The following is a 115343-nucleotide window of genomic DNA, read 5'->3' as shown; positions in this document are numbered from 1 at the left end:
CCGAGCCCGCCGCGGACGACGAGTCGACCGGCGGCGAGCCGTCGCCGTCCGGGGCCGGGGAGTCCGCATCCGGATCGCCGCACACGTCGCCGTCCGGCGAACCGACCGGCGACGGCACCGCGGAGAACATCACCGTGCCCGTCTACTACGGGGTCACGCTGGAGGTTCCCGAGGGGTTCGACTCGCTCCGGCTCGCCCGCGAGTTCCGTACCGTCGCGACGTCCGCGTCGCCCGTGCTCGCCGCCCTGCGGCAGATGGCCGACGGCGAGGCGCTCGACCCCGACTATCGCGACTTCGGCTTCTGGCAGGGCGACATCCGCTCCGTCGACGTGACCGACAGCGAGATCACCGTCGACGTGGCCCGGCTGCCCTCGGTCGAGGCCGTCGGCTCCACCCCGTCCCGGCAGGAGCTCGCGGTGCAGGAGCTCGTGTACACCGCCACCGCGGCCGCGTCGATGCACGACCTGGGCGGCTCGCAGCCGGTGCGGATCACCGTCGACGGCGACGCTGCCGGTGACTACGGCGGCGTGGACCTCTCCGAGCCGGTGCCGCGCGCGGACCCGTTGCAGATGCGCCAGCTGGTGCAGATCGACGACCCGACCCACGGCGCGACGGTCGACAGCCCGGTGACCGTCCGGGGCTCGGCGGCGGCGTTCGAGGCGACGCTGCGATGGGAGATCCGTCGCGACGGCCAGGTGGTCGAGGAGGGCACGACGATGGCCGAGGAGTGCTGCACCATGTCCCCGTTCCGGTTCGACGTCGAACTCGAGCCCGGGACGTACGAGGTCTTCGTCAGCGAGGTCGACGTCTCCGGCGGCGAAGGCCGTCCGCCGATGAGCGACACCAAGACCTTCACCGTCGACTGACCCGGAAATGATCACGTCCCGCATGGAATTCCATGCGGGACCACCCCTACACGCCTCGTGACGCGGCGACAATCCTGGTGATGGCCGGCGGGGCTCAACCGGATGTCGCCAGGACGCGGACGCGTGCCGGGCCCACCGTCGCCGTCCGCTTCGTCAGGCCCAGCGACGCGACGCCGCGAGCAGTACCCCGGCGGCGACGGTGCCTGCTGTCGACGTCCGCAGGACCGTCGGCCCCAGACGCACCGGTGTCGCGCCGGCTTCCTCCAGCTCCGCGAGCTCGTCCGGCGTGACGCCGCCTTCCGGGCCCACCACGACGACGACGTCGCCGTCGTCCGGCGGCTCGACCGTACGAAGTGGGCGCCCGGCCTCTTCGTGCAGTACCAGCGCGAGCGTGGCGCCGGCGACCCGGGTGACGAGGCCTGCGGTCGTCACCGCGTCACTCACCTGCGGCAACCACGGCCGCCGGGCCTGCTTCGCGGCCTCGCGCGCGGTCGAACGCCAGCGCCGCAGCGCCTTCTCGCCGCGCTCGCCCTTCCAGCGCACCATGCACCGCGCCGCCGACCACGGCACGATCTCGTCCACGCCGACCTCGGTCATCGTCTCGACGGCGGTCTCGCCGCGGTCGCCCTTCGGGATGGCCTGCGCGACGACGATCCGCGGCTGCGGCTGCGCCACCTCGATGCGTTCGTCGACGTCGCAGGTGATGCCGTTGCGGTCGGCGGCGACGACGGTGCACCGGACCAGCTGCCCGGCGCCGTCCGTCAGCTCGACGTTCTCGCCGGCGGCGATACGACGGACAACGGCAGCGTGCCGGCCCTCGTCACCGTCGACCCGGACGCGTTCCGACGAACGCAGCGCCTCCGGGTCGGCGAGGAAGACCGGTGCGCTCATCGGTGACGTCCCATCACTAGGCGTTCACCCGCATCACCAGGCCTGTAAGGGTGGTGACGCATGGAATTCCATGGTGAACGTGGTCATTCCCGCCGCAGCACAGCGTCAGTTGAGGCCGTCCTTGAAGGCGTCCCGGATGCGGGAGAAGAAGCTGCCGTGCTGGGCCTCCGTCGACGGCCCCGGCACCGACTCCTCGTCGCGCAGCGACGCCAGCTCACGCAGCAGTTCCTCCTGGCGCGCGTCGAGCTTCGTCGGCGTCTGCACCTCGAGGTGGACGACGAGGTCGCCGCGGCCGGTGCCGCGCAGCTTCGGCACACCCCGGGCGTTCAGCCGGATCTCCTCGCCGTGCTGTGCGCCGGCGCGTACCTCGATGGTCGCCGGACCGTCGAAGGTCTCGAGCTCGACGCTCGTGCCCAGCGCGGCCGCCGTCATCGGCAGCGGCAGGGTGCAGTGCAGGTGATCGCCGTCGCGCCGGAAGACCGGGTGCGGCGTGACGGCCAGCTCGATGTACAGGTCGCCGGCGGGGCCACCGCCGGGTCCGACCTCGCCCTGCCCGGCGAGCTGGATGCGCGTGCCGCTGTCGACGCCGGCGGGCACCTTGATGGTCAGCTTGCGGCGGGTACGCACCCGGCCGTCGCCGGAACACTCGACGCACGGGTTCGGGTTGACGGTGCCGAAGCCCTGGCACTGCGGGCACGGCCGGGTCGTCATGACCTGGCCGAGGAACGACCGCTGCACCTGGCTGACCTCACCCTGGCCGCGGCAGGTCGGACAGGTCGACAGCTGCGCGCCGGCGGCGGTACCGGAACCGCTGCACACGGTGCACGCGACGGCGGTGTCGACCTGCAGTTCCTTGGTCGCGCCGAAGATCGCCTCGGACATCTCGATCTTCAGCGGGACCAGCGCGTCCTGGCCGCGGCGCACCCGGCTCCGTGGTCCGCGGGTGGCGCTGCCGCCGAAGAACGCGTCCATGATGTCGTTGAAGGAGAACGCGCCGCCGAAGTTGCCGCCGGCCCCGCCGCCGCTGGACGTCGGGTCGCCGCCGAGGTCGTACATCTCGCGCTTCTGCGGGTCGGTGAGCACCTCGTACGCCGTCACGACCTCCTTGAACCGCTCCTGGGTCTCGGGGTCGGGATTGACGTCCGGGTGCAGCTGGCGCGCCAGTTTGCGGTACGCCTTCTTGATGTCGTCGTTCGAGGCGTCCTTCGACACGCCGAGAACGTCGTAGTAGTCCGTGGTGGGCACCTGCGTGATCTCCAACCGATTTCTAGCCTGCGTGGCCTAACGTGCCGCGAGAATCCTGCTGACGTACCGGGCAACAGCACCGACGGCCGCGATCGTTCCCGGATAGTCCATCCGGGTGGGCCCCACGACCCCCATGCTCGCCAGTGCCTCTTCGTCCGGTCCGTAGCCGGTGGCGACGATGGACGTGGTCGACAGGCCCGAGAGCGCGTTCTCGTGACCGATGCGCACCCGCAACGTCGACGGGCTGGTCGCCTCGCCGAGCAGCCGCAACAGGACGACGTGCTCTTCCAGCGCCGACAGCAGCGGCTCGAGTTCCTGGTCGAACTCCTGCCCGTACCGGGCGAGGTTTCCGGTGCCCGCCACCGCGAGCCGCTCTTCGTGCCGCTCGACCAGCGACTCGAGCAGAGCCGCCGTGACCGCCGTGACCAACGGCCGGTCCTCGGGGTCGAACTGCTCGGTGAGCTCACTGACCCGCGCCTCGACGGCGGTGAAGTCCTGCCCGGCCACCCGCGCGTTGATCCGCGCCCGAAGGTCGCCGAGCAGGTACTCGTCCACCTCGGTCGGCAGCTCGACGACGCGCTGCTCGACGCGGCCGGTGTCGGTGATCAGCACGACGAGCACCCGCGCCGCGCCCAGCGCCACGAGCTCGACGTGACGGACCGTCGACCGGGTCAGCGACGGGTACTGGACGACGGCGGCCTGGCTGGTCAGCTGTGCCAGCAACCGGACCGTCCGGGAGACGACGTCGTCGACGTCCACGGCCCCGTCGAGGAACGTCTGGATCGCCCGGCGCTCCGCCGCCGACAGCGGCTTGACGGTGGAGAGCCGGTCGACGAACAGGCGGTACCCCTTGTCGGTGGGCACCCGGCCGGCACTCGTGTGCGGCTGGGCGATGTAGCCCTCCTCCTCGAGGGTGGCCATGTCGTTGCGAATCGTCGCCGGTGACACTCCCAGGTGGTGCCGATCGGCGAGCACCTTCGACCCGACCGGCTCCTGCGTGGCGACGTAGTCCTCGACGATCGCCCGCAGCACATCGAGCTTGCGGTCATCGATGGACACCCGGGTACACCTCCCGTCGGGAATCACTGGCACTCGACCGTTCAAAGTGCCAAGTCTACGTGCTCAGCTGCCTGGCTCGCTCGGCCGCCGAGTGGCGGCACGGACGACCTGAGCGGATGTGGCGCAGGTCACCACCAGGTGCGGAAATTTCCGGGGACTCCCTTTCCGTTTGAGTGGGTGTGCTGGCAACCGGGGAGAACCTCCCCGGTTGCCGTGTGCTCGATCCGGAGAGGAATCCGACCACCATGACCGCCACCGCGGAACAGACCCGGCCACGCCTTCGCGTCGACGCCACGCGCAATCGCGAACGCATCATCGCCACTGCCCGCGACGCATTCGTCGAACAGGGCCCGGACGTGCCGCTGGACACCGTCGCGCAACGCGCCGGGGTCGGCAACGCGACGCTGTACCGGCACTTCGTCGATCGCGCCGAGCTGATCCACCAGGTGACGATCGATTCGATGGCACGGGTCACTGCCGCGGCCGAGACCGCCCTCGCCGAGGAGCCGGACGCCTTCGACGCGCTCCAGCGGTTCGTCCACCACGCCGCGGACGAACGGGTCGGGGCGCTGTGCTCGCTGCTCGGCACCGGCTTCGACAAGACGGCCCCCGACGTCGTCGAGGCACGCACCCGTCTCGACGGAGCGATCAACCGCGTGCTCGAAGCCGCGCACCGCAGCGGCCGGCTGCGGCCCGACGTCGGCTTCGGCGACCTGATGCTGGCGATCACCCAGCTCACGCGGCCGGTGCCCGGCACCGCATGTGTCGACATCGACCGCTACGTCCACCGGCACCTTCAACTCTTTCTCGACGGGCTCCGTACGCCCGCCCGGTCCACGCTGACCGGATCCGCCGCGAACATCGAAGACCTCGAACACCGCGAGGCCTGACCATCCCGATCCCCGTCCGAACCCGTCTATCCGCACCAGAAGCCGATTGGTTGGACCCCGCTCATGTCTGAAACCCTTCAGCCCGATCCACGGCGCTGGAAAGCACTCGCGTTCATCGCGGTGGCGCAACTGATGGTCGTGCTGGACGCGACCATCGTCAACATCGCCCTCCCGTCCGCTCAGCAAGCCCTCGACATATCCAACGGCAACCGGCAGTGGGTCATCACCGCCTACGCCCTGGCCTTCGGCGGCCTGCTCCTGCTCGGCGGGCGCGTCGCCGACATGTGGGGCCGCAAGCGGACGTTCCTCACCGGCCTCGTCGGGTTCGCCGGCGCTTCGGCCATCGGCGGCGCGGCCACCGGAGGCGCCATGATGTTCGCTTCACGCGGACTTCAGGGCGTCTTCGGCGCCCTGCTCGCGCCGGCCGCGCTCTCGCTGCTGTCCGTCATGTTCACCGACGGCAAGGAGCGGGCCAAGGCGTTCGGCATCTTCGGCGCCATCGCCGGCGGCGGTGCCGCCGTCGGCCTGATCCTCGGCGGCCTGCTCACCGAGTACCTCGACTGGCGCTGGGTCTTCTTCGTGAACATCCCGATCGCCGCCGTCGCGTTCGTCGGCGCGATGACGCAGGTCACGGACCCCGCCGGCCGGAACCGCTCTCCGCTGGACATCCCGGGCACACTGCTCGGCACACTCGGGCTCGTCTCGCTGGTCTACGGCTTCACCCGCGCGGAGTCGGAGGGCTGGTCCGAAGGCGGAACCATCGCCATGTTCGTGCTGACAGTCGCGCTGCTGGGCAGCTTCGTGCTGGTCGAGCAGCGGGTCAAGGCTCCGCTGCTGCCGCTGCGCGTGGTGCTCGACCGCAACCGCGGCGGCGTCTACCTGGCCCTCGGGCTCGCCGTCATCGCGATGTTCGGGCTGTTCCTGTTCCTGACGTACTACATGCAGGAGGTGCGCGGCTACAGCCCGATCCGGACCGGGCTGGCGTTCCTGCCGATGGTGGTCGGCATGGTCACGGGGTCGACGCAGATCGGCGCCCGGCTGATGACCCGCGTCCCGCCGCGCTACATCATGACGCCGGGCCTGCTGCTCGCAGCCGGCGGCATGCTGCTGCTCGCGCAGATGGAGGTCGACAGCTCCTACGTCGGCCTGCTCATGCCGGCTATGATCATGCTCGGCCTCGGACTGGGCTCGACGTTCATGCCCGCGATGAGCCTCGCGACGTACGGCGTCGAGCCGCGGGACGCCGGCATCGCCTCGGCCATGATCAACACCTCGCAGCAGGTGGGCGGCGCCATCGGTACCGCGCTGCTCAACACGATCGCCGCCAGCGCCACCTCGTCCTACATCGCGGCGAACATCGCCGGCGCCGAGTCGCCGGTGCTGGTGCAGCACGCGGGCATGGTCGAGGGTTACAGCACCGCGCTGTGGTGGGCCGTCGGCATCCTGACCGTGGCGGCCGCCGTCGCCGGGACCTTGGTCAACGCCGAGCCACAGCGCGCCGAGGCGGTCGCCGAAGACGACGAGGGCGAGGCCGCGCCCGTCATGGCGCACTGACCCGCCGGCCCGCCCGACGTCCTCGGGCGGGCCGGACGAGCGTGTCGGCAGTGACACGTCACCGCGATCGACGACGGTGACGTGTCGCTGCCGGTTCCCGCGTCCGGGACCGAGTAGCGTCACGGTCCGTGAGCAGCTCTTCCGACCGTTACGGCCGTGACGTCCTGACCAGCTCGCCGCACCCGAAGCGCCGGGCCAGCGTCGAGCAGCCGGCCGAGACCGGCCTCGTCGTCGAGGACGTGCAGTCCGGCTTCTGCGGGGCCGTCGTCGAGTGCGACAAACACGGCGTGACGCTCGAGGACCGGCACGGGAAACTGCGTAGTTTCCCGCTCGGACCGGGATTCTGGATCGACGGCGCACCGGTCACGCTGGTCCGGCCGACCGCCGCGTCCGCTCCGACGGCACCCGCCCGCAGCGCATCGGGATCGGTCACCGTGCTGAACCATCGCGCCCGCACCGCCCGCGAGAGCCGCATCTACGTCGAGGGCAAGCACGACGCCGAGCTCGTCGAGAAGGTGTGGGGTCACGACCTGCGGGTCGAGGGCGTCGTGGTGGAAGAGCTCGGCGGCGCGGACGACCTCGCCGCGATCGTCGACGAGTTCGCACCGGGACCGCAGCGGCGCCTCGGCGTGATGCTCGACCACCTCGTCGCGGGCTCGAAGGAGACCCGTCTCGCGCAGCAGGTCACCGGCGGTCCGTCCGGCGAGCACGTCCTGGTACTCGGGCACCCCTACGTCGACGTCTGGCAGGCCGTGCGTCCGTCGGTCCTCGGACTGCGCGAGTGGCCGGACGTGCCCAAGGGTGTGCCGTGGAAGGAGGGCGTCCTCGAGCGCATCGGCTGGGCCGAGGAGCCGCCGGCCGCCTGGCAGCGCATCCTGGCGTCGGTGCGGTCGTACACCGACCTGGAACCGTCGTTCCTGGGCCGCGTCGAAGAGCTGATCGACTTCGTCACCGCGCCGTCGTCCGCCTGATCGTCGCCGTCGCCGCGCTGCCGTTCGGCTGATCGCCGCAGTGCACCGGAAGCCGGCCGATCAGCCGAGCAGGTCGCGCACCACGGCGTCGGCCAGCAGCCGCCCCTGACGGGTGAGCACCAGCCGTCCGTGCGCGAACGCGTCGGCCGCGCCGAGTCCGCGCTCGACCGCGTGCTCGGCGGCACGGCGGCCGTCGTCGTCGAGCAGGCCCAGGTCCAGGCCGCCGGCGAGGCGCACCTCCAGCAGGACGCGCTCGGTGCGGCGGGTCGCCGCGTCCAGTATCTCTCGCGCGTAGGCGGGACTGGAACCGTCGGACAGCCGCCCGGCCCACGCCGCCGGATGCTTGACGTTCCACCAGCGGGTGCCGCCGACGTGGCTGTGCGCGCCGGGCCCGACGCCCCACCAGTCGGCGCCGGTCCAGTACAGCTCGTTGTGCCGGCACCGCGCGTCGGCCATCGTCGCCCAGTTCGACAGCTCGTACCAGTCGTAGCCCGCGGCTGCGAGCAGGTCGTCGGCCAGCAGGTACTTGTCCGCCTGATCGTCGTCGTCCGGCATCGGCAACTCACCGCGGGCCATCCGCGCGGCCAGCGCCGTGCCCTCCTCGACGATCAACGCGTAGGCGCTGACGTGGTCGGGAGCGGACTCCAGTGCCGTCTCGAGGCTGGCGCGCCAGTCGTCCAGGCTCTCGCCGGGCGTGCCGTAGATGAGGTCGAGGCTGACGTGCTCGAACCCGGCGGCGTACGCGTCGGCCGCGGCCCGGGCGGGACGTCCGGGGGTGTGCACGCGGTCGAGGGTGGACAGCACGTGTGGCCGGGCGCTCTGCATGCCGACGGACACCCGGGTGAAACCCGCCGCACGCAGCTCGTCGAGAGACGCCTTGCTGACGGACTCGGGGTTGGCCTCGGTCGTCACCTCGGCGTCGTGGGCCAGGCCGAACTCGCCGTCGACGACGTCCAGCACCCGGGCCAGCTCGGACGGCGGCAGCAGCGTCGGCGTGCCCCCGCCCACGAACACCGTCGACACCTCGACGTCAGCGGCGCCGAGCGCGCGTCGCGCCAGCCGCAGCTCGGCCGTCGCGCCGTCGGCCCAGGTGGACCGGGACGCGCCCGGGGCCGTTCCCAACTCGGTGGCGGTGTAGGTGTTGAAGTCGCAGTAGCCGCACCGGGTCGTGCAGAACGGGACGTGCAGGTAGATGCCGAAGGGGCGGTCGCCGACGCCGTTCAGCGCCGACGCCGGCAGCGTTCCGTCGACCGGCGCGGGCGCGCCGTCGGGCAGCGTGGAGGGCACACGTCCATTGTCCCCCGGGCGAGGGCTGTGGCCATCACCAGGCGATTGCACGCGTCACCAGGCATGCAGGGGTGGTGACGCATGGAATTCCATCCATGCGTCAACAACGTGGATCATTCACGACCCGGAGGTCAGGGGGTGTACATGCTGTCGAGGACGTTCATGTACTTCTTCTCGACGGCCTTGCGCTTGACCTTGAGGCTCGGCGTCAGGTCGCCGGATTCGACGGTGAGATCATGCGAGAGGATCTCGAAGTCCTTGACCGTCTCCCAGCGTTCCAGCCGCTGGTTGAGCTGGTCGACCGCGCCCTGGATCAGCTCGTGGACGGCCTCGGACCGGGTCAGCTCCTCGTAGGACAGGTGCCCCATCGAGTGCTGCTCGGCCCACTCGCTGATCGCCTCCGGGTCCAGCGTGATGAGCGCCGTGCAGTAGTTCCGCCCGTCGCCGTGGACGACGATCTGGCTGGTGTACGGGCTCACCGCCTTGAAGATGATCTCGATCTTCTGCGGCGCGACGTACTTGCCGCCGGACGTCTTGATCAGGTCCTTCTTCCGGTCGGTGACCCGGAGGTAGCCGTCGACGAGCTCACCCAGATCGCCGGTGTAGAACCAGCCGTCGTCGTCGAGCACCTCGGCGGTGAGGTCGGGACGCTGGTGGTAGCCCCGCATGACCGCCGGCCCGCGGACCAGGATCTCGCCGTCGTCGGCGATCTTCGCCTCGGTACCGGGCGCCGGCGGGCCGACGGTGCCGAAGCGGCAGTCGTGCGGCAGGTTGACGAACACCGCCGCGCTCGTCTCGGTCAGGCCGTAGCCCTCGAGGATGAGCATGCCCGCGGCGTGGAACCACTCGGCCACGTCGCGGGACAGCGCAGCCGCCCCGCTGACGAAGAACCGGATACGCCCGCCCATGCGTTCCTTGATCTTCGCGAACACGAGGCGGTCGGCCAGCGTGTACTGCACCGCCAGCAACCCGCCGGGCTCGCGCCCGGCCTGGCGCATCCGGGACACCCGGGCGCCCACGCCGAACGCCCAGTCGAAGATCTTCTTCTTCAGCCCGCCCTCGGCCTCGACGCCGGTGATGACCTTCGCCCGGACCTTCTCGAAGATGCGGGGCGCGCCGGCCATGAACGTCGGCTTCACCACGCCGAGGTTCTCGACGATGTGGTCGAGGTTGCCGTCGACGGCGGTGGCGAACCCGATGCGCAGCTGAATCGCCTCGAGCGTCTTGCCGAACGAGTGCGACAGCGGCAGCCACAGGTACTGCAGGTCGTCGATGGAGAGGATGCCGAAGGCGTCGACGGCGGCACCCTCGTAGACCCAGTTGTCGTTGACCAGCCGCACGCCCTTCGGACGCCCGGTGGTCCCCGAGGTGTAGATGAGCGTCGCCAGCGTCTCGGGCCCGACCACCTCGAGCGCGTCGTCCACCGCGGACGGCCGCTCGGCCAGCAGGTCGCGGCCCATCTGCTCGAGCCCCGCGAACGTCAGCACGAAGTCGTCGTCCTGGTCGACACCCGTGGCGTCGTCGAACACCACGACCTTCGTCAGCGCGCCGACCTCGGAACGGTGATCGATGATCTTCTGCGCCTGCTCGGCGTTCTCGGCGAACACGACCCGGGTCTCGGAGTCGCCCAGGATGTAGGAGACGTCCTCCGGCGTCGTCGACGGGTAGATCGTGGTGGTCGCCGCGCCGATGGAGTTGATGGCGAGGTCGGCCAGGATCCACTCGATCCGGGTGGACGACGCGATGGCCACCCGCTGCTCGTGTTCGATGCCCAGCGCGAGCAGACCGGCGCCGAGTGCCCACACCCGGTCCTTCGTCTGCGCCCAGGTCAGCGACGACCACGCGGAGCCGTCCGGGTAGCGGTAGGCCTCGCGGTCGGGCGTGGCGTCCACACGATCGGCGAACATCCGGCCGATCGACACCGGCCGGTCCGCGACCAGCTCGGCCTTGTCTGTCGTGCCGACGCTCATGATTCCTCCCCAATCACCGTCCGCGGCGGGCCGGTCGGTACACGGTCAGGTGGGAGGAAGGTTACGACCTGGTAGCTCCCTGCGACAGCCTCTGCGGCCTACCTGTGTCCAAACCGTGCACCGCAAGCATTTCCTCCACCGTAGCCGACCACGAGTACTCCTGCGCACGGCACCGCGCCGCGGCCCGTGCCGGTGCGCCCAGGTCGGCGAGCTCGGCGACCGCCCGGGCCATCGCGGCCGGATCCGGTGGTGCCGTGCGCCCGGCGTCGCCGACGACGAGCTCCGGCAACGCCCCGGAGGAGCTGGCGACCACTGGCGTCCCGGAGGCCATCGCCTCCAGCGCCGCCAGCCCGAACGTCTCGTACGGCCCGGGCGCGGCGACCACGTCGACGCTCGCCAGGATCGACGCCAGCCGTTCGCGGTCGGCGACGAACCCGGCCATGGTGACCGGCTTACCGACGGCCTGCGCCGCCACGAGATCACGCACCGAGCCGTCCCCGCAGACCACCAGCCGGGCACGCACGCCGAGCCGGCGCAGTTCGTCGGCCATCGGCACCAGCAGGTCCGGGCGCTTCTCCGGCGACAGCCGCACGGCAGTCGCGATGACCACCTCCGCGCCGCGCGCCAGCTGGGTGCGCAGCGCCGGGTCGCGGCGGCTCGGATGGAAGGTCTCCAGGTCGATGCCGAGCGGCACGTGGGCGAGGTTCGGCACGCCCACGCGGACGAACTCCTCGGCCGCCCACCGGGTGGTGCACACGACCGTGTCGAACGACGCGGCCAGCCTGCGGTTCCATGCGTTCGCGATCCGCGCGGTCGGCAGCGCGCGGCCGAGATGAAACCGCAGCAGCGCGTCCAGCCGTTCGTGCGAGAAGACGACGGCGCCGATCCCGCGGCGGCGGGCCCACGGGCCGATCCGGCCCAGCGTCAGCCGGTCGGACACCTCGACCCGGTCCGGCGCGACCGCGGCGAGCAGGTCCTCGACGGTGCGCCATGCCGTGATCATGCGGTAACCGCCGGTGCCGGGGATCGTCGGCGCGGCGATCTCGACGAGGCGCCCGTACCCGGTCGTCCTCGTCGTGTTCCGCTCCCCCGGCACGACGGCGACGACCTCGTGTCCGGCCGCGGCGTAGCCGTCCGCCAGGTGCCGCATCATCGTCCGGATGCCACCGGAGTGCGGCGCGACGAAGTTGGCCGCCTGCAGGATGCGCACGCCAGCATCGTGCAGGCGCCGTGCGTGCGCCGGGGGACGGCGACGTGACACCCCAGTGAACATCGCCGCCCCGTCCCCATGATCATCGGCACTTTCCGGGCCATATGGCCGGTAAGTGCCGATGATCATGGGAGCGAGCAGCACGGTCGGGTGGGCGGGCCCGATCATCGTCAGGTAGAACGGACGTCATGAACAGGACCGCGGTGGACACGCACGAGAACTGGCTCGATCCGGAAGACCTCGAGTTCGCCCGGCGGCGGCTACCGATCCTGTACGTCAACGCGGTACCGACACGGGTCGACGACACCGGCGTCGTGACCGCGTTCGGACTGCTCCTGCGCTCCACCCCCGAGGGCGAGATCCATCGCGAGCTCGTCGCCGGACGGGTCATGCACCACGAACGCGTCCGCGACGCGCTGAAACGCCACATCGAGAAGGACCTCGGACCGCACGCCCTGCCGCAGATCCCGGCCTCACCACTGCCGTTCACGGTCGCCGAGTACTTCCCGACGCCCGGGGCCAGCGCCTACCACGACCCGCGCCAGCACGCCGTGGCGCTCGCGTTCGTCATCCCGGTCACCGGCGACTGCACGCCCCGCCAGGACGCGCTCGACCTGGTGTGGCTGCCGCCGTCCGACGCCGCCGACGACGCCGTGCAGAAGGAGATGCTGGGCGGGCACGGGCTGCTGCTGCGCCAGGCGCTGGCCCATCTGGGCTACCCGCCGGCCGGCTGACCCCGGGGCCGACGCCCCTGCCGACACCACGAGGGCCCGCCGGGCGGCTCGGTCACTTCTTGGACGTCTGGCCGCCGGCGGAGTCCGACGAGAGCGCGGCGATGAACGCCTCCTGCGGCACCTCGACCCGCCCGACCATCTTCATCCGCTTCTTGCCTTCCTTCTGCCGCTCCATCAGCTTGCGCTTACGGGTGATGTCACCGCCGTAGCACTTGGCCAGGACGTCCTTGCGGATGGCACGGATGTTCTCGCGGGCGATGATGCGCGACCCGACGGCCGCCTGCACCGGAACCTCGAACTGCTGGCGCGGGATGAGCTCCTTGAGCTTCGTGGCCATCGCCACGCCGTAGCCGTACGCCTTGTCCTTGTGCACGATGGCACTGAACGCGTCGACCGGCTCGCCCTGGAGCAGGATGTCGACCTTGACGAGGTCCGCCTCCTGGTCGCCGACGGCTTCGTAGTCCAGGCTGGCGTAGCCGCGGGTCCGCGACTTGAGCGCGTCGAAGAAGTCGAACACGATCTCGGCGAGGGGCAGCGCGTAACGCAGCTCGACCCGGTCCTCGGACAGGTAGTCCATGCCCTGCAGCGACCCGCGCCGGGACTGGCACAGCTCCATGATCGCGCCGACGAACTCGCTCGGCGCGATCAGCGTGGCGCGCACGCTCGGCTCGCTGACCGAGGCGATCTTGCCCGTCGGGAACTCGCTCGGGTTCGTGACAATGATTTCGGAGCCGTCCGCATCACCTTCTAGCAACACCCGGTAGATGACGTTGGGCGCGGTGGAGATCAGGTCGAGCCCGTACTCGCGCTCCAGCCGCTCGCGGACGATCTCGAGATGCAGCAGACCCAGGAACCCGCACCGGAAGCCGAACCCCAGCGCGCTGGACGTCTCGGGCTCGTAGACCAGGGCGGCGTCGTTGAGCTTGAGCTTGTCCAGCGCGTCACGCAGGACCGGATAGTCGGACCCGTCCAGCGGGTAGAGCCCGGAGAACACCATCGGTTTGGCTTCGCGGTATCCGGGCAGCGGCTCGGGGGCCGGAGCGGACGCCGACGTCACCGTGTCGCCGACCTTCGACTGCCGGACGTCCTTGACACCGGTGATGAGGTAGCCGACCTCGCCGACGCCGAGACCCGCGGTCGGTTTCATCTCCGGCGAGATGACGCCGATCTCGAGCAGCTCGTGCGTCGCCTTGGTGGACAGCATCAGGATGCGCTCGCGCGGCGACAACTCGCCGTCGACCACGCGCACGTAGGTCACGACGCCGCGGTAGCTGTCGTAGACGCTGTCGAAGATCATCGCCCGGGCCGGGGCGTCGGCGTCACCCTCGGGAGGCGGCACCTCGGAGACGATGCGCTCGAGCAGTTCCTCGACGCCCTCGCCCGTCTTGCCGCTCACCCGCAGGACGTCGTCCGGCGAGCCGCCGATCAGGTGCGCGATCTCGGCCGCGTACTTCTCCGGCTGCGCCGCCGGCAGGTCGATCTTGTTCAGCACGGGGATGACCTGCAGATCGTGCTCCATGGCGAGGTACAGGTTGGCCAGCGTCTGCGCCTCGATGCCCTGCGCGGCGTCGACCAGCAGGACTGCCCCTTCGCATGCCGCGAGGCTGCGGCTGACCTCGTAGGAGAAGTCGACGTGACCCGGCGTGTCGATGAGGTTGAGCGCGTACGTCCGGCCGGCGAACTCACCCTCCGACGACGTGAACGGGAGGCGGACCGCCTGGCTCTTGATGGTGATGCCGCGCTCGCGCTCCAGGTCCATCCGGTCGAGGTACTGCGCTCGCATGGACCGGTCCTCGACCACGCCGGTGAGTTGCAGCATCCGGTCGGCCAGGGTCGACTTGCCGTGGTCGATGTGAGCGATGATGCAGAAGTTCCGTAGCAGCTCCGGCGGCGTCGCGGAGGGCACGGGCGCATTCACACTGGCAGGCACGCAGCGTCCTCAAGACTTCCTGTTCGGTGGGTGTGCGGCCGGCGGCTCGGGACCGGCCGGCTCCTCCATCATCCCATGCTCACGGCCCCCGCTCACAGCGCAGCCGACGCGCCGAACACCCCGGCTGGCGCCCGGGAGCTCGCGGGCGTCATAGTGTGCCTCGTCGAATGGTCCCGCGTACCGGGAGTCTCACATGCCACGCCCGCTCGTCGTCGCCTTCGTCACCACGGCGCTGCTCGCGCTGTCCGTGGTGCCGTCCTCGGGCACGCCCGGCCCGGACGACGAGCCGGACCGTGCCTCACGGGCCAGGGACGCGCAGGTGGACGTCCGCCGCTGGAGCGGTAGCGCCGACTGGCGGTCGGGCACGTCGCAGGGCGTGTGGGTACTGCCCGGTCCGCACGCCGGCGTGATGATGAGCACTCCCGCCGGCACCACCGACTACACCGACCCGAACACCGGCGCCACCACCAGCTGGGAGTACGCCACCTGGACGTCGCCGTTCACCGAGCTCGACTTCGCCGCGAACGAGCTCGTGCCCTCGTGGAACGCCTCGACACCGCACGGCACGTGGATCTCGGTCGAACTGCGTGCCACGTACACCGACGGCGAGACCTCACCGTGGTACGACCTGGGGAACTGGGCCACCGGCGACACCAGCATCCGGCGCACCAGCGTCCCGGACCAGTCCGACGGCCGCAGCGCCGTGCACACCGACACCGTGGCCGTCGAGGACGGCGCCGACGTGCTGATCCGCGGGTACGAGCTCCGGCTGCGCCTGCACCGCTCACCTGGGTCGCTGGCGACACCGCGGGTGTGGTCCATCGGCTCGATGGCCTCGCACGTACCCGAGCGCTTCGCGGTGGAGCCGAGCCGGGGCAGCATCGCCTGGGGCACCGAGCTGGACGTTCCACGGCGCTCGCAGAACATCCACAGCGGCAACTACCCGGAGTACGGCGGTGGCGGTGAGGTGTGGTGCAGCCCGGCGTCGACCACCATGGTCATGGAGTACTTCGGCGCCGGCCCGTCCAGCACCGAGATGGACTGGATCGAGCCCGGCTACACCGACCCGCAGGTCGCCCATGCCGCGCGGGTGACCTGGGACCACGCCTACCAGGGCGCCGGCAACTGGCCGTTCAACACCGCCTACGCCGCCTCGTCCGGCAAGCTCGACGCGTTCGTCACCCGTCTGCGTTCCCTCGACGACCTCGAACGGCTGATCGCGGCGGGCATCCCGGTGGTCACGTCGCAGTCGTTCACCGCGGACGAGCTCGACGGCGCCGGCTACGGCACCGCCGGGCACCTGTTCGTCGTCGTGGGATTCACGGCGGACGGCGACGTCGTGGTCAACGACCCCGCCGCCGACTCGAACGACTCCGTCCGGCGGGTGTATCCGCGTGAGCAGTTCGAACGGGTGTGGCTGCGGACGCAGCGCCGCCTCGCCGACGGATCGGTCGCGGGCGGCTCCGGTGGTATCGCCTACGTCATCCGCCCGTACGACGTCCCGCTCCCGGACGGCGGCCACGGCTCCTGGTGACCCAGCCGCGCGGCGTGCACGGTTGCCGCATCCTTGCGTGTGTGAGCGCTCCTTACTGCGAAAAGCGACGCGTGCGGGCCCAATCACCGCGTCATTCGACGCTGACACGCGCAAGGACCGCTCACGGGTGGCGAGGGATCAGCCGGATTCGCAGGGACGCCGTCGCGGCTGGTACGCTTGCTCATCGCGCGTCCGCCGAGGTCGCGGATGCGCCGGAGTACCTCACGCCGCCCACGGTGGTTCCCCACCGCCGTGTGTCCCGAGGATATCCGACGCCCTCTTGACCTGTCCGATCGAAGCGAAGGCACACGTCCGTGGCGAACATCAAGTCCCAGAAGAAGCGCATGCTCACCAACGAGAAGGCGCGGCTGCGCAACCGGTCGGTGAAGTCCGAGCTCAAGACGGCGATCCGCCAGTTCCAACAGGCGGCCGCCAACGGCGACACCGAACGCGCGACCGCGGCGGCCCGCAGCGCCTCCCGCAAGCTCGACAAGGCGGTGTCCAAGGGCGTCATCCACAAGAACCAGGCGGCCAACCGCAAGTCGTCCATCGCGAAGCGTGCCTCCATGCTCTGACGACCGTCGACGCGCGAGACGGCGCCGTGCCCCACACCGGGGCGCGGCGCCGTTTCTCGTGCTCCGACCGCTGCGCGTGACAGGTCCCGGCGAGCGCTCGGCGCCGCCCTGACCGACCACCGGCGGCGCGAGACGCGGACACCACGTCGCTTGCCCTGGCACGGCCGACTGGTCGGCCGCGGGGGTTGACCGACGGATTGTGAGCGTTCACACTAGTGCGCCAAGCGCGCCGGCGCCGGCGACGACCACACCGAGTCACACCAGAACCGAACCCGAAAGCCATTGATCCGCCCGACATTCGAACCGGTTCGAAACACCACCGACAAGCTCAGGAGCAGCAACGATGGTGCACACGAGACCACGACCACGTACCGCCGTGTCAGCCATGCTCGCCATGGCGCTGGGCACTCTCGCGTTGGCCGGCGGCCAGGACGTCCCGGCCGCGGCCACCGACGTCCCTGAACCCGCGCTCCACTACAACTTCGATTCCGGCGATCCGACCAGCGGCGTCATCACCGACGCATCCGGCAACGGGCTCGACGGCACGCTGGTCAACGGTTCCACCGCCTCGCTCGTCGACGGCGTGGGCGACGGCACCGCCCTCGACCTGCCCGGCGGCTCCAGCTCCGACGGCGCACACGTCGAGCTGCCGGCCGCGGCACTGGACGGCGCCACCGACCTGACCGTCTCCGCGCGGGTCCGGTGGGACGGGACCAGCGCCCCCTGGCAATGGATCTACGCGCTCGGATCGGACACCACGAGGTACCTGTTCAGCACGCCGAGCAACGGCGACGGCGACCTGCGCACGGCCGTCACGACCTCGGGTGCCGGCGGCGAGGCCCAGGTCACCGGGTCCGCGGCGCTTCCGGCGCAGGAGTGGAAGTCCGTCACCGTCACGCTCGACACCGACGCCGGACGGGTCACCACCTATCTCGACGGCGCCCCGGTCGGATCCGCGCCGACCACCGTGTCCGCGGACCAGCTCGTCGACGACGCCACGTCCACCGCGGGCTACATCGGCAACTCGTTCTACCCCGACCCGCTGTTCGCCGGTGCCGTCGACGACTTCCGGATCTACCGGTCCGCGCTGACCGGCGACCAGGTCGCGGAGCTGCACCCCGGTGAGGTTCCGGTACCGACCGGCCTGTCGCAGGACACGTTCGAGGTGAGCACCAGGACCGGGGTCGCCCCGGAGCTCCCGCGCGCCGTCGACGCGACCTACTCCGACGGCTACGACCGCGAGGTGCCGGTCGAGTGGGACGACGTCGATCCCGGCGCCTACGGGCAGCCCGGCACGTTCACCGTCGCCGGAACCGTCGGCAGCCTGCCCGTGACGGCAGAGATCACCGTCGTCCGCAACGAGCTCACCGTGGACCTCGCGCAGAACACCGGCGCGTTCCACGGCGGCGCGTCGGGCAGCCTGTACGGCCTCTACGGCGACGGCGTGCCCACCAGCAACATCATCGAGGGCATGAACGTGCGCAGCGTCGCCACCAAGGGGCAGGACGGCGCGCAGCACCCCGGGTCGGACGCGCTCGAGGTGGTGAAGCCACTGGCCGACGCGACCGACGGCGACGTCTACGTCCGCACCACCGACTTCTACCGGGGCTTCCCGTACCAGTGGCCCGGCGACACCCCGCAGGAGAAGCTCTCCGGGTACATGGACGTCCTGGAGCGCCAGCTCGACCAGATCCGCGAGCTCGACCCCGAGTACCGCGACAACATCGTCGTCGAGCCGTTCAACGAGCCCGAAGGGAACATGTTCGGCACCGGCGAGTGGAGCTACAACGGCGTCAGCTGGCTGGACGACCCGGCCGACTACTTCCGCGCCTGGGACCGCGCCTATGCCATGATCAAGGAGAAGCTGCCCGGCGTCCGGGTCTCGGGCCCGAACACCAGCGCGCTCTACGACGAGGTCAAGGGGTTCCTCGAGCACGCGGTCGAGGCCGGGACGGTGCCGGACGTCATCACCTGGCACGAACTGAGCCACCCGGAAAACGTCCGTGACTCGGTCGCGAGGTACCGGCAGTGGGAGGCCGAGGTCTTCGCGGGCACTCCGCACGAGGGCACCGAACTGCCGATCAACATCAACGAGTACGCGTTCAACTACCACACCTCCGTCCCCGGCCAGATGATCCAGTGGATCTCCGCCATCGAGGAGTCGAAGGTCGACGCGATGATGGCGTTCTGGAACATCAACGGCAACCTCTCCGACAGCGCCGTGCAGGCCAACCGCGGCAACGGCCAGTGGTGGCTGTTCAACACCTACGCCGGCATGAGCGGGCACACCGTCCGGGTGAGCCCGCCGTTCCCCGGCGAGAACTACACCATGCAGGGCGTGGCCACGCTCGACGAACGGAAGCAGCAGGCCAGGGCGCTGTTCGGCGGCTCGGACGGGACCGGGCACGTCACGTTCGACAACGTGCCGGCCGATCTGCTCGGCGAGCGGGTCCACGCGTGGATCAGGGAGATCCCCTGGACCGGGCAGATCGGCGACTCCCCCCAGCCGGAGATCATCGCCGAGCGGAACGTCGAGGTGACCGACGGCTCGGTGAGCTTCGACTTCGGCGAGGACCTCCCGGCCATGAAGGAGTCCTCCGCGTACGAGATCGTGCTGACGCCGGCCGGTGACGGCACGGCGGCCGCGGTCCCCCCGCAGCTGTGGGAGCGTTCGTACGAGGCCGAGGACGCCGAGTACACCGGATCGGGCTACAGCCTGAACGGCCCCGAGGGCTCGCCGGACGACGTGTCGAAGTTCTACACCTCCGGCGGGTTCGACGTGGGCGGCTTGCGAACCGGTTCGGACGGGGTGCTCGACTTCACCGTCGACGTGCCGAAGGACGGCACGTACGACCTGAGCGTCTTCGCCAACTCCCTCAACACGCACGACCTCGTGCAGGAGCAGGGCCCCACCAACGTGTTCGTCCGCGTCGACGGCAAGGCGGAACAGGAGCTGTTCCTCCCGCTGGGGTACAAGTGGGTGGTCTGGGACCACGCGGACACCACCGTCGAGCTGACCGAGGGCAAGCACACCATCTCGCTGGCCGCGCGCAGCCTCGACGGGTCCGGGGCGACCACGGGTGACGCGCTCATCGACCGGATCACGCTGTCCCTGCCCGACCCGGAGGCGAGCAGCACGATCTACGAGGCCGAGACGGCCGGCCTGAACGGCGCGGACCCGGTCTACGCGGACCCGCGGGTGAAGCGCCGCGGCGCCACCGGCTCCGGTGCGGTCGAGATCGGCGAGGGCGACACGGCGACGTTCTGGGTGTACTCCGAGAAGGACGCGGAGTCGACCATCGACGTCCACACGCTCGGCGGTGGCACCACACAGCTCGCCGTCAACGGCGAGGACGTGATGCGGGTGGCGCCCAAGACGTCGGCGGTCGCGGTCTCGCTTTCCGGCGGCATCAACAAGGTCACGCTCACCGGGCGAGCCGGGCGCTCGCTCATCGACCGGCTCGAGGTCCGGCCGGGCACCGACGTCCTCGAGACGACCAGCTACCAGGCGGAGGAGGCCACCACCACGGGCTCCGCCGAGGTCACCTCGCTCTCGCTGGCCAGCGGCGGCTCCGCGGTCAGCGGAATCGGCGGCGAGCCGGGCAACTCGAACACCCTGGAGTTCGATGTCACGGTGGACGAGCCCGGCACGTACGCGATGCGGGTCCGCTACGCCAACCCGGAACAGTCCGAGGCTTCGCACTACAACCCGAACCCGATGGCCCGGCGCGCGGACATCTCGGTCAACGGCGACGCACGGCGCAGCGTGCTGTTCCCAGGCTCGTTCCACGAGAACAACTTCTGGGAGCTGACCGTTCCGGTGCGGCTGGAGGCGGGGGCCAACACGGTCGTGTTCTCGTCGGAGGAGAAGCCGAACTTCGACGGCGAGACGTACAGCGACGACCTGTGGCCGGGCATCCACCTGCGTTCGCAGTACGCACCGATCATCGACACGATCTCGGTGACGAGGTTCAGCAGCGCACGATTGCCGATGCCGTGATACCCACGGGTTGACAACGTGCGGGGTGCCGGGCCGGCGCTACCGAGGGCCGGCTCGGCACCCCGTCGACGGACAGGCGTCGAACCGGTTCGGCGTGACGAGGAGGCGAATGTGGTCACCATCGGTGATGTGGCGCGTGCCGCCGGGGTTTCGCGCAGCACAGCGTCGTACGCGCTGTCCGGCAAGCGGTCCATCTCCGCCGAGGTACGACAGCGCGTCGACGACGCGGTCCGCGAGCTCGGCTACACCGCCAACGCCGGAGCACGCGCGCTCGCCACCTCCGAGACGATGGTGATCGGCCTGCTGGCGCAGTTCCACGAGGACGAGTTCGCACCGGCCATGTTGCAGTACATGCTCGGTGTCTCGGACACCGCCCGCGAGCTCGACTACGACATCCTGCTGGTCACCGAGTCGGACGGCGCACGCGCGCTGCGCCGGATCACCGACTCCAGGATGGTCGACGGCGTCGTGCTGCTCAACGTCGCCGAGGACGACAAGCGCCTGCCGGTCCTGCGTGCGGCGCCGCAGCCGGGCGCGCTCGTGGGACTGCCCGGCGACTGCTCCAGCCTGGACGTCTTCGACCTCGACTTCGAAGAGGCCGGCCGGATGATGGTCGACCACATGCACCGGCTCGGCCATCGCGAGCTGATCCTGGTCTCGCAGCCCGAGCACGTCGTCGAGCGCGGTGGCGCGTACGTCTGGCGGCTGCAGGACGCGGCCCTGGAGCAGGCCAGGATCCGCGGCGTCCGGCTGCACGCGGTGTTCGGCGAGTCCAAGCAACCCGCCGTCGGGCAACTGCTCAACTCCCTACTGGACACGCACCCGGGCGCCACCGGGCTGCTGCTCAACAACGAGGCCGCCGCGGCCGCGCTGCCGTCCGTGCTGCACGCACGCGGGCTCAGCGCACCCGCGGACCTGTCCGTCATCGGCCGCTACTCGGACGAGTTCGCGCGCACCTTCTCGCTGCCGTTCTCGTCGATCGAGAGCGCACCCGACCGGCTCGGCCGGATGGCGGTGCGCCAGCTCGTCCGCCGGATCGAGTCGCCGGAGGCCAGGAACCAGCCGCACGTCGTGCGGTTCGTCTCCCCCGAGCTCGTCGACCGCGGGAGTACCGCGGCCCCGCCCACCTGATCCATCCGAATCCATACGGTTCTAGGAGGAACACCGTGAAGCGCTTCTCCACCCCGGTCCGCGCCGTGAGCGCGGCCGGAACGGCGGTCCTGTGCATCGCCGGGCTGTCCGCCTGCTCGTCGTCCGACGACAGCGCGCAAGCCGGCAGCGACACCTACACCTGGTGGGACCCGTACCCCCAGCACGACGAGTCGTCCGACTGGGCCCAGCGCGTCGCCGCCTGCGGCGACGAAGCCGGCGTGACCATCGAGCGCACCGCCTACGACACCACCGCGCTCACCAACCAGGCGCTGCTGGCCGCGCAGGAGGGCAACTCGCCGGACATCATCCTGCTGGACAACCCCGCGGTCTCCACGCTCGCCGACGCCGGCATGCTCACCACGATGTCCGAGTTCGGGCTGGACACCTCCCGGTTCGACGAGAACCTGCTGGCCGCCGGGGTCGTCGGCGGCGACGCGTACGGCATCCCGATCGGCGCCAACACGCTCTCGCTCTACTACAACAAGACGATCCTGGACGCCGCCGGCGTCGACCCGGCCTCCATCACCGACTGGCAGTCGCTGACCGCGGCGCTCGAGAAGGTCGTCGCGAACGGCGACAAGGGCATCACCTTCGCCGGCATCGGCACCGAGGAGGGCTCGTTCCAGTTCCTGCCGTGGTTCTGGGGCGCGGGCGCGGACCTGCGCGATCTCGACTCTCCCGAGGCCGTCGCGGCGCTCGAGCTGTGGAAGGGATGGCTCGACGCCGGCTACGCGCCGAACACGGTGATCAACAACTCCCAGAACACGACCTGGGAGGAGTTCCTCACCGGCAGGTTCGCGTTCGCCGAGAACGGCACCTGGCAGGTGAACAGCGCCGCCGAGGCCGAGTTCCCGACCGGTGTCATCCAGATCCCCGGCCGGGACGGCGGCGTCGCGCAGACACCCACCGGCGGCGAGTTCATCACCGCGCCGGTCCAGGAGGACGAGGCTCGTTACGACGTCACCAAGCAGATCGTCGAGTGCATGACCACGCCGGAGGGTCTCGTCAAGACCGCGAACACGTTCGCCTACTACATCCCGTCGACGCAGGCCGGGCAGAAGGAACTGCTGGCGCAGCATCCCGAGCTCGAGACGTGGGTCGAGGCGGTGCGCAACGCCAAGGGCCGCACCAGCGACGACCTCGGCACCGACTACCCGAAGATCTCCGAGGCACTGTGGACGGCCGTGCAGAAGGCGCTGAGCGGCTCGATGAGCCCGAAGGATGCGCTGGCCGAGGCGCAGTCCAATGCCGAGGCTGAGATCGAGTGACCTTCGGCCGCGGGGGCTCTGTACGAGTCAAACGAGGAACCATGACATGAGATCCACCAGCCCCAAGACCGCCGGCGGCACCGAAGCCGACGGCCGGGAGGCGGTCGTGACGCCGCCTTCCGGCCCGTCCGGCGGCCGCGTGGACGGTCCGCCCGAGAACGTCGCCCGCAGATCCCGGCTACGCGAGCCGCGGTGGGCGGCCCTCGGGTTCATCGCGCCGCTGCTCGCCTACCTGGCGATCTTCTACGCGTACCCGCTGTACCGCAACGTCGACCTCAGCCTGCACGACTACACGCCCCGCGCGTTCGTGATGGGCAACCCGGAGTTCCTCGGCCTGGCCAACTACGTCGACGTCGTCACGTCGGACGCGTTCGGCCTGGCGCTGCGGAACACGGCGCTGTTCACGTTCGTGTCGATCGCCGCGCAGTACGCCGTCGGGCTCGCCCTGGCGGTGTTCTTCCACAACAACTTCCGGCTGTCCGGGCTGCTGCGCGGGATGTTCCTGATCCCGTGGCTGCTGCCGTGGATCGTCTCGGCGTCCACGTGGTCGTGGATGATGAACAGCGAGAACGGGATCGTGAACTCCGTGCTGGAGTCCTTCGGGATCGGCCAGATCAACTGGCTGACCTCGCCGGACTGGGCGTTGACCTCCGTCATCATCGCCAACATCTGGCTCGGCATCCCGTTCAACCTGGTGATCCTCTACGCCGGCCTGCAGAACATCCCGAAGGACCTGTACGAGGCGGCCGCCCTGGACGGCGCGAGCGTGTGGCAGCAGTTCTGGCGGGTCACCTTCCCGCTGCTGCGGCCGGTGTCCGCGGTGACGCTGCTGCTCGGGCTGATCTACACGCTCAAGGTCGTCGACGTGATCTGGATCATGACCACGGGCGGCCCCGGCAACTCGTCGACCACGCTGGCGATCTGGTCCTACCGCGAGGCCTTCGGCACCGGCCAGCCGGAGTTCTCCCCCGCCGCCACCGTGGGGAACCTGCTGATCGTCATCGCGCTGGTCTTCGGCTTCGTCCATCTCTACCTCCAGCGACGGCAGGAGCGGACATGACGGCACGCATGTGGTGGAAGACGGCCCTGGGCATCCTGTTCACCGCGCTGATGCTCTTCCCGGTCTACTGGATGTTCAACGTGTCGCTGACCAAGACGAGCGACATGCGTGCGGACCCGCCGCACTGGTTCCCGTGGGACCCGACCTTCGTCGGGTTCTCGGATGTGTTCGCCCAGCAGCTTCCGGCGCTGGTCACCAGCCTCGTCATCGGCCTCGGCTGCGTGGCGCTCACGCTGGCGATCTCGGCGCCGGCCGGGTTCTCGATCGCCAAGCTCCGGCCGCGGGGCGCGGGACCGCTGAACTTCACGCTGCTGGTGGCGCAGATGATCCCGAGCGTGGTGATGGCGATGGGCTTCTACGCCATCTACGTCCGGCTCGGCTGGCTGAACACCGTCTGGGGCCTGATCATCGCGGACTCGACGATCGCCGTGCCGTTCGGCGTGCTGCTGTTCACGGCGTTCATGTCCGGGATCCCGCAGGAGCTGATGCACGCGGCCAAGATCGACGGCGCGGGCGCGTGGCGCACGTTCCGCTCGGTGGTCCTGCCGGTGAGCAGGAACGCGATGCTGACCGTCTCGCTGTTCGCGTTCCTCTGGGCGTGGTCGGACTTCATCTTCGCCTCGACGCTCAACCGCAACGGCGACCAGATCCCGATCACGCTGAGCATCTACAGCTACATCGGGAACAACACGACACAGTGGAACTCGATCATGGCCACCGCCGTGGTCGCGTCCATTCCCGCCGCCGTGCTGCTCGTCGTCGCGCAGCGCTACGTGGCCGGCGGCGTCACCGCCGGCGCCATCAAGGACTGACCGCCACCGGCCGGCAACGGCGGGCCCCGGCCGGCAACCGACGCCCCGCCCGGGGCAACCGACGCCGTGCCGGCGGGCAACCGACGCCCGCCGGCAGGCGGGCCCTGACCTGCCGCGCCACCACTCTCCATCTCCGAGGAGCACCATCCATGGTCTCGTTCCACCGCACGCCGAACGGCCTCGAGGTCCGGCACCGCCACGAAGTCCTGACCATCGAAGCCTGGGGCGCCGACAGCGTCCGCGTCCGCGCGGCGCAGTACCGGATCCCTTCGGAGAGTCACGGAGCGCTCGACGTCGCGCCCGCGGCCGACCCGCCGGCCATCGACGTCGACGACGGCTCGGCACGAATCGTGCACGGCGAGCTCACCGTCGACGTGACCTTCGACCGCGAGGCGCCCTACCCGGAGCCGCTGCTGACCTTCACCCGGACGAGTACCGGCGCCGAGCTCCTCGCCGAGAGCCGGGAGCACTTCTGGTTGCCCGGCGCGCGGCACTTCCAGGGCAACCGGTCCGGTGCGTACGAGATCCACCAGCGGTTCGCGGCGTACCCGGACGAGCGGCTCTACGGGCTGGGCCAGCGCACGCACGGCCGGCTGGACATCAAGGGGCTGACGCTCGACCTGGTTCAGCGCAACGCCGAGGTGTCGATCCCGTTCGTGCTCTCCAGCCGCGGCTACGGGCTGCTGTGGAACATCCCCGCCGTCGGACGGGTCGAGTTCGCCGAGAACGGCACCCGCTGGCAGGCGGGCCAGGCGCGGGAGATCGACTACTGGATCACCGCCGCGCCGACGCCGGCCGGGATCCTCGCCCGCTACGCCGACGCGACCGGGCACGCCCCGGACCTGCCCGCATGGGCCAGCGGGTTCTGGCAGAGCAAGCTGCGCTACCTCGACCAGGAGGAGCTGCTCGGCGTCGCCCGGGAGCACCGGCGCCGCGGACTCCCGCTGTCGGTCGTCGTCACCGACTACTTCCACTGGTCCGCGATGGGCGACTACCGCTTCGACCCCGCGGAGTGGCCGGATCCGCGGGCCATGGTGGCCGAGCTGGCGCAGATGGACGTCGAGCTCATGGTCTCGGTCTGGCCCACGGTCTCGCCGCTGTCGGAGAACTTCGCCGAGTTCCGCGACCGTGGCCTGCTGGTCGGCTCCGACCAGGGCGTCGAGTTCCACCAGACCATCCAGGACAAGGGCATGGCCGCCCCGATGCCGGTCGCGTTCTACGACCCGACCAACCCCGCGACCCGCCAGTACGTCTGGGACCTGATCCGCCGCAACTACCTCGACCACGGCATCCGGGTCTTCTGGCTGGACGCGTCCGAGCCCGAGCTGAACCCGGCCCACCCGCAGAACCTGACCATGTACGCGGGCCCGGGGGCGGAGGTCGCGAACATCTACCCGCGGGACAACGCCCGGCTGTTCGCCGAGGGGATGGCCACCTCCGGGCGGGAGCCGACCGTGCTGCTGTGCCGCTCCGCCTGGGCCGGCTCCCAGCGGTACGGCGCGGCGGTGTGGTCCGGAGACATCCCGGCCACGTGGGAGTCGCTGCGCCGGCAGCTGCGCGCCGGGCTGAACATCGCGATCTCCGGCATCCCCTGGTGGACCACCGACATCGGCGGCTTCCACGGCGGCGACGCCCGCGACCCCGCATACCGGGAACTGATGATCCGCTGGTTCCAGTACGGCGTGTTCTGTCCCCTGTTCCGGCTGCACGGAGACCGCGAGCCCCGCACCCCGACGTCGTACGCGCAGACCGGCGGCCCGAACGAGATCTGGTCGTACGGTGACGAGGCCCATGAGATCATCTCCGGCCTGTTGCAGCTGCGTGAGCGGCTGCGGCCGTACATCCACGAGCAGATGACGGCCGCGTCGCGGGCCGGGCTGCCGCCGATGCGCCCGCTGTTCGTGGACCACCCCGCGGACCCGCGGGCATGGGACGTCGACGACGAGTTCCTCTTCGGGCCGGACATTCTGGTCGCGCCGGTGACGCACCCCGGGCAACGGTCCCGCCGCGTCTACCTGCCCGCCGGGACGCGCTGGGTCGACGCCGCCACGGGTGAGGCCGTCGACGGCGGCCGCACGCGTGAGGTCGACAGCCCGATCGACCGGATTCCCGTCTTCACCCGCGAGGGTGCCGACATCCCCCTGTCCGCATGACCGCAAGGAGCAACGTGACTGCGCAACGCACGTCGACCGGCACCGACCCCACCGGAGGGCGACCGGTCGTCCCCTCGCTCGGACGGCGACGGCCGCTCGGGGTGAACGAGATCGAGCTGACCGGCGGGTTCTGGGCGACGCTCCAGGCCACCAACGCGGCGGCCACGTTCGAGCACTGCGAGCACTGGATGGAACGGCTCGGGTGGCTGGCCAACTTCGACCGGGTGGCGGCGGGAACCACCGGCCCGGACCGGCCGGGCTGGTCGTTCTCCGACTCCGAGGTGTACAAGCTCATCGAGGCGTTGTGCTGGGAGTTCGCCCGATCCGGGGATCCCGTCGTCGATGACGCCGTGCGGCGGCTGACCGCGCGCATCGCGCCCGCCCAGGACCCGGACGGATACCTCAACACCTGTTACGGGCACCCGCAGCAGCAGCCGCGCTACAGCGATCCGGAGATGGGCCACGAGCTGTACTGCACCGGGCACCTGCTGCAGGCGGCCGTCGCCCGGCTGCGCACCACCGGCACGGACGAGCTGGTGCAGGTGGCCCGGCGGGCCGCGGATCACGTCTGCGAGACGTTCGGCGAGAACGGGCTGCGCGCCGTCTGCGGGCATCCCGAGATCGAGGTCGGGCTCGCCGAACTGGGCCGTGTCCTGGGCGAGGAGCGTTACCTGGAACAGGCACAGCTGTTCCTGGACCGACGTGGGCACGGCACACTGCGCGACATCCCGCTGGGCCGGGCCTACTTCCAGGACGACGTGCCGATCCGGAAGGCGGACACCTGGCGCGGGCACGCCGTGCGTGCGCTGTACCTCGCTGCCGCCGCGGTCGACGTCGCCGTGGAGCGCGACGACGGGGCGCTGCTCGACGCGGTGCAACGGCAATGGGCGCACGCCGTGGCGCGGCAGACGTACCTGACCGGGGGCATGGGCTCACGACACCAGGACGAGGGCTTCGGTTCGGACTGGGAGCTCCCGTCGGATCGCGCCTATTGCGAGACGTGCGCGGGCGTCGCGTCGGTCATGGTGTCGTGGCGGCTCTACCTCGCCACCGGTGAGGTCCGGTACGCCGACCTGATCGAGCGCACGTTCCTCAACGTCGTCGCGACCTCGCCGCGCTCCGACGGCCGGGCGTTCTTCTACGCGAACCCGCTGCACCAGCGCGTCGCCGACGACTGGCCCGGCGAGGACGGCGTGAGCCTGCGCGCGGAAAGCGGTGCGCGCGCGGCGTGGTTCGACGTGTCGTGCTGTCCCACGAACGTCGCGCGGACGCTGGCGAGCTGGCAGGCCTACGCGGCATCCGCGGGCGAACGCGACCTGACGTTTCTGCAGTTCACCGGGATGCGCGTCGACGCCGAGCTCGGCGACGGGCGGTCCGTCAGCGTCGACGTCGACACCGACTACCCCGACGACGGCCTCGTCCGGTTCCGGATCGTGCGAGCGCCCTCCGGGCCCGTGGCGCTCCGGCTGCGCGTGCCCGAATGGGCCGAGGACGCGCTGCTCGACGAGGGCGGGCGGCTGCGACGGGTACAGCCGGGGTTCGCGGTCGTGGACCGCGAGCTGGAGGACGGCGAAGAGCTGCGCCTGCAGCTGCCCACGGCCCCGCGCTTCACCTGGCCGGACCGGCACGTCGATGCCGTGCGAGGCTGCGTGGCCGTCGAGCGAGGACCGCTCGTGTACTGCGCGGAAGCGATCGACCTACCCGAAGGGGTCGACCTCGAGGACGTCGTGCTCGACACGGACACCGAACCCGTGGCACGTGACGGACGTGTGATCGTGCGGGCAGTGGTGCAGCCCGGACCGGAGGACTCCCGCTGGCCGTACCATCGGCGAGCGCCCTTGCTCGGCCCGTCCCGGTCGAACGAGCAGGCGCACGCCGACGGGATGGGCCCGGACGGGACCGGCCCGGACGAGACCCGCACGGACGGCTTCGACGTGACCCTCACCCCGTACCACCAGTGGGCCGAGCGGGAGCCGACTGCGATGCGGGTGTGGCTCCCGGTGCTCACCCGCTGACCGCCGCGGCGCAAGCGTTGGACGACGGCGTCGCTGCACCGTGGCCGCATCGCGGTACCCTGCACGACTGGCTCGGCTTCGTGGCTTGATGTCACGTCGTGGCCTCATGTCACGCGCAGAGCCCTTTTCCGGCCCCGGAACGTGACGGAAGACCACGACGTTACGCAGGGCCACGAGGCCATGACCTCGTGACCAGGTCGTTCAGGGTACGCCCGTCGCGGTTTGGGCCCGGTGCCGCCAGCGAGTTCCCAGCCGTGAAGAACTCGTGCGCGGGGTTCGCTGAGTGACCCGACAGACGCTGAGTGACCCGACAGACCCGGGGTGCAGACAAGAAGCCTGCTCCTGCCTGTCCCTCACGTCCACCAGTGAGGATGTCAGGTGGTGGCGGGCTGCTGCGCTCGCGCGTCGCCGATGTGCACCAGCGCCGTGGTGAGCGCGAGGGTCGGGTCGTTCCCACCGCCCTTGACGGCGAGGTCGGCGTCGGCCACCGCCCGGACCGCACGGGCCAGACCATCGGAGGACCAGCCGCGCAATTGGCCACGCAGGATGCGCACCTTCCACGGCGGCACGCCGAGGTCGCTCGCCACGTCGGCGTCGCGCTGGCCCCGCGGCACGCTCGACAGGCGGGCCAGCGACCGGAGCGCCGTCGCCAGTGCGCCGGTGATCAGGACCGGGTCGGTGCCGGTCTCCAGCGCCCACCGCAGCTGCTCGACCGCCTCGCCGGTCTTCCCCTCGACGGCGCGGTCGGCCACGACCCAGCCCTTGACCTCGGCGCGGCCTTCGAAGTAGGTGGCGATGACCGACTCCGACACGACGCCGTCCGCGGAGTCGCTGACCAGTTGGGCCGCGGCCGACGCCAGTGCGCGCAGCTCGCCGCCGACCGCGTCGACGAGTTGCCGCGCCGCGGGCTCGTCGATACGGCCGCCGGCCCGCCGCACCTCGGCCCGCACGAAGCCGACCTGGTCGTCCGGCCGGGTGATCCGCTCGGCGCCGACCTCGTGCACACCGGCCTTACGCAACGCCGTGAGGTGCTTCTTGCCCTTCACCCCGCCCGGGTGGACGAGAACGATGTGCACGTCCGGGGCGGGCGCCCGGACCTGTTCGACCAGAAGCTCGCCTACCGCGTCGGACACGTCCTGGACGTCGTTCACCACCAGCACTCGGCGGGTGGCGAACAGCGACGGGCTGACGTGTTCGGCCACGCCCCCCGCGGTGAGCTCCCCGCCCGTCGTGTGCGACACGTCGGCGTCCGGGTCGGCCGCACGGGCGGCCCGGACGACCGCGGCGACCGCCCGCTCGGCGAGCAGGCTCTCCGGACCGGCGACGAGAGTGACCGGTACCAGCGGGTCGGTGGACAGTGCGCTCATGTCAGCTCAGCATGGCATGCGGCACCGACAGCGTCCGTGCTCAATTCGGCATCCCCGGCATCCTGACCTCCGACACGTCGGCGGTCTTGGCATCAGGAGGTGTCTCGATCTCCACCGGATCACCCCACCCGTCATAGGTCAGCGTCGAGTTGACGGGTTCGCCTTGCGGCGACATCGACTCCGTCTCGACCTTCATCGGCAGGTCACGGCCGTCGACCCACATGCTGTACTTGACCGTCTCGACGCCCATGTCGACGGACGTCTGGATGAGCAGCTTGTCGGTGCCGTCTTCGACGACGTCGGCCAGCGTCTTCAGATCGACCTCGACGTCGTGCCGGACGGTCTCGGTGCCGTCGACACTCTCCGGCTCGGCCGCCACGATCCGTGCCGCCTTCTCGTAGTCGCCGAGTGTGCGCGTGGGGTCACTGGACTGGATCATCTGCCGTGCCATCAGCCGCAGGAAGGCCGCGACGCCCTTCTGTTCCTGTTCCGGGTCGATGCGGACCCACGGCTTACCCGGCACCATCTCCTGCGAGGAGTTCAGGTAGACCACCTCGTCCAGCAGGACGATGCCACCCTTCGCGCCGTCGGCGTACATCGCGAGATCCGTGTGGTCATCGCCGAAGCGCATCTGCCCGGACATGCCGTCGCCGCTGAGCACGTCGCCGGATCCGGTCAGCGTCAGCTGTGCGGTCTCGTACTCGGCGCTCGCGGCGCCGGTCGCCTCGACCAGCTCGGACACACTGCCGTACTCCGTCGGCGATCCGCTGGTCTCGGCCGACTCGTCGCCACACGCGGCGACCGACACGACCGTCAGCACACCGACCACGGCAAGCGTTCTACGCACCTGGATTCCTTTCGTTCCTGTGCCGATGGGTGGGATGTGCCCGAGATGTGCGGCGACCCGAACGGGTTACCTGCGGCCAGCGTATCGGCCGCGACCGGCCCCGGACCGGCGGACCACGTGATCCGCGGCGCACGATGCCCAGGCCGTCCGCGCCGGTGCGAACGACCGCGACGCTGCCGTCCTCGTCGGTCCGCAACGTCGACACGCCGGAGGCCCTCAGGCTGCGCAGCACGTGCCGCGACGGGTGCCCGTAGTCGTTCTCGCCCACGCTGATCAGAGCCACGTCCGCGCCGACACCGGTCAGCAGCGCTTCCTCCTGGTCCGCCGAGCCGTGATGGGCCACCTTGAGCACGTCCGTCGCGAGGTCCGGCTCGGCGCGAAGCAGCGCCCGCTGGGCGGGCGGTTCGAGGTCGCCGGTGAGCAGCAGTTCGACTCCGTCGACCGTCGCGTCGAGGACCACGCTGGCGTTGTTCGACGCCGAACCCGGCGCTGCGATCACCCGACGCGGCCACACCACCCGTATCGTCAACCGCTCGCCCACCCGTCGTCGTTCGCCCGCACGGGCCACGTCGACGGGCACGCCGGCGTCGTCGAGCCACGTACGGGCGACGGCGGCGTTGCCCGCCGGTTCCGCGAGAGGCGACACCAGGGCGCGGCCGACGTCGCGCCCGGCCAGCACGCCGGGGACGCCGCCGACGTGGTCGGCGTGGAAGTGGCTCAGCACGAGCAGCGGGACGTGCCGGATGTCCAGCGTGTCGAGGCAACGGCGGACCGGAGGTGGATCGCGTCCGGTGTCGACCACCACCGCCGTGTGCTCGGCGACCCGCAGCGCGAGCGCGTCGCCCTGCCCCACGTCGCAGGCCACCACCACCCAGTCCGGCGGCGGCCAGCCCGGTGTCGGTGCGGCCCGGAACAGGCCGAGCGCGAGAACGGCCGCCGCGACGAGCGACACCAGCGGTCGGCGCAGCACCAGCGGAGCCACCACGACGGCCACCCCCGCCAGCAGCAGTGCGGCCACCGTGCCGGCTGCTCCCCCCGGCCACCGGGTCGCGGCACCGGGCTGATCGGCGAACCAGCGCGCGACGGCGGCGATCCACCACGCCGGAACACCGGCCAGCCATCCGAAGACCGCCGCCACACCGGGCACGACCGGGCTCACGACGGCCGCCAGGAGACCCAGCACCGTCGCCGGAGCGACCACCGGCGCGACCAGCATGTTCGCCGGTAACGACGCGAGACTCAGCTCACCCGAGGCCGCCACGATCACCGGCGCGCACGCCACCTGCGCCGCCAGCGGGACAGCCACCGCCGCCGCCACCGACCGCGGCACCCAGCCCATGACGGCCTGCCATCGTGGCACCAGGAGCAGGATGCCGGCCGTCGCGCAGACCGAGAGGACGAACCCCACGCTGCGTGCGAGCCAAGGGTCGACCAGCACGAGGACGCAGACCGCCGCGGCAAGCGCCGAAAGGCCACGGCGCCGTCCGGCCACCATCAGCCCGACGACGGCGACGACGCCCATGGCCCCGGCCCTGAGCACGCTCGGGTCTGGACGCGCCAGCAGGACGAACGCGAGCACGCAGACCACCCCGGCCGCCGGGATGCCGTAGCCGCGCACACCCGCCCAGCGCGCCGCGCCGAGGACGACGACCAGCACGATCGTCACGTTCGTCCCGGAGACCGCGGTCAGATGGGACAGCCCGGTGGTGCGCATGTCGTCGCGCAGGTCGTCACTCAGCAGCGACTCGTCACCGACGACGAGGCCCGGCACCAGGCCTCGGGCGTCCTCGCCCACACCCGCGACGCTGCCGCGCAACCCGGCACGGAACGGCTCGGTGGCGCGGGCCACCAGGCCCGGGCCGCCCACCGTCCCCGGACCGGCCCGCGGACGCAGCACGGCCGCGACGTCGTCCGCCGGTCTTCGCGTCGGTTCCAGCCGTCCCCCGGCACGCACCCGCTGGCCCGGCAGCACCGACGCCCACGCGGCGTCACCGGCGACGACCAGTACCGGAGTGCGGACCCGATGGCTGCTGCCGCGCCCGGTGACCCGGTCGACACGGACGCGCACCACGACGTAGCCCGCGTCGTCGCCGGCCCAGCCGGGTGTCGCGGCCGCGTGCCGTCGCTGCGGGTCCTCGGCGACCACCCCCTCGACCTCCACGTAGGCACCGGCACCGGCGAGCTCGGCCACCGGCCCCGTCCGGACCGGCACCGCCCGGGCGGCTCCGACCGCGAACCCGGCGATCACGCACATCGCTGCCACGGCCACCGCGCGGCGCAGACCGTCGTCCCGAAGCCGAACCACGGCGAGCGCCGCGACCACCAGGACGGCCGCGCACCCGACCAGTCCTGCCCGCCACCACGACGACAGCGCCGCGAACGCGCCGAGCCACAACGCCGTGGCGGCCGGTACGAGACGCAGGTCGAGCGGGCGGCCTGCGCCCGGCAGCGCCGTCACACCGTCACCAGACCCTCGAGATCCGCGAGCCGCTGCTCACCGATACCGGACACCTCCAGTAGCTCCTCGACCATCGAGAACCCGCCGTTGTCGGCGCGCCAGTCGAGGATGCGCTGCGTCAATGCCGGGCCGATTCCGGGAAGTTCCTCGAGCTCGGCGGACGTCGCCGTGTTCAGGTCCACCGGGCTCGTCGGGCCGGCATCGGCACCGGAGCCGGCGTCTCCACTCGTCGAGCCGGCATCCGGCGGGGCCTCGGCTCCCAGCGGTGTGCCCGGAGGTGGCGTCGGCGTCACGACCACCTGTTCGCCGTCGGACAGGACGCGCGCGAGATTGATGGGGGTCAGGTCGGCGTCGTCGGTCGGTCCCCCGGCGGCCTTCACCGCGTCGACCACGCGTGCACCCGGCGGCAACTCGACGACGCCGGGGTCGGCGACCAGCCCGGCGACATGCACGACGATCGGCCCCGAGGGAGTCGCGTCGGAGGCACCCGCCGGTCCGTCCGGAGCCGCTTCGGCCGCGGGATGCCCCGCCGTGGCCGGCGCGTTCTCGGTCGGCTCCGCGGTGGGCGTCGCCGTGCCGGTCGACTCCACGGTCGCCTCGACCGGCACGACCTCCGGTCGACCCGACGTCAGCAGCAGCACCGCACCCACCACGCCGAGCACCACGACCACCGCGATCACCGCCACATGGCCGCGTTCCAGGCCCACGCGCAGCCGCGAGCGTCCATGCGCGTCCGCGTGCGCAGCAGTCCGGTCCGCGGCATTCGCGTCCGCACGGTCCTCCCTCGCGTCCGCATGGTCCGCGTCGTCCGGCCTGCCGCTCCAGCGCTCTGCCGCCGGCGGGAGCGGGGCGGACAACCGGGCGCGGACCGAGTCGGCCGCTCCGTCGACGATCGGGACGGCACCGACGACACGCGCCATCCTCGCCCGCACGAGTGCGGCGTCGTGGTGGTCGTCGGCGGCACGGCCGGAGCGGAGGAGTCGCATGCCTGAGCACGCTAGACACGGCCGATACCGGCCTCCACCGTCCGACGCCGAAATGTGGATGACGCTGCCGGCCGCGCCCTCGTTGTGGACACCGCCGAGCGACCGTGCATCACGAGGATCGTCCCCGCATCACCAGGCCTGTCAGGGTGGTGACGCATGGAATTCTATGCGGGACGTGATCATTCCCGGCGCAGGCCGGGCGTCAGCGAGGGCTGATCACGACGGCCAGCAGGCCCGGGCCGACATGTGCGCCGATCACGGCCCCGACCTCGCTCACCACGAGCTCCCCCAGCGAGGGCAGCCGATCCGCCAGTCTCCCGGCCAGATCCTGCGCACGCACGGCGTTGTCCAGGTGGTGCACCGCGACGTCCACTCGGCCGTTGCCTCCGTGTGCGCGCCCGGGCGCGACGTCGGCGAGATCGTGTCCCGACACCGCCCGGTCGACGGCCAGCTCGACCAGCCGGGCCTGTGCGCGTGAGGCGGTGCGGACCTTCTCGAGCGGCTCGATCCAGCCGTCGCGCAGATACAGCAGCGGTTTGATGGCCAGCGCCGATCCCACCATGGCGGACGCGGCGCCGACCCGCCCTCCGCGGCGCAGGTAGTCCAGCGTGTCGACGTAGAAGTACGCCGACGACCGGCCCGCCCGGTCCGAGGCCGCCGCCGCGACCTCGTCCGCGGTCAGCCCGCGATCCGCCGCGGCCGCCGCCGCCAGCACGGCGTATCCGAGCCCCATGCCCAGCGACCGGGAGTCGACCACGTGCACCGGCACCGGCGCGTCCCGCGCCGCGAGCCGGGCCGCGTCCGCCGTCCCGGACAGGCTCGCGGACAGGTGCACCGACACCACGCTTTCCGCGCCGCACGCCGCCGCCGACTCGTACACGTCGAGGAACGCCCGTGGGCTCGGCCGGGACGTGCTCACCGGCACGTGGCGGCGCAACGCGTCGGCGATCTGCCCGGCGGCGACCCGCCCGGCCGCGGTGCCGTCGACCGGCCCACGACTGGCACCGTCGCCGGACGGCTCACCAGCGGTGCGGTCAGAGGGCACGCCGTCGTCGAACGGCCGGCCGTCGACGATCACCTGCAGCGGCACCACCCGGACACCCCGGTCGGCGACGACATCCGGGGCGAGGTGCGCCGTCGAGTCGGTCACCACCGCGACCCGGCCACCCACGACGATCAGCCCGGAACGACGTTGACCAGCTTCGGCGCCCGGACGATCACCTTGCGGACACCCTGGCCGTCCAGGGCGCGCTGCACCGGCTCCGACGCCAGCGCCAGCTCGCGCAGCATGTCGTCGTCGGCGGACGGCGGCACCTGCAGGCGGTCACGGACCTTGCCGGCCACCTGCACCACACACGTCACCGTCTCGTCGACCAGCAGGGCCGGGTCGGCCACCGGGAACGGCTCGTAGGCCAGCGACCGGTCGTGGCCCAGCAGCGACCACATCTCCTCGGCGACGTGCGGTGCCACCGGCGCGACCATCAGCACCAGCGGCTCCGCGGCTTCGCGCGGCACGGTGTCCAGCTTGGTCAGGTGGTTGTTCAGCTCGATCATCCGGGCAACGGCGGTGTTGAACCGCATCGCGTCCATGTCGGCGCGCACGGCGTCGATGGTGCGGTGCAGGATCCGCCGCGTCTCGTCGCCGGCCGGCTCGTCGGACACGACCGTCGCGCCGGCTTCTTCGCTGATCACGTTGCGCCAGACCCGCTGCAGGAATCGGTGCGAGCCGATCACCGCGCGGGTCTCCCACGGACGCGACTGGTCCAGCGGGCCCATGGACATCTCGTACACCCGGAACGTGTCGGCGCCGAACTCGTCGTACATGTCGTCCGGCGTGACGATGTTCTTCAGGCTCTTGCCCATCTTGCCGTACTCGCGCGAGACCGGCTCGCCCTCGTAGCTGTAGCTCGTCGCCCCGTCGGTGACGGCCTCGGTGACCTGCTCGGCCGGGACGTACTGCCCGCGCCTGTCGGCGTAGGCGTAGGCCTGGATGTAGCCCTGGTTGAACAGCCGGTAGTACGGCTCGTCGCTGGACACGTGCCCCAGGTCGAACAGCACCTTGTGCCAGAACCGCGCGTACAGCAGGTGCAGCACCGCATGCTCGACGCCGCCGATGTACAGGTCGACGCCGCCCGGGTCCTGCGGGCCGCTGCCCCGCCGTTGCGGCTGCGGGCCCATCCAGTAGCGCTCGATCTCGGGGTCGACGACCTGTTCGTCGTTGGTCGGGTCCAGGTAGCGCAGGTGGTACCAGCACGACCCGGCCCAGTTCGGCATGGTGTTGGTGTCGCGCCGGTACCGCTTGGGACCGTCCCCCAGATCCAGCTCGACCTCGGCCCACTCCGGCGAGCGCGCCAGCGGCGACTCGGGCGTGGAATCTGCGTCGTCGGCGTCGTACGTCTTCGGCGCGTAGTCCGGCACCTCCGGCAGCAGCACCGGCAGCTGGTCGTCCGGCACGGCGATCGGCCCGGTCTCGTCGTGGACGATGGGGAACGGCTCGCCCCAGTAGCGTTGCCGGCTGAACAGCCAGTCGCGCAGCCGGTAGGTGGTCGTTCCGGTGCCGTGGCCGGCCTTCTCCAGCCACTCGACGATCGCGGCGATCGCGGCGTCCTTGTACAGGCCGTCCAGCGACACCTGGTCGTTCGACGAGTTGATGGCCGGGCCGTCGCCGGTGTACGCCTCGCCGTCGAACTCGTCCGGCGGCCGAACCGTCCGCACGATCGGCAGCTCGAACCGCTCGGCGAACTCCCAGTCACGCTCGTCCTGGCCGGGCACCGCCATGATCGCGCCGGTGCCGTAGCCCATCAGGACGTAGTCGGCGACGAAGACCGGGATGCGGTTGCCGTCAACCGGGTTCACCGCGAACGACCCGGTGAACACCCCCGTCTTGTCGCGACCCTCCGTTTGACGCTCGACGTCGGTCTTCGCGGCGGCCTGCGCACGGTACGCGGCGACGGCCTCCGCCGGCGTCGGGTGGCCGCCGGACCAGGCGTCGTTGGTCTCCTCCGGCCAGCTCGCCGCCGTCAGACCGTCGACCAGCGGATGCTCGGGCGCGACGACCATGAAAGTCGCGCCGAACAGGGTGTCCGGGCGGGTGGTGAAGACGTCCAGGTCGCCGGCGTCGGTCGCGAACCGCACCGTGGCGCCGGCCGAGCGGCCGATCCAGTTGCGCTGCATCGTCCGGACCTTCTCCGGCCAGTCGATGCGGTCCAGGTCGTCCACCAGCCGGTCCGCGTAGGCCGTGATGCGCATCATCCACTGCCGCAGGTTGCGCTGGAACACCGGGAAGTTGCCGCGTTCGCTGCGACCCTCGGCGGTGACCTCCTCGTTGGACAGCACCGTGCCCAGCCCGGGACACCAGTTCACCGGCGACTCCGAGACGTAGGCCAGCCGGTGTTCGTCGACGACGCGGCGGCGTTCGGACTCGTCCAGCTCGACCCAGGCACGGCCGCCCGGGACCGGTCGCTCGCCCGAGTCGAACTCCTTGACCAGCTCGTCGATGGGGCGGGCGCGGCCGCGTCCGCCGTCGGCCTCGGTGTCGTACCAGGAGTCGAAGATCTGCAGGAAGATCCACTGGGTCCAGCGGATGTAGCCCGGGTCGGTGGTCGCGAACGAGCGCCGGTCGTCGTGCGCCAGGCCCAGCCGCCGCAGCTGCCGGCGCATGTTCACGATGTTCTCTTCGGTGGTCTTGCGCGGGTGCTGCCCCGTCTGGACCGCGTACTGCTCCGCCGGCAGCCCGAACGCGTCGTAGGACAGCGCGTGCAGGACGTTGTCGCCGCACATGCGCTTGAACCGCCCCAGCACGTCGGTCGCGATGTAGCCCAGCGGATGCCCGACGTGCAGCCCCTTGCCCGACGGGTAAGGGAACATGTCCATCAGGAAGAACTTGTCGCTGGGCACGTCCGCGTCCGGATCCGCCAGCTCGCCCTCGGGGTTGGGCGTATTGAACGTGCCCTGCGTCTCCCAGTGGTCCTGCCAGCGCTGCTCGATGCGGCTCGCCAGCTCGCTGGTGTAGCGGAAGGGCGCCCCGTCGTCGCCGGTCGCCGTGGTGCCGGTCTGCGTCTGCCTCATCGCCGGTCGTCTCCCGTTGCTTGTCATCGTGTTTCGTCCGGGGCCCAGAACGTGAAAAGACCCCTCACCGCAGGAGGGGTCAGCCGCGCCGACGTGACGCCGGAATCTGGCGTCCGCTACCAGTCAGCGCGGCCCGGTAAGAAGCAGCAGGCCTCGCATGGGACACAGAATAGCGCACATCCGCGGATCGGCGTGGCGACCATCGGTCATCACCAGGCGTATGCACGCGTCACCAGGCCTGCAAGGGTGGTGACGCAGGGAATTCCATGCGGGACGTGATCATTCACCGAACCCGTCAGAAGACGAGGTACCAGCGGTCCCAGAACTCGACCGTGATCAGGATCGCCAGGATGGCGTACCAGACGAACGTGATCAGCCCGCGGCTCTCGACGATGCCGCGCCGCAGCCCCCGTGGCGCGCGGATGTGGCCCTCGGACAGGTTGTAGCCGGTGGTGTAGACGAAGATCGGGATGGTCACCGTCCACACGACCATGCAGTACGGGCACAGCGCGCCGATGTAGTACACGCTCTGCACGAACAGCCAGGTGATGAACGTCGCGCCGAGCAGGGCGCCCGTGTTGAGCCCCAGCCAGAACCACCGCGGCAGCCGCGCCCCGGCCAGCGCCGCGACCCCGGCGGTCACGACGATCGGGAAGGCGGCCACACCGATGATCGGGTTGGAGAAGCCGAACAGCTCGCCCTGCCAGCTCTCCATCACCTGCCCGCAGCTGACCACCGGGTTGAAGCTGCACGAGGGGGTGTAGCCGGGGTCCTCGAGCAGCATGATGCGCTCGATGACGAGGATGGCCGACGAAACCATGCCGACGGCGCCGCCGATGGCCAGCAGCCATCCGAGCACCGTCGCCGAAGCGCGCCGCTCGGGCAGCACGACTTCGTCGTCATCGATGTGTTCTGTCTCCTGCACGGACATGGCTCACCCGAATGTTCGTAGGACTCTCCCGACGCAGGCTCCAACGTACGTCACGCGCGTGCGGTGCCGGAAACGGATCCCGGCTGCGCAGCACCGGTGCCCCGGTATGTCAGGATCGACGGGATGCCCGGCGCTGATCGACCTCCGCACGCCCGGGCGGCGACTGCCGTGTGCTTCGTCGCGGCGGCGGTACTCGTCATCCTCACCGTGGGCGCCGGACCGGCCGAAGTCGTCGTCCCCAGCTGGCTGGCCGGGACGGAGGACGGCCCGAGCGCGAGAACCCCGGAGGCGCCGCCCACGTTCGGCGACCTGCCGGAGACGCTGCCCGACGAGCCTGCCGAGCAGGCCTCCGAGCCACTGCGGATCCCCTGGCAGGTCGCACTGGTGGCGGTGCTGCTGCTCGCGGCGCTGGCCGCCTACCTCGTGCTACGCCGGTGGCCCGCCCGGCGACGCAGGCGCACCGGTCCGGCGGTCGTCGGCGGACACGTCGACGAGCCCCTCGACGTCGCGCGAGAGCTGCGCGACGGCGTCCGTGCCGCCGGGTCGGCGCTGGACCGGCCGGACACCTCGCGCACGGGAGCGCAGGCCGTCGTCGACGCCTGGCTCGCCCTCGAGCGCGCCGCCGCCGGCGCCGACACCGCCCGCGCGCCGGCCCAGACACCCAGCGAGTTCACCGCCGCGCTGCTGCGGCGTCACCATGCGGACGAGGAGTCGACCACCACCCTGCTCGCCCTCTACCACCGCGCCCGGTTCTCGCCGAACCCCGGCATCACCGACGACGACGTCGCCGCGGCACGGCAGGCGCTGCGGACCATGGTGGACACCATCGCCCCCGAACAGGCGGCGCGGGCAGGACACGTCGGGCGGGTCGACTCGGTGGATCCGGCGTGACGGCCCTCTCGGGCTGGCGCGACGCCCTCACCCGGACCATGCCCGGCAGGGTCGCCCTCGCCGGGGTCGGCACCGGCGCCCTGTGCTGGTTCGTCGGCGTCCAGGGGCTGCGGCCGGTGCTCATCGGGCTGTGCGCGGCCGCGGTCGCCGTCACCGTGGCGCTGCTGCCGCCGGGTGTGCACGGGCGCTGGCCGGACCAGCCGCGGCCGGTCCGTGGTGGCGGCTCCAGCCAGGCATGGCGCCTGGAGAACAGGCTGCGCACGATGTGGTCGCCGGTCGGCGGCCCGGACCCGGCCCTGCAGTTCCGGCTGCGCCGCCTCGCCGCGGCCCGGCTCGCCAGGCACGGCATCGCCTGGGACAGCCCCCACGCCGGCGACGCGCTCGGCGACGACGTGCACGCCGCGCTGTCCGCGGAGCGCTTCCACCCCGACATCCGCGACATCGAGCGGATCGTCGCGGCGATCGAGGCCATCGACCAGCAACCGTCCGGAGGAACACCGACATGACGTCCCCGCCATCCACTGTCGAGACGGCCGCGCCACCCGTCGACGAGATCGCCCGCGTCGGCCGGTCGGTCCTCGACGGCGTCGGCACCGCGGTCGTCGGGCTCGACCGGACGCTGCGTCTCGCGCTCGCCACGATCCTGGCCGGCGGGCACGTCCTGTTCGAGGACGTCCCCGGCCTCGGCAAGACGCTCGCGGCGCGCAGCCTGGCCGCTGCCCTCGGCCTGGAGTTCCGCCGGCTGCAGTGCACGCCGGACCTGCTGCCCGGCGACGTCACCGGCTCGTTCGTGTGGGACCCCGGCAACCGCGAGTTCTCGTTCCGGTCCGGCCCCGTCTTCGCCGGGCTGCTGCTGGCCGACGAGATCAACCGCACCCCGCCGAAGACGCAGTCGGCGCTGCTGGAGGCGATGGCCGAGCGCCAGACGACGGTCGAGGGCCAGACGTTCGCGCTGCCGCGCCCGTTCCACGTGCTGGCGACCTCCAACCCGGTGGAGTACGAGGGCACGTACCCGTTGCCGGAGGCCCAGCTCGACCGGTTCATGCTGCGGGTGTCGGCCGGCTACCTCGACCCGGCGAACGAGGCCGAGGTCCTCACCCGCCGCATCGCGCGCCGGCAGGAGCAGGCCGACGTCGATCCGGTCGTCGACGCGGACAGCGTCCGCGCGCTACAGGCCGGGGTCGAAGCCGTCGACACCGACCCGTCCATCGTCAGCTACTGCGTCGATCTCACCGCCGCCACTCGCGAGCACCGCGCCGTCGACGTGGGCGCGTCGCCGCGCGGCTCGCTGGCGCTGCTGCTGGCGTCGCGTGCCGTCGCGGTGCTCGACGGGCGCGACTACGTCGTCCCCGAGGACGTCAAGGAGGTCGGGGTGGCGGCGCTGGCGCACCGGCTGACGCTGACCGCGGAGGCGTGGACGATGCAGGTGCGCACGGCGGACATCGTCGCCGAGATCCTGGACCGGGTTCCGGGGCCGTCGACACGATGACCGGTACGGACGAGCCGCGGTGGCGTGCGACGCCGGCGCTGGCGCGGTCGGTGCTGCTACCGGCCGTGCTCGGCGCGGTCGGGCTGGCGTTCGGCCGCGTCGAGCTGGTGCTGCTCGGCGTTCCGCTGATCCTGGGCACGGCACTCGCGATCGGCGCGCGCACGACGCCGGCCGGGCCGGTCCCCCGGGTCCGCGCGTTCGGACCACGGGTCATGGACGTCGGCCGCGCCGCCGCCGTCGCCGTGCAGGTGGAGCCGTCCGACGCGCAGCTCGTCACGACCGTGCTGGCCCGTCCCGAGCCGGGCGCGAAGGGTGAGCGGGTCACGGTCGCCGCCCCGTCCACGCAGCCCCGGCAGATCGTCACCGAGTCGTCGGCGGCGACCTGGGGGACACAGCTGCTGGCCCGCCCCGACCATCTCGCCGTCGCCGACGACGCGCTGTTCACCGCCGGCCCGGTGGCGGGCCTCCCGTACAGCGCACAGGTCCTGCCCGCTGTCGCGACGGCGCTGCCCACCGGCCCGCTGCCCGCCCGCCCGGCAGGCATGGTCGGCGCGCACCCGACGCTGCGCCACGGCGAGGGCACCGAGCTGCACGACGTGGCGCCGTTCAGGCCGGGCGACCGGCTGCGGCGCATCGACTGGCGGGTCACCGCCCGGCAGGCCGGGCCTCGCGAGGAGCTGTTCACCCGCCGGACCCAGGTCGATGCGGACGCGGACGTGGTGTGCTGCCTGGACAACCGCTACGACCTGCCGGCCGACGTGGCCACGTGGGCCGAGTCGGTCGAGGTCGATCCGGACCGGCCGCCGCCGCGCAGCAGCATCGACGTCGCGGTCGACACCGTCGCGTCCGTCGCCGCCGCCTACATCGCCCACGGCGACCGGGTCGGCGTGCTCGACCTGACCCGGCCGATGGACATGGCGCGGCTGGGCAGCGGCAGCCGGCACCTGCTGCGGCTGCGGACCTCGCTGGCGCGGCACACGCACCGGCCGGGCAGCGCCGACTCGTCGTCGCTGCCGCGTCGCCTGCCTCCGCTGCCGCAGAGCGCCATCGTCGTTCTGACGTCGGTTTTCATGGACGACTCGGTCAGCAATCTGGCGATCTCGTGGCGCCGCGCCGGGCACCCGGTCCTGGCCGTGGACGTGTTGCCGCCGCCGATCGTCGACCACAGCGACCACACGACGGCGATCGCGGAGCGGATCGTGCTGACCGAGCGCGCCGAGCGGCTACGGAGCCTGGCCACGCACGGCGTGCTGGTCACGCAGGCCGACCCGGCCGCGCTCTCGCTGAACCTGGCGCGACTGCGGCAGCTCGCGGGACGGGGGCGACGATGACGGCCGGCGACGTCACGACGGGCGCAGCGGGCACACCGGGCACGGTGGGCGCGTCCGCGCCGTCGTGGGTGCTGCGGGTGGCGCTGGCACTGGTCTGCGCCGGCACGGTCGCCGCGACGGCCGCGTGGACGTCGGCGTCGCCGGCCGCGCTCGTCGTGCTGGGCGCGCTGGCGCTCGGCACCGCGATCGCGCCGGGGACGCACCTGCCGACGGCGTTGCTCACCTGCTGTGCGCTGGCGGTGCTCGTCGACGCCGACGGCGTCACCTGGTGGACGGCCCTGCTGGTCCTGGGCGTGCACGCGGTGCACGTGCTCGCCGCCTTGGCGGCCGTCGTGCCGTGGTCCGCGTCGGTCGAGCGGGTGGCGCTGCGGCCGTCGTTCGAGCGCTTCGTCATGGTGCAGGCCGGCGCTCAGCTGCTGGTGTTGCTCGCTTGGCTGGTCAGCCCCACCTGACACGGCGGTTGCTCCCGCTCCCGTTTGGAGACTCCACGACCCGATCCGTGGGTGGTGATCGCGCGGCCGGCGGCGCACGGTGTGGAGCTGGTGTCGCTGTGGCGACACGAGGTTCACACCGTGGCGTGCCCCAGAGGGCTGCCGCGGCCACCAGGCCCACGCCGCTGCCCCTTCGCCGCTGAGCGCCGCGCAACGACCGATCACCCGCCGACGGATCAGGTCGGAGCCCTCGGACAAACGGGCGCGGTGGAACGCGCCGGCGGGCCGCCGGGGCTGGTCAGGTCAGGCATGACGGCGGCAGCGGGAACCACCGCAGCGCCTCGAACTCGGGCGACAACCCCGTCGGGCCGGTCGCGACCTCGTCGGGCAGCGCCGCCAGCACGGCCCGCGCCTCGGCCAGGTGCTCGACCAGGGCCTGCTCACCGAGCCGTTCACGCCGGCGCCCGCGCGGCAGTGTCCCCGGGTCGTCGGCACTGATGTCGGCGGCGCTGAGCCCGGTCAGCCGCATCGGTGGGACGGACGGACCACGACGGTGCCGCCACAGCGCGGTGTGCGGGTCGAAGACGTACTCGGGCAGCAGCCGGTGCCCCTCGTGCGCGATCAACTCCACCGCGTCGACCAGGTAGTCGCGGACGGTGTCGGAGACGAAGTAGTTGAAGTTGACCCGGGTCCAGCCGGGCTTGATGCCTTCGCAGCCGACGTGAACGACGTCGCGGAAGGCGTCCGACTGCGCCGGGCCCACGGACAGCAGGCGATGCCCGTACGGGCCCGCGCACGAGCACCCGCCCCGCGCCTGGACACCGAACAGGTCGTTGAGCAGCGCGACGACGAAGTTGTGGTGCAGGAACTGGCTGCTGCCGAACCGGATCCGGAACGAGACGATGGACAGTCGCGGCACGTCGTGATCGCCCAGCACGTCGATGCCCGGCACCTGCTCCCACCTGCGCACGGCGTGCCGCCACAGCCGTTCCTCGTGCCGCTGGATGAGATCGGTGCCGACGGCGTCCTTGAGGCCGAAGACCAGGCCGGCGCGGATCGACTCGACGATGGCCGGTGTTCCGCCTTCCTCCCGTGCCACCGGGTCGGTCAGGTAACGGTGCTCCCGCGGGCTGACGAACTCCACCGTGCCGCCGCCGGGCACGGTCGGCACCGGATTGGTGACCAGCGCCCGGTCGACGACCAGCACACCCGGGGTCTGCGGGCCGCCGACGAACTTGTGCGGCGACAGGAACACGGCGTCCTTGTGGTCGCCTGCGCCGGGCGCGCTGGGCGCCATCCGGATCGGCACGTAGGGCCCCGCCGCGGCGTAGTCCCAGAACGACAGCGCGCCGTGCCGATGCAGCACCGTCGCGACGCGGTCGACGTCGGTGAGCACCCCGGTGACGTTCGAGGCGGCCGAGAAGCTGCCGATACGCAGCGGCCGGTCGGCGTAGCGCTCCAGCAGATCCTCGAGCTGGGCCACGTCGACGTGACCGTCGCCGTCCGCGCCGACCGTGACCACCTCGGCGACGGTCTCGCGCCACGGCAGCTCGTTCGAGTGGTGCTCGTACGGGCCGACGAACACGACCGGGGTCGCGGTCGGCTCCGCGTGCACGCCGCGACCCGCCGCCGCGCCCGCCGCTGGTCGTAGGCCGAGGATGCCGACCAGCTTGTTCACCGCGGCGGTGGCCCCGGAGCCGGTGAAGATGACCAGGTGGTCGTCGGTGCCGCCCACCGAGTCGTGGACGGCCCGGCGCGCGTCCTCGCGCAGCAGTGTCGTCTGCAAGCCCGTCCCGGAGCTCTCGGTGTGCGTGTTCGCGTACAGCGGCAGCACCTGCTCGCGGATGTAGTCCTCGACGAAGTCGAGCGACCGGCCGGACGCGGTGTAGTCGGCGTATGTGACGCGGCGCGCGCCGAACGGGCCGTGCAGCACCTCGCCCTCGCCGATGATCCCCGCCCGGATCCGTTCCAGCAGTGTCGTGCCGACATCGTGTTCCGTCGCGGGGATGGCCGACGCGTTCACGTGCTCGCCCCCTTCACCGGCACCCGGCGTGCGCAGGCAGCGCTCGTGGCTCCAGCATGCACCCGGAACGTCCGCGGCGGCAGCCTCCGCGCGGCCGGAAATCCGCGGCGCCCGGACGGCATCGGCTCGGGTCACACGTTCAAGCCCGGCAAAAAGTAATTTTCGCAACGAGACGGTAGCTGCTGCGTGAATATTTCCCTACGCTTTGTCGACACGCGATGGTCTGCGACGAAGGGAGTTCCATGTCGGACACCGAAGGCAGCCCAGACCGAGAACGCCGGCTTCTCCCGCTCATCGGCGGCGCGCACGGCGGACGCAGCGCCATGACGTGCAAGTACCGCTGCGACGACGCGTGCTTCCACGACGCCCCGAACACCAGCGACAACGAGTACTTCGGCGACGTCGTCCGCGGCGGCATCTCCCGGCGCGGACTGCTGCGCACCGGCGCTGCCGCGGTCGCCGTCGCCGGTTCGGGGACGGCGCTGGGCACCGGCGCCGCAGCCGCGCACGCACCGTCCCACGGCCCGAAGCCGCCTGCGCTGACCGGGCTGGAACCACCCGAGTACGGCCGCCCGGTCACGTTCACCGCCGTCGGCGGCAACGACCTGGACAACGTCATCGTCCCGAACGGCTACGACTGGTCGGTCACCATCGCCTGGGGCGAGCCCGTCGAGCGGGACGCACCACCGTTCGACTTCGACAACCAGAGCGCCGCGGCCCAGCGGGGCCAGTTCGGGTACAACGCCGACTTCGTCGCCGTGCTCCCGCTCGGGCGACGTTTCGACCGGGCACTGCTGTGGGTCAACCACGAGTACACCAACGAGAACCTGATGTTCCACGGGTGGTCGGGAGCCGAGTCGGCCACCGTCGAGCAGTTGCGGATCTCGATGGCCGCGCACGGCGGCTCCATCGTCGAGATCGAACGTGTCGGCGACACCGGCGAGTGGCGCCGCGTCGACCGTCCGCGCAGGTACAACCGCCGCATCCACGCCGGCACGGCTTTCACCGTCGACGGGCCGGCGGCCGGAAGCGCGCTGCTGCGCACGGCCGCGGACCCGGACGGCACGAGCGTCCGGGGGATGCTGAACAACTGTGCCGGCGGCGTCACCCCGTGGGGCACGATCCTGACCGGTGAGGAGAACTTCCACCAGTACTTCGGCGCCACCGCCGACGTCACCGACCCCACGACGGCTGAACGCTACGAGCGCTACGGCATCCGCACCACCGCCGGGACCAGCCGTGCGTGGGAGCGCGCGGACCAGCGCTTCGACGTCGCGGCCGAGCCGAACGAGCCGAACCGGTTCGGCTGGGTCGTCGAGGTCGACCCCTACGACCCGGACTCCACCCCGCGCAAGCACTCCGCGCTGGGCCGGGTCAAGCACGAGGGCGCCACCACCGCGGTGACGGCGGACGGCCGGGTCGCCGTCTACATGGGTGACGACGAGGCCTTCGAGTACGTCTACAAGTTCGTCTCGCGGGAGAAGTACCGCGAGGGCACCAGCAGGCGCGACCGCCAGCACAACATGCGGCTGCTCGAGAACGGTGATCTCTACGTCGCGAAGTTCACCGGCGACAGCCCCGAGTTCCCGGACAGCCCGCCGGCCGACGACCTGTTCGACGGCAGCGGCCAGTGGCTGCCGCTGGTGGTGAACGGCGAGAGCATGGTCGACGGGATGACCGTCGACGAGGTCCTGGTGTTCACCCGGGCCGCCGCCGACCAGGCCGGCGCCACCATGATGGACCGGCCCGAGGACGTCGAGCCGCACCCGGTCACCGGCACCGTGTACATGGCGCTGACCAAGAACGCCGACCGCACGGCCGGCCAGGTCGACGAGGCCAACCCGCGCGCGGGGAACAAGTGGGGGCATGTCATCGCGCTCGACGAGTCCCGTGGCGATGCCGCCGCCAAGACGTTCACCTGGCACATCGCGCTGCTGGCCGGCGACCCGGAGGATCCCGACACGTACTACGGCGGCTTCGACAAGTCCCAGGTCAGCCACATCGCCACCCCCGACAACGTCGCCTTCGACCCCGCCGGACGGGTGTGGCTGGCCACCGACGGCATGCCGGGCGCCGCCGGATTCAACGACGGCATGTTCGTGATGCCCGTCGAGGGCGACGACGCCGGCCACATCCGCCGATTCACGTCGGTGCCCGTCGGCGCCGAATGCTGCGGCCCGTTCGTCACCCCTGATGGTCGTACCGCGCTGATGGCGATCCAGCATCCTGGCGAGGTCGACGGCGCCACCACCGAGAACCGCGCCTCGACGTTCCCGTACGGCAACCAGCCGCGCCCGGCGGTCGTGACGGTGTGGCGGTCCGCTCCGCACGGTGGTCCGTACATCGGCGACTGACTCACCGCCACGTGATCGTCAGGCGTCCACCATCGCTCCGGCGGTCGTGGATCCCTGACGATCACCGGGCAGCGAAGGCTGCCCTAACTCATATGTCCTTTACCTGCTGTTCGTCCCGGCGTGGTGGCCCCGGTCGGCTCCGACTCCCTAGTTTCCATGTCAAACGTGTCGGAAACCGAAGGGACACCCATGTCCGAGATCGAAGGCGGCGAAGGCCGCCGGCGTCGGCTGCTACCGCTGCTCACCAGCGGCCACGGCGGACGCAGCGCCATGACGTGCAAGTACCGCTGTGGCGACGCGTGCTCCCACCCCGCACCGAACGCCAGCGACAACGAGTACTTCGGCGACATGGTCAGCACGGCGATGTCCCGCCGCGGTCTGCTGCGCACCGGTGCGGCCGCCGCGGTCGTCGTCGGCGCCGGCTCCACGTCCGCGCTGACGACGGCCGCACCGGCGGCCGCGCGCCCCTCCGGGCCGAAGCCGCCGTCGCAGTTGCGCCCGACGCCCCCGGAGTACGGGCGTCCCGTCGGCTTCACCCCGGTCGGCGACAACGGCCTGGACAGCGTCGTCGTCCCGAACGGCTACGACTGGTCGGTCACCATCGCCTGGGGCGACCCGGTCGAGGACGGCGCGCCGGAGTTCGACTTCGACAACCAGAGCGTCGACGCGCAGCTGCGGCAGTTCGGATACAACGCCGACTTCGTCGCCGTGCTGCCGCTGGACCGGAACTTCGACCGCGCCGTGCTGTGGGTCAACCACGAGTACACCAACGACGAGCTCATGTTCCGCGGCTGGCCCGGGCCCGAGGCCGCGGATCCGGAGCTGCTGCGGATCTCGATGGCCGCGCACGGCGGCTCCGTCGTCGAGCTCGAGCGCGTCGGCGACACCGGCGAGTGGAAGCCCGCGACGCGGGGGCGACGCCGGTACAACCGGCGGGTGCACACCAACACCGAGTTCCGGCTCACCGGAGCGGCCGCCGGCAGTGAGCACGTCCGCACCGGCGCCGACCCCGACGGGACGACCGTGCTGGGCACGCTGAACAACTGCGCCGGCGGCGTCACTCCCTGGGGCACGATCCTGTCCGGCGAGGAGAACTTCCACCAGTACTTCGGCGCCACCGCCGACGTCACCGACTCCGCCACCGTCGAGCGGTACAACCGGTACGGCATCCGCACCTCCGCGGGCACCGGCCGCGGCTGGGAGCGCGCGGACGAGCGTTTCGACGTCGCGAACGAGCCGAACGAGCCGAACAGGTTCGGCTGGGTGGTCGAGGTCGACCCGTACGACCCGGACTCCACACCGCGCAAGCACACCGCGCTGGGCCGGTTCAAGCACGAGGGCGCGAACGTCAACATCGCCGCCGACGGGCGCGCCGTCGCGTACATGGGCGACGACGAACGGTTCGACTACGTCTACAAGTTCGTCTCGCGGAAGAAGTACCGCGACGGCAACTCCAAGCGGGACCGCGAGCACAACATGACGCTGCTCGAGGACGGCGACCTGTACGTCGCGAAGTTCACCGGCAACAGCCCCGAGTTCCCGGGCAACCCGCCCGCCGACGGCCTGTTCGACGGCACCGGCGAGTGGCTGCCGCTGGTGAAGGACGGCGAGAGCATGGTCGACGGCATGACCGTCGACGAGGTCCTGGTGTTCACCCGGCTGGCCGCCGACAAGCTCGGCCCGACCAAGATGGACCGGCCCGAGGACGTCGAGCCGCACCCGGTCACCGGCACCGTGTACATCGCGCTCACGAACAACAACCGGCGCACCCCGGGCCAGATCGACGAGCCCAACCCGCGTCCGGACAACAAGTTCGGCCACGTCATGGGCATCGACGAGGACGGCGCCGATGCCGCGGCTACCTCGTTCACATGGCACATCGTGCTGCTGGCCGGCGACCCGGAGAACCCGGACACCTACTACGGCGGCTTCGACAAGTCGCAGGTCAGCCAGATCTCCTGCCCGGACAACGTCGCCTTCGACCCCGCCGGGCGGCTGTGGCTGGCCACCGACGGCATGAGCGGCTCGCTCGGCCCCAACGACGGCATGTTCGTCATGCCGGTCGAGGGCGAGGACACCGGCCACCTGCGCCGGTTCCTGTCGGTGCCGGTGGGCGCGGAGTGCTGCGGCCCGTTCATCACCCCCGACGGGCGCACCGCACTGATGGCCGTACAGCACCCCGGTGACGGCGACGGTGCCTCCCCGGACTCGCCGCTGTCCACGTTCCCGTACGGCGGCCAGCCGCGCCCGTCCGTCGTGACGGTGTGGCGCACGGTGCCGGACGAGGACGGCTACATCGGCGACTGACCGCCACCGATCCGCGTGATCGTCAGGGATCCACCATCGCTTCAGCGGTGGTGGATCCCTGACGATGACCGGCGGGTGGTCTCCGCCCCTCGCCTCCGCAGCTCGCGGTGTGAGAGACTCGGGAGCGACGGATAGCGCTTTCCGACGCGGAGGACACCTTCGATGACCGGCACCGCACCCCAGCGCCCCGGCTTCCCGGGCGGCACCGCCGTCAGCCACCTCACCGTCTACGACTGGCCGACGCCCGACGGGCTGGCCGGCGGCTCGCCGCACCTGCACACCGCGTCCGGCGAGGGCTACGTCGTCGTCGCGGGAGCGGGCCGACTACAGACGCTGAGCAGTGCCGGGTTCGCCGAGCACCCGCTGGAGCCCGGCGTCGTCCTCTGGTTCACGCCCGGCACCGTGCACCGGCTGGTCAACGAGGGCGGCCTCGAGATCGTCGTCGTCATGCAGAACGCCGGCCTGCCGGAGGCGGGTGACGCGGTCTTCACGTTCCCGGACGACGTGCTGGCCGATCCGCGGGTCTATGCCGAGGCCGCCGCCCTGCCCGGGCTCGACGTGCTCGACGACGCGATGGCCGAAGCGGCACGCCGCCGGCGCGATCTCGCGATCGAGGGGTTCTCACAGCTGCGGGCTCGTCTCGACGCGGAGGGCCCGGCGGCTTTGACGCGGTTGTACGAGCGGGCGACCGCGCTGGTGACCGACAAGGTGCCCGCCTGGCGCGCGACGTGGGACCACGGCGTGCGCACACCGGTCGAGGCGACCGGCCGGGCGCTGAGCGACCTCGAGGACGGCCGGGTGCCGCACCTGGCGGACGCGTCCGTCCATGCCGGCGAGCGCCAGGAGGAGCTGTTCCGGTTCGGCATGTGCGGGCGGCTGCGCACCTGGGACGTCGCCACTCACTGACCCCCCTCACCCCTGTCCCCATGATCATCGGCACTTAGCCGTCATATGGGCCGGTAAGTGCCGATGATCATGGGGACCAGAGGCAGTCATGAGGACGGAGCAGAGTCGTCGCCGGCCTCCGGAAGACTCGGGTAGGCGGTCGGATAGAGCCCCGCCACGAACCGGAACGTCTCCTCGCCCGAACGCGGCATGGCACTGAACTCCCTGGTCAGCGCGAACAGCCGGTCCCAGAACTCCGCCGCGTCCGCGCGCGAGATCCGCGCGTGCCGCACGATGGCCCTCAGGTCGTCGGCCTCGTGCGCCGACACCGACTCGGCGGCAGCGTCGACGAGGATGTTCGGGATGGCCGAGAGCTGTTCGGGCTGGATCTGGCCGACGTAGAAGATCCGCGCGGTCCGGCCGTAGAAGCGCTCGTCGATCGCCCGCACTCGGCGTGTACGGACCACTTTGAGCAGGTCGGCCTCGACGAGCACGTTCACGTGATAGGCGACGCTGCTCTTCGGCCGGTTCACCGCATCGGCCAGCTCGGCGACCGTCGCGGCGCGCTCCAGGACCAGGTCCAGCAGCTGGTCGCGCAGCGGGTGGAAGACCGCCTTGAGCTCCGGCGTCGAGGTGATGATGCGCAGGTCCTCGAGCTCGTAATCAGGTAGTTCCTGATCGCTGGACACCCTACGTCCGTCCTGTTAGCGTGATCGATCGAGATTTCTCGATCATAAATCCAATACCCGGAGCGCGCCATGGACATCATCCTCGTTCCCGGACTCTGGCTCGACGCCTCGTCCTGGGACGCCGTCACCCCGACTCTCGAGCGGTCCGGTCACCGGGTGCAGGCGCTGACCCTGCCCGGCATGGAGAGCAAGGACGCCGACAGGTCCGGCATCACGCTGCAGGACCACGTGAAAGCCGTCGTCGCCGCGATCGATGCGACCGACCCCGCCGACGGACCGGTCCTTCTCGTCGGGCACTCGGTCGGGTGCGGCATCTGCCATGGCGCGGTGGACGCCCGGCCGGAGCGGGTCGCCCGGGTGGTGCACATCGGCGGCTTCCCGGCCCCGGCCGGCACGCCGATGCTCCCCGGGCTGCCCGCGGAGAACGGCGAGGTCAGCATGCCCGACTGGACCGAGCTCGGCGAGGAAGCGAACATCGTCGACTTCGACGCGGACTCGCTCGCCCAGTTCTACGCCGACGCCATTCCCGCGCCCGAGGGCGTGCTCACCGGCGCACTGGAGCTGTCCGATCAGCGCCGTTACGACGTCCCGGTGACCGCCGTGTGCCCCGAGTACACCGCCACGGACCTGCGCAGGTGGCTCGCCGACCACGAAGAGCCGGTCAGTGAGCTCGCCAAGGTCCGCGACGTCGAGTACGTCGACCTGTCCAGCGGCCACTGGCCGCAGCTCACCCAGCCGACCGAACTCGCGCAGGTCATCCTCGACGCCGCAATCCGGACGCGACCAGCCCACGCGTGACGCCACACCAGCTCTCCCGGGCGGACGCGCGCCGCATAGCGGTCCGCGCCCAGATGCTCGACGAACCGCGCCAGACCGACCTGCTCGACGTGGTGCGCCGCGTCACGATGCTCCAGCTGGACCCGACCGCGTCCGTGGCCCCGAGCGCGGACCTGGTGGCGTGGAGCCGGCTGGGCAGCGCGTACGATCCGCAGCAGCTCCGGCAGGCCGTCCACGACCGGACACTCATCGAGCTGGGGGCGATCCTCCGGCCCGCGGAGGACATCGCGCTGTACCGCGCCGCCATGGCCGACTGGCCCGGCACCGGAGAGCTGAAGGACTGGCAGGTGTCTCTCCGCGACTGGGTGGCGGCGAACGACGCCACCCGCCGTGAGATCCTCGAGCTCCTGCGGTCTTCTGGCCCGCTGCCGTCCCGCGACATGCCGGACACGTGCGCCAGACCATGGCAGTCGACGGGCTGGACCAACAACAAGAACATCACCAAGCTGCTCGATCTCATGGCCCAGCGCGGCGACGTGGCCGTCGCCGGACGTTCCGGCCGGGAACGGCTGTGGGACCTGGCGGCGCGGGTCTACCCGGATGATCCGGTCGTCCCCGCCGAGCAGGCCAGGCACATCCGCAACGAGCGACGTCTCGCAGGGCTGGGCATCGCCCGCGCCAAAGCACCGATAAGCCCCGTCGAGCCCGCGGACGTCGGCGACGCCGGCGAACCCGCGGTCGTCGACGGAGTCCGCGGGACATGGCGCGTCGACCCGGCGCACCTGGGCCCGTCGTTCCGCGGGCGAACAGCGCTGCTGTCGCCGTTCGACCGGCTGATCCACGAGCGCAGGCGGACTCTCGAGCTGTTCGAGTTCGATTACCAGTTGGAGATGTACAAGCCCGCCGCAAAGCGTCGCTGGGGTTACTACGCGCTGCCGATCCTGTACGGCGACCGGCTGGTCGGCAAGCTCGACGCAGCGGCCGACCGCACGGCCGGCGTCCTGCGGGTGGGCGCGATCCACGAGGACGTGCCGTTCGACACGGCGACGACATCGGCGGTGCGCGCCGAGATCGAGGACCTGGCGCACTGGCTCGGCCTGGACCTCGTGCTGCCCCGGTGACGCGGTCGGCGCGCAGCGCTGCGCCTCACGGCAGCCGCCGCCGTCCGGCGAATCCGAGATCGACACGGTGGTACCAGGCCAGCTCCGGATCGCCCTCGAGCCAGCACAACAGCACGTCGTCACCGTCCAGCTCCGCCGGGAAGTCCAGCAGCAGCGGCGCGATGCCCTTGATCTCGACCTCCGCCGCCGCGATCGTCGAGATCAGTTCGTCCAGCCTGGCCTGCGAGGCCTTCAGCTCCGGGACGCCGCCGAGCCGGCACGACGCGCCCTGCTGCACCGCCGCGCCCAGCTCCGCGGTGTCGGCCCGGACCTCGATCAGCTCGTCGATCACCGGCCCCAGGTCGGCCAGAACTGCGCGTGCCCGCTCGACGCTGTACATCTCGGTCATGGCCGCATCCTCCCATCGGGCAGTGACCGAGCGGCCGCGTGCGCCGGGTGCCAGCGGCGGACTCAGCGCCCGAGCTGGACGCGCAGAGTCTCGGCCGGGCCGACGAACCGGTGGTCGGCGACGCAGTGGACGTCGACGTGCTCCACGGCTCCGGAGGTGCTGCGGAGCTGACCACGGGTGGTCACGGTGGCGGGCAGCCCGCACTCGGGGCAGTCGAACAGCATGGTGGTTCTCCTCGCGGCGGCATGCGTACCGCGCGTCTCCTTCGCCGCGAGTCCGAGCCGACGTGTGCGTTGTCCATATCTGCGGTGACATGTCACCACATCGTCATCGTGCCCGGCGTCGAGCGCTGATCACCAGAGTTCGCCCACGTGACGCCGGTCACGCACCCGGGCCGGCCAACCGGATCGGCCGAACCCCTTGCGGTCACCGCCGACGGGGACTTTGCTGGTGAGCAGTAAGCGCGCACCGGGATCACATGGCGCCGTCCACGGCGCACGATCGCGATCACGAGGAGGTGAAGGCGCGCTACGGCGCCGTCCGATGCGCTCCACCGGGCCGGACGCACCCCGTCCGGCCCCTGGCGTACGCGGGAGTGCCCATGACCAGAGTCAGCATGACGGTCGACGGCGTCAGTTACGACGACGACGTCGAACCGCGCACCCTACTCGTCCATCACCTGCGCGAGCGCCTCGGCAAGGTCGGCACGGTGGTGGGCTGCGACACCAGCAACTGCGGCGCGTGCACGGTGATGCTCGCCGGCAAGAGCGTCAAGAGCTGCTCCGTCCTGGCCGTGCAGGCCGACGGCGCCGACGTGACCACCGTCGAGGGCCTGGCCGGGCGAGACGGTGAGCTGCACCCCGTCCAGCAGGCCTTCCACGAGAGCCATGCGCTGCAGTGCGGCTACTGCACGCCGGGCATGATCATGGCCGCGGTCGACCTGCTCTCCGAGAACCCCGATCCCAGCGACGGCGAAGTACGCGAAGGTCTCGAGGGCAACCTCTGCCGGTGCACCGGTTACCAGAACATCGTGCGCGCGGTCCGGGACGCGGCGGCGAGCATGCGCGGCACCGTGCCGACCGCGCAGGAGCCCGCCGCCGAAGCGTCCGCCGCGTCCACGGCGTCCACGGCGTCCACGGCGTCGAGTCCCGGCGAACCCGCGTCCCAGGGGGTGACGACGTGACCGTCACGGAGGAACCGCACACCGGGGAGGTCGGCCGGGACCGGCACCGCAAGGAGGACGCGCGGCTGATCACCGGCCGCACGATGTGGACCGAGAACCTGAGCCTGCCGGGCATGATGCACCTGGCCATCCTGCGCAGCCCGATGGCGCACGCCCGCATCACGAACGTCGACGTGTCGCCCGCGCTGCGGATGAGCGGCGTCGCCGAGGCGTTCACCGGCCGCGACGTCGCCGACCTGCAGGGCGCCATGCCCTGTGTCTGGCCGCCCAGCGACGACACCGTCCTGCCGGCCTACCCGCCGCTCGCGGTGGACGAGGTCCGGCACACCGGCGAGCCGGTCGCGGTCGTCGCCGCGCGGGACCGCGCGAGCGCCCTCGATGCGCTCGAGGCCATCGAGGTCGACTACGAGCCGCTGCCGGTCGTTCTCGACATGGAGGCGGCGCTGGCCGACGGCGCCGATCTGGTGCACGCGGACCAGGGCACGAACAGATGCTTCACCTGGACCCTCGATTCCGCGGCGGCCGGCACCGGTGACGACGCCCGACGCGCCGAGGCCGACGCCGAGGTCCTCGTCAAGCGCCGCTACATCCAGCAGCGGCTGATCCCCGCGTTCATGGAGCCGCGCAGCGTCGTCGTCGACCCCACCGGCGAGCAGATCACCGTGTGGTCGGCCACCCAGGTGCCGCACATCCTGCGTCTGCTGCTGGCGATGTCCACCGGGATGCCCGAGCACAAGATCCGCGTCATCGCGCCGGACGTCGGCGGCGGGTTCGGCGGCAAGCTGCAGGTCACGCCCGAGGAGTTCATCGCCTTCGCCGCGGCCCGCAAGTTCGGCCGGCCGGTCAAGTTCGTGGAGTCGCGCTCGGAGACGATGCTCTCCGGTCACCACGGCCGCGACCAGATCCAGGACATCACCGTGTCGGCGCGTAACGACGGCACCGTCACCGGGCTGTCGGTGGACCTGAAGGTGAACATGGGCGCCTACCTCGGCATCATCACGCCGGGCATCCCGTTGCTGGGCGCGTTCATGTTCAACGGCATCTACCGCTTCCCCGCCTACCGGTTCGACTGCACCGGCGTGTTCACGAACACGACGAAGACCGACGCCTACCGCGGCGCCGGGCGTCCGGAGGCCACGTTCGCCATCGAGCGGATGATGGACGATCTCGCCGCCGAGCTGGACATGGACCCGCTGGAGGTGCGCCGCAAGAACTGGATCGAGCACGACCAGTTCCCCTACGCCACCGCGGCGGGGCTGACGTACGACTCCGGCGACTACGCCGCCGCCACCGACCGGGCCATGGACCTTTTCGGCTATCACGACCTCCGCCGCGAGCAGCGTGAACGGCGCGAGGCCGGCGACCGCGTCCAGCTCGGCATCGGCGTGTCGACCTACACCGAGATGTGCGGGCTCGCGCCGTCGCGGATCCTCGGCCAGCTGCGCTACGCCGCCGGCGGCTGGGAGAACGCCTCGGTGCGGATGTTGCCCACCGGAAAGGTCGAGGTCGTCACCGGCACGTCGCCGCACGGCCAGGGCCACGAGACCGCGTGGAGCCAGATCGCCGCCGACCAGCTGGGGGTGCCGTTCGACGACGTCGAGGTGCTGCACGGCGACACCCGCACCTCGCACAAGGGCCTGGACACCTACGGCTCCCGTTCGCTGGCCGTCGGCGGTATCGCGCTGGTCAACGCCTGCCGGAAGGTCGTCGACAAGGCCCGGCCGGTCGCGGCGCACCTGCTCGAGTGCGACCCGTCCGACCTCGAGTTCGTCGACGGCGCGTACCGGGTGAAGGGCTCGCCCGGCTCGGCCAAGACCCTCGCGGACTGCGCGCTGGCCGTGTTCTCGTCGCACGACCTGCCGGAAGGGGTGGAATCCAGCCTCGACGCCGACGCCACCTACGACCCGGAGAACTTCTCGTACCCGCACGGCACGCACCTGTGCGCCACCGAGGTCGACACCGAGACCGGTCGGGTGAGCATCCGCTCGTACGTCGCCGTCGACGACGTCGGCAGGGTGATCAACCCGATGATCGTCGAGGGCCAGGTGCACGGCGGCGTCGCCCAGGGCATCGCCCAGGCGCTGTTCGAGGAGGCCGTCTACGACGACGACGGCAATCTGCTGACAGGGACCTTCGTCGACTACACGATCCCCAGCTCGGCGGATCTGCCGGCCATCGTGACCGACCGCACCGAGACCCCGGCGCTGGAGCACCCGCTCGGCGCGAAAGGCGTCGGCGAGGCCGGCACCATCGCGTCCACTCCTGCGGTCGTGAACGCCGTCGTCGACGCGCTGCGCCACCTCGGCGTCTCCGACGTGCGGATGCCGTGCACGCCGGAACGGGTCTGGCGGGCGATCCAGGACGCCCGTGACGGCGCCGCACACGTTGCTCACGAAGGGGGTGAGCGGCCATGATCCCGGCCGCGTTCGACTACACCCGTCCCTCCGGCGTGGACGAGGCCGTCGGTGCCCTGCGCGACGGCGGCGAGGACGCGAAGGTGCTCGCGGGAGGTCAGAGCCTGATCCCGATGCTGCGGATGCGCCTGGCGTCGCCCACGACCGTCGTCGATCTCGGCGACGTGACCGAGATGCGTGGTGTCCGCGACGACGGCGACGCACTGGTGATCGGCGCCATGACCACGCACGACGAGATCCTGCACGACCCGCTGGTGCACGAGCACGCACCGCTGATCGCGCAGGCCACGGAGACGGTGGCCGACCGGCAGGTGCGTCACCTCGGCACCTTCGGCGGGTCCCTGGCGCACGCCGACCCGGCCGGCGACCTGCCGAGTGTCGCGTCGGCGCTGGACGCGACGTTCGAGGTCGCCGGGCCGTCGGGGCGGCGGTCGGTGCCCGCGTCTGAGTTCTTCGTCGACTACCTGACGACGGTGTTGGAGCCCGATGACCTGCTGGTCTCGGTACGCGTGCCGAAGCTCACCGGCTGGGGCACGCACTACGAGAAGTTCAATCGGGTCGCACAGGCGTGGGCGCTGGTCGGCGTGGCCGCGGCGGTGCGCCGTTCCAACGGCTCGGTGGCCGAGGCCAGGGTCGCGCTGACGAACATGGGCCCGACACCGGTCCGCGCGTATGGCGTCGAGGATGCTCTGACCGGGACCGCGGCGACGGAGGACTCGCTCGCGGCGGCAGCGCAGCGCGCCGCCGACGGAGCCGAGCCGTCCAGTGATCCGTCGGCGTCCGCGGAGTACCGCATGCACCTGGCGACGGTCCTCACCCGCCGAGCCCTCCAGGCCGCCGGCGGCGCCTGATTCCCACCGACCCGGAGGAATGATCACGTTCACCATGGAATTCCCTGCGTCACCACCCTTGCAGGCCTGGTGACGCGTGCACGGGCCTGGTGAACGTGATCGTTCTCCGCCGCATCCACGACGGAGGAGATGATCATGCAGCTGGACCACCAGTTCACCGTGCCGGCGCCGGTCGAGGACGCCTGGAAGGTGTTGCTCGACGTCCCGCGGATCGCGCCGTGCATGCCCGGTGCGACGCTCGACGAGTTCGACGGCGAGACGTTCAAGGGCTCGGTGAAGGTGAGGCTCGGCCCGATCTCGCTCCTCTACAAGGGCCAGGGCCGCTTCGTCGAGACGGACGACGCGGCGCACCGGCTGGTCATAGAGGCCTCCGGAAAGGAGAGTCGGGGTTCCGGCACGGCGGCCGCGACGGTGACGTCGACGCTGGTGGCCGACGGGGACTCCACCCGCGTCGACGTGAACACCGACCTCAAGATCACCGGGCGGCCTGCCCAGTTCGGACGCGGCATGCTGAACGACGTCGGCAGCAAGCTACTCGGCCAGTTCGCGGACTGCCTCGCGCGCACCCTCGGCGAGGGGTCCACTGCCGAACCAGCCGGCGCGGACACCGCTTCCGCGGCGGGAACGACGGCAACGGCGGACGCGTCCCCGCCGGCAGCGGGAACGACGGGCGCGGCCCCGGCAGCCGGAACGACGGCAGCGGCCGGCTCGACGACGGCACCGCCCGGTTCGGCGGCCTCGACCGACACGTCCCCGCAGGAGCACTCGTCCGCGCCGGCCGGCAGCACCCAGGAGGTCGAGCCGATCGACCTGCTGCAGATCACCGGCGCACAGGCCGCGCTGCGACGCTACGGTCCGGCGGTCGCGGCCACGGCCGGCGTCGCCGTGCTGGCCTGGCTCGCCGTCCGGCGCCGCCGCTCCTGACGCACCTGCGCCTCGCGACGGTGTGAATCTGCTGTCGCTCCGCGGAGAACGGTGTGGACCCGCTGCTGTCATGACGACATCAGCGCCACACCGTTCCCGCCGAGACCCGACCATGCTGCGCCTGAACTCCCGCACGCCCACACGACACGCTCGACGTCCAGTCGTCCTCGGGAGACGGGCACCGCGCCCCGAGCGGTTGTGTCCGGCCCGCGGCCGGCGCGACGGCGCCGCCACCCCGGATCCGTCGACTCCGGCACGGTGCGTCGACACGGCGGACGGCAGGTGGACCCGTAAGATCGCCGACGAGGCCGAGCCGCCCGGAGGAGTTGCCCATGTCCGACGATGTGATCTTCGTTGTCGCTGTCGTCGCCGCGGTGAGCTCCGGGGTGATCGCCGGGCTGCTGTTCGCCTTCTCCAGTTTCGTGATGCGTGGCCTGCGCGCGTTGCCTCCGTCGCAGGGCCTCGTGGCCATGCAGTCGATCAACGCGGCCGTCAACAACCCGATCTTCATGCTCGCCTTCCTCGGCACGACCGCGGCCAATCTGGTGGCGGTCGTGGTCGCGTTCGCGAGCTGGGGTGAGGCGGAGGCCATCTACCTGCTGGTGGCCGGGCTCGTCTATCTCGCCGGAGTGCTGGGGGTGACGGCCGGCTATCACGTTCCGCGGAACACCGCGCTGGCCGAGGTCGACCCGGACGGCGACGACGCGGAGGCGCGTTGGACCCGCTTCGCCGCCGAGTGGACAACGTGGAATCACGTGCGCACCTTCGCCGGCATCGCCGCGGCGGTCGTGTTCAGCGTGTCCCTGTCCGCCGGCTGACGACATCACCGCTCCCCGACACCCCCGCTTCCCGGCATCACCGCTCCTCCGGCCCGACACCGAACCGGTGCGCCGGTCGTGTAGCTCCGCCGCGAGGCGGCTCCTACGCTGCTCCCGACGGCGGAGGAGCCGCCTCGCGGCGGAGCTCGTCGTCGGGGATCACCGGCCAGACCTCGACCGCGTAGCCGCGAGCCGGGGGAAGCTGCGCGGCGATCCGTACCGCGCGTTCCCGGCTCGCGCACTCGACGAGGAGGTAGCCCGCCAGCTGTTCCTTGGTCTCGGCGAACGGGCCGTCGGTGACGTCGGGCACCCCGCCGCGCACCCGCACCGTCGCCACCTGCTCCGGCTGCTGCAGCGCCTCGCTGCTGATCAGCTCGCCGGAGGCGATGAGGGCGTCGCGGAGCGCGAACATCTCGCCGAGCTCACGGCGTTGCGCATCCGTCCCGGTCCACGGCGCGTCGGGATTGTCGTAGATCATCAGCATGAACTTCACGTCGCTCGCTCCCTCTCAGCCCGGACGTACCTCCTGGCCGGACGTTACCGGCCAGTCGAAGAGCAACCGGGACGACATCGCGTGCGGCGCTCGCCGACCGGCCGCTCAGATGCCGACCGGAATCCGCGCGAGCGGTTCCACGAGCTCGCGCTCCTCGTACGACAGGTGGGACAGCATCGTGTCGGTCAGCAGGTCGACCGCGCGACGCACCTCGGTGACACCATCCGCGTCGCCGCCGACCATCGACACCAGCGCGGCGTCCACACGCTCGAGCACACCGGCGATGGCCTCGTGCTCCTCGGCGAGCCGGTCCACCACCGGCGCCAGCCGTGGATCGGCCTCCCGCAGCGCCGGGAGCATCCGCATGTCCTCGACGGTGTGGTGCATGGTGACGACACGGCAGTAGCTCTCGCAGTACGTGCCCAGCGTCCACTGGTTCTGCCGCATGGTCATGGCGTTGATCGCCGAGCGTGCGGCCCCCGGGTCGAGCGAACCGGCGGCGACCTGCTCGATCATCGAACGTAGCTGGTCGAGCTCCTGCCGCAGGTGGTTGTGGATGTCGACGAGCCGTTGACCGCCGGCCCGGCCCTCGTCGGTGTAGGCGGTCCCGGCTTCGGGCGCGGGCGCATGCGGCCGGCTCGACTCGTCCCAGACGTCGACGTCGCTGAACCGCTCGGCCGGCGGCGGCGTGACCTCGACGCCCGGCGACGCACCGGAGTCCTCGTCGGGTCCGGCGACATCGTCGGCGACGGCTCCGTGAGTGCTGGCGTTGAGGGTGGGCGTGGCGCCGGCCGACCCGGCCGGGCGCGCCGCGCGTTCCGCGGCCACCAGCTCGCGCACAGCGGGCACGACTTCCTCGGCGAAGCGCCGCAGATGGTCGTCACCGCCGATGTCCACTATAAGGACAAATCCGCTGAACCCTTCGGTGAGCGCCAGCTCGGCCAGCTGTTCGGCCCAGACGGCCGGCGGGCCCTGCAGGAAGTCGCGTCCCGTCCCCTCGAACGAGCCGCCGACGTTGTACAGCCTGCGGATCTGCGCCGGCGAGCGTCCGGCCGCCTCGGCCGCGTCGTCGATGGTCCGGCTCATGCCAGCCAGCTGCTCCGGAGGTGCGTACGGCGCGCTGGGGAGCCAGCCGTCGGCGGCCCGTCCGGTCAGTTCGAGCATCCGCCGCTTGTACGAGCCGACCCAGAGGCCGACCGGATGCGCCGGCGCCGGGCCGGGTTTGGCTCCGTCGAGCTGGTAGTGCGTGCCGTGGTAACGGACCGCGGGACCCGGAGTCCACAGTGCTCGGAGGACGTCCATCGCCTCGCCGAGCGCCTCGACCGACTGCCCCGGCGTGCGACGCGGACCACCCATGGCGGCGACGGCGTCGCCGAACGCCCCGGCACCCAGGCCCAGCTCGACGCGGCCGCCGCTGAGCAGATCGAGCGCCGCGGCGCTGCGTGCCAGCACGGCCGGCGGACGCAGCGGCAGGTTGACGACGTTCGGCACGACCGAGACGTTCCGGGTCCGCGCCGCGATGACCGACAGCAAGGTCCAGGTGTCCAGGAACGACGGCTGGTACGGGTGATCCTGCGCGCTCACCACGTCCAGGTCCAGCTCGTCGGTGAGCTCGGCGAGCTTCACGACGGCGTCGGCGTTCTGGGCCGACGGCGGCACGAAGGTGCCGAAGATCAGGTCATGGCCGTAGTCGGGCATCGAACGTCCTCTCATCACATGGCTCAACAGATCGTCTGAGCGACAGAACATCTGTCGCTTCTACTTTATGCCGAGCCACGCGATCGACGTATCATGTGGGGGTGTCCGTCCCCGCCACCTCCGTGCCGCCGAACAGCCTCGGCGGTGACCTCGGCTGGACGCTCGGCGTGCTCTTCCGCGCCTACCTCAAAGCGGCGGACGCGGTGACGGCCGAGCTTCCCGGTGGACCGCGCGGACGGCAGATTCTCACCTGCGCGGTCCGCGACGAACCGCGCAGCCAGTCCGCACTGGCGCAGCTGCTCGGTGTCGACCGGACCGTCATGACCTACCTGCTCGACGACCTCGTCGACGCCGGGCTCGTCGAACGCCGCCCCGACCCGTCCGACCGGCGCAGCCGGCTGATCGTCGCCACCGAGCACGGTCGCGCCGTCCTGGACAACCTCGACCACCGACTCGGACAGGTCGAGGAGCACCTGCTCGGCGGGCTCGACGACGACGAACGCGACCGGTTGCGCACGCTGCTGCAGCACGTCGCGACGTCCATCAACGCCGCAGACCCGGTCTCGGACACCTGCGAGGTCGTCCAGGACATCGGCGTCACGTCGGCACGGAAGCACCCGTACTGACCGGAGGCGCCACCAGCAGGGTCGACGCCGCCACCAGAGCCGTGCCCAGCAACGCCACGGACACTCCGTACCGCTCGGCGACGCCGCCCACCACAGCCGGCCCCAGGACGGTACCGACGCCCAGGAAGAACACCGTCGCACTGAACCCCGTGGTCGGCCGTTCGGGAAAGACCCGGTAGCTCCACACCGCGAGCAGCGCGGAGCCGGCCATGAACGCCGGGCCGTACACGACGGCAGACACCCCGACGGCGACCGGCACGTGGGCCAGCACGCCGAGCAGAGCGACCGCCACCGCCAACGCCGCGAACAGCGCCCGGTGCGCCCAGCGCAGCCCGAACCGGACGAACACCGCGCCCGTGGCCACGCCGGCGGTGCCGGCGACGCCCATCAGCGTCCAGAAAACCGCCCGGACCACGCCGCCCGTGCCCGCGCCCGCGGTCACCGCCTCCACGGCCAGCAGCCAGTACACGGCACCGACCACCCCGTAGGACACCGCGGTGACGTACAGCGGCATCGCCGCTCGCCGGACGAACCACCGCAACGGCGGGCCCACGGATGAGCCACCTGTGCGCTGCGGCGGGCCAGCAGGCAGGACGCGCGCGTTGAGCACGGTCGCCACGGCGGATCCGGCGGCGAAGACCAGCCACGCGTACCTCCAGGCCGAGCCGTGCGCGACCATCGCGACCGGACCGGCGACCGCGACGCCGAAGGCGGTGCCGCTCGGGATCAGGGCCAACACTCGCGCCCGCGCGTCCGCCGGGACCATCCGGTCGACGGCATCGGAGTACGGCGCCCAGATCCACCCCGGACTCGTTCCCGCCATGACGAGCCCGACGGTGAGAACCCCGACGCCGGGCGCCAACCCCACCAGGGCGGTCCCCACAGCAGCGGACGATCCGCCGATGACGACGAGGACGCGTGGCCCCACCCGGGAGGACAACAGGCCGACGAGCACCAGGGCACCCAGGTAGCCGACGTAGCTCGCACTGCCCACCAGCCCGACGAGCGAGACGGACATGCCGAACTCGTCGCGGATCTCCGGCAGGAACAGCCCGTAGCCGTACCGGGCGAACCCGAACGAGACGCCGACGCCGGCCAGTCCGGCGAGCCCGAGCCGCCAGGCCGGCGAGCGACGGTGCGGGTGATCAGGTGGACGGAGCGCGCTGCGGCCGGACGTGACGGGCATGCGATCCATGCTGGTCAGCCGGGCACATCCAGCACTAGTGGCGTGAATGACGCTGGCCGATAAGATTACGCCATGACGGCGCCCGCCCGACCACACCATGTCGCCGTGCTGGCCTACGAGGGCATGTCCGCGTTCGAGCTCGGCATCGTCACCGAGGTCTTCGGCGTCACCTGGCCCGACACACCGTCCTACCGGCTGACCGTGTGCGCGGAGGGCGACGGCACCGTCGACGTGGTCGGCGGCGCCAGTCTGCGCACGCCGCACACGCTGGACACGCTGGCCGCGGCCGACACGGTGATCGTGCCGAGCGTCTCCGACGTGCACGCCGAGGCCACCGCCGAGCTCGCCGGCGCGCTCCGGCAGGCGCACGCCCGCAGCGCCAGGATCGTCTCCATCTGCACTGGCGCGTTCGCGCTCGCGTCGTCAGGGCTGCTGGACGGCCGCCCGGCCACGACGCACTGGCTCTACACCGACCTGCTCGCGCGTCGGTTCCCGCACGTCGAGGTCGACCCGACACCGCTGTACGTCGACGACGGCGACATCCTCACCAGCGCCGGCAGCGCGGCCGGCCTCGACCTGTGCCTGCACCTCGTCCGGCAGGATTTCGGCGCCACGGCCGCCAACGCGATGGCGCGCCGGCTGGTCGCCGCGCCGCACCGCGAGGGCGGGCAGGCCCAGTACATCGAGTCGCCGGTCCGTCCCGATCCGGAGGACGACCGGATCACCGCGAGCATGTCGTGGGCGGTCGACCACCTGCCCGAACCGATCACCGTCGACACGCTGGCCCGGCACGCCCGCATGTCGACACGCACGTATCTGCGGCACTTCACCCGTGCCACCGGGACCAGCCCGATCAAGTGGTTGATCGGGCGCCGGATCCAGGCGAGCCTGCCGCTCCTGGAACGCACCGACACCCCCGTCGAGCGGGTCGCCGAGACCGTCGGCTTCGACACGGCGGTGACGTTCCGGCACCACTTCACCCGGGCGATGCGCACGTCGCCGTCGTCCTACCGGCGGGCGTTCCGCACGGGAAGAACCTGAACCGCCGGACCCGCCGGCCCGGCTCAGTGTTCGGCGACTCCCCCGAGCACCGGCTTGACGTCGACGATCGGCGTTCCGTCCAGCGCCTCGAGGTTCCGAACACGCACGTCCGTGCCGTCGACGGACACGATCGTGACCCGATGCAGACCCACCGGATTCGGCCGGTCCGGCGAACGGGTACTGAACACCCCCGTCTCGGGCCTGCTGACGTCCCCTCGGGGATGCACCGCCAAGACGTCACGGCGCGCCCGATCGAACCAGGTCAGCACGATGACGTCGGCGTCCACCTCGAGGTCGGCCAGCGCACGGCGCATGCCCGGTTCGAAGACCAGCCATGCTTCCGGAGCACCTTCGTCGCCCTGTTTCGGGGCGTGCCCGCGTTCGATCAACGGGGAGCGCACGTGCCCGACCGGGCGGATGACGGGCGGCTCGACGGTCATGGGCGCACTCCCGGCGACGGAATCGATGAGGTCCCGTCACAGTATGTCGAGACGACGCGCACGGCTCCGACGTACCGTCAGCAAGCGCGGTCGGCTCGCCGGCGAGGCGAATCCGGTCGCGACGGGACAACTTTCTCAGGGAGGCCACTCATGTTGGCAACCAGCAAGGCGTTCAGCGGATTCTCCGTCGACGACTCGCAGCGTGCGCGCGAGTTCTACCAGCAGACGCTCGGGCTGGACGTCTATCCCATCGTCGACGACGACATGCCCGCCGAGTACGGGCTCCTCGGCGTCAAGATCGCCGGGAGCCGCGACATCTTCGTCTACCCGAAGGCCGACCACACCCCGGCGTCGTTCACGATCCTCAACTTTCCGGTCGACGACATCGAGGCGGCGGTGGCCGAGCTCAAGCGCCGCGGCGTCGAGTTCCTGCACTACCGCGGCACCGCGATGGAGACGGACGAGAACGGCATCTTCCGCGGCGGCGGCCCGTTGATCGCCTGGTTCACCGACCCGGCCGGCAACGTGCTGTCCGTGATCGAGCAACACTGACGGGGAGGCGACACGTGAAGTACATGCTGCTGATCTACGGCAACGAGTCGACCTGGGAGACGCTGTACGAGCGGATCGACGAGGTCATGGGCCGCCACCGGGAACTGTCCGCCGAGCTCACCGCGTCGGGCGAGTTCGTCGACAGCCAGGGGTTGACCACTCGGGACGCACGGACCGTACGGGTCCGTGGCGACGTCACGGACGTGACCGACGGCCCGTTCGTGGAGGCGAAAGAGGTGCTCGCCGGGTACTACCTCGTCGACTGCGCCGATGCCGAACGGGCCGCCGACATCGCGGCCCGGCTACCGGAAGCGGCCTACGACCTGGTCGAGGTCCGGCGGGTCATGCATCCCGACGAGTTCGGCGCCTGAGCCTCGCGGCGTTCGGCACCCGAGGGGCCGGTGGTCGAGCACGCCGTCACGTCAGCGTCACGTCAGCCGCAGTTCGACCACCGGCACGCCGCCGGATGCGCCCGCCACGTCGGCCGCCTGCTCGACGACCGGCTCGAGAACGCGCCACGTACGCGGATGCGCCGCCGCGTACGTGGCGAACACGCCGCGGGCCTCCTGCACGTCGAGCTGACGCGCCCACGCCGGCCGGCGATGATGCCGGCCCACGGAGATCCGCACGCGTGGCTCGGCGAGCACGTTGCGGAACCACTGCGACGACGGCCCCAACCCGGACACCACGACGTAGCTGCCCGCCTCCGGCCGCGCGGCCACTTCGAGCACCACGTACCTGGCCAGACCGCTGCGTCGTCCCACGTGCTCGAGCAGCAGCAGCCTCGAACCGAACAGGAAGCCCAGCCGGGCCCGGTAGATCCAGATCGGCGCCCGCATCAGCCATCGAGTCCGCAGCACCCGTCCGGCCCACGAGTCACGTCTCGTCACGGACGCCAGGCTACGGGGTACCGCTGGCGGTGCGAGCGCCGATCCCGCCCGCTGCCGGTCAGCCGCCCAGCAGCGGGCGGACCTCCATTGCCCAGTAACGTGCGTCGGGCCATCGGGCCGCGATCTCGGTGGCCCGCTCGGTGGTCTCGCAGTCGACGATCAGGTAACCGGCGAGGTGCTCCTTCGACTCCAGGTACGGCCCGTCGGTCACGGCCGCGACACCGTCACGCACCCGTACGGTCCTGGACTGGCCGATGTCGGCCAGCGCCTCGCCACCGACCCACTCGCCCGAGGCCGTCAGCTCGTTCATGATCGGATCGACCTGGGCCATGAGCCGCTGACGCTCCTCGTCGGACAGAGCGTCCCACGTCTCGGGGTTCTGGTAGATCATCAACAGATACTTCATCGGTCATGCTCCTGATGAGCCTCCGGCACGCCCACTGCGCGCCTCTCGGGAGGAACGTCGGAACCGACCGTACCGCCTCGACATCGGCGCTCCGGGCGGTGCCGTCTCGCTGCGACGCGCACGGATCGAGGGCCCAGCCGGAGTCGGCTGGGCCCTCGATCCGGCGGCAACTCACCGACCCCCGTGCGGTGAGCGTCGCCGGTCCCTGGGAGCGCTACGGCCTCATCGAGTAATCACCGAATCCGGGTCAGTGCCACGCGCGCGAGTCGTGTTCTTCAGCCATCCGAACGGCCAGCCTCTGCGCGATCTGGTGGTGCGCCGCCGCCTGTGCCTACCCTTCATCGGTTCCTCCCTTGTGGGGTTGGAAGATTCCCGAGAAGCCGCGAGCACAGCCGCTCAGGAACCAGTGTGATGCTGGCTGTCCCGAGCGGGACTCCAGTATTGAGTTGTGCCTTCACTATGACAGCTGAAGTGACACTCCATCAAGGGTTCGTCACGCTGCGTGCGCATGACGCAGACCTGGTCGAACATCGGATTGCGGTTGTCGAACGCGCCGTACCGGCGGGGCGGCACAGCGCCGTTCCCCGTCAGCATCAACGTCGTCGACTGGATCATGACCAACAAATTACTGTGCGTCACGAGCAAATTCAAGACTGGTGAAGAATGTTCTGCTCGATTAGTGTGATCATCACCGCGTCAGTCGAGCGACGGCCCACGCGACCACAGGGAGTGAGCAGCCGATGTCTCCCATCGAACTATTCCGGACCGCCTTGGCCGTCATGTTCTCCACCGCCGCCGTTTACTCGCTCGCACGGCTCGCCTCGACGGCCGTCTCTCGCCGTCTCCGCGAACAGGCCGGCACTGCCCCCGGGGCGCTGACGTCCGACACCATGCACGCACTCACCGGCGTGAGCCTCGCGGCCCTCGTATCACCGCACGTCCCCGTCGACGGGCCCGTGTACGCGGCGCTCGGAATCGTCGCGTTCGCACTCGTCGCCGCCAGGTTCACCGGCGCGATCCGTCAGCACGGCGCCACCAGCTGCGCCGCCGACGACGGCCGCGGCCGGCACGGCGGATACCACCTGCATCACCTGGTCGCGTGCGCAGCCATGATCTACCTGTGGACCGGAACGCAACTGGCCACCGGCGACGTCGTCGGCTCGACGCCGTTCGCCGCCGGCGCGGGCGGCCTCGGCGCGCCCCGGGACGCCTCGCTCGCCGGCCTCAACCTGCTGTTCGGGCTGTACTTCCTGGTCGCCGCGACGTCCCTCGGCTTCCGGGTCGCCGAACCCATGATCCGCATCACCCACCGGGTCGCCGTTCCCGCGGGCAGCCTCACCGACACGGCAGCACGCGCGACGCCCACCCGCACCACCCGCGCCGAGCGGCTCACCTCCCCCGCCGGCCGCTGCGCCAGCGAGGTCACGATGAGCGCCGGCGCAGCGTTCGTGTTCCTCAGCGCGCTCTGAGCGCCCCGTTCCGCGGTCCGCACGCCCTGCGGCACGTTTTGCGGCGCGGGACCGGCGGTGGGCCCATCCGGTGATCATCGACGATTCACGCCGTCATGGTGTGGCACATCGTTGATGATCACGGCGAACAGCGCCTGCGCGGACACCGGCACGAGAGAAAAATTCCGACATAGGTGTACAACACTCAATGGATGACTGTAAGTTGATCTAACTCATGACAGACCGGACGAGGAGGAAAGGCATGAGGAAGGTCGCCGTACAGTCCCTACTGACCGGCCTGGTCCTGGCCATGGGAGCCACAGCGGCCCCGGCGCTCGCGACGGCCGACGGGACGACCACGACGTCGGGCTCCGTCGTCAGCCACCAGCTGCCCACTCTGGAAGCGCAGGACGCCACGCAAGGCTGGACCGCCGAACGGATGGAAGCCGCCATCCCCGCGGACGTGCGCCGCACACCGCACGGCCGAGCCGCACCCGCGCCGCACGGTGCCGACGTCGCCCCCGCCGCCGACCCGGAGAGTCCACGCCCCGAGCTCGGCAAGGTCTTCTTCACGCTCGGGGGCGTTGACTACGTCTGCTCCGGAACCGCCACCACCAGCCAGAACCGCGACGTGGTGACCACCGCCGGGCACTGCGTGCACGAAGGTGACGGCGGCGCCTTCGCCTCCAGCTTCACCTTCGTGCCCGCCTATGACGACGGCGCGGCGCCCCACGGCCAGTGGTCGGCGTCCACGCTCTACACCTCCAGCGGCTGGGCGAACAGCGGCGACTTCGCCGTGGACGTCGGCTTCGCGGTGCTGAACGAGAACGCCTCCGGACAGAGCCTCACCGACGTCGTCGGCTCGTACCCGATCGCGTTCGACCAGCCGCGCGGGCTGACCTACACCTCGTACGGCTACCCGGCGGGGAGCCCGTTCGACGGGCAGCAGTTGTACTCCTGCTCGGGTGCGGCGCACGATGATCCGTACGGTGCGGGCACTCAGGGCATTCCCTGCAACATGACCGGCGGCTCCTCCGGCGGCGGCTGGATCACCGGCGGCAGTCTCAACTCCGTGAACAGCTACAAGTACACCAACGATCCGAACACCATGTACGGGCCGTACTTCGGCTCCACCGCTCGGGCCGTCTACGACGCAGCCGCGACCAGCTGAGCGCTCCAAGCACCGTCAGGTCCGCTGCCGATCAGGTGACAAACACGCGCTCTCCGAGGTTCCGGCGTCACCTGATCATCTTCTGCCCGGATGGTGAGACGCGATCAGGTGACGGAACGCCTGCCATGCGCGCTGTTTCGTCACCTGATCGCGCTCGCGAAAGAATCAGGTGACGAAACGGCGATCAGGTGACGAACCGGCGCCGACGAGGCCGGCGCGCTGACGTCAGGCGGAGACGAGGACCGAGCGCAGCTCGGGCAGGGCCTCGAGCTCGCGGTCCAGGATGCGCTCGGCCGTGTTCACCGAGTCCACCAGCGGGTGCACGGCCAGCGCCTTGACCGCCGACCTCCGCGAACCCGACAAGGCAGCCTCGATGGCCGTCCGTTCGGCGGCTTTGACGCTCGTGACCAGTGACGTGGCCGGGGCGTCCAGTGCCCCGGAGGCGATCGGATGCGCCCCGTTGCGGCCCACCAGGCACGGAACCTCGACCACCGCGTCGGCGTCCAGCCCGGACAGCGCCGACCGGTTGCGGACGTTCAACACGAGCGTCGCCCGCTCGTCGGCGGCAATGGCGCGCATCAGCGCCAGTGCCACCCGGTCGTAGCCGCCGCCGTCGAGGTCCAGCGCGTCGCGGTCGCCGACACCGGCGGCCTCGCGACTCTCGGCCATGTAGGTGGCCTCGCGCTCGCGGCGGACGTCGTCCCACCGGGCCGCGGCGCCCGGCTGGTCGGCCTCGCGGTAGAACTCGTCCTGCTGCGCCAAAAGGAACTCGCCGCGCGTGGCCTGGGCGTCGTTGATGGAGGTCACCGCGTCGCGGGTGAAGTAGTAGTAGTACAGGTACTCGTTCGGGATCGCGCCCAGCGTGCGCAACCAGGACGCGCCGAACAGCTTGCCCTCCTCGAACGACGCCAGCGCGTCGTCGTCGGCCAGCAACGCGGGCAGCACGTCCCTGCCGTCGACGAGCACGCGGCGCAACCACCCCAGGTGGTTGAGCCCGGCGTAGTCGAACCACGCCTGCTCGGTGTCGACGTCCAGCGCCCGCGCCACCCGGCGGAACAGGCCCACCGGCGAGTCGCAGATGCCGATGACGCGGTCGCCGAGCACGGCGCTCATGGCCTCGGTGACCATGCCGGCCGGGTTGGTGAAGTTGATGACCCACGCATCCGGCGCCTCCCGGCGGATCGTCTCCGCGATGTGCATGGCCACGGGTACGGTCCGCATGCCGTACAGCATGCCGCCGGCACCGGTCGTCTCCTGACCGAGCACGCCCTCGGCCAGCGCGGACCGCTCGTCGCACGAACGCCCGTGCAGGCCTCCGACCCGGATGGCCGAGAACACGAAGTCGGCGCCGCGCACCGCGGTGGCGAGATCGCTCTCGACCACCAGCTCCGGCCCGCGCCCCTGCGAGCGTTCGTCGAGCACCGCCTTGACGGAGCGCACCCGCACCGGGTCGGTGTCGTGCAGCACGATCGTCTCGACGCCGGAGTCGTCACCGGCCAGTGCGGCGTGCACCAGCGGCACCCGGAACCCGCCGCCGCCGAGGATCGTCAGCCTCATACCACAACCACCTCTACACCGTTCTCCCGGAACGAATCGAGGGCGCCGTCGCCCTCGTCCACGTTGGTCACCACGACATCCAGGGCATCCGGCCCGCACACCGTCGCGAAGCCGTTGCCCGGGAACTTCTCCGCGTCGGCGAGCAGCACGACCCGGTCCGCCGACTCGATCATCGCCCGCCGCACCGGGACCTCCACCACGGTCGTGTCCATGACCGTGCCGTCACCACGCACGCCGCTGGTGCCGATGAACAGCGTGTCGGCGCGCAGCTGCCGCACCGCGTCCTCGGTGAGGAAACCCACCAGCGAGCGGTAGTTGCGCCGCACCACGCCGCCGAGCAGGATCAGCTCGATGTCCGGCTCGGACACCAGCTCCTCGTAGACGGCCATGTTGGCGGTCATCACGGTCACCTGCCGTCCGCGCAGATGCACGGCGAGGCGGTGCACGGTGGTCCCGATGTCCAGCAGCAGGACGTCGCCGTCGGAGATCATCTCCGCCGCGCGCTGACCGATGGCGTCCTTGGCCTCGTGCGCCTCCGTGGCCACGGCCGCGAACGACGGCTCGAGCGACGTGCTGGCGGCCGCGCCACCGCGGACCCGGTGCAGTAGCCCCTGATCCTCCAGCCAGGCGAGGTCGCGGCGCACGGTCGCCTGGCTGACCCCGAGCCGCTCGCCGAGGACGGTGACGGCGACCGGACCCTCGGCACGGAGGGTCTGCATGATGAGCTCATACCGGCGCTGTGCAAGCACGGCTGAACCATATCAGTCATCTTCGCTCAAACGAACAGCCTCAGTGCATCCAACTGCGCGGAACTGCGCGCACATCGTCCCTATTATCCAGTTTGATCTTCCGATTCAACTCAAGAGCGCTCAGTTCTTGTCATTCGCGTGCACTGGAATTAGGGTTCGAGCACAACCTGTCTGGAGGTCTCACGTGTCCAACGTCGCCCGCGACCCGCACCGTGCCTCGGCGCCGCGGCACGATCCGCTCGCGGACTCCCGCCCGGCCGACGCGCCGGACCTGGACGTCTTCCTGACCGGAACCGTCTTCTTCGACATCGTCTTCATCGGCCTCGACGACGCCCCCAAGCAGGGCACCGAGGTCTGGGCGTCCGGCATGGGCTCGAGCCCGGGAGGCGTCGCCAACCTCGCGGTCGCCTGCGCACGCCTCGGCATGCGCACCGGCCTCGCGGCGACGTTCGGTGAGGATCTCTACGGCGACTACTGCCGGCAGACGCTGGGCATCCAGGAGGGGGTCGACCTCACCCACTCGCGCTACGTCACCGGCTGGCACTCCCCCGTCACCGTCTCGATGGTCTACGAGCGCGACCGGGCGATGGTCACCCACGGCCACCAGCCGGAGGCACTGTCGCAGCTCGTGGCGCAGCCACCGCGCGCCCGCTCGTGCTTCGTCGACCTCGCCGCCGATCGGCAGGAGTGGGTCGAAGGCGTCGCGAGCAGTGGCGGGCTGGTCTTCGCCGACCTCGGGTGGGACCCGGAGGACCGCTGGGACATCGCGCGGCTGCGCGAGAGCCTGCAGGGCTGTCACGCGTTCTCGCCCAACGCCCTCGAGGCCATGAGCTACACCCGCACCGACACCCCGGAGGCGGCGCTCGAGGTGCTCGCCGACCTGGTGCCGCTCGCCGTGGTCACCAACGGTGGCGAGGGCGCCCTCGCCTTCGACAAGAGCTCCGGACGGCCGGTACACGCGCCGGCCGTCCCCGTCGACGCGCTCGACCCCACCGGGGCGGGCGACGTGTTCGTCGCCGGACTCATGGTCGGCACGCTCGCCGAGTGGCCGCTCGAGCACAGCCTGCGGCTGGCCAACCTCGGCGCGGCGCTGTCGGTCCGGCACTTCGGTGGCGCCCTGGCCTCACCCGGCTGGGGCGACATCGCACTGTGGTACCGCGACACCGGGTCGAAGGATCCCGGCCTCGCGGGCGAATACGAGTTCCTGGACACCGTCCTGCCGGACGACGCCGTCCCCGAGGTGTCCCGCGCGATCGCCACGCTGGGCTTCCGAGCCGGCCGGTGAGCGACCGGGCGTCACCGCCGAGGCACACGAAAGGTCGAGTCATGAAGCAGTTCAGAAAGCACGGCATGTGGGTCACCGCGGCCAGCTCCGCGGTCCTGCTGGTCGCGGCGTGCGCGCCGGGAGGCGGCGACGACAGCGGCGACGGCGGCGGCGGCGAGGGCAACGGGACGCAGGGCGCCTCCGACATCCAGACCGATCCGTCCCAGCTCGGCGACGTCACCCTCACCGTCTGGGACCAGGAGGTCCGCGGCGGGCAGGCCGAACAGATCAAGACGCTCAACGCCGCGTTCGAGAAGGCATACCCGAACATCACCATCGACCGGGTCTCGCGCTCCACCGAGGACCTGCGCACGACGCTGCGCCTCGCGCTCAGCGGCGAGGACGCCCCGGACGTTGTCCAGGCCAACAACGGCCGCCCCGAGATGGGCCAGTACGTCGGCTCCGACCTGCTGGTGCCCCTCGACGACTACGCCGAGGCGTACGGCTGGACCGACCGGTTCCCCGAGTCCGTCCGCGCGCTGGCCTCGTACAGCGAGGACGGCGCCGTCTTCGGCGAGGGCCAGCTCTACGGCCTGCCGCAGATGGGCGAGATCGTCGGGCTGTACTACAGCAAGAGCAAGCTCGACCAGCTGGGCATCGAGCCGCCTGAGACCACCGAGGACCTCGAGGCGGCGCTGGCGGCCGCCACCGACGCCGGCGAGACGCCGATCCAGTTCGGCAACTCCGAACCGTGGGCGGGCATCCACGAGTTCGGCTTCGTCCAGAACCAGTTCGTGGACGCCGAGACGATCCGTGACCTCGGCTTCGGTCGCCCCGGCTCGTCGTGGACCTCCGACGGGAACGTCCAGGCGGCCGAGACGATGGTGTCCTGGGTCGATCAGGGCTACTTCACCGACGGGTTCAACGGCATCGACTACAACACCGCGTGGCAGGACTTCGCGCAGGGCAACGGTGTGTTCTTCGTCGGGGGAACGTGGCTGGTCGCCGACCTGATGGAGGCGATGGGCGACGACGTCGGCTTCGTGCTGACCCCGGCGGGCGCCAGCGGCAAGCACCTCGTCACCGGCGGTACCAGCATCCCGTGGTCGATCCCCGCCAACAGCGACGCCCAGGACGCCGCGGCGGCCTACATCGACTTCATCACCAACGCCGACGCGATGACCACGGTGGCCGAGACCGGCAACCTCCCCGTCGTCGACGCCGGCCAGCAGGAGGCGACAGGACTGCAGGCGGACGTGTTCGAGGCGTGGGCCACCGCGGGTGAGGAGGACCTGCTGGTGCCGTACCTCGACTACGCCACCGAGACCTTCTACGACACCCTCACCGCCGCCGTGCAGAACCTGCTCAGCGGTCAGTCCTCGCCGCAGGCGTTCCTCGACACGCTCGAGACCGAGTACACCGCGGCCACCGGTAGCTGATGACGCCTGGCAACGACGACGCCCGGTCGCGCCAGGTGCGGCCGGGCCGATCGATGCCGGCCAGGGTGTGGTCGGGCGTTGGGAGGGCGACGAAGGAGCCCGACCGGGCGAGGACGGCATCGATCGGCGCGGCCTCTCGAGCTCACCGCGGCCGGCCAGGCGAACCGCGCCGGGTCGCCTACCTGTACATCCTCCCGGCGACCGCCGTCTTCGTACTGTTCGTCCTTTTCCCGCTGGTCCGCAGCGGCTGGTTCTCGCTGTACGACTGGGACGGCCTGGGCACGGGGGTCTGGGCCGGGCTGGCGAACTACGAGGCCGTGTTCACCGAGCCCGGCCTACGTGGCGCCTTCCTGCACGCGCTGGTCCTGATCGTGTTCTACGCGGTGATCCCGGTCGCGCTGGGCCTGCTGCTCGCCGCGACCATGACCAGGGCACGGATGTCCGGGCTCGGGTTCTTCCGGGTGGTGCTGTTCCTGCCGCAGGTCATCCCGATGGTGGTCGTGGCCGTGGCATGGCGCCAGATCTACGAGCCGCAGGGACCGCTGAACGACACGCTGCGCGCCGTCGGCCTGGACAGCCTGGCGCGGCCGTGGCTGGGCGACTACACCGCCGCGCTGCCGTCGGTCGGCCTCGTCGGCACCTGGATCGGCACCGGCCTGTGCCTGATCCTGTTCCTCGCCGGGATGGCGAAGATCCCGCGTGAGCTCTACGAGGCGGCCCGGCTGGACGGTGCGGGACGGCTGCGGGAGTTCTTCGCGATCACACTGCCGTCGGTGCGCGGGGAGCTGTCCGTCGCGCTCACGCTCACCGTGATCGCGGCGCTGAAGACGTTCGACCTGGTGTACGTCATGACCAGCGGTGGGCCCGGCAACCAGACCACGGTGCCGTCGTACGAGGTGTACAACAACGCCTTCCTCATCGGCCGCGTGGGCACCGCCGCCGCACTCGCGCTCGTGCTGACGGCGGTCGTGTTCCTGGTCACGCTCGTCATCAACCGGATCGGAGAGAAGGCGGACGAATGATCACGCGCTCCGAACGCACGCTGAACTACGCAGTGCTCGTGCTGTTCTCCGTCATCGCACTGTTCCCGGTGCTGCTCATCCTGTCCACCGCGCTGTCGCCGGACGAGATCGGCGCGGGCGGCTCGGCGCTTTCGCTGGAGTTCGGCAACTTCGCAGAGGCGTGGGAGCAGGGCAACTTCGGCTCGTACATGCGCACCAGCGTCATCGTCGCCGTGTCCGTCGTGACGCTGGCGACGCTGTTCTCCGTCATGGCCGGATACGCGTTCGGCACGATGCAGTTCCGCGGCTCCGAGGTGATCTTCTACCTCATCCTGCTGGGCATCATGGTCCCGGCCGAGGCGCTCGTGGTCGCGCTCTACTTCGACCTGCGCTCGGTCGGCCTGACGAACACGCTCGTCGCCATCGTGATGCCGCAGGTCGCGCAGTCGGTGGCGTTCGGAACGTTCTGGATGCGGGCGTACTTCCGGTCGAGCTCACGCGAGGTGGTGGAGGCGGCCCGGCTCGACGGGGCGGGCCACTGGCGCACGCTGTGGCGGGTGCTGGTGCCGATGGGCCGTCCGGCCATCACCACGATGATCGTGCTGATGTTCATGTGGACCTGGAACGAGTTCCTGATCCCGCTGGTCATGGCCACCGACGAGAGCCTGCGCACGGCGCCGCTGGGGCTCGCGTTCTTCCAGGGCCAGTACACCGCCGGCACCTCGCTGCTGGCCGCCGGGGCCGTGCTGGTCGCACTGCCGGTCGTGGTGGTCTATCTGTTCCTGCAGCGGCACTTCATACGGGGGATGGTCGAGGGCGTCGCGAAGTAGCGCCGCCCCCATCACGGCACCACCTACCGAGAGGAGTCACCATGCATATGGGACGACATGCTGCCGTCACGACGACGGCAGCGGTCCTCACAGCTTGCCTCCCCGCCTTCGCGGCCGCCGCCGGCCCGGGCACCGGCAACGCCGGCGACGGCAGCACGACCGGCGACGACGTCGACCTGGACGTGCTGTTCGTCGGCGCCCATCCGGACGACGAGGCATGGTCGCTGGCGGCGTTCGGCCAGTGGAACGAGTTCCACGACATGCAGGCGGGCGTCGTCACCGTCACCCGCGGTGAGGGCGGAGGCAACGCCGTCGGCATCGAGGAGGGACCGGCGCTCGGCATGATCCGCGAGGCCGAGGAGCGCCGGGCGGTCGCCAACGCCAACATCGACCACGTCTACAACCTGGACGAGGTGGACTTCTACTACAACGCGAGCGCGCCGCTCACCGCCGAGGCGTGGGGACACGAGGACACGCTGGAGCGCGTCGTGCGTGTCGTGCGGGCCACTCAGCCCGAGGTCGTCGTCACCATGAACCCGTCGCCGACGTCGGGCAACCACGGCCACCACCAGCAGGCCGCCCGGCTCGCGGTGGAGGCCTACGAGGCCGCCGCCGACCCCACGGCGTTCCCGCAGCAGATCTCCGCGGAGGGCCTGTCCACCTGGCGAGCCGGCCGCATCCTCCAGGGCGGCGGCAGCGGCGAGGGCGTCACCGGATCGGCCTGCGAGACGACGCCGTTCGACGCCGACGATCCGACGGACCGGGTGTTCGGTGTCTGGCAGGGCCGCACGTCGGACGAGGCCGGCGAGACCTGGGCCATGCGCGAGCGGCGCGCGACCTGGGAGTACGTCAGCCAGGGCTGGGGTGGGTTCCCACCGCCGCCGGACGATCCCGAACAGATCGGGTGTGACTGGTTCACGTTGATCGACAGCCGCACGCCGTACCCGGACCCGGCCGGCGGCCCGACCACCGCGCTGCAGGGTGCCGCCCTGCCGGCCGAAGGCGGCCTGCCGCTGGGCACCGAGCTCACCATCGACACCGGACGGTTCCTGGCGGTTCCCGGCGAGTCGTTCACCGCGACCGTGCGCATGCGCGCGGGCGACCGCCCGCTGACGCGGCCCGAGCTCGACGTCGCCGCGCCCGACGGCTGGACGGTCGAACGCGCCGACGAACTGCCGGCCGTGCTGACGCCAGGTCGCGACGTCACCGTCGACCTCACCGTCACCCCGCCGGCCGACGCGGAGGTGGGCCTGCGCTCCGCCCTGACGGCGACGCTGACCACCGCCCAGGGGACCGGCTCGAACGCGGCCGCGGTTGAGACCGCGCCGGAGGTCCGCGGCAGCCTGGCACAGCGGCCGGAGGCGGAGATCTTCGCCGACTGGACCGCGGCGCAGGACCTGCCGAAACTCGAGAGCCTGATCGCGCCGATCGCGTCGGTGGGCACCGGGCGCACCCAGCCCGTCTCGGTCGACGTCACCAACGAGGGCGAAACGCCCGCGTCCGGCACCGTCAGCCTGGAGCTCGCCGACGGATTCCGGGCGGAACCGGCCGAACTCTCCTTCGACGGCCTCGCCGCCGGCGAGACGACCACGGTGACGTTCGACGTGACCAACGTCGACACCTCGCTGCCGACGTCCAACCGCGCCGAGGGCGGCGGCTACCCGCTACGGGTGGTGACCGACTTCGGTTCCGGCACCGACGTCCAGGACGCGACGCTCGAGCTGGTGCCGACGACGGCGGTCCCGCACCTGGACTCCGCGCCCGCCGTCGACGGCGTGGCCGACCCGGCCGAGTACCCCGGCGAGGCGCTGGACACGTCGACCATGTGGGAGGGCGAGGACGTTCCGGCCGACGACGCGTCGGCGACCACACGCCTGGCGTCCACCGACGACGCGCTCTACGTGACCGTCGACGTCACCGACGACACGCTCGGCAACGTGCTGCCGCCGGAGGACTGCAAGCGGCACTGGCGCACCGACTCGGTGGAGATCACCGTCGACCCGCGTGGCACCTCGTCGAACACGTCCACCACGTTCAAGACCGGCATCTTCCCCACCACCGACGACCCGGCGAACGGCAACCCGCCGTGCTTCCAGCGCGACGCGGACAACAACCAGGGCCCGGGCGCCGAGACGGCTCCGGGCATGCAGGTCGCCTCGGTCGTCGACGACCCGTACGGCGGGTACACCGTGGAGGCGAAGATCCCGTTCGACGTGCTGCCGGACAACGTCGACCCCGCGCGGATGGGGCTGAACGTGCTGGTCTACGACTCCGACACGCAGGACAACACCGGCCAGACCCGGATCGGCTGGTCGACGTTCCGCGGGGTGCAGGCGGACCCGTTCCGCTGGGGGCTGGCGACGCTTCCGGGGCTGGACGACGCCGGGTCCGACCCGGTCGAACCGACGATGCCGGACACCGCCGCGCTGAGTGTCGACTCGCCGCAGAGCATCGCGCAGTCGGCCGTCGACGGCGTGGGCCTGGGCGGCGGGCCGGCGCTGCCGGAGCACACGGCACGCATCGACGCGGCCGAACTGGCCGACGGCACGGCTGAGGTGTCGTTGCGGTCCACCGTGTCGGGACGGGCCAACGTCTTCCTGTGGGACGGCGAGACCGTCGTCGGCCGGACGTCGGTGGACGTGCCGAAGGGGCGCAGCTCGGTCGAGGTGCCGCTCGACGCCGAGGGCGACGGGGCCGCGAAGCTGCGCACCCTCGTCGCCGTCATCACCGACGACGGCACCCTCGCCCTCTCCCACCCGGTCGAGTGAATGATCACGTCCCGCATGGAATTCCATGCGTCACCACCCCTGCAAGCCTCGTGATGCAGGAACGATCCTGGTGATGCGACGGCGCCGGGCCCGGTTCAGCCGGGCCCGGCGCTGTCATGCCCGCCACCGTCACCCCAAGCACCAAGCTTCCACACTGTCGTCAGGACGACACCGTGCTTCCTCGGTGTCGCGCCACCGGCATCGGCACGCGTGTCCGATCCGGGGCACTCCCGCCCTCACGTCTCATCGGCCGCCGGGTCGCGGAGCGACTTCTCCATGCCCAGTTCCGCACGTACGCCGTCGGGCATGAGCCGACGGACGCCCGTCCACCGGAATCCGTGCCGCTTGTACAGCGCGGACGCCGCATCGTTCCCCTCGGCCACCGTCAGTCGCAGCACCGCCGCTCCGACATCACGGGCCCAGCGCTCCACTGCCGTTACGAGCCGGTCGCCGACGCCACGGCCCCGGACCGCCGGGCTCACCCACATCGAAGTCAGCTCGGCCGCGCCACCGTCGCCGGCAGGCATGCCGCAGGCGCAGCCGACCGGAACATCGTCGAGCAGCGCCGCCACCGTGTACGAGCCCGGCACCGCGAGCCGGGCGCGCCATCGTTCCTCGTGGTCGCCCTCGCCCTGCCAGTCCACGAGGCGCGACCCGAAGGCGTACGGCGCATCGGCCAGGGCCGCCAGCCGCAGCTCACGCCAGGTGATCCAGTCGTCCGGGCTGAGCACTCGCAACTCGATCACGTCCGTGAGCCTGCCTCAGGGCACGGCGAAGAACCAGCACGCGCGCCCGCACCGACGGGGCGGCCTCATGATCTCCACGACCCGGTAGCCCACGGGGGCGAGACTGGATCCATGCACGAGGGCCACGGCGTGCATCACCGGGGAACTGTCCCTGCCGTGTGATACTCAGGACGTCATGGGCGAGTTCGAACGCGACGCGTCGGTGCCGCCGGACCGTTTCGGAGTATTCGCGCACCTCACCACCGAGGGCGCCGACACCTACCGGCGCATCATGGACGTCTTCGTGACGGCAAAAGAACGGTTCCAGGTCCATCTGCGCCCGGAGGACGTCTCGTCGGACCTCATGTTCGACGGCGGCCCCGCGATCGAGCCGGACGAGGTCGTCACCAAGCTCGAGAGCCTCGAAAGGTGGGGCAATCTCCGCTCCGACCCGGACACCAGCCGAGTCACCGCCGTCGAGGACTTCTATCGCAAGAAGCTGCTGTTCCAGCTGACTCAACCCGGTGAAGCGGCCGAGCGCGCACTTGCCGCCTACGACGAAGCGCTGGGGCGCCGCGGTGCCTTACAAGCAGTGGCCCTCTCGGACATCGAGCTCGGGTTGCGCGAGCTCATGGTCCTCGCCGACGCGCCCGACCCGGATCTCGGCAAGCTACGGAACACGCTGAACGGGCTGTCCTCCAGGTTCAGCGACCTGGCGGAGAACGCCAGCGCCTTCATGTCGTCGCTGCAACGCAGCATCGACTTGCAAGGAGCGAGCGAGGACGCGTTCATCGCCTACAAAGACAAGCTGATCGACTACATCAACCGATTCATCGGCGATCTGGTCACCGTCGGCGTGTCCATCGCGAGTCTGATCCGAGACGCGGAGGGCGAGCGCATCGACCATCTCCTCGGCCTGGTGGCCTCGGAAGAGGCCGCGGACGAAGCGCCCGATCCTGACGACCCGGATGCTGCCGTCGCCCGCAAGCAGGCCCATGAGCGTTGGCGGAACCGATGGTTCGGGCTGAGGTCGTGGTTCGTCTCGACCGAAGGCCGGGACAGCCAGGCCAAACTGCTACGCACCCGGGCGCTCGCGGCGATTCCGGCGCTGCTCGACGTCGTGCGCGAAGTCAATGACCGCCGGTCCGGGCGATCGGACCGGTCCACCGACTTCTTGACCTTGGCACGCTGGTTCGCATTGGCTCCCGACGACGCCGGCCGGCACAGGCTGTGGCACACCGCGTTCGGTCTCGGCTCCGCACGCCATCTCAGCGTCGACCCCGCGACCCTGCAACGGTGGGAGACCGATCCGACGAATGCCGGCGCCGCGTGGAGCGAACCCGAGCCGGTCAACGTCTCGCCACAGTTGCGCCGTACCGGCAGTTACGAACGCCGTGGAAAGCCGCACAACGTCACCGATCGACGAGAGTACAAGGCGATCCTGGCCGCACACGCGGCGACCGAAGCCGAGCAGACCGCCCGGGCTCGCGACGCGGTCGTCACCGATGGTCCGGTTCATCTTTCCGAGTTCGCCGAGCTCGACACGCACGCTTTCGGCCTGTTCCTGACCCTGCTCGGCGACGCGCTGGCTGCCCGCCGACCCGGTCATGACACGTCGGACGTGACGGTCGGCGACGGCAGCCTGCGTATCCGGCTACGCGCCGTCCCGTCACCTTCCGTCGTCGAGATCCGGTCCGAACGCGGTGTGCTTCGCGGCCCCGACCAGGTGGTCGAGATCATCGACACCGCCATCGACCAGCCTCGGCGGGCAGCGCCCGGACAGCGAGCGGCCGTATGAGCCAGCTCGAGGGACGTCAGAGGGCCGCGCGGATCCTGCTGCAGAAGCCGCTGCTACGCGCATCGGAACACGACGACTTCCGCACCGTACGACGTCATGTCACCGAGCTGCGCTCGTGGTTCGACCTGAACACCGGCTGGCGGCTGCACGCCGACTCCGAGGTCATCCGGTTGCACAAGCAGCCCGCATGGCCGGACGACGACACCCGTCCGGCGCGCGACCCACGCAACGGCTCGGCGTTCAGTCGCCGCCAGTACGTCCTGTTCTGTCTGGCGCTGGCAGCATTGGAACGTGCCGACGCGCAAATACCCCTCGGCCGGCTCGCCGAGCAGGTCGTGCTGCTGGCCGCAGCGCCACTGCTGGACGACGCCGACGTCGAGTTCAGCTTGACCGGGCGCGAGCAGAAGTCGGACCTCGTCGCCGTCGTCCATCTGTTGCTGCGCTGGGGCGTACTCGTCCGGGTGTCCGGCGACGAAGAAGACTACCTGCGCAACACCGGCGACGTCCTCTACGACGTGTCCCGGCGGGTACTGTCCCAGATCCTCGTCGCCACGCGGGGACCGTCGATGGTCTCGGCCGAGTCGCTCGACCAGCAGCTGCGTGCCCTGGGCTCGTCGGATCCGCTGGACGCGCTGGAGTCCGCCGAACTGCGCAACCGGCAGATCCGGCACCGGCTCACCCGCCGTCTGCTCGACGATGCGGTGCTCTATTTCGACGAGCTCAGCGAGGACGAGTCCGGGTACCTGAGCCGCCAACGCACCGCCATCGTGCGCCGCGTCGCCGAGCTCACCGGGCTGGCCGCCGAGGTTCGCGCAGAGGGCATCGCCATGGTCGACCCCGACGACAGTCTCACCGATGTGAAGATGCCGGACACCGGCACCGACGGGCACCTGACGTTGCTGCTCGCCGAAGCGCTCGCCGCACGGCCGGAGCACTGGCACACCCTCGACGAACTGCACGACCTGACGCGTACGCTGGCCGAGCGACACCGCTCCTACTGGCGCAAGAGCTCCCGTGACGCTGGTGCCGAGGTCACGCTGACGGCGGCGGCGCTGGACCGCCTGACGGCGTTGCGGCTGGCTGGACGGACCGACGACGGCGTTCGCGCGCTTCCCGCCTTGGCACGGTTCGCGGTGACGGATCCTGTCGTTCGTGGAGGTGGCGCATGAGTGACCTGCCGGTGCCCGATACCGCCCGGTGGCAGCCCCTGCGTATCGGCCTCATCGACCTGTTCTACTACGACGACGAGGAGTTCCCGTTCGTCGACGGCCGCCTGCTGCTGCGCGGCAACAACGGCACCGGCAAGTCGAAGGTCCTCGCACTGACACTGCCGTTCCTGCTCGACGGTGACCTGTCCGCCCGCCGGGTGGAACCCGATGCCGACCCGAACAAGCGGATGGAGTGGAACCTCCTGCTCGGGGGCGAGCACCCGCATCCGGAACGGCTCGGATACACCTGGATCGAGTTCGGGCGCCGAACCGACGACGGCGCACTCGAGTTCTGCACGCTCGGGGCCGGGTTGAAGGCCGCGAGCGGCCGCGGCATGGTCCGGCACTGGTTCTTCGTCACCGACCAGCGCGTCGGCGGCGATCTCCAGTTGCTCGACGCCTCTCGCACCGCGTTGAGCCGTGAGCGGCTGACCGAGGCGATCGGCGACCGCGGCCGAGTCTACGACCACAAGCGCGACTACCGTCGTGCCGTCGACGAGAGGCTCTTCGGGCTCGGCGAACGCCGCTACGACGCACTTGTCGACCTGCTGGTTCAACTGCGGCAGCCCCAGTTGTCGAAACGGCCGAACGAGCGCGCGCTGTCCGACGCGCTCACCGAGTCGCTGCCGCCGGTCCGCTCCGACCTGGTGGAGTACGTCGCGGAAGGCTTCCGCGGTCTCGACGACGAACGCGAGCAACTCGAGGAGCTGGCCGACACCGCGCGTGCGACCGAGAGTTTCCTCGAGCACTACCGCCGGTACGCGGAAGTGATCAGCAAGCGGCGCGCCGACGAGCCACGTCGCACCCAGTCGACGTTCGAGCACCTGGGCCGCGAACTGGTCCGGCTGCACGGTGAGGTCGACGCGGCACAGCAGGCCGTCACCGATGCCAGGACGGAGCTGAACTCGCTGCGCGAGCGGTCGGCAGTGTTGGAGGCGCAGTACGAGGCGCTGGTCGACGGCGAACACGCCGACGCCGAGGTTCAGCTCGAGTCCGCCGGCCGCGATGTCGCCGCCGCTGCCGAACGTGCCGAAGAGGCGGCCGGTCAGGCCGCGCGAGCAGCCGACGATCTGTCCCGTGCACAGGACTCGCTCGCCCACGCCCGAGACGTCGCCGACGAGGCCGCCACGGCCCGCGAGCAGGCGGCTTCCGAGGCCGGTAGTGCTGCGGCGTCGGCCGCGCTCGCTGCTTCGCATGGTGATGTAGCGACCGTCCTGGACGAATCGGCCAGCGACGCGCGGCAGTTGGCGGACGAGACACTGCAGCGCCGGCGGCGAGGGCTCGCGCGGGTCCGTGAGCTCATCTCGGTCGCCGAAGCGGCCGCACAGGCGCTCTCGGCGGCCCAACGCCAGCTCGACGACGCGACGTCGCACCTGGATCGCGCGTCGGCACGGCGGTCCCAGGCCGACGCGGCGCGGAACGATGCCGCGGAGTCGCTGGTCAACGAGACCGGCGCGTATCTGAATGCGCTGACCGAACTGCGTCTCGACGACATCGGCACCGTCGTCGACGAGTTGCGAGCTTGGGTGCTCACGCTGGAAGGGCACAGTCCGGTCGAGGTTGCCCTCGATGAGGCCGCTGAGCAGTCGCGCAGCGACCTGTCCGACGAGCGCGCCCGGGCGCGCTCACGAGCCGGGGACCTCACCGAACGTGCGGACGCCTTGGCGGACGAGATCGCCGCCCTGGACGAGGGCCGGGCCACCCCGCCGCCTGCGCGGCACACCCGGGTCGACGACATGCCCGGCCTCCCGCTGTGGCGAGCGGTCGATTTCGTCGACACCGATCCTGCGGTCCACGCGGGTCTGGAGGCCGCGCTCGAGGCGGCCGGGCTGCTGGACGCGCACATCCTGCCCGGCGGTGAGCTGCGTTCACCCGAAGACGGCGAAGCCCTGCTCACCCCGGCTGCGCAGAAATCCGCTCCGCTACCTCCCTCGTCGCCACGCACGCTGGCCGATCTACTCCGCCCCGAACTCCCGCCCGAGCAGACCGGCGTCGCCACGTCCGACGTGCTGACTGTGCTGCACAACATCGCTGTGGTCGATCCCGGCACCGGCGACACGGCGGCCGGCGACGTGCCAAGCTGGGTCTCCCCCGACGGGCGGTTCGGGCTCGGCGTCGTCACCGGTGCCTGGTCGAAGAACGACGCGTCGTACATCGGCGACGGCGCCCGGGAGGCGGCCCGGCAACGTCGTCTCGGCGAAGCGCGATCCGAACTCGACGACGTCCGAGCCGAGCAAGAGCACGTCACTCAGCTCATCGACCGCCTGGATCGACGCCTTCGTCAGGTTCGCGAGGAGCGTGCCCGGCTGCCGTCCGAACGTCCCGTCCGCGACGCCGACGCCGCCCTCGACGCCGCCGCTGCCGCTGTGCTCGACGCCACCGCTGTCCGGGACGAAGCGGCCACCGACGTCGAGCGCGCCCGGTCCCTGGCGGACACTCGTGCAGCGGAACTGACCGAAGCCGCCGCGGCGCTGCATCTGCCGACGTCGCTCGCGGAGCTCGACGCCATACGAGACGCCACCGACGCCTACGCGGAGGCGCTGCAGCACCTGTGGCATGCCGCCGACCTCGCGCGGCGAGAACAGCGCACGCTCGCTGCGGCTGAGCTCGACGCAGGCAACGCCGGCGAACGGCACACCGCGGCAGAGCACGCCCACCGGCGCCGCGGCGACGAACACGCGGCGGCGCGGACGCGCTTGGAGACGCTCGAGGCCACGGTCGGCGCGGAGGTACGGGAGTTCCAGCGTCGCCGCGCCGAGGTGAGCCAGGCACGCAAGAACACCGACGCCGCCATCGACACGACCCGGGACACGCTCGGCGAAGCACAGCAGGCTGAGGCGGTCGCACAGGAGCGCGAGCGTTCGGTCACCGCACAGCAGGAAGACGCTGCCACCGCGCGTGAGCACGCGATCGCTGCCCTGCGCCGCACGGTTGCCACCGGACTGGTCACCGTGGCCGTCCCGGACCTCGATATTCCCGACTCGGACGCCGAATGGAGCGTGTCCCAGGCGGTCGGCCTCGCGCGTTCGATCGACCAGGAGCTCGCTTCGACCAACGCCGACGACCAGGCTTGGGAACGCGTACAGACGAAGCTGAGTACGGAGTTCACGACCTTGCAGGCCGCGCTGAGCCGGCACGGGCACACAGCCGTCGGAGAACCGAGCGACGACGGCTACGTCGTGACCGTCGTCTTCGGCGGTAAGACCACGCCGGTCGCCGAACTCGCAGCGACCCTGCGCGAGGACATCGACGCCAGGGAACGCCTGCTCGGAGCGCGCGAGCGTGAGATCATCGAGAACCATCTGGTCACCGAGATCGGCGCGAACCTGGCCGATCTCGTCACCGAGGCCGAATCGCACCTGCGCGCGCTGAATGCCGAACTGTCCGAGCGGCCGACCTCCACCGGCATGCGGCTGCGGGTCGTATGGCAACCGCGTCGCGACGGGCCAGCTGGGCTCGCCGACGCGCGGCGGCGCCTGCTGCAGATGGCCGACGCGTGGAGCGACGAGGACCGTCAGGTCATCGGCGCGTTCCTGCAGAGCCGCATCGCCGACGTCCGCGAAACGGACGAGACCGGCACCTGGTACGAACACCTCGAGACCGCCCTCGACTACCGGGCCTGGCACCACTTCGTCGTGGAGCGTTACCAGAACGGGTCGTGGCGGCCCGCGACAGGCCCGGCCTCCGGCGGCGAACGCGTGCTGGCCGTCAGCCTGCCGCTGTTCGCGGCGGCGTCGTCGCACTACCGTTCCGCCGGCAAACCCCACGCGGCCCGCCTCGTCACGCTGGATGAGGCATTCGCCGGCGTCGACGACGACTCGCGTGCCAAGTCACTGGGGTTGCTGCATTCGTTCGACCTGGACGTGGTGATGACCAGCGAACGAGAGTGGGCCTGCTACCCGGAGGTCCCTGGGTTGTCGATTGCCCAGTTGTCCCGGGTCGAGGGTGTCCCGGCGGTGCTCGTGTCGCGGTGGGAGTGGGACGGACGTACCCGTAGCCAGATCGATTCCGCCGACGTCGAGCCGGCTGCGGCCGGCTTGTGGGATTGATGACCTCGGACGACGGCGACGAGGCCCGCCTGCGCCGCCTGCTGGACGTGCCGGAGACCGCGTGGATCGTCGCGCGAGTTCGCAAGCGCATGGAGCGTGGGAGGTCACTGTCCGGCACGGTCACACTCGCCGGGGCGACCGAATCTCAACGGGCCGCGGTAGGCCGATTGCTCGGCCGATCGGTACCGCGGGCCAGCTCGGTCTCGGTGTCGCTGGAACGTCTCGACGAGGTTCTGCGCACCTCGGGTGCCTGGCCCGACGGACTCGCGTCCGCCGTAGTCACATTGACCGGCCCCGTCGACGACCCTCAGCTGCGCCGTGCCGACGACGAGGCGTGGCGAGCCGCAACGGCCCAGCTGGACGACCTGGCCGCACGCCACCCGGAGCTGGCCGGCTGGATCGACGGTGTGCGGTCGCGCGGACGGCTACGACGTGCGGTGTCGTCAGCTACCGAGGCGATGCAGCTCGTCCAAGACATTCGTGCCGTCGTCGACGCGCTGCCGGCCGACGGGGAGTCGATCGCGGGCTTCTCCGCGCGTGTGCTCCACGATGCGCATGCCCTGGACGCCGATACGCCGCTCGGCACCATCGCCGCGTCGGCGGTCGAAGCGCTGGGAGGTCCGGGCGAGCTCCCGTACGGGTCGGCCGCGTGGCGCAGGTCCGCGTGGGCATCCGTGGGCGTACTCGTCGACGACCTGTCCTCCAACGTCCTCACGATCGGCTTGCCCGGTGGCACATCGACAGCGACCGCACGTGCACTCGCCGCGATGACCGCGGCCGGGCAGCCGGCGATCCTCACATTGCGGCAAGTGATCGCCGACGATCCGGGTGTGATCCCAGCGAAGGTCAGCGTATGCGAGAACCCGGCCGTCGTCTCGGCCGCCGCGGACCGCCTCGGCGCGGACGCCGCGCCGCTGGTCTGTGTGCGCGGCCAGCCCGGAGCCGCGGCAATCACGCTGCTGCTCCGGCTGCACGGTGGCGGATCGGCGGTGCGCTATCACGGCGACTTCGACTGGGGCGGCGTGAGCATCGCCCGGACGCTGGCGACTCGGGTCCGCTGGTATCCGTGGCGATTCAACGCGAACGATTACACCGACGCCGTCGCCCGCCACCCACGTCGCGATGCCCTACCCCACCTCGCCGACGACGAGCAGAGCACCCCGTGGGACCCGGAGCTCGCCGAAGCGATGCGCGTGCATCGAGTCCGCATCGAGGAAGAGCTCGTCCTCGACACGCTCCTCGACGACCTCGCCCTGAAATGATCACGTTCACCATGGAATTCCATGCGTCACCACCCCTGCAACCCTGGTGATGCGGGGACGATCCTGGTGACGCTTCGGCGCAACACCCGACTCAGGCGGGATAGGTGTGGATCTCGGCCCTGTGCGTGCCCCGCGGCGCGCGGGCGAACTTTGCATCGCAGGTGAGCAGCGGCTGTTCCAGCACCTCGGCCAGCGCTACGTACGCGGCGTCGTACACGGTGAAGTTGTGTCGAAGAGTCAGCAGCCGCGTACCGAACGGCGCGACGTCGTATCGGTTGATTCGAAGTGCCTCGTACTGACCCGCCATCCGCCGCGCGCGATCCTCGCCGATCTTGCCGCCCTTGACCATGCCTGCGACGGCCGAGAGCACCTCGACATCCAGATGTGCGGGTGCGCTGAGTTTGCGGCCGGCGGAGACGATGCGTCGACGCAGCAGATCGTCGTCCTTGTGCGCCTGCAACAGGCGGACCACCACGGACGCATCGACAACGGTCACCAGGAACGTTCCGACGCGATGTAGCCGCGGATCTGCTCGAGATCGACATCCACCGGTTCCTCTTCGGCGATACGAGCGACCACCTCGGCGTTCGACATGAGGGTGGCCTCGTCGTGCAGCACGTCACGGACGTATGCGGACAACGACTTCCCCTCGCGCGCTGCCCGATCCCGCAACACTGCGAGGTCGTCACGGTCGACGTCCCGTACCTGAAGAACCTCAGCACTCATACTGAGCAGTATATTGCAACGTTCATGCATATTCGCAATACAATTGGCCCCCGGCGCGGTGGACCTGTCATGCTGAGGCGACGATCACGGCCACCGGAGAAGGACCGAAAACGCCATGACCAGGACCGACTTCGACATCGACACCTTCCTGGCCGGGCCGCTGACGGCCCGGGTCGCGACCAACGGACCGACCGTCCGCCCGACCTGGTTCCTCTGGGAGGACGGCGCCTTCTGGATCCTCACCGGACCATGGGCGCGCCTCGCCGAACACGTCCGTGCCGACCCCGCGGTCGCGCTGGTCGTCGACGAGTGTGACGTCGTCACCGGGACCGTCCGCCAGGTCGTCGCCCGCGGCCGCGCCGAGATCCTGCCGTTCGACGTGCCGCGCGGGCGCCGGAAGCTCGCGCGCTACCTCGGCGACGACGAGTCCGCGTGGGACGCCCGGTTTCGCCGGTACCTGTACGACGACGCCGACGAGCGCGGCACACGCTGGTTGCGCCTGCGCCCGGAGTCGATGACGGCACAGGACCTGAGCTACGTGGTCCGGTGACGCCGCAAGGTCACCCACGAATGTCAGGGATGTCTGAAGTTTCCGCACATCGCCTTGTCCGGCCAGGAGCGCGGCCGACAGCATCGGCACACACCCGGGGTCGACCGTCCGGCGACGCACCCGTCATGCCGGCGTCACCTCGGTGCTTGCTGACCGCACCCGTTCCCCCGGAAAGGCAGGGCAGCACATGACCGGCTCCCGGTTCACCACGCCACCCGAACACCTCCCCGGCCACCCGCGCCCGCGTCGACGACGGCGCACCCTCGCGGCCGGCGCCGCCACGGCGCTCGTCGCGTCACTCGCTGTCGCCGCGGGCCCCGTCGCCTCGGCCGACGACGAGCGTTCCGGCATCGAGCTCTCCGTCCTGTCCGGACGCCCGGACACGGTGACCAGCGGCGACGCGCTGGTCCGCGTCTACGTCCCGCAGAACGCACCCTTCCCGCGGGTGAAGGTGACGCTGGACGGCACCGACATCACCGACGCGTTCACGCCCGACCGTGACGCACGTACACTCACCGGTCTGGTCACCGGCCTCGACGAGGGCGCCAACCAGCTCGAGGCGACCGTCCCCGGCGCCGGCGGCCGCCCGTCGGGTGAGCTCACGCTGACGAACCATCCGGACGAGGGCCCGGTCTTCTCCGGACCGCACGAGAAGCCGTTCGTCTGCGAGACCGAACGGTTCACCATGCCGGTCGTCGGCGGCGACCTCGGGGCGCCGCTGGACGAGAACTGCTCGATCGAGGACCGCGTCGACTACTTCTACCGGACGACCGGCGGCAACTACGCTCCCTGGCCCGACGGCGCCACCGGCTACCCGGACGACCTCGCCACCACGACGACGTCCACCGGCGACGAGGTCCCGTTCATCGTCCGGATGGAGACCGGCACCGCGAACCGCGCGATCTACCAGACGACGGTGCTGCACGACCCGCTCGCCGGACCTGCGCCCACCCCGTCCGCACCGTCCGAGGCCTGGAACGGAAGGGCGATCTTCACCTTGGGCGGCGGCTGTGTCAACGGCTGGTACCGGCAGGGCAACCGGACGGGCGGCGTGACGAACGCCCACATGCTCGGGCAGGGGTACGCGCTCATGTCGTCGTCGCTGAACGTGTTCGGCACGAACTGCTCGGACCTGCTCGCCGCGGAGTCGGCGATGGTGACCAAGGAGGAGTTCGTCGAGCGCAACGGCCCGCCCCGGCACACCATCGGGTACGGCTGCTCCGGCGGTTCGTACCAGGCGCATCAGATCACCGACAACTACCCCGGGATCTTCGACGGCATCGTCGTCGGCTGCTCGTTCCCCGAGGTCGGTTTCGGCACCGTCAACTTCATCACCGACGCCTGGCTGATCGATCACTACATGAACACCGACAGCGCCGTCGAGTGGACACGTGAGCAGAAGCGCAGCGTCACCGGGTTCGCCACGTACGCCACGGCACCGAACGTGGCGAACGGCGCCCGCCGCATCGACCCGCGCGTGTTCTGCGGCGTCGTGCCGACGGAGCTGCGCTACGACCCCGAGACCAACCCCGGTGGCGCGCGCTGCGACGTCTACGACCACACCGTCAACGCGTATGGCACCGACCCGGAGACCGGGTTCGCGCGGCGTCCGCTGGACAACGTGGGCATCCAGTACGGGCTCGGTGCGCTCCACGACGGCAGCATCAGCGTCGAGCAGTTCCTCGACCTGAACGAGAAGATCGGCGGGTTCGACGACGACGCGAACATCGTCGACCGTCGCACCGAGGGCGACCCGGTCGCGATCGAGGCCGCCTACAAGACCGGACGGTTGACGAACGGCGGCGGCGGTCTGGCCGACGTGCCGATCATCGACTACCGCGCCTACACCGACGACCGCCCGAACGGCGACATCCACGTGAGGTACCACACGTTCTCGATGCGGGAACGGCTCGAGAAGGCGAACGGCACCTCCGCGAACCACGTCAGCCTGCTCGAGGACAACCGATACGGCGGGTTCAGCACGAACAGCCCGCTGCTGCGCCACGCCCTCAAACAGATGGACGCCTGGCTGACGAACCTGGGCACGGACGACGGTTCCACCGGCGACCGGATCGACGAGATCGTCGCTGCCAAGCCGGAGGCTCTGGTCGAGGGATGCAACACCCGCGGCGCGGACCCGGAGTTCATCGCCCAGCCGCTGGACCGTGACCCGGACAGCCGCTGCGAGCAGCTGTACCCGTCCGCGTCGTTCCCGCGCGAGGTCGCCGGTGGCGACGTGGCCGCCGACGTCATCAAGTGCCAGCTCAAGGCACCGGACCCGGCCGACTACGAGGTCGAGTTCACCGACGAGCAGTGGAGCAGGCTCACCAGCACCTTCGCCGGGGGTGTCTGCGACTGGTCGAAGCCGGGGGTGAAGCAGCAGGGCCTGGCGGGGACCTGGCTACGGTTCTGACCGCTGCCGCGGCGTGACGATGGTGCCGGTGGGGCTCAGCTCCACCGGCACCATCGGCCACGGCTCACAGTCAACAGGTTCACGTCCGGACCCAGTTGTGCGGTGCGCGCCTGGATTCGTATGCCGCCGCCGGCAGGTCGTCGGCCAAGCGCAGCGACCAGCTGAGCATGCGCTCCATGAGCTGCTGCCGGACGTCGGCGAGTTCCGGGTCGTCCCAGCGGTCGCACAGTTCCATCGGGTCGGCGGCGACGTCGTACAGCTCGCGTCCACCGTCGACGTGCCACACGAGCTTCCAGTCCCCGTGCCGGACCATGCGGCTGGTCCCGCTCTGCGTGACGGTGTTCAGCTCGTCGTAGGTCGGCCCGTCGTAGTCGAAGTGCAGTGGCGGGCGCTCGTCCGCGCCGTACGGCAGGCCACCGTAGCCGCGTTCGGCGACGACGCTGTCGAACTCCGCCTCCGGGTACGCCTCGCCGGTCAGCAGCGGCCACAGGCTCCGTCCCTGCACACCAGTGGGGATCGGCGCGCCGACCGCCTCGCAGACGGTCGGGAACACGTCCACCAGCGAGACGAAGTCCGTCGTGTCGTCACGCGCGAGGACACCCGGACCACGGACGACGAACGGGACACGCATCAGCGCCTCCGGCATGCCGGCGCCCTTGCGCTGCAACCCGTAGTCGCCGACGTAGTCACCGTGGTCGGCCACGACCAGCACCACCGTGTTCTCCAGGTCACCCGCCGCGTCGAGATGGTCGAGCAACCGGCGGATCTGGTCGTCGATCAGGCGGAGCATCCCGCAGTACGTCGCCCGGTACCGGCGCCATCGGTCGTCGTAGCCGGGTCGTTTGGCCTCGACCACGTCACGCAACCACCGCCATGCCCCGCCCTTGGCCTCGGCGGCCTCGGGGCCGCACGCCCGCTCGGGCACCTCCTGCTCGTCGAACATCGAGAAGTACGGTTCCGGCGCCTGGTACGGGTTGTGTGGCTCGGGCATGGAGACCCATGAGAAGAACGGCCGGTTCCGGTCCCGCCGGTTCAGCGCGTCGATCATGTCCGAGACGATCCGGTGCGGAAACTGCGTCTCCAGCGGGAACGGCGTCGGTTCCGCGGTCGGCCCGTGGTCGATCGCGGTCATCCACGCGGCGAACTCGCGCTGCTGCTCGTCCCGGTCCGGGCCGTGCACGTGCCCGTACGGCCCGGCGAACGTGTCGAAGTGCTCGGCGCTACCGCGATACACGTGCGTCTTCCCGGCGAAGTGCAGCGAGTGCCCGGACCGCCCGAGCACGTCCAGCAGGTCGTCGCCGCGCACCACCTCGTGCACGGCACTGTTCTGCCGCACCCGGTGCGTCGACGGGAACCGGCCGGTCAGCAGGCTCGTCCGAGCCGGAACGCAGGCCGGGGCGGTGGTGTAGGCCCGGCGGAACCGGGTGCCCGACCGGGCCAGCCCGTCGACGTACGGCATGGTGTCGAGCTCGAACCCCTCGCCGGCAGTGAACCCGGCCCGGTGCTGGTCGGTCATGACCAGCACCACGTTCGGCGGTGCACTCATGTGCCGTCGCCCGCCGCATCCCGTGCCCGGCGCTGCTCCTGGCGCAGCTCCTCGTGGGCCAGCGCCCGGCTCGGCCGGGACACGGCCGCCCGGATCACGTCCACCGGAAGCTTCGGCGTCCGGTCGTCGGTGACCAGGCCGTTCGTCTCCTGCAGCGTGTCGGTCAGCTGCGTGTAGCAGAACCCGGCCACGCCCGGGGCGTCGAGTAGAGCACCGACGAGGTCGGCGAACGCCGAGCGGAACTCCTCCGCCGACTCGACGGCCCGGTACCCGTACCACTTCTCGCCGGACGCGGGCACGTAGGACAGCCCGCCGAACTCGGTGATCACCAGCGGCCGCCCTGGCCGGTCGGCGTCGTTCAGCGTGATCCGTCTCGCCGCGGGTCCGGTGCCGGCCAGCGTGCGCTCGATCGCGTCGGGGCTTCCGTAGCGCTCGTTCAGCGCGGCGCCCGTCGTCGCGTAGTCGTGCACGCCGAGGATGTCGCTCTCGGTGTGCTCCCAGCCATCGTTCGAGATCACCGGCCTGGACGGGTCGAGTGCCCTGGTCAGGTGGTAGAGCGCGGTCGCGAGGTCCTGCTGCCGGGTCGACGTGGCGATTTCCGGGACGCCCCAGCTCTCGTTGATCGGCACCCAGGTGACGATGCAGGGATGCCCGCGATCGCGACGCACGACGTCGATCCACTCGCGGGTCAGCCGCTCGGCGGAGACGGCGGAGAACTCGTGCGCGTTGGCCATCTCACCCCAGACCAGCAGGCCGAGCCGGTCACACCAGTACAGGAACCGTGGGTCCTCCACCTTCTGGTGCACCCGCACACCGGTGAACCCCAACTCTTTCACCAGCTCGACCTCACGGCGAAGCGCATCCGCGTCCGGCGCGGCGAGGTGCGAGTCGGGCCAGTAGCCCTGTTCGAGGACGAGGCGCAGGTAGTACGGGCGTCCGTTCAGCGTGAACGCGCCGTCGCGCACACCCACCTCGCGCACGCCGACGTAACTTCGCACGCTGTCGGCGACGGAGCCGGCCGTCAGTGTGACGACGGCGTCGAGCAGCGTGGGCGACTCCGGCGACCACCACAACCGCCGGCCGTCGGCCGCCGACAACGCCGGCACTGCGACCGTGAACCTGGCGTATTCGCGGTCCGTGCGCATTCGCTGGCGCGCCAGGGGCGATCCGTCGTGGGCGAGTTCGACCTCGACGTCGGCCTCCCCCGCCTGCGCATGACCGCCGAGCCACACCTCGACGTCGACCGCTCCCTCGGACGGACGGGGCGTGAACACGACGTCGCGGAGGTAGGTGCCGGGCACCCGCTCGAGCCAGACCGGCTGCCAGATGCCGCTGGTGCGGTCGTAGAAGATCCCGGAGGGTTCGGCCGACCAGGTCTGCTTGCCCCGAGGCTGCCCGGCATCGCCCGGCTCGTCGGTGGTCCGGACGACCAGCGACTGGGTGCCGGACGGGTCGAGCGCGTCGGTGACGTCGACGGTGAACGGCGTGTGCCCGCCCTCGTGGTCGACCAGATGTGCACCGTTGAGCCACACGCGGGCCCGGTAGTCCACCGCGCCGAAGTGCAGCAGCAGCCGATCACCGCCGGCAGGGACGGGCGCGGTGAACTCACGCTGGTACCACAGGACCGGGTGACGGGTCCGGTCGTGCACGCCCGAGAGCTTCGACTCGGGCGGATACGGCACCTCGATCGTCGCGTCGAAGACACCCGGCGGCGACTCGAACCAGCGTCCCCGCTCGCCCTCGTCGTCATCGTCGAACGCGAACCGCCAGGTTCCGCAGAGGTCCCTCCACTCGTCACGCACCAGCCGCGGACGGGGATGCAAGCTGTGTTCCGGCACGTGCTCCTCGCTCCTTTTCACCGTTGTATACCGCGTGATCATCAGGGGATCGCTACCGCCACAGCGCTGGTTCTCCCCTGATGATCACCCGCACAGCAGCGTCACCGCCGCTGCAGGGCCCTGAAATCGTCCACCCAGTAGCCACGAGCGGACATCCCGTTGCCCCGAGGCTTCACCGTGTACGCCGCGTACACACTGTTGAGCAGCCACGGCGGCTTGTTCGGTCCGAAGTCCGTCGTCATCGGAACGTCCTGCCTGAAGCCGTAGGTGGTCACCGCCAACCGGCCAGTGCTGCGGTACAACTCCACCTGATCGCGCAGGAAGTCCGACTGCTTCATGAACCAATCGCTGCTCGTCAGGAAGTCCTGCCACTCGCGCTGACCGACCGGGTTCTCGATCGCCGCCCGGATGAACTCCCAGACCAAGGTTCCGGGGTCGTAGCCGTACTTGCCGGCGAACTCGGCCGACAGCGGATCCCGCATGTGCTGCCGCCAGTACCACACGATGGAGAACTCGGTGACCAGGAACGTCTGATCCGGACGCATCCGCGGCAGGATGTAGTCGAGAAAGGCCTGCACGCGTGCCGGGTCGGGTACGTGCGGGTGGATGTCCACCCCTGCGATCTCCGGAGTCTCCCGGACGAAGGTCATCCAGCGTTCGACCGCTTCCGTCCTGCGCCCGGGGAGGTCGAGCCGGTTCAGCGCACCCATGTAGAGGTCGGTGCCGCATTCCGGTCCGCAGTGCTCACGGCGGTACTCGATGACGTGCCGTGCGACGGCCTCGTAAAAGACGTTCAGCCGCTCGTCGCGTTCGTCCTTCAGGCTTTCGATGAACGGCTCGTTGCCGATCGTCATGATGTCGACCTCGCCCATGACGGTCGGCAGGACCTGGTCCAGTCGGGCCAGCTCCGCGGCCATCTCGTCGCTGCCGGGTTCGGGGAACGACTTCCGGTTGTACGGGAACTTCAGGGCCAGAATGGTGTTGAATCCCCGATCCGCCGTCTCGCGGATGCTGCGGATGGCGAAGTGCTCGGCCGGGTCGCCGTCGTCGGTGGCCGGCATCGGGTAGAAACCTCGAACCCACTGGGCACCGGCCTCACGCAGCTCGCGGTAGTTCACCGAGTCGAGGTTCTGGTTGAAGTTCGCACCCAGCGCGCCGTTGGCGACGCGGGACGGCCCGGCGGCGCCGTCCGGCCGGGCCTCGCGGTCGGGGTCGTTCGCGGCGCCCCCGGCGTGAGCGGCGGTGGTGACGGCGAGGGCCGCCGTCAGTGCGGTGATCGACAGCTGGCGCAACATGAGCATCATCCCTCGGTCCTCGACGAAGTCGGTCGCATCGGGTCGATGCGTTGAGCGCCTCATGTTTGCGCTAACTTGACCCCTCCGTCAAGACCCCTGTCGAGAATCCTTCGCCGCATCCGTCAGCGCGCGGGCAGCGCCCGGCGGCACCGCAAGGGCGCTGCGGTCAGCGCTCGGGGGCCGCCGTGGAAGCGCGAACTACCAGCTCAGGGCGGACGAACCGGACCGTGTCACGGGTGACGGGCGCGGCCTGCGACGATTCGATCTGTGCGATCAGATGCTCGAGTGATCGCCGTCCCACCGCGCCGAGATCCTGGCGGACGGTGGTCAGCGGCGGGGTGAGGTACGGCGTGAAGTCGAGGTCGTCGAACCCGACGACGCTCAGATCGTCCGGAACCCGCCGTCCCAGTTCGTCCGCCGCCCGCAGGACTCCGACCGCCATCTGGTCGTTGGCGACGAAGACGGCGGTCACGGAGGCGTCGGTCAGCAACTGGCGGCCGGCGGCATACCCGGACTCCGGCGACCAGTCGCCGACAGCGGACTCGGGGACGACCCGCTTCGAGCGCTTGAGCGCACGCTGCCACGCGGCGCGACGCCGTTCGGCCGGATTGGAGTCCGGCAGCCCGGCGACATGGTGCACGGTCGCGTGCCCGAGATCGATCAAGTGGCCGACCGCGGCACGCGCTCCGGCCGCCTCGTCCATGCCGAACGTGGGATGCTCGTGTGCGGATCGGCTGTCGACGATGACCACCGGCACCTCTTCCGGAAGCTTCAGGTGCGGGGTGTCCAGGATCCGCGCCTCGATCACGATCACACCGTCCACCGCGCGGTCGGTGAGACCCCGGACTGCAGCACGGACGTTCTGCTCGGTCGGGTCCTCGACCACCGCAAGACTCACCGAGTAGCCGCGGGCCTGGGCGCCGGCCACGACGGACTCGACGATGCGGATGTTTCCGACAGCGCTGAGCTTGAACATGACGACGCCGATGGTGCCGAACCGGCCGGTGGCCAGCGCCCTGGCCGCGATGTTGGCACGGTAGCCGAGCCGCTCCATCGCCGTCTCGACCCTGTCGCGGGTCTCGGCCGTCACCCGGTCGTGCCCGTTGACCACTCGGGAGACCGTCTGACCCGAGACGCCGGCAAGCTTGGCGACGTCGGCCATGGACGCTCCACCCGAGGCTCGCGTCCCTCGTGGTCGCACCACGGCGCGCCGTCTCCTCTCGTCATGACGTCCGTACGTGAAAGCACGGGCGCTCGGACCGCTGCGCGCCACCCCGGTCGCCGGTGACCTCCGACCGTGCCCATCAAGCTGCGGTCAGGTCATTTCCTGGTGGCGAATTCCCTCGAAGTCACTCAGGGACGTGTCGTAGTCCTTGCCGCCGACAGGATACATCGAGGTCATCCAGTGGTGGAAGTTGTCGCCAGAGGCACGGAGACGCTCGTACAGACGCTGCAACAGGTCGGCTCGCACGTCACGCAGCCCCGGATCCTCGTATCGGTTGCACAGCTCGTCCGGGTCGGCACCGAGGTCGTAGAGCTCGTTCACGCTCTCGGGGTTGACCACCAGTTTGAAACGCTCCGTGCGCAGCATGCGCTGTGGGTACGGGAAATGGTGACCGTGGAACTCCGCCGTCATTTCGGTACGCCAGTCGGCCGGCTCCTCCCCCATCGCGAACGGCACCAGGCTGCGACCGTCCGCCTCGGGATCCGGCTCGATGCCGGCGAGATCGAGAATCGTCGCGGTGAAGTCCACCAGGTTCACGAACGACGTCGTCGACGTGCCGCCGGGGGCACCGGGGACCCGAAGCAGCCCGGGGATCCGGTAGATGTCGTCGTACATCGCCGGACCCTTGTCGTGCAGGCGGTGCGCCCCGGTGAACTCGCCGTGATCCGCGGTGAACGCGACCGCCGTGGTGTCCCACAGGTCGAGGCGTTGCAACGCCTCGATGAGGCGGCCGACCTGGTCGTCGATGAGGCTCACGTAACCCCAGTAGGCGGCGACGAGCCACCGCCAGGTGTCCTCGCTCAGGGTGTCGTGTGTCCAGTGCTCGCTGTATCGCCGTTGGACCGGCGGCTTGTTCTCGAACGTCTCCGCCAGCGAGGCCGGCAGCTCGACCACGTCCGGCGAATACATCTCGAGGTACTCGCGCGGCAGCAGATACGGCAGGTGCGGACCGTAGAAGTGCGTGGCCATGAAGAAGGGGCGCTCGTCGCGGTGGCGGTCGAGTGCGTACTGCTCGAGCCGTTCGATCGTCCGGTCGGTGAGGTAGTGCTCGAAGGTGGCCTCCGGCGGCTGGTGCAGTACCCCGGCGAGCAGGTTTCCCGGTTCACCGTTCGGGAAGGTTCCGCGCACCCCGTCGTCGACGACGGGCTGGGGCAGGTCGTTGTCCTTCAGCCAGGTCAGGTAGTCGGGGTGGCTCACCGGGTTGTGCCAGCCCGGGAGATGCAGTCCGTCGAAGCCGAACTCGCCGGGGCCACGACGCTTGCCCACGTGCCACTTGCCCTCGATTCCGACGTTGTATCCAGCGTCGCGTAGCCGCCGCGAGAACGGGACGAACTCGTCCGACAGCTCCTCGGAGTACCCGACGTTGCGCTCGTAGTTGGCGAGCAGCCGGTGCCGGAACGGCAGCACGCCGGTGAGCAGACTCGCCCGAGCCGGCGTGCAGATGGCCGACGGGGTGAAGCAGGCGTCGAACCGCGTTCCGCCGGCGGCCAGGGCGTCGAGGTTCGGGCTGGCGACGTGTGGATTGCCGTAGCACCCGAGGGTGTCGACTCGATGCTGGTCCGTCATCAGGAACAGCATGTTGGGCGATCTGTTCATCCCCACCTCCGGAACGTTATCGCAAACATATGTACGCATGATGGCATTGGCAACGTCGCTGGACAGCTTCCTGCCTGTTCGAACGCCATATGTCCGTCCTCTTGACGCCTTATGACAACGGCCGTAGGTTATCGCAAACATGGTCCGGGCGCCGACGGCCGGGCACCCCGGGGGGCGGACGCGGACAGGTCGGTTGACCACGTCGATCAGAGGAGTCACCCAATGGGGCAGCATCGCCGCGACCTCGGGCGTCACATCAGCCGGCGCCAGCTCATCGGCACCTCGAGTGCCGCCGCGCTCGCGGCCGTACTCGCCGGATGCACCGGTGGTGGGCAGTCGAGCGCCGGCAACGGTGGTGGTGGCGGCGGCGGAAAGAACGGTCCACTGCAGTGGTGGGACCAGTTCCGGCCGCTGACCGACCTGTTCGAGAAGGATCTCTTCGGCGCCTACACGAAGAAGCACCCCGACGTCGAGGTCGAGCGTCGGCAGATGCCGGCGGCCGACCTCGGTCAGGCACTGCAGATCGCGCGGCGCAGCAACCAACTACCGGACGTCCACTCCACCGCCGGACTCGGCAGTTCGACGGCCGCGCTCGTACGCGAAGGATGGTTCCAGCCGATCGGTGGCTTCGTCGACGTCGCCGGGAGCCCGGTCGGTGACCTCCTCTACGACGGCATCCATCGGTTCGACGGCGAGATCTACGGTTTCCCGGCGTTCTCCGGTCGCTGGCACGAGCACGCCCCGTGGTTCAACACCGCGTTGCTCCAACAGGCCGGCGTCGATCCCGAGGAGGAGCCCGCGACCTGGGACGATTTCCGTGCCGTCGCCCGCCGAATCACGCAAGGCACCGATGACGGCGTGTTCGGAATGGTGATTCCGATGAAGGAACCACCGTTCCTGGACACCCTGGTGAACAAGTTCGCGATGACCGCCGGGGCACCCGGCCCGGGCGGCGTGGACTGGGCAACCGGCGAGTACGTGCTCGACTCCCAGGAGTACGTCGATGCAGTCGAGTACCTCGTGTCGTTGCAAGAGGACGGGGTCATCCACCCCGCGTCCGCCTCGATGGGCCCCAGGGACGCCCGAGCACGTTGGGCAGCTGGACAGGCAGCCATCTACCCGTGGGGGCCGTGGTTCATCGGCGGGTTACTCGTCGATGAACCGGAGGCCGTCGAACGTGGCGTCGGCGTCTGGCACATTCCCACCCCCCAGACGGCTCGCAACTTCATCTACGAAGCGCCGCAGCCCGGGACGTTCTGGGTTTCGGCCGAGTCGGAGCAGCCCGAACTCGCCGCCGAAATACTCCTCCAGATGACGACCAGAGAGTTCCAGGCCGAGCTGGCCGCGGCGATGGACGTCTTTCCCGCGCTGATCGACGTCGTGGCCGACGCGGACGTACACCCCGCCTATGCTCGGTGCGCCACCTACTTCCAGGAAGACATCCGGTTCGGCCCGTCGCCCGAGGTCGGCAATCCCGGCGTCGCACGGGTGAACTCCGAGATGCGTGACGTGCACCCCAACGTCGGAGAGATCGCTCAGTCGGTGCTCACCGGCTCGGCCTCCGACATCAAGGGCGAACTCGCTCGCTACAACGACAAGCTGAGCGCCGAACGCGAGCGCGCGTTGAAGGCCGTCCAGGAGGACGGCGCCGAAGTCGACCTGAACGCCTGGGTTTTCGCGAACTGGGATCCGAACACCGACTACGACCAGACGGCCTACGGCCAGCGCTGATGACGACGATCCAGCAGCGCGACGGTGCTCCCGTGACGGGACCCCGCCCCCGCCGGCGCAGCCGGTTGCGGCGGATGCGGGACGACTGGTGGATCTACCTCTTCCTGCTCCCGACCCTGGTCGGATATGGGGCATACACGATCTACCCGCTCGTGGCGTCGTGGTGGTACGCCTTCCTCGACTGGCCGGGCTTCGCGGCAACGGGCACGTTCGTCGGGATCGAGAACTTCGACCGGCTGATGGACGACGAGCTGTTCTGGAACGCCTTCTGGAACTCGATCGTTTTCCTCGTCATCTCAGTGCCCCTGAGAGTAGGGCTCGCGCTGGCGCTGGCACTCGTGCTCAACCGTAAGAAGACCCCGTTCAAGGGGTTCTTCCGCACCCTGTTCTTCCTGCCCGTGGTGACCACGGGAGCCATCGTCGGCATCGTGTTCACCCTGTTGCTCGACGCCAGCGGCCCGGTGAGCGGGGCACTGGTCTGGTCCGGTCTGACGGACACACCGGTGAACTTCGCGGCCGAGGCGGAGACCTCGTTGTACAGCGGCATCGCCGTCTGGGTGTGGAAGTGGCTCGGCATCACGCTGATCTACTGGCTGGCGGCACTACAGACCATCCCGGCGGACGTGCACGAGGCCGCCATGATCGACGGTGCGGGCGCCTGGCGGGAGTTCCGGCACGTGACGCTGCCGATGCTGGTGCCGTTCCTCGTCATCATCACGCTGATCGACACGGTGGCCGCGCTCAACGTGTTCGACCTGATGCAGACCCTCACGGCCGGCGGCCCGTCCTTCTCATCCGAGGTGATCGAGATCTTCATCTTCCGCACAGCCTTCGGCGCCACCGTGCCGCAACTGGGCTACGCCTCGGCAGCAGCGGTGTTGTTCGGACTGCTGACGATGCTCATCGCCGTCGTCCAAGCGGTCGGTATCCGCTGGGCGCGACGCCGGACGGGGTCGGCATGATGGCCGCTGGCACCGACGTGGAGCCGCTCACCGCGCCGGAAAGCGTCGCCGCGAAGCCGCCGTTACGGTCGCGCCGAATCGGGCGCCCCCGGCCCGGCCAAGTCGGGACCGCCCTCGTCCTGGCCGTTTTGGCCGGACTGTGGATCTACCCGTTCGTCTGGCTGATCTCGGCGTCGCTGAAAACGTCCAGCGAGATCTTCGGCGGCGGCCTGGACCTGATACCGGAAGCACCGGTCTGGGAGAACTACTCCCGCGCCTGGACAGAAGTCGGGTTCGCGACGTACTTCGCCAACTCGGTGCTCATCACGGTAGGGACCGTGCTGCTGATCGTCGTGCGCAGCGCACTCGCCGGGTATGTGCTCGGCCGGTACGACTTCGTCGGCAAGAAGCTCCTCATCGGGATCTTCCTCGTGACGTTCTTCCTCCCGGAGGGGTACACGATCATCCCGATCACCCAGCTGACCGATCAGCTGGGGCTGCTCAACAGCCACATCGGGGTGATCCTCGGCCTCGGGGCCGGCGGGCAGATCGCCGCGACCCTGCTGTACGCCGGGTATTTCCGGCGGCTACCGAAGGAGCTGGAAGAATCCGCGCGCATCGACGGCGCGGGTCAGTTCACGATCTTCTTCCGGGTGATGCTCCCACTCGCCTGGCCCATCACCGCCACCGTCGTCATCCTCACGTTCCTGTTCGCCTGGAACGTCTATCTGCTGCCCCTGGTGTTCACGCTCAGTGAGCCGGAGCTGCGGACCCTCGCGGTCGGCATGACCGTCTTCGTGGGCGAGCAGAGCACCGACTGGTCCGGGATGGCCGCGGCGGCCGTGATCTCGCTGCTGCCGGTGATCGCCGTCTTCGTCGTCCTGCAACGCAAGTTCGTCGACAGCATCGCCGGAGCTGTCAAGCAATGACGGCAGCCATTTCCGTCAACAGCGGTGACCGTCAACAGCAAGCCGATCGGAGCCACATCACACATGACTGTTCCCACTCGTGAGGCCGTCGTCACCATCGACACGCACCGGCCCGTGGGCCACATCGACGACGACGTCTACGGCCACTTCCTGGAGTCCGCGTTCTTCGGCAACATCGACGGCGGTGTGTCCGACGAGGGCTCGCCACTGTCGATCAGCGAGCCCGGGCTCCTGCAGGGGCTGCGCGCCGACGTCCTGGAACTGTGCCGTGAGCTGGGCCCGGGACCGATCCGCTGGCCCGGAGGCAATTTCGCGTCGGCCTACCACTGGGAGGACGGCGTCGGCCCGCGCGACGCACGCCCGAGCCGGTTGGAGCTCGCCTGGGGGGACCGCGAGTCCAACCGCTTCGGCACCGACGAGTTCCTGGCCTGGTGCGAGGCGGTGGGCGCGGAGCCCTACCTGGTGCACTCGTGCCGTGACGTCGACGAGGCGGTGCGCTGGGTCGAGTACACCAATGCCGAGCGTGACACCGCACTGACCGGACGGCGGTCGGCGAACGGACGGAGCGAGCCTTGGGGGGTCCGTTACTGGGGCATCGGCAACGAGGTGTACGGCCGGTGGCAGATGGGCCACCGCAGTGCCGAGGAGTACGCCACAGCGGCCGGTGAACACGCCCGGTTCATGCGCGCGGTCGACCCGTCGATCCGGCTGGTCGGGGTCGGCATCCCATGGGATCAGGAGCAGTGGACCCGCCCGGTGCTCGCCCGCGCGGGCCGGTACCTCGATCACCTGTCGCTTCATCTCTACGGCGCGAGCACGCAGTTGTGGACCGGGGACGACTACGACGACGTGGCTGCCCAGTCGCTGTTCTTCGAGCAGCAGCTCGTCGCGTACTCACAGCTGGTCACGGCGATCTCCGCGGAGGTCGGGCTGGAAAGCCCGCCGGCGCTCACCCTCGACGAGTGGACGATGCGCCACCTCGAACCCGCCGTCTGGCCGGACCCGCAACCGGGTGCCAACGGCGGCACGGCGCCCCGCGACGTACCCGGCGTCGACGGATGGCCGGGACGCACCAGGGTGAATCGATGGAGCCCGCGGACGGTAGCCGACTCCGTCTTCTGCGCCGGAGTCCTGCACGCCATCCACCGCACCGCAGGGCTGCCCGCGCCGGTGGCGATGGCCAATCCGGTGAACCTGGTGAATGCCAACGGTCTGGTGGTGGCCCGGCCCGGCGGCGCGTTGCGTTCGGCGATCTACCATGTGTGGTCGCTGTACCGGCACCACACCGGCCGCACCGCGCTGGCGTCGTCGGTGGACGGACCCGCGCGGAACACGGCGGTCCGCCTGGGCGACAACCGCGGACCGGACGGCCGCCTGCTGACATCACCGATGACGGTTCCGCACCTCGACGTGTCGGCCACCCGGTCCGACGACGGCTCGGTCCGCGTCGCCGTCGTCAACCGGCACCGGGACGAGTCGGTGCGTACCCGGCTCGTGCTGGACGACTCCGCCGAGCAGACGCCACGCCGCGCCCGCGTGCGCACCCTCGGTGCCGACGTGTCCGACGTCCACGGGTTCAACGACCTGACCGCTCCCGACACGGTCGGGGTGCGCGACCTCGGCGAGATCGAGTCGGACGCGGGAACCTGGGTGGTCCCGCCGCATTCGGTGACCGTCCTGACGCTGGAGGACGGTGCACGATGAGCCAGCCCAACATCCTGCTGATCTGCACCGATCAGCAGCGATTCGACGCCGTCGGTGCCTACGGGAATCCGGACGTCGCCACGCCCAACCTCGACCGCCTCGCCGAACAGGGTGTGGTGTTCGACAACTGCTACGTGCAGAGTCCGGTGTGCGGCCCGTCCCGCGCGAGCCTCATGACCGGCCGCTACGTCCCGTCGCACGGGCTGCACGCCAACGGCGTCGACCTCGAACCGCACGAGGAGCTGTTCAGCCGAGGACTGGCCGACGCCGGTTACGACTGCGGGCTGGCAGGAAAGTTCCACCTCGGTGCCTGCCACGCCGGCCGCAGCGAACCCCGCCTCGACGACGGCTTCCGGATCTTCCGATGGGCGCACGACCCTTACCCGGGCTCGCCGGAGAACGCCTACCACCAGTGGCTCGAGGCACGGTTCCCGGACCTGTACGCGTCCGTGATGCGCGGCGGTGCCGGCGAGTACACCTGGGACACGGTGCCCACGGAGGCGCACTACAGCCACTGGATCGGCACCGAGACGATCGACTTCCTCCGCTCGTCCCGCGACGAGAGCAAGCCGTTCTTCTTCGTCGCGAACTTCTTCGATCCGCATCACGGTTTCGGCGCGCCGCGGGAGTACGTCGACCGTTACGACCCGGATGCGTTGTCGTCTCCGGTGACCCGCGACGGCGAACTCGACGGCAAGCCGCCGATCTTCGCCGATGCGTCCAAGGAGTCCTACGCCGGCCGGGCACGTGGGTACACCGACTACTCCGACGACGAGCTGATGCGCACCCGTGCCGCCTACTACGCCATGGTGTCGCTGGTCGACGACGAGGTCGGGCGCATTCTCGCCGCACTCGACGAAGCCGGCCTCGCCGACGACACGATCGTGGTCTTCACCAGTGACCACGGCGAGATGCTGGGCGATCACCAGCTGATGCTCAAAGGCCCGTTCATGTACGAGTGCGCCGTGCGCGTCCCGCTGATCGTGCGCTGGCCGGGAACCGCGGAGCCGGGCACCCGTCGCTCGGAACTGGTGCAGTGGATCGACCTCGCTCCGACGTTCCTGCAGGCCGCCGGTGTCGACGTGCCGACCCGGGTACAGGGCACGAGCCTGGCCGGGCTGATCGCGGGCACGGACGACGACTGGCGCGACTGGGCCCTGTGCCACTACCGCGACAGCGGCAACCCCTACGACCCGCCCGTGCACGTCACGATGCTGCGCCACGACCACTGGAAACTCGTCGTGCACCACGGCCCACCGAGCACCGCACGCGAGCGCACCGGCGAGTTGTACGATCTCGCCGCCGACCCGGCCGAACTGACGAACCTGTGGCACGACGACTCGCACCGCAGCGTCCGGACGGACCTGCAGGAGATGCTGATCGACGTCACGGTGGCCACCGAAGACCGCAGCAACCCACGGCTGGCGCCGTGGTGACCTCATCCCGCTACCGCCCGCCGAGGCGTGATCGTCGGGCGTTTACTACCGCTCTGGTGATCGTAGATCCCTGACGATCAGGCTCCGCTGCCGCGCTGCTCCCCCAGATCCCAGACGCGCTCGATGGGGCGCGGCTCGCCGTCGCCTGCCGCGGAGACGAACCCGTCGACGAACCGGCCGATGTGCGCCTGCCACCGCGCGTTCGCCGGATCGTCGGCCAGCGCACTCATCGCCGCGTCGAAGTCGTCGCATTCGACCAGGTGGAACAGGTCGCGCCCGCTACGCCAGATGGTCCACTCGTGGATGCCGACGCGGGCGAACGACGCCGCCAGGTCGTCGGGTATGCGCTGGTGGTTCTCGACATAGCCGGACTCCGAGCCCGGATGCAACACCGAGTGCAGGGCGACACGCATGCGGCTCTCCTCGCCATCGCGTTTCAAGGATGAACGCACCATATCGATCGCGGCGCCACCGGCAGCACACGTAGGAACGTTCCTACGGTTGACAGGTAGGAAACTCCCTACCTAATATCGCCGCCATGACGATCACCCGAGTACGCACGCTCAACGTACCCGTATCCGACCAGGACAAGGCCAAGACCTTCTACGTCGACACCCTCGGTTTCGACGTGCTCGCGGACAACGACATGGGCCCGACGCGCTGGCTGGAGGTCGCCCCACCCGGAGCGGAAACGTCCCTGGTGCTCGGCTCGCACGCCACCATGCCCCCTGGCAGCCAGAAAGGTGTCGTGCTGACGACCAGCGACGTCGACGGCGACTGTGCCCGGCTGCGCGCGGCCGGGGTCGAGCTCGAAGGCCCCGACGACATGCCATGGGGTCGCCAGGCCACCTTCCACGACCCCGACGGCAACGGTTTCGTTCTCGTACTGTCGACCGGGTGAACCCCGACCTGAACGACGACGTGTTCGCCGCGCTGGCCAGTCCGGTGCGGCGGGCGCTGCTGACCCTGCTGCTCGACGGCCCGCGGACGGTCAACGAGCTCGCGGCGCACTTCGACATGCGCCGGCCGAGCGTCTCCGAGCATCTCAAGGTGCTCCGCGACGCCGAACTCGTCAGCGAGCGCAGGGTCGGCCGCGAACGCCACTACAGCCTCGAGGCGGGGCCGCTGATGGAGCTGCAGGAATGGCTGCACCCGTACGAGCGGTTCTGGCGCGAACGCATGGCCGGCCTCCGTGACGTCCTGGAGGACATGTGACCGACGACGATCCGCGGACCATCCGGGTCGACGAGTTCCTGCCGCACCCGCCGCAGAAGGTGTGGCGGGCGCTGACCGACTCCGAGCTGATGGCGCGGTGGCTGATGCCCAACGACTTCGTGCTGCGGGTGGGCCATCGGTTCACCTTCCGCACCGACCCGATGCCGGCCGTCGGTTTCGGCGGGGTGTGCCACTCCGAGGTGCTCGACTTCGAGATCGAGAGGATGCTGCGCATCGCCTGGCGCGCCGCGCCGGAGGATCAGAGCTCCCTCGATTCGACCGTGACTTTCACTCTGGAGCCGGAAGGCACCGGGACGCGGCTGTTCGTGGTGCACGACGGGTTCGACCCCGACGACCCGTTGCAGGCGCTCTCGCGCCGCGCCATGGGTGGCGGATGGCTCGGCGTCGCCCGGCGGATCGACCGCGTCCTCGATCCCGCGTTCTCATGATCATCAACGGCGGCGCAGCTGCTCACCCAGGAACGCCAGCGCGGCCGGATAGGCGCTGAGCCGGTTCGCCCGCTTGGCCAGTCCGTGCCCCTCGTCCGGATAGACCTGCAGCGTGCAGGTGACGCCCTTCTCGTCGAGCGCGACCTTGATCTGCTGCGACTCGGACAGCGGCACCCGCGGGTCGTTCGCACCGTGGATCACGAACAACGGAGTGTCCATCGCGCGCACATGGGTCAGCGGCGACGCCGCACGCAGGAAGTCGCGGTCGCGCTCCAGGCTGCCGTACTCGCGCTCGCGGACCGCACGCCGGTAGTCCGACGTGTTCTCCAGGAAGCTGACCAGCGACGACATGCCGACGATGTCGACGCCCGCCGCCCACAGCCCGGGATGCATCGACAACGCCGCCAACACCATGTACCCGCCGTAGCTGCCGCCGTAGAGCGCGACCCGGTCCGGCTCACCGCGCACCGCGGGCACCCAGGAACGGATGTCCACCAGGTCGAGCACCGACTCCAGCCGCAGCCGGACGTCGTCCATCGAGTACCAGCGCTTGCCGTATCCGGTGGAGCCACGGACGTTGGGCACGACGACGACGTGGCCCGCGGCCGCGAGCGCCTGGTTGACCGCGCTGAACTGGCGCCGCGCCTGTGACTCCGGGCCGCCGTGGATGTTCACGACGACCGACCCGGCCAGCTCGGGTACCGGCTCCGGCGGCGTGTAGACGAAGCAGGGAATGCTCTCGCCGTCACGGGTCGGCACCCGCATGCTCGCCGGCTCCACCAGGGTGCGGCGCAGCTCCGGTGACATCTGGGCGGTGCCGTCCACCAGCGTGCGCACCGTTCCGCCGGCGGCGTCGACGATCACGACGGTGCCCGGTGTGGTCGGGCTGTTCAGCGCGACCGCGAGCCACGCCGCGTTCGGCGACCACGCCGTCGACACGACGCCCCGCCCCGGCAGCACCACCGGGACCAGCGGCTCGCCGTCGGGACCGTGGATGGTGAGCTCGTCCGCTCCGTCGACGTGGCGCGCGACCAGCAGCCGTGAACCGTCCGGCGACGGCAGCGCGGTGACGTCATGATCGTCGGCGGCGAGCAGCGTCGTCCACCGCCCCGCCGGGTCGACCGTCACGACCGAGCGGAAGTCCCGCCCGCGGTTGGACGACATCAGCACCGTCGACGTCCCGGGAAGCAGCTGCGCCGAGACGTGCATCGCGTGCTCGTCCGCATCCGTCACCTCGACGGTTCCGCCGTCGCGCACCAGCCGCACGTGGGTGGACCCCGGTTGCAGCGACGTCAGCGTCACCACGACCGTGTCGCCGTCGACGTCGACCTCGCCGACGTGCCCGCCGTCGTCGTAGACCACCCGTTCGGCGCCGGTGGCGAGATCGTGCACGACGACGTCGAAGTCGACCTTGTTCCGGCGGTTCGTCCGGTACACCACCCGGTCGGCGTCCACGTCGACGAGGGCGTGGATGAACTCCGGCTCGCGCGCCACCGGCTCGAGCGCGTCGAGGCCGACCGGCGACGACGGCAGCGGGTCCAGGTGCAGCAGCGACAGCTGCGAGCGCTCGTCGCCGTCGGTGTCGTGCTCCACGACGACGGTCCGGCGCCCGGGCACGTACCGGCCCGAGCACGCGCCCGGCAACGCCGTGAGCGGCGTGCGGTGCCCGTCCGGGCCGATCTCGACGACCTGTGTCGCACCGGTGGCGTCGGAGCCGGCCAGCACGCGACCGTCGTCGTCGACGTCGAACACGGTCCAGGTGTGCAGCTCGAGCAGATCGGTGATCACCGACTCGTCAGGGCGGGCCATGAGCAGCACCCTAACCGGCCGCGACCGGCGCGACGTTCACGAGGCCGGGCGCTGCTTCGCCACCCGCGCCGCGAGGATCCGCTCAACCAGCGGCGCCGGCAGCGGGTTCTCCGGTGTGAAGTGGATGGTCGCTCCGGACACCTTGTGCGTCCGTGTGATCTCGCTCTTCATCGAGGCCGCGAGCTCCGGGCTCATGGTGAAGAAGGACAGGTGCTTCGGCTGCGCCACGAGCCCCACCAGGTCGCGGTCGAGCGCGAAGATCACCGTGGTGCCGTACGAGATCCGTTCCCGCACCTCGGGGACGGTCGATTTGACGAGCTGTCGCAGCTCCTCCAGCGCGGTGCGGCGGTCGTCGGGCAGCCCGGCCAGGTACTCGTCGACAGCTGCGGGATCGTCTTTGGTCCGTGCCATCTCAGCCTCCTCGGGTCGTGCACGACATCCTGCGCACGTCCCGCGCGCGACGTCCACAGCCCGGACGGCTCGGCGAGAGCGTTCGTCGCCGCCCTGCTACGGTCATGTCACCGCCGATCATGTGCCCGAAATGTCCGGCTCGGTCGGCGCGGGGTGGACTGACTGGGGTCGATCGAGGGGGATGTCTCAATGCGCATGACCAACGGACGCCGGACGCGGCAGCTGTTGGCGGTAGGAATCGCCGCCGTGCTCGCGGTGTCGGCTTGTTCGAACGACTCGGGCGACGCGGGTGGTTCGGAGAGCTCCGGCGGAGAGAGCTCCGGGGAGGGCTCCGGCGGCGCGGGTAACGGCGACGACGGCGACGCTCCGCTGAGCTTCGATCCGGAACCTGCGTTCACGCTGACCGAGGACGCCCCACAGGGCGGGTGGCCGGCGGCGGTCCTGCACGGCGAGCTGGCATTCCTGGCGGACTGGGGCGCGCTGACCGTCCACGACGTCACCAGCGGCGAGACCGTCGCCCAGTTCGAACCCGAGCGGCCGTTGCTGTTCGACCCGGCCGGGATCGGCCCGTCGGACGCGTTCCTGTTCCCGCCGGCTCTGGTCGACGTCGATGGGGAGCCGGTGGTCCTGGCCGGGTTCGCGGTGGAACCGAGTACCGGCGCCGTGCAGTTCGACGTGGAGATCATCGCCGTCGACGCGGCCACCGGCGAGGAACGCTGGCGCTTCACCGCGCCCAACCCCACGCCGCGGCCACGCGTGCCGCAGAACGTGGCGTCCGTCGTCGTCCGCGGCGCCCACGACGGTGTCGCCGTCGTCGAGACCACCCGTGACGCCGCCGCGTCCACGACGTTCGGCCTGGCCCTCGACGACCCCGAGGTCGTGTGGACCGACGACGAGTTCGGCGTGTCCGGCGTGCACCAGGGCACCGCGGCGGGGCTCGGGGCGAACGGCACCTTGACCGCGGTCGACATCGTCACCGGTGAGCAGCTCTGGAAGGGCGACGAGCCGGCCGCGCACTCCGCCGAGCTGGCCGGGTACTCGGTGGGGCCGGCAGGTCCGTGGCTGAAGGTGTCGTCTGCCATGGAGGCGACCCGCTTCGTCAGCATCGAAGACCAGGAGGTCGCCTTCACCGCGGACGACGGCGTCAACGGCGCGATGTTCTGCCTGTCCGACGTGGACGCGTCCGTGGTGGTCTGTGTGGAGGACGACACCGAAGCCGTCGCCATGGACACCGAGAGCGGCGAGGTGTTGTGGCACGACGACTCGTGGGACGGGCGACTCAAGGGCCTCTGGCACGGGGCGGTGTACGTCGCGCGCGACGACGCGGCCGTGGTCGTCGACGCCCGCACCGGTGACGTCGTCAGCGAGGACGGCGGCGTCGCCCCGGCCGTGGTGAACGACCACGTGGGCATCGCCCAGGACGGCACCGACGTCAACGTCTACCCGGTGGCGGGCTGAGGCCCGGAGCCGCTTCCGTTGCGGCCGTCACCAGGCTTGTGCACGCGTCACGAGGCCCGCAGGGGTGGTGACGCATGGAATTCCATGGTGAACGTGGTCATTCCCGGGCAGCGCGTTGGGCGCGGCGCAACGCCTTGGACTCCGGGCTGTTGCCGCGCTTGTACGGGTCGTCCGGCCGGACGGCCAGTGTCGCGAGCTGCCGCGCGACACTCGCCAGCTGTTTCGACAGCCGGCCGGTGTTGTACTCGAGCCCGTACTTCTCCACCAGCCGGCGCACCTCGCGCGCGGCCTCCGGGTAGCGCCGCGCCGGGATGTCCGGGAACAGATGGTGCTCGATCTGGTAGCTGAGGTTGCCGGTCAGCAGGTGGAACAGCGGCGTCCCGGTGATGTTCGCCGAGCCGAGCAGCTGGCGCAGGTACCACTGCCCGCGGTTCTCGTTCTCCGCCTGCTCCTTGCTGAAGGTCTGCACGTCGGCGGGGAAATGGCCGCAGAAGATGACGTTGAACGACCAGATGTTGCGGATCACGTTGGCGACGATGTTGCCGCCGAGCACGGCCAGCGGCACCCACCAGGCGGTGAACGGGACGAGCGGCAGGCTCAGCGCCGGGTAGAGCAGGTAGTCCTTGAACACCTGGCGGCGGATCTTGCGCAGCGCCCGCTTCTTGCGGGCCTGGAACTCCTCCTTCGGCATCCGCCCGGCGAGGTACTCGTCCAGCTCGACACCGTGGTACATCACGCCCCACTCGAAGACGAGCATGAGCATGAACGCCAGCGGGAGATTGAAGCGGTGGCTCGGGTACCACGGCTGGTCGGCATCGATGCGGAACAGGTTGTACCCGATGTCGCGGTCCATGCCGTGCACGTTCGTGTACGTGTGGTGGATGTAGTTGTGGCCGTGCTTCCAGTCCTGCGCCGGCGCCACGATGTCCCACTCGTAGCGCTTGCCGTCGACCATCGGGTCGTTCATCCAGTCGTACTGACCGTGCATGACGTTGTGCCCGATCTCCATGTTCTCGAGGATCTTGGCGAGGCCGAGCAGGGCGATGCCGACGACGAAGACCGGCCAGTAGAACGGGAAGAACAGCCCGATCCGGCCGAGCACCTCGAACGCCCGCTGCACCCGGATGACCCGCCGGATGTAGTCGGCGTCGCGCTGGCCGAGATCGTTCAGGATGCGCTGGCGCACGTCGTCCAGCTCGGAACCGAAATCCTCGAGCTGCTCGTAGGTCATGTAGTCCAGGCCGACGGTGGAGCGCTTACCGGCGTCCTCCCCCACCAGCGGCTCCGGCGCCTTGTTGTGGTCGGTCGCGCTCAGCCGCTCGACCGGTGCGGGTTTACGTCTCCTGGTGAACATCGCTGCCTCTCGTCGGTTCGCAGATCGGGCTCGCAGGTCGGCTCACTAAGTCGGCTCTCACAGGTCAGCTCAGAGGGCCACGTTCACGTCGCCGACCGGCACGTTCACGCAGATCTTGATGGTCTCGTCGGTGTTGGCGCCGACCGCGCCGCTGATGACGTGGCGGACCGCGCCGTGGTTCTTGCGCGTCGCGCAGGTGTTGCACACGCCCATGCGGCAGCCGAACGCGGGCGTCAGCCCGGCGGCCTCGGCCTGCTCGAGGATGGTGGCGCCGGAGTTCTCCGCGCTGGCGACGCTGTCTTCGAAAGTCAGCGTGCCGGTGGCGTCGGCGGCGTCCGGGTCGACGCTCGGCACCTTGAAGTACTCGGTGTGCAGCATGGCGCCGGCGCCGAGCTCGTCGTACGCGGCCCGCACGGCGGCGATCAGCCCGGCCGGTCCGCAGACGTAGCTCGGCGTCCGAGCCGGGTCCACGCCCACCTGCTCGAGGTGCTCGGCGGTGAACCGCCCGGACGGGCCGCCGCGCGCCGCGTCCTCGGGCCGACGGGTGTAGACGCGGTGGATTCGCGCCGACGGCATCGCCGCGGCGATCTCTTCGAGCTCGTCGGCGAACATCTCGTCCGCGCGGGACCGGGCGTAGTGCAGGAACGTCACCCGGCCGCGGTGGCCGGTGTCGCGCAGCGTCCGCAGCATCGACATCACCGGCGTGATGCCGCTGCCGCCGCTGAGCAGCAGCAGGTCGTCCGGCACCGGACTGGGCAGCACGAACTCGCCCTCGGCCTGTGACAGGTGGACGAGAGTGCCCGGCCGGAGCCGGTGGTGCAGGAACTGCGAGACGTAGCCGTCCGGATGCGCCTTGACGGACACGCTGAACCGGTTGCCCGGCCGCGCGCCCGAGCTGGAGACGGAGAAGCAGCGGATCTTGCGGGTGCCGTTCACCTCGACACCGAACTGGACGTGCTGGCCGGGACGGAACCCCGACCATGCGCCGTTCGCGCGCAGCACCACCGTGCTCGCCTGGCCGGTCTCGCGCCGGACGTCGACGACTCGCGCGCGCACCAGCGCCACCGTGAGCATCGGGTGCACCTGCTCGAGGTAGTGGTCGACGGTGTGCGGCGACGTGAGGCTCGCGACGGCACGCGAGCCGAGTGCACGGCGGATGATGCCGATCGCGACCTCCCGCGGGGCTTGAGTGTACGCCTGTACACTCACATAGTGATCGGACGTGACAAACGGCGCAAGTGCCACCGTGCGTGACGTCGCCCACGGTGGACAGATGTGCACTGTTGACGACGGCATCTACGCTGTTGGGCATGGCCGGAGTCGGTGTCGCGCCCGAATCACGACAGGAGCGGAAGGAACGCACCCACGATGCGATCCTGCGCTCGGCCCTCGAGCTGAGTGGCCGGC

Annotated in this window: 96 protein-coding genes (2 of these 96 running past the window's edge); 57 read left to right on the top strand and 39 right to left on the bottom strand. The window is 70.5% G+C overall.

The window, feature by feature from the left end:
• Nucleotides 1-866, top strand: partial view of a Gmad2 immunoglobulin-like domain-containing protein gene (locus tag CLV30_RS04210; RefSeq protein ID WP_106535915.1) — the 3' portion only. It extends 271 nt beyond the left edge of the window; only the last 866 of its 1137 coding nucleotides appear in the window; the start codon falls outside the window, past its left edge; its stop codon occupies nt 864-866.
• Nucleotides 867-1019: 153 nt separating this feature from the next.
• Here CLV30_RS04210 and CLV30_RS04205 read toward each other — a convergent pair whose 3' ends face one another.
• The 3 genes from CLV30_RS04205 to hrcA all read right to left on the bottom strand — a co-directional run bounded on the left by CLV30_RS04205 (nt 1020) and on the right by hrcA (nt 4055).
• A complete protein-coding gene (locus tag CLV30_RS04205; protein ID WP_106535914.1) occupies nt 1020-1757 on the bottom strand; it encodes a 16S rRNA (uracil(1498)-N(3))-methyltransferase in 738 nt (245 codons plus the stop codon).
• Between the two features lie 105 nt (nt 1758-1862).
• Nucleotides 1863-3002: a molecular chaperone DnaJ gene (gene dnaJ, locus CLV30_RS04200; protein WP_106536072.1), complete on the bottom strand. Its 1140-nt coding sequence runs from the start codon at nt 3000-3002 to the stop codon at nt 1863-1865.
• A gap of 36 nt (nt 3003-3038) precedes the next feature.
• Nucleotides 3039-4055 (bottom strand): heat-inducible transcriptional repressor HrcA, encoded by a 1017-nt coding sequence (hrcA, locus tag CLV30_RS04195; protein ID WP_106536071.1) that lies wholly within the window; start codon nt 4053-4055, stop codon nt 3039-3041.
• Nucleotides 4056-4306: 251 nt separating this feature from the next.
• On the opposite strand from hrcA, the gene CLV30_RS04190 reads away from it, so the two are divergent.
• The 3 genes from CLV30_RS04190 to CLV30_RS04180 all read left to right on the top strand — a co-directional run bounded on the left by CLV30_RS04190 (nt 4307) and on the right by CLV30_RS04180 (nt 7476).
• Entirely contained in the window at nt 4307-4951 is a 645-nt protein-coding gene (locus CLV30_RS04190; protein ID WP_106535913.1) for a TetR/AcrR family transcriptional regulator, read from the top strand.
• 63 nt (nt 4952-5014) lie between these two features.
• Nucleotides 5015-6505 carry an MFS transporter gene (locus tag CLV30_RS04185; RefSeq protein WP_106535912.1) on the top strand — a complete coding sequence of 497 codons (1491 nt, stop codon included), beginning with the start codon at nt 5015-5017 and terminating at the stop codon, nt 6503-6505.
• Between the two features lie 128 nt (nt 6506-6633).
• Complete coding sequence (locus CLV30_RS04180; protein ID WP_106535911.1) at nt 6634-7476, top strand: DUF3097 domain-containing protein; 843 nt, start codon at nt 6634-6636, stop codon at nt 7474-7476.
• Between the two features lie 60 nt (nt 7477-7536).
• Here the strand turns inward: CLV30_RS04180 and hemW are convergent, their stop codons facing one another.
• The 3 genes from hemW to CLV30_RS04165 form a co-directional block, all read right to left on the bottom strand.
• Nucleotides 7537-8763, bottom strand: coding sequence for a radical SAM family heme chaperone HemW (hemW, locus tag CLV30_RS04175; protein ID WP_106535910.1), 1227 nt, complete (start codon nt 8761-8763; stop codon nt 7537-7539).
• A 131-nt stretch (nt 8764-8894) separates the two neighbouring features.
• On the bottom strand, nt 8895-10733 hold the full coding sequence (locus CLV30_RS04170) for an AMP-dependent synthetase/ligase (RefSeq protein WP_106535909.1): 1839 nt from the start codon (nt 10731-10733) through the stop codon (nt 8895-8897).
• 61 nt (nt 10734-10794) lie between these two features.
• Nucleotides 10795-11943, bottom strand: a complete 1149-nt coding sequence (locus CLV30_RS04165) for a glycosyltransferase (protein WP_165358432.1) — start codon at nt 11941-11943, stop codon at nt 10795-10797.
• A 188-nt stretch (nt 11944-12131) separates the two neighbouring features.
• On the opposite strand from CLV30_RS04165, the gene CLV30_RS04160 reads away from it, so the two are divergent.
• The gene (locus CLV30_RS04160) at nt 12132-12677 is read left to right on the top strand and encodes an NUDIX hydrolase family protein (RefSeq protein WP_106535907.1); all 546 of its coding nucleotides are present in this window, start codon (nt 12132-12134) and stop codon (nt 12675-12677) included.
• A 52-nt stretch (nt 12678-12729) separates the two neighbouring features.
• Here CLV30_RS04160 and lepA read toward each other — a convergent pair whose 3' ends face one another.
• Complete coding sequence (lepA, locus tag CLV30_RS04155) at nt 12730-14607, bottom strand: translation elongation factor 4 (RefSeq protein ID WP_106535906.1); 1878 nt, start codon at nt 14605-14607, stop codon at nt 12730-12732.
• 193 nt (nt 14608-14800) lie between these two features.
• On the opposite strand from lepA, the gene CLV30_RS04150 reads away from it, so the two are divergent.
• From CLV30_RS04150 to CLV30_RS04110, 9 genes are all read left to right on the top strand, one after another.
• Nucleotides 14801-16141 carry a peptidase C39 family protein gene (locus tag CLV30_RS04150; RefSeq protein ID WP_106535905.1) on the top strand — a complete coding sequence of 447 codons (1341 nt, stop codon included), beginning with the start codon at nt 14801-14803 and terminating at the stop codon, nt 16139-16141.
• A 314-nt stretch (nt 16142-16455) separates the two neighbouring features.
• Entirely contained in the window at nt 16456-16716 is a 261-nt protein-coding gene (gene rpsT, locus CLV30_RS04145; protein ID WP_106535904.1) for a 30S ribosomal protein S20, read from the top strand.
• A gap of 343 nt (nt 16717-17059) precedes the next feature.
• A complete protein-coding gene (locus CLV30_RS04140) occupies nt 17060-20716 on the top strand; it encodes a LamG-like jellyroll fold domain-containing protein (RefSeq protein WP_106535903.1) in 3657 nt (1218 codons plus the stop codon).
• A gap of 111 nt (nt 20717-20827) precedes the next feature.
• A complete protein-coding gene (locus tag CLV30_RS04135; protein ID WP_106535902.1) occupies nt 20828-21847 on the top strand; it encodes a LacI family DNA-binding transcriptional regulator in 1020 nt (339 codons plus the stop codon).
• 35 nt (nt 21848-21882) lie between these two features.
• On the top strand, nt 21883-23136 hold the full coding sequence (locus CLV30_RS04130) for a sugar ABC transporter substrate-binding protein (protein ID WP_106535901.1): 1254 nt from the start codon (nt 21883-21885) through the stop codon (nt 23134-23136).
• A gap of 46 nt (nt 23137-23182) precedes the next feature.
• Complete coding sequence (locus CLV30_RS04125; protein ID WP_106535900.1) at nt 23183-24196, top strand: carbohydrate ABC transporter permease; 1014 nt, start codon at nt 23183-23185, stop codon at nt 24194-24196.
• The gene (locus tag CLV30_RS04120) at nt 24193-25008 is read left to right on the top strand and encodes a carbohydrate ABC transporter permease (protein ID WP_106535899.1); all 816 of its coding nucleotides are present in this window, start codon (nt 24193-24195) and stop codon (nt 25006-25008) included. The genes CLV30_RS04125 and CLV30_RS04120 overlap by 4 nt, the downstream gene beginning before the upstream one ends.
• Before the next feature lie 149 nt (nt 25009-25157).
• Nucleotides 25158-27161, top strand: a complete 2004-nt coding sequence (locus tag CLV30_RS04115) for a glycoside hydrolase family 31 protein (RefSeq protein WP_106535898.1) — start codon at nt 25158-25160, stop codon at nt 27159-27161.
• A 14-nt stretch (nt 27162-27175) separates the two neighbouring features.
• Nucleotides 27176-29176, top strand: a complete 2001-nt coding sequence (locus tag CLV30_RS04110) for a glycoside hydrolase family 127 protein (RefSeq protein WP_205740436.1) — start codon at nt 27176-27178, stop codon at nt 29174-29176.
• A 374-nt stretch (nt 29177-29550) separates the two neighbouring features.
• Here the strand turns inward: CLV30_RS04110 and holA are convergent, their stop codons facing one another.
• The 7 genes from holA to CLV30_RS04075 form a co-directional block, all read right to left on the bottom strand.
• A complete protein-coding gene (gene holA, locus CLV30_RS04105; protein WP_106535896.1) occupies nt 29551-30543 on the bottom strand; it encodes a DNA polymerase III subunit delta in 993 nt (330 codons plus the stop codon).
• A gap of 40 nt (nt 30544-30583) precedes the next feature.
• Nucleotides 30584-31390 (bottom strand): SCO4651 family lipoprotein, encoded by an 807-nt coding sequence (locus tag CLV30_RS04100; protein ID WP_129710840.1) that lies wholly within the window; start codon nt 31388-31390, stop codon nt 30584-30586.
• A complete protein-coding gene (locus CLV30_RS04095) occupies nt 31383-33848 on the bottom strand; it encodes a ComEC/Rec2 family competence protein (protein WP_106535894.1) in 2466 nt (821 codons plus the stop codon). The genes CLV30_RS04100 and CLV30_RS04095 overlap by 8 nt, the downstream gene beginning before the upstream one ends.
• Nucleotides 33845-34834 carry a ComEA family DNA-binding protein gene (locus CLV30_RS04090; protein WP_205740437.1) on the bottom strand — a complete coding sequence of 330 codons (990 nt, stop codon included), beginning with the start codon at nt 34832-34834 and terminating at the stop codon, nt 33845-33847. The genes CLV30_RS04095 and CLV30_RS04090 overlap by 4 nt, the downstream gene beginning before the upstream one ends.
• A 202-nt stretch (nt 34835-35036) precedes the next feature.
• Nucleotides 35037-36005: a DegV family protein gene (locus tag CLV30_RS04085; RefSeq protein WP_106535893.1), complete on the bottom strand. Its 969-nt coding sequence runs from the start codon at nt 36003-36005 to the stop codon at nt 35037-35039.
• 5 nt (nt 36006-36010) lie between these two features.
• Nucleotides 36011-38902 carry a leucine--tRNA ligase gene (gene leuS, locus CLV30_RS04080; protein ID WP_106535892.1) on the bottom strand — a complete coding sequence of 964 codons (2892 nt, stop codon included), beginning with the start codon at nt 38900-38902 and terminating at the stop codon, nt 36011-36013.
• A 295-nt stretch (nt 38903-39197) separates the two neighbouring features.
• Nucleotides 39198-39809, bottom strand: coding sequence for a vitamin K epoxide reductase family protein (locus CLV30_RS04075; protein WP_420841955.1), 612 nt, complete (start codon nt 39807-39809; stop codon nt 39198-39200).
• 147 nt (nt 39810-39956) lie between these two features.
• On the opposite strand from CLV30_RS04075, the gene CLV30_RS04070 reads away from it, so the two are divergent.
• The 5 genes from CLV30_RS04070 to CLV30_RS04050 are packed head-to-tail and all read left to right on the top strand — an operon-like array spanning nt 39957 to nt 43996.
• Entirely contained in the window at nt 39957-40724 is a 768-nt protein-coding gene (locus tag CLV30_RS04070) for a DUF4129 domain-containing protein (protein WP_106535890.1), read from the top strand.
• Entirely contained in the window at nt 40721-41230 is a 510-nt protein-coding gene (locus CLV30_RS04065; RefSeq protein ID WP_106535889.1) for a hypothetical protein, read from the top strand. Before CLV30_RS04070 ends, CLV30_RS04065 begins: the two co-directional genes overlap by 4 nt.
• A complete protein-coding gene (locus tag CLV30_RS04060) occupies nt 41227-42213 on the top strand; it encodes an AAA family ATPase (protein ID WP_106535888.1) in 987 nt (328 codons plus the stop codon). The genes CLV30_RS04065 and CLV30_RS04060 overlap by 4 nt, the downstream gene beginning before the upstream one ends.
• Complete coding sequence (locus CLV30_RS04055) at nt 42210-43544, top strand: DUF58 domain-containing protein (protein WP_106535887.1); 1335 nt, start codon at nt 42210-42212, stop codon at nt 43542-43544. The genes CLV30_RS04060 and CLV30_RS04055 overlap by 4 nt, the downstream gene beginning before the upstream one ends.
• Nucleotides 43541-43996: a hypothetical protein gene (locus tag CLV30_RS04050; RefSeq protein ID WP_106535886.1), complete on the top strand. Its 456-nt coding sequence runs from the start codon at nt 43541-43543 to the stop codon at nt 43994-43996. The genes CLV30_RS04055 and CLV30_RS04050 overlap by 4 nt, the downstream gene beginning before the upstream one ends.
• Nucleotides 43997-44273: 277 nt before the next feature.
• On the opposite strand, the gene CLV30_RS04045 is transcribed toward CLV30_RS04050, so the two are convergent.
• Nucleotides 44274-45998, bottom strand: coding sequence for an aminotransferase class V-fold PLP-dependent enzyme (locus CLV30_RS04045; protein WP_420841956.1), 1725 nt, complete (start codon nt 45996-45998; stop codon nt 44274-44276).
• A 242-nt stretch (nt 45999-46240) separates the two neighbouring features.
• Here CLV30_RS04045 and CLV30_RS04040 point away from each other — a divergent pair, with 242 nt between their 5' ends.
• From CLV30_RS04040 to CLV30_RS04030, 3 genes are all read left to right on the top strand, one after another.
• Nucleotides 46241-48352 carry a PhoX family protein gene (locus CLV30_RS04040; RefSeq protein WP_106535885.1) on the top strand — a complete coding sequence of 704 codons (2112 nt, stop codon included), beginning with the start codon at nt 46241-46243 and terminating at the stop codon, nt 48350-48352.
• A 189-nt stretch (nt 48353-48541) separates the two neighbouring features.
• Nucleotides 48542-50659, top strand: a complete 2118-nt coding sequence (locus tag CLV30_RS04035) for a PhoX family protein (RefSeq protein ID WP_106535884.1) — start codon at nt 48542-48544, stop codon at nt 50657-50659.
• Nucleotides 50660-50821: 162 nt separating this feature from the next.
• Nucleotides 50822-51565 (top strand): cupin domain-containing protein, encoded by a 744-nt coding sequence (locus CLV30_RS04030; RefSeq protein WP_106535883.1) that lies wholly within the window; start codon nt 50822-50824, stop codon nt 51563-51565.
• Nucleotides 51566-51651: 86 nt separating this feature from the next.
• Here the strand turns inward: CLV30_RS04030 and CLV30_RS04025 are convergent, their stop codons facing one another.
• Nucleotides 51652-52233 (bottom strand): ArsR/SmtB family transcription factor, encoded by a 582-nt coding sequence (locus CLV30_RS04025; RefSeq protein WP_106535882.1) that lies wholly within the window; start codon nt 52231-52233, stop codon nt 51652-51654.
• A 69-nt stretch (nt 52234-52302) separates the two neighbouring features.
• Between CLV30_RS04025 and CLV30_RS04020 the strand changes: the two genes are divergently transcribed.
• A complete protein-coding gene (locus tag CLV30_RS04020) occupies nt 52303-53031 on the top strand; it encodes an alpha/beta fold hydrolase (RefSeq protein ID WP_106535881.1) in 729 nt (242 codons plus the stop codon).
• The gene (locus CLV30_RS04015) at nt 53028-54131 is read left to right on the top strand and encodes a DNA glycosylase AlkZ-like family protein (RefSeq protein WP_205740440.1); all 1104 of its coding nucleotides are present in this window, start codon (nt 53028-53030) and stop codon (nt 54129-54131) included. The genes CLV30_RS04020 and CLV30_RS04015 overlap by 4 nt, the downstream gene beginning before the upstream one ends.
• 25 nt (nt 54132-54156) lie before the next feature.
• Here CLV30_RS04015 and CLV30_RS04010 read toward each other — a convergent pair whose 3' ends face one another.
• Both CLV30_RS04010 and CLV30_RS26235 read right to left on the bottom strand, forming a co-directional pair.
• Nucleotides 54157-54519 carry a DUF2203 domain-containing protein gene (locus tag CLV30_RS04010; protein WP_205740441.1) on the bottom strand — a complete coding sequence of 121 codons (363 nt, stop codon included), beginning with the start codon at nt 54517-54519 and terminating at the stop codon, nt 54157-54159.
• A gap of 62 nt (nt 54520-54581) precedes the next feature.
• Nucleotides 54582-54743, bottom strand: a complete 162-nt coding sequence (locus CLV30_RS26235) for a hypothetical protein (RefSeq protein ID WP_165358433.1) — start codon at nt 54741-54743, stop codon at nt 54582-54584.
• Between the two features lie 377 nt (nt 54744-55120).
• Here CLV30_RS26235 and CLV30_RS04005 point away from each other — a divergent pair, with 377 nt between their 5' ends.
• From CLV30_RS04005 to CLV30_RS03985, 5 genes are all read left to right on the top strand, one after another.
• Entirely contained in the window at nt 55121-55702 is a 582-nt protein-coding gene (locus CLV30_RS04005) for a (2Fe-2S)-binding protein (RefSeq protein ID WP_106536067.1), read from the top strand.
• A complete protein-coding gene (locus tag CLV30_RS04000) occupies nt 55699-58116 on the top strand; it encodes a xanthine dehydrogenase family protein molybdopterin-binding subunit (RefSeq protein ID WP_106535879.1) in 2418 nt (805 codons plus the stop codon). Before CLV30_RS04005 ends, CLV30_RS04000 begins: the two co-directional genes overlap by 4 nt.
• Nucleotides 58113-58967 (top strand): FAD binding domain-containing protein, encoded by an 855-nt coding sequence (locus CLV30_RS03995; RefSeq protein WP_106535878.1) that lies wholly within the window; start codon nt 58113-58115, stop codon nt 58965-58967. Before CLV30_RS04000 ends, CLV30_RS03995 begins: the two co-directional genes overlap by 4 nt.
• 135 nt (nt 58968-59102) lie before the next feature.
• On the top strand, nt 59103-59891 hold the full coding sequence (locus CLV30_RS03990; protein ID WP_106536066.1) for an SRPBCC family protein: 789 nt from the start codon (nt 59103-59105) through the stop codon (nt 59889-59891).
• A 332-nt stretch (nt 59892-60223) separates the two neighbouring features.
• Nucleotides 60224-60709 (top strand): anthrone oxygenase family protein, encoded by a 486-nt coding sequence (locus CLV30_RS03985; protein ID WP_106535877.1) that lies wholly within the window; start codon nt 60224-60226, stop codon nt 60707-60709.
• 103 nt (nt 60710-60812) lie between these two features.
• Here the strand turns inward: CLV30_RS03985 and CLV30_RS03980 are convergent, their stop codons facing one another.
• Both CLV30_RS03980 and CLV30_RS03975 read right to left on the bottom strand, forming a co-directional pair.
• Complete coding sequence (locus CLV30_RS03980) at nt 60813-61193, bottom strand: YciI family protein (protein ID WP_240723166.1); 381 nt, start codon at nt 61191-61193, stop codon at nt 60813-60815.
• 114 nt (nt 61194-61307) lie between these two features.
• On the bottom strand, nt 61308-62900 hold the full coding sequence (locus CLV30_RS03975) for an LLM class flavin-dependent oxidoreductase (RefSeq protein ID WP_106535875.1): 1593 nt from the start codon (nt 62898-62900) through the stop codon (nt 61308-61310).
• A gap of 101 nt (nt 62901-63001) precedes the next feature.
• Between CLV30_RS03975 and CLV30_RS03970 the strand changes: the two genes are divergently transcribed.
• Nucleotides 63002-63526: a MarR family winged helix-turn-helix transcriptional regulator gene (locus CLV30_RS03970; RefSeq protein ID WP_205740442.1), complete on the top strand. Its 525-nt coding sequence runs from the start codon at nt 63002-63004 to the stop codon at nt 63524-63526.
• Here the strand turns inward: CLV30_RS03970 and CLV30_RS03965 are convergent.
• Entirely contained in the window at nt 63498-64712 is a 1215-nt protein-coding gene (locus CLV30_RS03965) for a YbfB/YjiJ family MFS transporter (protein WP_106535873.1), read from the bottom strand. The genes CLV30_RS03970 and CLV30_RS03965 overlap by 29 nt on opposite strands.
• Before the next feature lie 72 nt (nt 64713-64784).
• Between CLV30_RS03965 and CLV30_RS03960 the strand changes: the two genes are divergently transcribed.
• Nucleotides 64785-65753, top strand: coding sequence for a helix-turn-helix domain-containing protein (locus CLV30_RS03960; RefSeq protein WP_106535872.1), 969 nt, complete (start codon nt 64785-64787; stop codon nt 65751-65753).
• Between the two features lie 23 nt (nt 65754-65776).
• Here the strand turns inward: CLV30_RS03960 and tsaA are convergent, their stop codons facing one another.
• The gene (tsaA, locus tag CLV30_RS03955) at nt 65777-66193 is read right to left on the bottom strand and encodes a tRNA (N6-threonylcarbamoyladenosine(37)-N6)-methyltransferase TrmO (RefSeq protein WP_106535871.1); all 417 of its coding nucleotides are present in this window, start codon (nt 66191-66193) and stop codon (nt 65777-65779) included.
• Between the two features lie 150 nt (nt 66194-66343).
• Between tsaA and CLV30_RS03950 the strand changes: the two genes are divergently transcribed.
• Both CLV30_RS03950 and CLV30_RS03945 read left to right on the top strand, forming a co-directional pair.
• Nucleotides 66344-66745 (top strand): VOC family protein, encoded by a 402-nt coding sequence (locus tag CLV30_RS03950; RefSeq protein WP_106535870.1) that lies wholly within the window; start codon nt 66344-66346, stop codon nt 66743-66745.
• 23 nt (nt 66746-66768) lie between these two features.
• Nucleotides 66769-67116: a YciI family protein gene (locus tag CLV30_RS03945; RefSeq protein ID WP_240723167.1), complete on the top strand. Its 348-nt coding sequence runs from the start codon at nt 66769-66771 to the stop codon at nt 67114-67116.
• 57 nt (nt 67117-67173) lie between these two features.
• Here CLV30_RS03945 and CLV30_RS03940 read toward each other — a convergent pair whose 3' ends face one another.
• Complete coding sequence (locus CLV30_RS03940) at nt 67174-67635, bottom strand: nitroreductase family deazaflavin-dependent oxidoreductase (RefSeq protein WP_205740443.1); 462 nt, start codon at nt 67633-67635, stop codon at nt 67174-67176.
• A gap of 58 nt (nt 67636-67693) precedes the next feature.
• The gene (locus CLV30_RS03935; protein WP_106535868.1) at nt 67694-68041 is read right to left on the bottom strand and encodes a YciI family protein; all 348 of its coding nucleotides are present in this window, start codon (nt 68039-68041) and stop codon (nt 67694-67696) included.
• A gap of 508 nt (nt 68042-68549) precedes the next feature.
• Here CLV30_RS03935 and CLV30_RS26230 point away from each other — a divergent pair.
• The 3 genes from CLV30_RS26230 (at nt 68550) to CLV30_RS03920 (ending at nt 70660) form a co-directional block, all read left to right on the top strand.
• On the top strand, nt 68550-68726 hold the full coding sequence (locus CLV30_RS26230; protein WP_165358434.1) for a hypothetical protein: 177 nt from the start codon (nt 68550-68552) through the stop codon (nt 68724-68726).
• Between the two features lie 55 nt (nt 68727-68781).
• Nucleotides 68782-69510 carry a DUF5134 domain-containing protein gene (locus CLV30_RS03925; protein ID WP_106535866.1) on the top strand — a complete coding sequence of 243 codons (729 nt, stop codon included), beginning with the start codon at nt 68782-68784 and terminating at the stop codon, nt 69508-69510.
• A 241-nt stretch (nt 69511-69751) separates the two neighbouring features.
• Nucleotides 69752-70660 carry a trypsin-like serine peptidase gene (locus CLV30_RS03920; protein ID WP_106535865.1) on the top strand — a complete coding sequence of 303 codons (909 nt, stop codon included), beginning with the start codon at nt 69752-69754 and terminating at the stop codon, nt 70658-70660.
• Nucleotides 70661-70885: 225 nt separating this feature from the next.
• Here CLV30_RS03920 and CLV30_RS03915 read toward each other — a convergent pair whose 3' ends face one another.
• Both CLV30_RS03915 and CLV30_RS03910 read right to left on the bottom strand, forming a co-directional pair.
• The gene (locus CLV30_RS03915) at nt 70886-72217 is read right to left on the bottom strand and encodes a 6-phospho-beta-glucosidase (RefSeq protein ID WP_106535864.1); all 1332 of its coding nucleotides are present in this window, start codon (nt 72215-72217) and stop codon (nt 70886-70888) included.
• Nucleotides 72214-72966 carry a DeoR/GlpR family DNA-binding transcription regulator gene (locus tag CLV30_RS03910; RefSeq protein WP_106535863.1) on the bottom strand — a complete coding sequence of 251 codons (753 nt, stop codon included), beginning with the start codon at nt 72964-72966 and terminating at the stop codon, nt 72214-72216. The genes CLV30_RS03915 and CLV30_RS03910 overlap by 4 nt, the downstream gene beginning before the upstream one ends.
• A 184-nt stretch (nt 72967-73150) precedes the next feature.
• Here CLV30_RS03910 and CLV30_RS03905 point away from each other — a divergent pair, with 184 nt between their 5' ends.
• The 5 genes from CLV30_RS03905 to CLV30_RS03885 are packed head-to-tail and all read left to right on the top strand — an operon-like array spanning nt 73151 to nt 80268.
• A complete protein-coding gene (locus tag CLV30_RS03905; RefSeq protein WP_205740445.1) occupies nt 73151-74251 on the top strand; it encodes a carbohydrate kinase family protein in 1101 nt (366 codons plus the stop codon).
• Nucleotides 74252-74292: 41 nt separating this feature from the next.
• Entirely contained in the window at nt 74293-75669 is a 1377-nt protein-coding gene (locus CLV30_RS03900; RefSeq protein WP_205740446.1) for an extracellular solute-binding protein, read from the top strand.
• Entirely contained in the window at nt 75669-76691 is a 1023-nt protein-coding gene (locus CLV30_RS03895) for a carbohydrate ABC transporter permease (RefSeq protein ID WP_205740447.1), read from the top strand. Before CLV30_RS03900 ends, CLV30_RS03895 begins: the two co-directional genes overlap by 1 nt.
• Entirely contained in the window at nt 76688-77500 is an 813-nt protein-coding gene (locus CLV30_RS03890) for a carbohydrate ABC transporter permease (protein ID WP_106535862.1), read from the top strand. Before CLV30_RS03895 ends, CLV30_RS03890 begins: the two co-directional genes overlap by 4 nt.
• A gap of 41 nt (nt 77501-77541) precedes the next feature.
• Complete coding sequence (locus tag CLV30_RS03885) at nt 77542-80268, top strand: sugar-binding protein (protein WP_106535861.1); 2727 nt, start codon at nt 77542-77544, stop codon at nt 80266-80268.
• 236 nt (nt 80269-80504) lie between these two features.
• On the opposite strand, the gene CLV30_RS03880 is transcribed toward CLV30_RS03885, so the two are convergent.
• A complete protein-coding gene (locus CLV30_RS03880) occupies nt 80505-81014 on the bottom strand; it encodes a GNAT family N-acetyltransferase (protein ID WP_106535860.1) in 510 nt (169 codons plus the stop codon).
• A 175-nt stretch (nt 81015-81189) separates the two neighbouring features.
• Here CLV30_RS03880 and CLV30_RS03875 point away from each other — a divergent pair, with 175 nt between their 5' ends.
• The 4 genes from CLV30_RS03875 to CLV30_RS03860 are packed head-to-tail and all read left to right on the top strand — an operon-like array spanning nt 81190 to nt 89310.
• Complete coding sequence (locus tag CLV30_RS03875) at nt 81190-82791, top strand: TIGR02677 family protein (protein WP_106535859.1); 1602 nt, start codon at nt 81190-81192, stop codon at nt 82789-82791.
• On the top strand, nt 82788-83960 hold the full coding sequence (locus tag CLV30_RS03870) for a TIGR02678 family protein (protein WP_106535858.1): 1173 nt from the start codon (nt 82788-82790) through the stop codon (nt 83958-83960). Before CLV30_RS03875 ends, CLV30_RS03870 begins: the two co-directional genes overlap by 4 nt.
• The gene (locus CLV30_RS03865) at nt 83957-88048 is read left to right on the top strand and encodes a TIGR02680 family protein (RefSeq protein WP_106535857.1); all 4092 of its coding nucleotides are present in this window, start codon (nt 83957-83959) and stop codon (nt 88046-88048) included. The genes CLV30_RS03870 and CLV30_RS03865 overlap by 4 nt, the downstream gene beginning before the upstream one ends.
• Nucleotides 88048-89310, top strand: coding sequence for a TIGR02679 family protein (locus CLV30_RS03860; RefSeq protein ID WP_106535856.1), 1263 nt, complete (start codon nt 88048-88050; stop codon nt 89308-89310). Before CLV30_RS03865 ends, CLV30_RS03860 begins: the two co-directional genes overlap by 1 nt.
• A 91-nt stretch (nt 89311-89401) precedes the next feature.
• On the opposite strand, the gene CLV30_RS03855 is transcribed toward CLV30_RS03860, so the two are convergent.
• The gene (locus tag CLV30_RS03855; RefSeq protein WP_276319978.1) at nt 89402-89806 is read right to left on the bottom strand and encodes a type II toxin-antitoxin system VapC family toxin; all 405 of its coding nucleotides are present in this window, start codon (nt 89804-89806) and stop codon (nt 89402-89404) included.
• Entirely contained in the window at nt 89803-90036 is a 234-nt protein-coding gene (locus CLV30_RS03850; RefSeq protein ID WP_205740449.1) for a FitA-like ribbon-helix-helix domain-containing protein, read from the bottom strand. Before CLV30_RS03850 ends, CLV30_RS03855 begins: the two co-directional genes overlap by 4 nt.
• Nucleotides 90037-90151: 115 nt before the next feature.
• On the opposite strand from CLV30_RS03850, the gene CLV30_RS03845 reads away from it, so the two are divergent.
• Both CLV30_RS03845 and CLV30_RS03840 read left to right on the top strand, forming a co-directional pair.
• Nucleotides 90152-90586 (top strand): pyridoxamine 5'-phosphate oxidase family protein, encoded by a 435-nt coding sequence (locus tag CLV30_RS03845; protein WP_106535853.1) that lies wholly within the window; start codon nt 90152-90154, stop codon nt 90584-90586.
• Nucleotides 90587-90773: 187 nt separating this feature from the next.
• Nucleotides 90774-92999, top strand: a complete 2226-nt coding sequence (locus tag CLV30_RS03840; RefSeq protein WP_205740450.1) for a DUF6351 family protein — start codon at nt 90774-90776, stop codon at nt 92997-92999.
• A gap of 79 nt (nt 93000-93078) precedes the next feature.
• Here the strand turns inward: CLV30_RS03840 and CLV30_RS03835 are convergent, their stop codons facing one another.
• The 5 genes from CLV30_RS03835 to CLV30_RS03815 form a co-directional block, all read right to left on the bottom strand.
• Complete coding sequence (locus CLV30_RS03835; RefSeq protein ID WP_106535852.1) at nt 93079-94545, bottom strand: sulfatase family protein; 1467 nt, start codon at nt 94543-94545, stop codon at nt 93079-93081.
• Nucleotides 94542-96383, bottom strand: coding sequence for a glycoside hydrolase family 2 protein (locus CLV30_RS03830; RefSeq protein WP_205740451.1), 1842 nt, complete (start codon nt 96381-96383; stop codon nt 94542-94544). Before CLV30_RS03830 ends, CLV30_RS03835 begins: the two co-directional genes overlap by 4 nt.
• 101 nt (nt 96384-96484) lie before the next feature.
• Complete coding sequence (locus tag CLV30_RS03825) at nt 96485-97687, bottom strand: hypothetical protein (RefSeq protein WP_205740452.1); 1203 nt, start codon at nt 97685-97687, stop codon at nt 96485-96487.
• A 157-nt stretch (nt 97688-97844) separates the two neighbouring features.
• The gene (locus CLV30_RS03820; RefSeq protein ID WP_106535850.1) at nt 97845-98840 is read right to left on the bottom strand and encodes a LacI family DNA-binding transcriptional regulator; all 996 of its coding nucleotides are present in this window, start codon (nt 98838-98840) and stop codon (nt 97845-97847) included.
• A gap of 153 nt (nt 98841-98993) precedes the next feature.
• Entirely contained in the window at nt 98994-100499 is a 1506-nt protein-coding gene (locus tag CLV30_RS03815) for a sulfatase family protein (protein WP_106535849.1), read from the bottom strand.
• 222 nt (nt 100500-100721) lie between these two features.
• Here CLV30_RS03815 and CLV30_RS03810 point away from each other — a divergent pair, with 222 nt between their 5' ends.
• The 5 genes from CLV30_RS03810 to CLV30_RS03790 all read left to right on the top strand — a co-directional run bounded on the left by CLV30_RS03810 (nt 100722) and on the right by CLV30_RS03790 (nt 107240).
• The gene (locus CLV30_RS03810) at nt 100722-102230 is read left to right on the top strand and encodes an ABC transporter substrate-binding protein (protein ID WP_106535848.1); all 1509 of its coding nucleotides are present in this window, start codon (nt 100722-100724) and stop codon (nt 102228-102230) included.
• Nucleotides 102231-102262: 32 nt separating this feature from the next.
• Complete coding sequence (locus CLV30_RS03805) at nt 102263-103192, top strand: carbohydrate ABC transporter permease (protein ID WP_205740453.1); 930 nt, start codon at nt 102263-102265, stop codon at nt 103190-103192.
• Nucleotides 103192-104100, top strand: coding sequence for a carbohydrate ABC transporter permease (locus CLV30_RS03800; protein WP_106535846.1), 909 nt, complete (start codon nt 103192-103194; stop codon nt 104098-104100). Before CLV30_RS03805 ends, CLV30_RS03800 begins: the two co-directional genes overlap by 1 nt.
• A gap of 63 nt (nt 104101-104163) precedes the next feature.
• Nucleotides 104164-105804, top strand: coding sequence for an alpha-L-arabinofuranosidase C-terminal domain-containing protein (locus tag CLV30_RS03795; RefSeq protein WP_106536059.1), 1641 nt, complete (start codon nt 104164-104166; stop codon nt 105802-105804).
• Nucleotides 105801-107240: a sulfatase family protein gene (locus CLV30_RS03790; RefSeq protein ID WP_106535845.1), complete on the top strand. Its 1440-nt coding sequence runs from the start codon at nt 105801-105803 to the stop codon at nt 107238-107240. Before CLV30_RS03795 ends, CLV30_RS03790 begins: the two co-directional genes overlap by 4 nt.
• A gap of 77 nt (nt 107241-107317) precedes the next feature.
• On the opposite strand, the gene CLV30_RS03785 is transcribed toward CLV30_RS03790, so the two are convergent.
• A complete protein-coding gene (locus tag CLV30_RS03785; RefSeq protein WP_106535844.1) occupies nt 107318-107653 on the bottom strand; it encodes an L-rhamnose mutarotase in 336 nt (111 codons plus the stop codon).
• Between the two features lie 125 nt (nt 107654-107778).
• Here CLV30_RS03785 and CLV30_RS03780 point away from each other — a divergent pair, with 125 nt between their 5' ends.
• The 3 genes from CLV30_RS03780 to CLV30_RS03770 are packed head-to-tail and all read left to right on the top strand — an operon-like array spanning nt 107779 to nt 108904.
• Nucleotides 107779-108141: a VOC family protein gene (locus tag CLV30_RS03780; protein WP_106535843.1), complete on the top strand. Its 363-nt coding sequence runs from the start codon at nt 107779-107781 to the stop codon at nt 108139-108141.
• A complete protein-coding gene (locus CLV30_RS03775; RefSeq protein ID WP_240723151.1) occupies nt 108138-108455 on the top strand; it encodes an ArsR/SmtB family transcription factor in 318 nt (105 codons plus the stop codon). The genes CLV30_RS03780 and CLV30_RS03775 overlap by 4 nt, the downstream gene beginning before the upstream one ends.
• Nucleotides 108452-108904, top strand: coding sequence for an SRPBCC family protein (locus tag CLV30_RS03770; RefSeq protein WP_106535841.1), 453 nt, complete (start codon nt 108452-108454; stop codon nt 108902-108904). The genes CLV30_RS03775 and CLV30_RS03770 overlap by 4 nt, the downstream gene beginning before the upstream one ends.
• 3 nt (nt 108905-108907) lie before the next feature.
• Here the strand turns inward: CLV30_RS03770 and CLV30_RS03765 are convergent, their stop codons facing one another.
• Nucleotides 108908-110713, bottom strand: a complete 1806-nt coding sequence (locus CLV30_RS03765) for a S9 family peptidase (RefSeq protein WP_106536058.1) — start codon at nt 110711-110713, stop codon at nt 108908-108910.
• A 36-nt stretch (nt 110714-110749) separates the two neighbouring features.
• Nucleotides 110750-111124, bottom strand: a complete 375-nt coding sequence (locus CLV30_RS03760) for an iron chaperone (protein ID WP_106535840.1) — start codon at nt 111122-111124, stop codon at nt 110750-110752.
• 189 nt (nt 111125-111313) lie between these two features.
• On the opposite strand from CLV30_RS03760, the gene CLV30_RS03755 reads away from it, so the two are divergent.
• Entirely contained in the window at nt 111314-112582 is a 1269-nt protein-coding gene (locus tag CLV30_RS03755; RefSeq protein ID WP_106535839.1) for an outer membrane protein assembly factor BamB family protein, read from the top strand.
• A 97-nt stretch (nt 112583-112679) separates the two neighbouring features.
• On the opposite strand, the gene CLV30_RS03750 is transcribed toward CLV30_RS03755, so the two are convergent.
• Nucleotides 112680-113813 carry a fatty acid desaturase family protein gene (locus CLV30_RS03750; RefSeq protein ID WP_165358452.1) on the bottom strand — a complete coding sequence of 378 codons (1134 nt, stop codon included), beginning with the start codon at nt 113811-113813 and terminating at the stop codon, nt 112680-112682.
• Between the two features lie 192 nt (nt 113814-114005).
• On the bottom strand, nt 114006-115145 hold the full coding sequence (locus CLV30_RS03745; RefSeq protein WP_205740454.1) for a ferredoxin reductase: 1140 nt from the start codon (nt 115143-115145) through the stop codon (nt 114006-114008).
• Nucleotides 115146-115246: 101 nt separating this feature from the next.
• On the opposite strand from CLV30_RS03745, the gene CLV30_RS03740 reads away from it, so the two are divergent.
• Nucleotides 115247-115343 carry the start of a TetR family transcriptional regulator gene (locus CLV30_RS03740; protein WP_106535836.1) on the top strand. 539 nt of this gene lie beyond the right edge of the window, so only the first 97 of its 636 coding nucleotides appear in the window; the start codon lies at nt 115247-115249; the stop codon falls past the right edge of the window.

It is taken from the genome of Haloactinopolyspora alba (assembly GCF_003014555.1).
Classification (GTDB): domain Bacteria; phylum Actinomycetota; class Actinomycetes; order Jiangellales; family Jiangellaceae; genus Haloactinopolyspora; species Haloactinopolyspora alba.
This window is presented reverse-complemented; position numbering and strand designations above follow the sequence as displayed.

Excerpts from the sequence above, each read along its gene's own strand:
- CLV30_RS03795 (WP_106536059.1), top strand. The coding sequence starts at position 104,164 with ATGACTGTTCCCACTCGTGAGGCCGTCGTCACCATCGACACGCACCGG.
- CLV30_RS03840 (WP_205740450.1), top strand. The coding sequence starts at position 90,774 with ATGACCGGCTCCCGGTTCACCACGCCACCCGAACACCTCCCCGGCCAC.
- CLV30_RS04030 (WP_106535883.1), top strand. The coding sequence starts at position 50,822 with ATGACCGGCACCGCACCCCAGCGCCCCGGCTTCCCGGGCGGCACCGCC.
- CLV30_RS04050 (WP_106535886.1), top strand. The coding sequence starts at position 43,541 with ATGACGGCCGGCGACGTCACGACGGGCGCAGCGGGCACACCGGGCACG.
- tsaA (WP_106535871.1), bottom strand. The coding sequence starts at position 66,193 with ATGACCGTCGAGCCGCCCGTCATCCGCCCGGTCGGGCACGTGCGCTCC.
- CLV30_RS04040 (WP_106535885.1), top strand. The coding sequence starts at position 46,241 with ATGTCGGACACCGAAGGCAGCCCAGACCGAGAACGCCGGCTTCTCCCG.
- CLV30_RS04010 (WP_205740441.1), bottom strand. The coding sequence starts at position 54,519 with ATGACCGAGATGTACAGCGTCGAGCGGGCACGCGCAGTTCTGGCCGAC.
- CLV30_RS03950 (WP_106535870.1), top strand. The coding sequence starts at position 66,344 with ATGTTGGCAACCAGCAAGGCGTTCAGCGGATTCTCCGTCGACGACTCG.
- CLV30_RS03865 (WP_106535857.1), top strand. The coding sequence starts at position 83,957 with ATGAGTGACCTGCCGGTGCCCGATACCGCCCGGTGGCAGCCCCTGCGT.
- CLV30_RS03995 (WP_106535878.1), top strand. The coding sequence starts at position 58,113 with ATGATCCCGGCCGCGTTCGACTACACCCGTCCCTCCGGCGTGGACGAG.
- CLV30_RS04125 (WP_106535900.1), top strand. The coding sequence starts at position 23,183 with ATGAGATCCACCAGCCCCAAGACCGCCGGCGGCACCGAAGCCGACGGC.
- CLV30_RS04055 (WP_106535887.1), top strand. The coding sequence starts at position 42,210 with ATGACCGGTACGGACGAGCCGCGGTGGCGTGCGACGCCGGCGCTGGCG.
- CLV30_RS03890 (WP_106535862.1), top strand. The coding sequence starts at position 76,688 with ATGATCACGCGCTCCGAACGCACGCTGAACTACGCAGTGCTCGTGCTG.
- CLV30_RS04190 (WP_106535913.1), top strand. The coding sequence starts at position 4,307 with ATGACCGCCACCGCGGAACAGACCCGGCCACGCCTTCGCGTCGACGCC.
- CLV30_RS03895 (WP_205740447.1), top strand. The coding sequence starts at position 75,669 with ATGACGCCTGGCAACGACGACGCCCGGTCGCGCCAGGTGCGGCCGGGC.
- CLV30_RS04160 (WP_106535907.1), top strand. The coding sequence starts at position 12,132 with ATGAACAGGACCGCGGTGGACACGCACGAGAACTGGCTCGATCCGGAA.
- CLV30_RS03920 (WP_106535865.1), top strand. The coding sequence starts at position 69,752 with ATGAGGAAGGTCGCCGTACAGTCCCTACTGACCGGCCTGGTCCTGGCC.
- CLV30_RS03915 (WP_106535864.1), bottom strand. The coding sequence starts at position 72,217 with ATGAGGCTGACGATCCTCGGCGGCGGCGGGTTCCGGGTGCCGCTGGTG.
- CLV30_RS03975 (WP_106535875.1), bottom strand. The coding sequence starts at position 62,900 with ATGCCCGACTACGGCCATGACCTGATCTTCGGCACCTTCGTGCCGCCG.
- CLV30_RS03985 (WP_106535877.1), top strand. The coding sequence starts at position 60,224 with ATGTCCGACGATGTGATCTTCGTTGTCGCTGTCGTCGCCGCGGTGAGC.
- CLV30_RS03850 (WP_205740449.1), bottom strand. The coding sequence starts at position 90,036 with ATGAGTGCTGAGGTTCTTCAGGTACGGGACGTCGACCGTGACGACCTC.
- CLV30_RS03875 (WP_106535859.1), top strand. The coding sequence starts at position 81,190 with ATGGGCGAGTTCGAACGCGACGCGTCGGTGCCGCCGGACCGTTTCGGA.
- CLV30_RS03885 (WP_106535861.1), top strand. The coding sequence starts at position 77,542 with ATGCATATGGGACGACATGCTGCCGTCACGACGACGGCAGCGGTCCTC.
- CLV30_RS04170 (WP_106535909.1), bottom strand. The coding sequence starts at position 10,733 with ATGAGCGTCGGCACGACAGACAAGGCCGAGCTGGTCGCGGACCGGCCG.
- CLV30_RS04115 (WP_106535898.1), top strand. The coding sequence starts at position 25,158 with ATGGTCTCGTTCCACCGCACGCCGAACGGCCTCGAGGTCCGGCACCGC.
- holA (WP_106535896.1), bottom strand. The coding sequence starts at position 30,543 with ATGAGCGCACTGTCCACCGACCCGCTGGTACCGGTCACTCTCGTCGCC.
- CLV30_RS03750 (WP_165358452.1), bottom strand. The coding sequence starts at position 113,813 with ATGACCTACGAGCAGCTCGAGGATTTCGGTTCCGAGCTGGACGACGTG.
- CLV30_RS04140 (WP_106535903.1), top strand. The coding sequence starts at position 17,060 with ATGGTGCACACGAGACCACGACCACGTACCGCCGTGTCAGCCATGCTC.
- CLV30_RS03790 (WP_106535845.1), top strand. The coding sequence starts at position 105,801 with ATGAGCCAGCCCAACATCCTGCTGATCTGCACCGATCAGCAGCGATTC.
- CLV30_RS04070 (WP_106535890.1), top strand. The coding sequence starts at position 39,957 with ATGCCCGGCGCTGATCGACCTCCGCACGCCCGGGCGGCGACTGCCGTG.
- CLV30_RS04205 (WP_106535914.1), bottom strand. The coding sequence starts at position 1,757 with ATGAGCGCACCGGTCTTCCTCGCCGACCCGGAGGCGCTGCGTTCGTCG.
- CLV30_RS03835 (WP_106535852.1), bottom strand. The coding sequence starts at position 94,545 with ATGAGTGCACCGCCGAACGTGGTGCTGGTCATGACCGACCAGCACCGG.
- CLV30_RS03815 (WP_106535849.1), bottom strand. The coding sequence starts at position 100,499 with ATGAACAGATCGCCCAACATGCTGTTCCTGATGACGGACCAGCATCGA.
- CLV30_RS03825 (WP_205740452.1), bottom strand. The coding sequence starts at position 97,687 with ATGATGCTCATGTTGCGCCAGCTGTCGATCACCGCACTGACGGCGGCC.
- CLV30_RS04090 (WP_205740437.1), bottom strand. The coding sequence starts at position 34,834 with ATGCGACTCCTCCGCTCCGGCCGTGCCGCCGACGACCACCACGACGCC.
- CLV30_RS03960 (WP_106535872.1), top strand. The coding sequence starts at position 64,785 with ATGACGGCGCCCGCCCGACCACACCATGTCGCCGTGCTGGCCTACGAG.
- CLV30_RS03925 (WP_106535866.1), top strand. The coding sequence starts at position 68,782 with ATGTCTCCCATCGAACTATTCCGGACCGCCTTGGCCGTCATGTTCTCC.
- CLV30_RS04005 (WP_106536067.1), top strand. The coding sequence starts at position 55,121 with ATGACCAGAGTCAGCATGACGGTCGACGGCGTCAGTTACGACGACGAC.
- CLV30_RS03965 (WP_106535873.1), bottom strand. The coding sequence starts at position 64,712 with ATGCCCGTCACGTCCGGCCGCAGCGCGCTCCGTCCACCTGATCACCCG.
- CLV30_RS03870 (WP_106535858.1), top strand. The coding sequence starts at position 82,788 with ATGAGCCAGCTCGAGGGACGTCAGAGGGCCGCGCGGATCCTGCTGCAG.
- CLV30_RS03780 (WP_106535843.1), top strand. The coding sequence starts at position 107,779 with ATGACGATCACCCGAGTACGCACGCTCAACGTACCCGTATCCGACCAG.
- CLV30_RS03845 (WP_106535853.1), top strand. The coding sequence starts at position 90,152 with ATGACCAGGACCGACTTCGACATCGACACCTTCCTGGCCGGGCCGCTG.
- CLV30_RS26230 (WP_165358434.1), top strand. The coding sequence starts at position 68,550 with ATGACGCAGACCTGGTCGAACATCGGATTGCGGTTGTCGAACGCGCCG.
- CLV30_RS03810 (WP_106535848.1), top strand. The coding sequence starts at position 100,722 with ATGGGGCAGCATCGCCGCGACCTCGGGCGTCACATCAGCCGGCGCCAG.
- CLV30_RS03760 (WP_106535840.1), bottom strand. The coding sequence starts at position 111,124 with ATGGCACGGACCAAAGACGATCCCGCAGCTGTCGACGAGTACCTGGCC.
- CLV30_RS04120 (WP_106535899.1), top strand. The coding sequence starts at position 24,193 with ATGACGGCACGCATGTGGTGGAAGACGGCCCTGGGCATCCTGTTCACC.
- CLV30_RS03755 (WP_106535839.1), top strand. The coding sequence starts at position 111,314 with ATGCGCATGACCAACGGACGCCGGACGCGGCAGCTGTTGGCGGTAGGA.
- CLV30_RS03990 (WP_106536066.1), top strand. The coding sequence starts at position 59,103 with ATGCAGCTGGACCACCAGTTCACCGTGCCGGCGCCGGTCGAGGACGCC.
- CLV30_RS03980 (WP_240723166.1), bottom strand. The coding sequence starts at position 61,193 with ATGCTGATGATCTACGACAATCCCGACGCGCCGTGGACCGGGACGGAT.
- CLV30_RS03935 (WP_106535868.1), bottom strand. The coding sequence starts at position 68,041 with ATGAAGTATCTGTTGATGATCTACCAGAACCCCGAGACGTGGGACGCT.
- CLV30_RS04020 (WP_106535881.1), top strand. The coding sequence starts at position 52,303 with ATGGACATCATCCTCGTTCCCGGACTCTGGCTCGACGCCTCGTCCTGG.
- CLV30_RS04185 (WP_106535912.1), top strand. The coding sequence starts at position 5,015 with ATGTCTGAAACCCTTCAGCCCGATCCACGGCGCTGGAAAGCACTCGCG.
- CLV30_RS03785 (WP_106535844.1), bottom strand. The coding sequence starts at position 107,653 with ATGCGTGTCGCCCTGCACTCGGTGTTGCATCCGGGCTCGGAGTCCGGC.
- CLV30_RS04035 (WP_106535884.1), top strand. The coding sequence starts at position 48,542 with ATGTCCGAGATCGAAGGCGGCGAAGGCCGCCGGCGTCGGCTGCTACCG.
- CLV30_RS03945 (WP_240723167.1), top strand. The coding sequence starts at position 66,769 with ATGCTGCTGATCTACGGCAACGAGTCGACCTGGGAGACGCTGTACGAG.
- CLV30_RS03800 (WP_106535846.1), top strand. The coding sequence starts at position 103,192 with ATGGCCGCTGGCACCGACGTGGAGCCGCTCACCGCGCCGGAAAGCGTC.
- CLV30_RS04060 (WP_106535888.1), top strand. The coding sequence starts at position 41,227 with ATGACGTCCCCGCCATCCACTGTCGAGACGGCCGCGCCACCCGTCGAC.
- CLV30_RS04150 (WP_106535905.1), top strand. The coding sequence starts at position 14,801 with ATGCCACGCCCGCTCGTCGTCGCCTTCGTCACCACGGCGCTGCTCGCG.
- leuS (WP_106535892.1), bottom strand. The coding sequence starts at position 38,902 with ATGAGGCAGACGCAGACCGGCACCACGGCGACCGGCGACGACGGGGCG.
- CLV30_RS03820 (WP_106535850.1), bottom strand. The coding sequence starts at position 98,840 with ATGGCCGACGTCGCCAAGCTTGCCGGCGTCTCGGGTCAGACGGTCTCC.
- CLV30_RS26235 (WP_165358433.1), bottom strand. The coding sequence starts at position 54,743 with ATGCTGTTCGACTGCCCCGAGTGCGGGCTGCCCGCCACCGTGACCACC.
- CLV30_RS03765 (WP_106536058.1), bottom strand. The coding sequence starts at position 110,713 with ATGGCCCGCCCTGACGAGTCGGTGATCACCGATCTGCTCGAGCTGCAC.
- CLV30_RS03860 (WP_106535856.1), top strand. The coding sequence starts at position 88,048 with ATGACCTCGGACGACGGCGACGAGGCCCGCCTGCGCCGCCTGCTGGAC.
- CLV30_RS03900 (WP_205740446.1), top strand. The coding sequence starts at position 74,293 with ATGAAGCAGTTCAGAAAGCACGGCATGTGGGTCACCGCGGCCAGCTCC.